The organism is Pseudomonas rosaeacicularis (genome assembly GCF_057128745.1).
Window position 1 is genome coordinate 1 of the sequence record NZ_JBSKHT010000001.1, and the last position, 113,308, is coordinate 113,308.

General features: G+C 58.5%; 107 protein-coding genes (1 of these 107 cut by a window edge). 57 read left to right on the forward strand and 50 right to left on the reverse strand.

Annotated elements, in window-relative coordinates; translation table 11 throughout:
• The first annotated feature begins 368 nt into the window (after window positions 1-368).
• The 5 genes from hflK (ACWKWM_RS00005) (at window position 369) to cfaB (ending at window position 7,839) form a co-directional block, all read left to right on the forward strand.
• On the forward strand, window positions 369-2,321 hold the full coding sequence (gene hflK, locus ACWKWM_RS00005; RefSeq protein WP_483844164.1) for a protease modulator HflK: 1,953 nt from the start codon (window positions 369-371) through the stop codon (window positions 2,319-2,321).
• 11 nt (window positions 2,322-2,332) lie between these two features.
• Entirely contained in the window at window positions 2,333-3,364 is a 1,032-nt protein-coding gene (gene hflC / locus ACWKWM_RS00010) for a protease modulator HflC (protein WP_483844165.1), read from the forward strand.
• Window positions 3,361-4,446: a protease modulator HflK gene (gene hflK, locus ACWKWM_RS00015; RefSeq protein ID WP_483844166.1), complete on the forward strand. Its 1,086-nt coding sequence runs from the start codon at window positions 3,361-3,363 to the stop codon at window positions 4,444-4,446. The genes hflC and hflK (ACWKWM_RS00015) overlap by 4 nt, the downstream gene beginning before the upstream one ends.
• Complete coding sequence (locus tag ACWKWM_RS00020) at window positions 4,443-6,380, forward strand: cation-translocating P-type ATPase (RefSeq protein ID WP_483844167.1); 1,938 nt, start codon at window positions 4,443-4,445, stop codon at window positions 6,378-6,380. Before hflK (ACWKWM_RS00015) ends, ACWKWM_RS00020 begins: the two co-directional genes overlap by 4 nt.
• A gap of 274 nt (window positions 6,381-6,654) precedes the next feature.
• A complete protein-coding gene (cfaB, locus tag ACWKWM_RS00025; RefSeq protein WP_483844168.1) occupies window positions 6,655-7,839 on the forward strand; it encodes a C17 cyclopropane fatty acid synthase CfaB in 1,185 nt (394 codons plus the stop codon).
• 156 nt (window positions 7,840-7,995) lie between these two features.
• Here cfaB and cls read toward each other — a convergent pair whose 3' ends face one another.
• Window positions 7,996-9,435 (reverse strand): cardiolipin synthase, encoded by a 1,440-nt coding sequence (gene cls, locus ACWKWM_RS00030; RefSeq protein ID WP_483844169.1) that lies wholly within the window; start codon window positions 9,433-9,435, stop codon window positions 7,996-7,998.
• 172 nt (window positions 9,436-9,607) lie between these two features.
• Between cls and ACWKWM_RS00035 the strand changes: the two genes are divergently transcribed.
• From ACWKWM_RS00035 to zigA, 3 genes are all read left to right on the forward strand, one after another.
• Window positions 9,608-10,129 (forward strand): DUF3617 domain-containing protein, encoded by a 522-nt coding sequence (locus ACWKWM_RS00035; RefSeq protein WP_483835229.1) that lies wholly within the window; start codon window positions 9,608-9,610, stop codon window positions 10,127-10,129.
• A gap of 257 nt (window positions 10,130-10,386) precedes the next feature.
• On the forward strand, window positions 10,387-11,619 hold the full coding sequence (locus tag ACWKWM_RS00040) for an N-acetylmuramoyl-L-alanine amidase (RefSeq protein WP_483844170.1): 1,233 nt from the start codon (window positions 10,387-10,389) through the stop codon (window positions 11,617-11,619).
• Window positions 11,620-11,796: 177 nt separating this feature from the next.
• Window positions 11,797-12,999 carry a zinc metallochaperone GTPase ZigA gene (gene zigA / locus ACWKWM_RS00045; RefSeq protein WP_483844171.1) on the forward strand — a complete coding sequence of 401 codons (1,203 nt, stop codon included), beginning with the start codon at window positions 11,797-11,799 and terminating at the stop codon, window positions 12,997-12,999.
• Between the two features lie 19 nt (window positions 13,000-13,018).
• On the opposite strand, the gene ACWKWM_RS00050 is transcribed toward zigA, so the two are convergent.
• On the reverse strand, window positions 13,019-13,387 hold the full coding sequence (locus tag ACWKWM_RS00050) for an NADH:ubiquinone oxidoreductase (RefSeq protein WP_483844172.1): 369 nt from the start codon (window positions 13,385-13,387) through the stop codon (window positions 13,019-13,021).
• Window positions 13,388-13,440: 53 nt separating this feature from the next.
• On the opposite strand from ACWKWM_RS00050, the gene ACWKWM_RS00055 reads away from it, so the two are divergent.
• Window positions 13,441-14,412 carry a CobW family GTP-binding protein gene (locus tag ACWKWM_RS00055; protein ID WP_483844173.1) on the forward strand — a complete coding sequence of 324 codons (972 nt, stop codon included), beginning with the start codon at window positions 13,441-13,443 and terminating at the stop codon, window positions 14,410-14,412.
• A 4-nt stretch (window positions 14,413-14,416) separates the two neighbouring features.
• On the opposite strand, the gene ACWKWM_RS00060 is transcribed toward ACWKWM_RS00055, so the two are convergent.
• Together ACWKWM_RS00060 and ACWKWM_RS00065 are read right to left on the reverse strand one after the other, a co-directional pair.
• Window positions 14,417-14,809 carry a DUF3301 domain-containing protein gene (locus ACWKWM_RS00060; protein ID WP_483844174.1) on the reverse strand — a complete coding sequence of 131 codons (393 nt, stop codon included), beginning with the start codon at window positions 14,807-14,809 and terminating at the stop codon, window positions 14,417-14,419.
• Window positions 14,810-15,025: 216 nt separating this feature from the next.
• On the reverse strand, window positions 15,026-15,511 hold the full coding sequence (locus ACWKWM_RS00065) for an acyl-CoA thioesterase (protein WP_483844175.1): 486 nt from the start codon (window positions 15,509-15,511) through the stop codon (window positions 15,026-15,028).
• Between the two features lie 302 nt (window positions 15,512-15,813).
• Here ACWKWM_RS00065 and ACWKWM_RS00070 point away from each other — a divergent pair, with 302 nt between their 5' ends.
• Complete coding sequence (locus tag ACWKWM_RS00070; protein ID WP_483844176.1) at window positions 15,814-17,577, forward strand: cation:proton antiporter; 1,764 nt, start codon at window positions 15,814-15,816, stop codon at window positions 17,575-17,577.
• A 33-nt stretch (window positions 17,578-17,610) separates the two neighbouring features.
• On the opposite strand, the gene ACWKWM_RS00075 is transcribed toward ACWKWM_RS00070, so the two are convergent.
• From ACWKWM_RS00075 to uvrD, 3 genes are all read right to left on the reverse strand, one after another.
• Window positions 17,611-18,018 carry an SMI1/KNR4 family protein gene (locus ACWKWM_RS00075; RefSeq protein WP_349800999.1) on the reverse strand — a complete coding sequence of 136 codons (408 nt, stop codon included), beginning with the start codon at window positions 18,016-18,018 and terminating at the stop codon, window positions 17,611-17,613.
• Window positions 18,019-18,150: 132 nt separating this feature from the next.
• Window positions 18,151-19,002, reverse strand: coding sequence for a Tim44 domain-containing protein (locus ACWKWM_RS00080; RefSeq protein WP_483844177.1), 852 nt, complete (start codon window positions 19,000-19,002; stop codon window positions 18,151-18,153).
• A 298-nt stretch (window positions 19,003-19,300) separates the two neighbouring features.
• Window positions 19,301-21,484, reverse strand: coding sequence for a DNA helicase II (gene uvrD / locus ACWKWM_RS00085; protein WP_483844178.1), 2,184 nt, complete (start codon window positions 21,482-21,484; stop codon window positions 19,301-19,303).
• Between the two features lie 196 nt (window positions 21,485-21,680).
• Here uvrD and hexR point away from each other — a divergent pair, with 196 nt between their 5' ends.
• Window positions 21,681-22,547: a transcriptional regulator HexR gene (gene hexR / locus ACWKWM_RS00090; RefSeq protein WP_483844179.1), complete on the forward strand. Its 867-nt coding sequence runs from the start codon at window positions 21,681-21,683 to the stop codon at window positions 22,545-22,547.
• Between the two features lie 109 nt (window positions 22,548-22,656).
• On the opposite strand, the gene ACWKWM_RS00095 is transcribed toward hexR, so the two are convergent.
• The gene (locus ACWKWM_RS00095; protein ID WP_483844180.1) at window positions 22,657-22,977 is read right to left on the reverse strand and encodes a hypothetical protein; all 321 of its coding nucleotides are present in this window, start codon (window positions 22,975-22,977) and stop codon (window positions 22,657-22,659) included.
• A 207-nt stretch (window positions 22,978-23,184) separates the two neighbouring features.
• On the opposite strand from ACWKWM_RS00095, the gene ACWKWM_RS00100 reads away from it, so the two are divergent.
• Window positions 23,185-23,415 carry a PA3496 family putative envelope integrity protein gene (locus ACWKWM_RS00100; RefSeq protein WP_483844181.1) on the forward strand — a complete coding sequence of 77 codons (231 nt, stop codon included), beginning with the start codon at window positions 23,185-23,187 and terminating at the stop codon, window positions 23,413-23,415.
• On the opposite strand, the gene ACWKWM_RS00105 is transcribed toward ACWKWM_RS00100, so the two are convergent.
• Window positions 23,369-24,319 (reverse strand): LysR family transcriptional regulator, encoded by a 951-nt coding sequence (locus ACWKWM_RS00105; protein WP_483844182.1) that lies wholly within the window; start codon window positions 24,317-24,319, stop codon window positions 23,369-23,371. The genes ACWKWM_RS00100 and ACWKWM_RS00105 overlap by 47 nt on opposite strands.
• A 184-nt stretch (window positions 24,320-24,503) precedes the next feature.
• On the opposite strand from ACWKWM_RS00105, the gene ACWKWM_RS00110 reads away from it, so the two are divergent.
• Window positions 24,504-25,919 carry an acetyl-CoA carboxylase biotin carboxylase subunit gene (locus ACWKWM_RS00110; protein WP_074885974.1) on the forward strand — a complete coding sequence of 472 codons (1,416 nt, stop codon included), beginning with the start codon at window positions 24,504-24,506 and terminating at the stop codon, window positions 25,917-25,919.
• An 11-nt stretch (window positions 25,920-25,930) separates the two neighbouring features.
• Complete coding sequence (gene oadA, locus ACWKWM_RS00115) at window positions 25,931-27,739, forward strand: sodium-extruding oxaloacetate decarboxylase subunit alpha (RefSeq protein ID WP_483844183.1); 1,809 nt, start codon at window positions 25,931-25,933, stop codon at window positions 27,737-27,739.
• Between the two features lie 54 nt (window positions 27,740-27,793).
• On the opposite strand, the gene ACWKWM_RS00120 is transcribed toward oadA, so the two are convergent.
• A complete protein-coding gene (locus ACWKWM_RS00120; protein ID WP_483844184.1) occupies window positions 27,794-28,417 on the reverse strand; it encodes a hypothetical protein in 624 nt (207 codons plus the stop codon).
• A gap of 493 nt (window positions 28,418-28,910) precedes the next feature.
• Between ACWKWM_RS00120 and ACWKWM_RS00125 the strand changes: the two genes are divergently transcribed.
• Window positions 28,911-30,278 (forward strand): hypothetical protein, encoded by a 1,368-nt coding sequence (locus ACWKWM_RS00125; RefSeq protein WP_483844185.1) that lies wholly within the window; start codon window positions 28,911-28,913, stop codon window positions 30,276-30,278.
• 121 nt (window positions 30,279-30,399) lie between these two features.
• Here ACWKWM_RS00125 and ACWKWM_RS00130 read toward each other — a convergent pair whose 3' ends face one another.
• The 3 genes from ACWKWM_RS00130 to ACWKWM_RS00140 are packed head-to-tail and all read right to left on the reverse strand — an operon-like array spanning window position 30,400 to window position 32,179.
• Window positions 30,400-31,068 carry a GNAT family N-acetyltransferase gene (locus ACWKWM_RS00130; RefSeq protein WP_483844186.1) on the reverse strand — a complete coding sequence of 223 codons (669 nt, stop codon included), beginning with the start codon at window positions 31,066-31,068 and terminating at the stop codon, window positions 30,400-30,402.
• A 30-nt stretch (window positions 31,069-31,098) separates the two neighbouring features.
• Window positions 31,099-31,545, reverse strand: coding sequence for an N-acetyltransferase family protein (locus ACWKWM_RS00135; RefSeq protein ID WP_483844187.1), 447 nt, complete (start codon window positions 31,543-31,545; stop codon window positions 31,099-31,101).
• Window positions 31,538-32,179, reverse strand: a complete 642-nt coding sequence (locus tag ACWKWM_RS00140; RefSeq protein WP_483844188.1) for an FMN-binding negative transcriptional regulator — start codon at window positions 32,177-32,179, stop codon at window positions 31,538-31,540. Before ACWKWM_RS00140 ends, ACWKWM_RS00135 begins: the two co-directional genes overlap by 8 nt.
• Before the next feature lie 89 nt (window positions 32,180-32,268).
• On the opposite strand from ACWKWM_RS00140, the gene pdxR reads away from it, so the two are divergent.
• Both pdxR and ACWKWM_RS00150 read left to right on the forward strand, forming a co-directional pair.
• The gene (gene pdxR / locus ACWKWM_RS00145) at window positions 32,269-33,813 is read left to right on the forward strand and encodes a MocR-like pyridoxine biosynthesis transcription factor PdxR (protein ID WP_483844189.1); all 1,545 of its coding nucleotides are present in this window, start codon (window positions 32,269-32,271) and stop codon (window positions 33,811-33,813) included.
• Between the two features lie 180 nt (window positions 33,814-33,993).
• Window positions 33,994-35,205, forward strand: coding sequence for a YeeE/YedE family protein (locus ACWKWM_RS00150; protein ID WP_483844190.1), 1,212 nt, complete (start codon window positions 33,994-33,996; stop codon window positions 35,203-35,205).
• Window positions 35,206-35,349: 144 nt separating this feature from the next.
• Here the strand turns inward: ACWKWM_RS00150 and tkt are convergent, their stop codons facing one another.
• Entirely contained in the window at window positions 35,350-37,431 is a 2,082-nt protein-coding gene (gene tkt / locus ACWKWM_RS00155; protein WP_483844191.1) for a transketolase, read from the reverse strand.
• Window positions 37,432-37,679: 248 nt separating this feature from the next.
• On the opposite strand from tkt, the gene ACWKWM_RS00160 reads away from it, so the two are divergent.
• Window positions 37,680-38,585 (forward strand): bestrophin family protein, encoded by a 906-nt coding sequence (locus ACWKWM_RS00160; protein WP_483844587.1) that lies wholly within the window; start codon window positions 37,680-37,682, stop codon window positions 38,583-38,585.
• Between the two features lie 194 nt (window positions 38,586-38,779).
• Here ACWKWM_RS00160 and ACWKWM_RS00165 read toward each other — a convergent pair whose 3' ends face one another.
• The 3 genes from ACWKWM_RS00165 to ACWKWM_RS00175 all read right to left on the reverse strand — a co-directional run bounded on the left by ACWKWM_RS00165 (window position 38,780) and on the right by ACWKWM_RS00175 (window position 42,105).
• Complete coding sequence (locus ACWKWM_RS00165) at window positions 38,780-39,880, reverse strand: polyamine ABC transporter substrate-binding protein (protein ID WP_483844192.1); 1,101 nt, start codon at window positions 39,878-39,880, stop codon at window positions 38,780-38,782.
• Between the two features lie 29 nt (window positions 39,881-39,909).
• Complete coding sequence (locus ACWKWM_RS00170; RefSeq protein WP_483844193.1) at window positions 39,910-40,938, reverse strand: histone deacetylase family protein; 1,029 nt, start codon at window positions 40,936-40,938, stop codon at window positions 39,910-39,912.
• Between the two features lie 171 nt (window positions 40,939-41,109).
• Window positions 41,110-42,105 (reverse strand): AraC family transcriptional regulator, encoded by a 996-nt coding sequence (locus ACWKWM_RS00175; protein WP_483844194.1) that lies wholly within the window; start codon window positions 42,103-42,105, stop codon window positions 41,110-41,112.
• A 199-nt stretch (window positions 42,106-42,304) separates the two neighbouring features.
• Between ACWKWM_RS00175 and ACWKWM_RS00180 the strand changes: the two genes are divergently transcribed.
• Both ACWKWM_RS00180 and ACWKWM_RS00185 read left to right on the forward strand, forming a co-directional pair.
• Window positions 42,305-42,676 carry a type II toxin-antitoxin system RelE/ParE family toxin gene (locus tag ACWKWM_RS00180; RefSeq protein WP_483844195.1) on the forward strand — a complete coding sequence of 124 codons (372 nt, stop codon included), beginning with the start codon at window positions 42,305-42,307 and terminating at the stop codon, window positions 42,674-42,676.
• A complete protein-coding gene (locus ACWKWM_RS00185) occupies window positions 42,669-42,974 on the forward strand; it encodes a helix-turn-helix domain-containing protein (protein ID WP_483844196.1) in 306 nt (101 codons plus the stop codon). Before ACWKWM_RS00180 ends, ACWKWM_RS00185 begins: the two co-directional genes overlap by 8 nt.
• Before the next feature lie 15 nt (window positions 42,975-42,989).
• On the opposite strand, the gene ACWKWM_RS00190 is transcribed toward ACWKWM_RS00185, so the two are convergent.
• The 3 genes from ACWKWM_RS00190 to ACWKWM_RS00200 form a co-directional block, all read right to left on the reverse strand.
• The gene (locus ACWKWM_RS00190; protein ID WP_483844197.1) at window positions 42,990-43,994 is read right to left on the reverse strand and encodes an asparaginase; all 1,005 of its coding nucleotides are present in this window, start codon (window positions 43,992-43,994) and stop codon (window positions 42,990-42,992) included.
• 17 nt (window positions 43,995-44,011) lie between these two features.
• Complete coding sequence (locus ACWKWM_RS00195) at window positions 44,012-45,466, reverse strand: alanine/glycine:cation symporter family protein (RefSeq protein ID WP_483844198.1); 1,455 nt, start codon at window positions 45,464-45,466, stop codon at window positions 44,012-44,014.
• Window positions 45,467-45,776: 310 nt separating this feature from the next.
• Window positions 45,777-47,201: an aspartate ammonia-lyase gene (locus tag ACWKWM_RS00200; RefSeq protein ID WP_483844199.1), complete on the reverse strand. Its 1,425-nt coding sequence runs from the start codon at window positions 47,199-47,201 to the stop codon at window positions 45,777-45,779.
• Between the two features lie 283 nt (window positions 47,202-47,484).
• On the opposite strand from ACWKWM_RS00200, the gene ACWKWM_RS00205 reads away from it, so the two are divergent.
• The 5 genes from ACWKWM_RS00205 to ACWKWM_RS00225 all read left to right on the forward strand — a co-directional run bounded on the left by ACWKWM_RS00205 (window position 47,485) and on the right by ACWKWM_RS00225 (window position 51,155).
• A complete protein-coding gene (locus ACWKWM_RS00205) occupies window positions 47,485-48,408 on the forward strand; it encodes a LysR substrate-binding domain-containing protein (RefSeq protein WP_483844200.1) in 924 nt (307 codons plus the stop codon).
• A gap of 163 nt (window positions 48,409-48,571) precedes the next feature.
• Entirely contained in the window at window positions 48,572-49,063 is a 492-nt protein-coding gene (purE, locus tag ACWKWM_RS00210) for a 5-(carboxyamino)imidazole ribonucleotide mutase (protein ID WP_483835197.1), read from the forward strand.
• 7 nt (window positions 49,064-49,070) lie between these two features.
• Window positions 49,071-50,153 carry a 5-(carboxyamino)imidazole ribonucleotide synthase gene (locus tag ACWKWM_RS00215; protein WP_483844201.1) on the forward strand — a complete coding sequence of 361 codons (1,083 nt, stop codon included), beginning with the start codon at window positions 49,071-49,073 and terminating at the stop codon, window positions 50,151-50,153.
• A 140-nt stretch (window positions 50,154-50,293) separates the two neighbouring features.
• Window positions 50,294-50,539: a GlsB/YeaQ/YmgE family stress response membrane protein gene (locus ACWKWM_RS00220; protein WP_483844202.1), complete on the forward strand. Its 246-nt coding sequence runs from the start codon at window positions 50,294-50,296 to the stop codon at window positions 50,537-50,539.
• 79 nt (window positions 50,540-50,618) lie between these two features.
• Window positions 50,619-51,155, forward strand: coding sequence for a DUF3299 domain-containing protein (locus ACWKWM_RS00225; RefSeq protein ID WP_483844203.1), 537 nt, complete (start codon window positions 50,619-50,621; stop codon window positions 51,153-51,155).
• A gap of 114 nt (window positions 51,156-51,269) precedes the next feature.
• Here ACWKWM_RS00225 and ACWKWM_RS00230 read toward each other — a convergent pair whose 3' ends face one another.
• Window positions 51,270-52,196, reverse strand: coding sequence for a D-hexose-6-phosphate mutarotase (locus tag ACWKWM_RS00230; protein WP_483844204.1), 927 nt, complete (start codon window positions 52,194-52,196; stop codon window positions 51,270-51,272).
• A gap of 99 nt (window positions 52,197-52,295) precedes the next feature.
• A complete protein-coding gene (locus ACWKWM_RS00235) occupies window positions 52,296-52,697 on the reverse strand; it encodes an acyl-CoA thioesterase (protein WP_331187845.1) in 402 nt (133 codons plus the stop codon).
• Window positions 52,698-53,079: 382 nt separating this feature from the next.
• On the opposite strand from ACWKWM_RS00235, the gene ACWKWM_RS00240 reads away from it, so the two are divergent.
• The 8 genes from ACWKWM_RS00240 to ACWKWM_RS00275 all read left to right on the forward strand — a co-directional run bounded on the left by ACWKWM_RS00240 (window position 53,080) and on the right by ACWKWM_RS00275 (window position 63,682).
• Window positions 53,080-54,372, forward strand: coding sequence for an MFS transporter (locus ACWKWM_RS00240; RefSeq protein ID WP_483844205.1), 1,293 nt, complete (start codon window positions 53,080-53,082; stop codon window positions 54,370-54,372).
• 152 nt (window positions 54,373-54,524) lie between these two features.
• Window positions 54,525-55,526, forward strand: coding sequence for a phosphate ABC transporter substrate-binding protein PstS family protein (locus ACWKWM_RS00245; RefSeq protein WP_483844206.1), 1,002 nt, complete (start codon window positions 54,525-54,527; stop codon window positions 55,524-55,526).
• Between the two features lie 167 nt (window positions 55,527-55,693).
• On the forward strand, window positions 55,694-57,979 hold the full coding sequence (locus tag ACWKWM_RS00250) for an ABC transporter permease subunit (protein ID WP_483844207.1): 2,286 nt from the start codon (window positions 55,694-55,696) through the stop codon (window positions 57,977-57,979).
• Window positions 57,980-57,994: 15 nt separating this feature from the next.
• Window positions 57,995-59,665, forward strand: a complete 1,671-nt coding sequence (gene pstA / locus ACWKWM_RS00255) for a phosphate ABC transporter permease PstA (RefSeq protein ID WP_483844208.1) — start codon at window positions 57,995-57,997, stop codon at window positions 59,663-59,665.
• Between the two features lie 118 nt (window positions 59,666-59,783).
• Window positions 59,784-60,617 carry a phosphate ABC transporter ATP-binding protein PstB gene (gene pstB, locus ACWKWM_RS00260; protein WP_483844209.1) on the forward strand — a complete coding sequence of 278 codons (834 nt, stop codon included), beginning with the start codon at window positions 59,784-59,786 and terminating at the stop codon, window positions 60,615-60,617.
• A 63-nt stretch (window positions 60,618-60,680) separates the two neighbouring features.
• Complete coding sequence (gene phoU / locus ACWKWM_RS00265; protein ID WP_483844210.1) at window positions 60,681-61,439, forward strand: phosphate signaling complex protein PhoU; 759 nt, start codon at window positions 60,681-60,683, stop codon at window positions 61,437-61,439.
• A gap of 168 nt (window positions 61,440-61,607) precedes the next feature.
• On the forward strand, window positions 61,608-62,498 hold the full coding sequence (locus tag ACWKWM_RS00270) for a response regulator (protein WP_483844211.1): 891 nt from the start codon (window positions 61,608-61,610) through the stop codon (window positions 62,496-62,498).
• A 281-nt stretch (window positions 62,499-62,779) separates the two neighbouring features.
• Entirely contained in the window at window positions 62,780-63,682 is a 903-nt protein-coding gene (locus tag ACWKWM_RS00275; RefSeq protein WP_483844588.1) for a peptidoglycan DD-metalloendopeptidase family protein, read from the forward strand.
• A 114-nt stretch (window positions 63,683-63,796) separates the two neighbouring features.
• On the opposite strand, the gene ACWKWM_RS00280 is transcribed toward ACWKWM_RS00275, so the two are convergent.
• The 3 genes from ACWKWM_RS00280 to phoB all read right to left on the reverse strand — a co-directional run bounded on the left by ACWKWM_RS00280 (window position 63,797) and on the right by phoB (window position 67,281).
• The gene (locus tag ACWKWM_RS00280) at window positions 63,797-65,137 is read right to left on the reverse strand and encodes a hemolysin family protein (RefSeq protein WP_483844212.1); all 1,341 of its coding nucleotides are present in this window, start codon (window positions 65,135-65,137) and stop codon (window positions 63,797-63,799) included.
• A 98-nt stretch (window positions 65,138-65,235) separates the two neighbouring features.
• Entirely contained in the window at window positions 65,236-66,537 is a 1,302-nt protein-coding gene (gene phoR / locus ACWKWM_RS00285; RefSeq protein WP_483844213.1) for a phosphate regulon sensor histidine kinase PhoR, read from the reverse strand.
• 54 nt (window positions 66,538-66,591) lie between these two features.
• Window positions 66,592-67,281 carry a phosphate regulon transcriptional regulator PhoB gene (gene phoB / locus ACWKWM_RS00290; protein ID WP_111758630.1) on the reverse strand — a complete coding sequence of 230 codons (690 nt, stop codon included), beginning with the start codon at window positions 67,279-67,281 and terminating at the stop codon, window positions 66,592-66,594.
• A gap of 173 nt (window positions 67,282-67,454) precedes the next feature.
• Between phoB and ACWKWM_RS00295 the strand changes: the two genes are divergently transcribed.
• Complete coding sequence (locus tag ACWKWM_RS00295) at window positions 67,455-67,835, forward strand: COG4315 family predicted lipoprotein (RefSeq protein ID WP_483844214.1); 381 nt, start codon at window positions 67,455-67,457, stop codon at window positions 67,833-67,835.
• Between the two features lie 36 nt (window positions 67,836-67,871).
• Here ACWKWM_RS00295 and ubiA read toward each other — a convergent pair whose 3' ends face one another.
• Entirely contained in the window at window positions 67,872-68,762 is an 891-nt protein-coding gene (ubiA, locus tag ACWKWM_RS00300; RefSeq protein ID WP_483844215.1) for a 4-hydroxybenzoate octaprenyltransferase, read from the reverse strand.
• Window positions 68,762-69,337, reverse strand: a complete 576-nt coding sequence (locus ACWKWM_RS00305; protein WP_483844216.1) for a chorismate--pyruvate lyase family protein — start codon at window positions 69,335-69,337, stop codon at window positions 68,762-68,764. The genes ubiA and ACWKWM_RS00305 overlap by 1 nt, the downstream gene beginning before the upstream one ends.
• A 215-nt stretch (window positions 69,338-69,552) precedes the next feature.
• Here ACWKWM_RS00305 and ACWKWM_RS00310 point away from each other — a divergent pair, with 215 nt between their 5' ends.
• From ACWKWM_RS00310 to ACWKWM_RS00325, 4 genes are all read left to right on the forward strand, one after another.
• Window positions 69,553-69,720: a rubredoxin gene (locus tag ACWKWM_RS00310; protein ID WP_002555879.1), complete on the forward strand. Its 168-nt coding sequence runs from the start codon at window positions 69,553-69,555 to the stop codon at window positions 69,718-69,720.
• A gap of 47 nt (window positions 69,721-69,767) precedes the next feature.
• Window positions 69,768-70,916, forward strand: a complete 1,149-nt coding sequence (locus ACWKWM_RS00315; protein WP_483844217.1) for an NAD(P)/FAD-dependent oxidoreductase — start codon at window positions 69,768-69,770, stop codon at window positions 70,914-70,916.
• A gap of 190 nt (window positions 70,917-71,106) precedes the next feature.
• A complete protein-coding gene (locus tag ACWKWM_RS00320) occupies window positions 71,107-71,382 on the forward strand; it encodes an HU family DNA-binding protein (protein WP_008366879.1) in 276 nt (91 codons plus the stop codon).
• 216 nt (window positions 71,383-71,598) lie between these two features.
• A complete protein-coding gene (locus ACWKWM_RS00325) occupies window positions 71,599-71,973 on the forward strand; it encodes an SCP2 sterol-binding domain-containing protein (protein ID WP_483844218.1) in 375 nt (124 codons plus the stop codon).
• A gap of 146 nt (window positions 71,974-72,119) precedes the next feature.
• On the opposite strand, the gene ACWKWM_RS00330 is transcribed toward ACWKWM_RS00325, so the two are convergent.
• The 6 genes from ACWKWM_RS00330 to exbB form a co-directional block, all read right to left on the reverse strand.
• Window positions 72,120-73,514 carry an HDOD domain-containing protein gene (locus tag ACWKWM_RS00330; protein ID WP_483844219.1) on the reverse strand — a complete coding sequence of 465 codons (1,395 nt, stop codon included), beginning with the start codon at window positions 73,512-73,514 and terminating at the stop codon, window positions 72,120-72,122.
• A gap of 87 nt (window positions 73,515-73,601) precedes the next feature.
• Window positions 73,602-75,677, reverse strand: a complete 2,076-nt coding sequence (gene recG, locus ACWKWM_RS00335; protein ID WP_483844220.1) for an ATP-dependent DNA helicase RecG — start codon at window positions 75,675-75,677, stop codon at window positions 73,602-73,604.
• Window positions 75,678-75,686: 9 nt separating this feature from the next.
• A complete protein-coding gene (locus tag ACWKWM_RS00340) occupies window positions 75,687-76,610 on the reverse strand; it encodes a hydrogen peroxide-inducible genes activator (RefSeq protein WP_483835176.1) in 924 nt (307 codons plus the stop codon).
• Between the two features lie 91 nt (window positions 76,611-76,701).
• Window positions 76,702-77,445, reverse strand: coding sequence for an energy transducer TonB (locus tag ACWKWM_RS00345; RefSeq protein ID WP_483844221.1), 744 nt, complete (start codon window positions 77,443-77,445; stop codon window positions 76,702-76,704).
• Window positions 77,442-77,867: a TonB system transport protein ExbD gene (exbD, locus tag ACWKWM_RS00350; protein WP_483835174.1), complete on the reverse strand. Its 426-nt coding sequence runs from the start codon at window positions 77,865-77,867 to the stop codon at window positions 77,442-77,444. Before exbD ends, ACWKWM_RS00345 begins: the two co-directional genes overlap by 4 nt.
• Window positions 77,868-77,870: 3 nt before the next feature.
• Window positions 77,871-78,839, reverse strand: a complete 969-nt coding sequence (gene exbB / locus ACWKWM_RS00355; RefSeq protein WP_483844222.1) for a tonB-system energizer ExbB — start codon at window positions 78,837-78,839, stop codon at window positions 77,871-77,873.
• A 211-nt stretch (window positions 78,840-79,050) separates the two neighbouring features.
• On the opposite strand from exbB, the gene ACWKWM_RS00360 reads away from it, so the two are divergent.
• Window positions 79,051-79,908, forward strand: coding sequence for an NAD-dependent epimerase/dehydratase family protein (locus ACWKWM_RS00360; RefSeq protein ID WP_483844223.1), 858 nt, complete (start codon window positions 79,051-79,053; stop codon window positions 79,906-79,908).
• Between the two features lie 112 nt (window positions 79,909-80,020).
• On the opposite strand, the gene ACWKWM_RS00365 is transcribed toward ACWKWM_RS00360, so the two are convergent.
• The 6 genes from ACWKWM_RS00365 to ACWKWM_RS00390 form a co-directional block, all read right to left on the reverse strand.
• The gene (locus ACWKWM_RS00365; protein WP_483844224.1) at window positions 80,021-80,758 is read right to left on the reverse strand and encodes a hypothetical protein; all 738 of its coding nucleotides are present in this window, start codon (window positions 80,756-80,758) and stop codon (window positions 80,021-80,023) included.
• A gap of 59 nt (window positions 80,759-80,817) precedes the next feature.
• On the reverse strand, window positions 80,818-81,198 hold the full coding sequence (locus ACWKWM_RS00370; protein WP_268798840.1) for a RidA family protein: 381 nt from the start codon (window positions 81,196-81,198) through the stop codon (window positions 80,818-80,820).
• 24 nt (window positions 81,199-81,222) lie between these two features.
• The gene (spoT, locus tag ACWKWM_RS00375; RefSeq protein WP_483844225.1) at window positions 81,223-83,331 is read right to left on the reverse strand and encodes a bifunctional GTP diphosphokinase/guanosine-3',5'-bis pyrophosphate 3'-pyrophosphohydrolase; all 2,109 of its coding nucleotides are present in this window, start codon (window positions 83,329-83,331) and stop codon (window positions 81,223-81,225) included.
• A 60-nt stretch (window positions 83,332-83,391) separates the two neighbouring features.
• Window positions 83,392-83,655 (reverse strand): DNA-directed RNA polymerase subunit omega, encoded by a 264-nt coding sequence (gene rpoZ, locus ACWKWM_RS00380; RefSeq protein WP_002551500.1) that lies wholly within the window; start codon window positions 83,653-83,655, stop codon window positions 83,392-83,394.
• A 198-nt stretch (window positions 83,656-83,853) separates the two neighbouring features.
• Window positions 83,854-84,474: a guanylate kinase gene (gene gmk / locus ACWKWM_RS00385; RefSeq protein ID WP_483844589.1), complete on the reverse strand. Its 621-nt coding sequence runs from the start codon at window positions 84,472-84,474 to the stop codon at window positions 83,854-83,856.
• A gap of 13 nt (window positions 84,475-84,487) precedes the next feature.
• Window positions 84,488-85,351 carry a YicC/YloC family endoribonuclease gene (locus ACWKWM_RS00390; RefSeq protein ID WP_483844590.1) on the reverse strand — a complete coding sequence of 288 codons (864 nt, stop codon included), beginning with the start codon at window positions 85,349-85,351 and terminating at the stop codon, window positions 84,488-84,490.
• Between the two features lie 302 nt (window positions 85,352-85,653).
• On the opposite strand from ACWKWM_RS00390, the gene rph reads away from it, so the two are divergent.
• Complete coding sequence (gene rph / locus ACWKWM_RS00395; RefSeq protein ID WP_483844226.1) at window positions 85,654-86,376, forward strand: ribonuclease PH; 723 nt, start codon at window positions 85,654-85,656, stop codon at window positions 86,374-86,376.
• Window positions 86,377-86,403: 27 nt separating this feature from the next.
• Window positions 86,404-86,772, forward strand: coding sequence for a DUF4870 domain-containing protein (locus ACWKWM_RS00400; protein ID WP_483844227.1), 369 nt, complete (start codon window positions 86,404-86,406; stop codon window positions 86,770-86,772).
• A gap of 192 nt (window positions 86,773-86,964) precedes the next feature.
• Here ACWKWM_RS00400 and ACWKWM_RS00405 read toward each other — a convergent pair whose 3' ends face one another.
• Complete coding sequence (locus ACWKWM_RS00405) at window positions 86,965-87,744, reverse strand: catabolite repression control protein Crc (RefSeq protein ID WP_065988229.1); 780 nt, start codon at window positions 87,742-87,744, stop codon at window positions 86,965-86,967.
• A gap of 82 nt (window positions 87,745-87,826) precedes the next feature.
• On the opposite strand from ACWKWM_RS00405, the gene pyrE reads away from it, so the two are divergent.
• Together pyrE and ACWKWM_RS00415 are read left to right on the forward strand one after the other, a co-directional pair.
• Window positions 87,827-88,468: an orotate phosphoribosyltransferase gene (gene pyrE / locus ACWKWM_RS00410; protein WP_483844228.1), complete on the forward strand. Its 642-nt coding sequence runs from the start codon at window positions 87,827-87,829 to the stop codon at window positions 88,466-88,468.
• A gap of 22 nt (window positions 88,469-88,490) precedes the next feature.
• Window positions 88,491-89,087, forward strand: a complete 597-nt coding sequence (locus tag ACWKWM_RS00415; RefSeq protein WP_483844229.1) for a DUF4124 domain-containing protein — start codon at window positions 88,491-88,493, stop codon at window positions 89,085-89,087.
• Window positions 89,088-89,166: 79 nt separating this feature from the next.
• Here ACWKWM_RS00415 and argB read toward each other — a convergent pair whose 3' ends face one another.
• The 4 genes from argB to coaBC all read right to left on the reverse strand — a co-directional run bounded on the left by argB (window position 89,167) and on the right by coaBC (window position 94,476).
• Complete coding sequence (gene argB / locus ACWKWM_RS00420) at window positions 89,167-90,072, reverse strand: acetylglutamate kinase (RefSeq protein ID WP_483844230.1); 906 nt, start codon at window positions 90,070-90,072, stop codon at window positions 89,167-89,169.
• A 24-nt stretch (window positions 90,073-90,096) separates the two neighbouring features.
• On the reverse strand, window positions 90,097-92,697 hold the full coding sequence (locus ACWKWM_RS00425; RefSeq protein ID WP_483844231.1) for a phosphomannomutase/phosphoglucomutase: 2,601 nt from the start codon (window positions 92,695-92,697) through the stop codon (window positions 90,097-90,099).
• Window positions 92,698-92,805: 108 nt separating this feature from the next.
• Window positions 92,806-93,261: a dUTP diphosphatase gene (dut, locus tag ACWKWM_RS00430; protein WP_483844232.1), complete on the reverse strand. Its 456-nt coding sequence runs from the start codon at window positions 93,259-93,261 to the stop codon at window positions 92,806-92,808.
• A 6-nt stretch (window positions 93,262-93,267) separates the two neighbouring features.
• A complete protein-coding gene (gene coaBC / locus ACWKWM_RS00435; RefSeq protein ID WP_483844233.1) occupies window positions 93,268-94,476 on the reverse strand; it encodes a bifunctional phosphopantothenoylcysteine decarboxylase/phosphopantothenate--cysteine ligase CoaBC in 1,209 nt (402 codons plus the stop codon).
• Between the two features lie 134 nt (window positions 94,477-94,610).
• On the opposite strand from coaBC, the gene radC reads away from it, so the two are divergent.
• Window positions 94,611-95,285, forward strand: a complete 675-nt coding sequence (radC, locus tag ACWKWM_RS00440) for a RadC family protein (protein WP_483844234.1) — start codon at window positions 94,611-94,613, stop codon at window positions 95,283-95,285.
• A gap of 11 nt (window positions 95,286-95,296) precedes the next feature.
• Here radC and ACWKWM_RS00445 read toward each other — a convergent pair whose 3' ends face one another.
• Window positions 95,297-96,886, reverse strand: coding sequence for an ABC transporter substrate-binding protein (locus ACWKWM_RS00445; RefSeq protein WP_483844235.1), 1,590 nt, complete (start codon window positions 96,884-96,886; stop codon window positions 95,297-95,299).
• Window positions 96,887-97,250: 364 nt separating this feature from the next.
• Between ACWKWM_RS00445 and rpmB the strand changes: the two genes are divergently transcribed.
• Both rpmB and rpmG read left to right on the forward strand, forming a co-directional pair.
• Window positions 97,251-97,487 carry a 50S ribosomal protein L28 gene (gene rpmB / locus ACWKWM_RS00450; RefSeq protein ID WP_037016669.1) on the forward strand — a complete coding sequence of 79 codons (237 nt, stop codon included), beginning with the start codon at window positions 97,251-97,253 and terminating at the stop codon, window positions 97,485-97,487.
• A gap of 11 nt (window positions 97,488-97,498) precedes the next feature.
• A complete protein-coding gene (gene rpmG, locus ACWKWM_RS00455) occupies window positions 97,499-97,654 on the forward strand; it encodes a 50S ribosomal protein L33 (protein ID WP_010225867.1) in 156 nt (51 codons plus the stop codon).
• A gap of 66 nt (window positions 97,655-97,720) precedes the next feature.
• Here the strand turns inward: rpmG and ACWKWM_RS00460 are convergent, their stop codons facing one another.
• Window positions 97,721-98,083, reverse strand: a complete 363-nt coding sequence (locus tag ACWKWM_RS00460; protein ID WP_483844236.1) for a cupin domain-containing protein — start codon at window positions 98,081-98,083, stop codon at window positions 97,721-97,723.
• 259 nt (window positions 98,084-98,342) lie between these two features.
• Between ACWKWM_RS00460 and ACWKWM_RS00465 the strand changes: the two genes are divergently transcribed.
• Both ACWKWM_RS00465 and ACWKWM_RS00470 read left to right on the forward strand, forming a co-directional pair.
• On the forward strand, window positions 98,343-99,836 hold the full coding sequence (locus ACWKWM_RS00465; protein WP_483844237.1) for an aldehyde dehydrogenase: 1,494 nt from the start codon (window positions 98,343-98,345) through the stop codon (window positions 99,834-99,836).
• A gap of 208 nt (window positions 99,837-100,044) precedes the next feature.
• Window positions 100,045-101,190 carry an MFS transporter gene (locus ACWKWM_RS00470; RefSeq protein ID WP_483844238.1) on the forward strand — a complete coding sequence of 382 codons (1,146 nt, stop codon included), beginning with the start codon at window positions 100,045-100,047 and terminating at the stop codon, window positions 101,188-101,190.
• Here the strand turns inward: ACWKWM_RS00470 and ACWKWM_RS00475 are convergent.
• A complete protein-coding gene (locus tag ACWKWM_RS00475; RefSeq protein WP_483844239.1) occupies window positions 101,187-102,767 on the reverse strand; it encodes a phospholipase D family protein in 1,581 nt (526 codons plus the stop codon). The genes ACWKWM_RS00470 and ACWKWM_RS00475 overlap by 4 nt on opposite strands.
• Window positions 102,768-102,833: 66 nt before the next feature.
• Entirely contained in the window at window positions 102,834-104,255 is a 1,422-nt protein-coding gene (locus tag ACWKWM_RS00480) for an aminotransferase-like domain-containing protein (protein ID WP_483844240.1), read from the reverse strand.
• A 175-nt stretch (window positions 104,256-104,430) separates the two neighbouring features.
• Between ACWKWM_RS00480 and ACWKWM_RS00485 the strand changes: the two genes are divergently transcribed.
• The gene (locus ACWKWM_RS00485; protein ID WP_483844241.1) at window positions 104,431-104,664 is read left to right on the forward strand and encodes a DUF1127 domain-containing protein; all 234 of its coding nucleotides are present in this window, start codon (window positions 104,431-104,433) and stop codon (window positions 104,662-104,664) included.
• Between the two features lie 214 nt (window positions 104,665-104,878).
• Here ACWKWM_RS00485 and ACWKWM_RS00490 read toward each other — a convergent pair whose 3' ends face one another.
• On the reverse strand, window positions 104,879-106,189 hold the full coding sequence (locus tag ACWKWM_RS00490) for an NAD(P)/FAD-dependent oxidoreductase (RefSeq protein WP_483844242.1): 1,311 nt from the start codon (window positions 106,187-106,189) through the stop codon (window positions 104,879-104,881).
• A 142-nt stretch (window positions 106,190-106,331) separates the two neighbouring features.
• Between ACWKWM_RS00490 and ACWKWM_RS00495 the strand changes: the two genes are divergently transcribed.
• Window positions 106,332-106,685, forward strand: coding sequence for a YkgJ family cysteine cluster protein (locus ACWKWM_RS00495; RefSeq protein ID WP_483844243.1), 354 nt, complete (start codon window positions 106,332-106,334; stop codon window positions 106,683-106,685).
• Between the two features lie 9 nt (window positions 106,686-106,694).
• On the opposite strand, the gene ACWKWM_RS00500 is transcribed toward ACWKWM_RS00495, so the two are convergent.
• On the reverse strand, window positions 106,695-107,183 hold the full coding sequence (locus tag ACWKWM_RS00500) for an Lrp/AsnC ligand binding domain-containing protein (RefSeq protein WP_483844244.1): 489 nt from the start codon (window positions 107,181-107,183) through the stop codon (window positions 106,695-106,697).
• A 154-nt stretch (window positions 107,184-107,337) separates the two neighbouring features.
• Here ACWKWM_RS00500 and dadA point away from each other — a divergent pair, with 154 nt between their 5' ends.
• From dadA to ACWKWM_RS00535, 7 genes are all read left to right on the forward strand, one after another.
• Window positions 107,338-108,639 carry a D-amino acid dehydrogenase gene (gene dadA, locus ACWKWM_RS00505; RefSeq protein WP_483844245.1) on the forward strand — a complete coding sequence of 434 codons (1,302 nt, stop codon included), beginning with the start codon at window positions 107,338-107,340 and terminating at the stop codon, window positions 108,637-108,639.
• Window positions 108,611-108,964 (forward strand): RidA family protein, encoded by a 354-nt coding sequence (locus ACWKWM_RS00510; RefSeq protein WP_483844246.1) that lies wholly within the window; start codon window positions 108,611-108,613, stop codon window positions 108,962-108,964. Before dadA ends, ACWKWM_RS00510 begins: the two co-directional genes overlap by 29 nt.
• 148 nt (window positions 108,965-109,112) lie before the next feature.
• A complete protein-coding gene (gene alr, locus ACWKWM_RS00515; protein WP_483844247.1) occupies window positions 109,113-110,186 on the forward strand; it encodes an alanine racemase in 1,074 nt (357 codons plus the stop codon).
• A 166-nt stretch (window positions 110,187-110,352) separates the two neighbouring features.
• Complete coding sequence (locus ACWKWM_RS00520; protein WP_483844248.1) at window positions 110,353-110,901, forward strand: cupin domain-containing protein; 549 nt, start codon at window positions 110,353-110,355, stop codon at window positions 110,899-110,901.
• Window positions 110,902-111,083: 182 nt separating this feature from the next.
• Entirely contained in the window at window positions 111,084-111,503 is a 420-nt protein-coding gene (locus ACWKWM_RS00525; protein WP_483844249.1) for a c-type cytochrome, read from the forward strand.
• 9 nt (window positions 111,504-111,512) lie between these two features.
• A complete protein-coding gene (locus tag ACWKWM_RS00530) occupies window positions 111,513-111,818 on the forward strand; it encodes a DUF2845 domain-containing protein (protein WP_483844250.1) in 306 nt (101 codons plus the stop codon).
• Window positions 111,819-111,860: 42 nt separating this feature from the next.
• Window positions 111,861-113,308: the 5' portion of an acetyl-CoA hydrolase/transferase C-terminal domain-containing protein gene (locus ACWKWM_RS00535; protein ID WP_483844251.1), read on the forward strand. Its footprint extends 478 nt past the window's final position; 1,448 of the gene's 1,926 nt are visible here — the first part of the coding sequence; the start codon lies at window positions 111,861-111,863; its stop codon lies beyond the right edge, outside the window.

A 113,308-nucleotide genomic window follows, 5' to 3' on the forward strand; every position in this document is an offset into this window, starting at 1 on the left:
CTAACAACCCGAAATCCCATGATGCTTCCTTAAGTTGAAACTCCTACATCATGGTCCATAAATATTGAGCCACAACAACTTGTTCGCGAGGCGGTGTATCGGACATACCGCGTCAAAGAGCTCGCCAACAAGTTGGCTCCTACAGGCACGGCTCCGACGTATCGATACAGGCAATCGCCTAAACCTGTCGGCTGCCTGTCTGACTCAACAATTCAATGGTTGTGATATCACCAGCCCGACGAAAATTTCACCATTTTTGTTATATCGTAACGCCCCTTATGTAACTGTGTTTCTGCATATTGCTCGAGCAGCGCCGCAGCGTAGAACAAGGCCGATGGCTAGAGCATTCAGTAGAGTTTGGGGTGTCGATGCGGGTTGATTTAGATGGTGAAGGTTTTGCGCTGGAGGGACTGCCACGGTTTCAGCGCGCCTCGATTCAGGCGCGACGTCTGGCAAGGCTGACGTACCTGATTGGTGGGCTGGGCGTGTTCGCGCTCATCGTGTCGTTGTTCGTCGATCTGTTCTCTCCCAACTCCCTGTGGACCGCGGTACTGACCAACTCGGCGGCAAGCTTTCTAGTGCTCGCGGCAGGATTGCAGTCGGCGCAGGTCGTCGCGCTATGGCGTGCAGAAGCCATTGCGCTGCCTGCGCCAGCCGAGGTGGACGTTGCAGACGCGCTGCCCGAAGACGAAAGCGGATGGTACGACCGCCTGCTGGCACGCATCGGCGGGCGAGGATCTTCAATGGTGGCGCTGATCGGCTTGCCGACGTTCTGGCTGGCCGGTTGGGCCCTGCTGTCGCTGATCAGTATCAAGCTGATCTGGAACACGTCGTTGCCAGGCACTGACCTGACTCAGGCGGGCAACATCGTCGGGGGTCTGTTGCTCCTGATGGCGTTCGGCTTGCTGGTGCTGGAGCGACAGTTGAGCAACGAGCCTGCGACCAACTGGCCTGAGGCGGATCAACTGGCGCAACTGACGCGGGTAGCCATCGGCAGCCTGTTGATTGGCGCATTGTGCTTGTTCTTCTCATCCTCCGAGCGGATATGGCCTGCACGTCTTGCCGTTTTGATCGGCCTGTTGACGGGTCTGGTAGCGCTGGAGCTGTTGATCCGCGCGATCTTGTCGGTGTTCAGCCCACGCAACGAGCGCGTCGAACCGCGCCTGATGGCCAGCAGTTTCATTGCCGGTCTGCTGCGCTGGCCGCCGCAGCCACTCATGGCGCTGCAACACGAACTCCATAACCGTTTCGGCATTGATCTGCGGCAGGTCTGGGCATTTACCTACATGCGCCGGGCCTTTCTGCCGGTGCTGGCGGTCATCGCCGCCTTGGGTTGGGTGCTGAGTGGCGTCCATGAAATCCCGATGCAGGGGCGCGGCATTTACGAGCGCTTCGGCAAGCCGGTTGAGGTACTCGGCCCAGGTTTGCACGCCGGTCTGCCGTGGCCCTTTGGCCGGATGCTGGCGGTGGAAAACGGCGTGGTTCACGAACTCGCCACCAGCGTGTCGGACGCCAGCGCCACCGAACAAGCGCTGGACCCGGCCGAAGGGCCGCCGCCGGCCGTCGCCAATCGCTTGTGGGACGCCAGCCACGTCAATGACAAGTCGCAAGTGATCGCCAGCAGCACCGGCGACAAGCAGAGCTTTCAGATCGTCAATATGGATGTGCGCTTTGTATATCGCATCGGCCTGACCGATGAAGCAGCGATGGCCGCGACCTACAACAGCGCTAACGTCGTCAGCCTGATTCGCAGCACTGCCAGCCGCATTCTGGTTCACGATTTCGCCTCGCGCACGCTGGATGAGCTGCTCGGTGAACAGCGCACCGATCTGGCGGCCGACATTGGCAATGCGGTGCAGCGCGACCTGAAAAAACTCGACAGCGGCGTGGAAATTCTAGCCACCGTGGTGGAATCGATTCACCCGCCCGCAGGCGCAGCCAACGCCTATCACGCAGTGCAGGCGGCGCAGATCAGCGCTCAAGCGTTGATATCCCGGGAGCGCGGCGCGGCTGCGGATCAGTCCAACGTGGCGCAGTTGCACGCCAGCATGGCCCACGACCAGGCGGCGGCCGATTCGCGGGAAGTGATGGCGACCGCGCAAGCGGCAGATTTGCGTTTCAGCGCCGAGCGTCAGGCATACGCCAAGGCCGGTCAGGCGTTTTTGCTGGAGCAATACCTGTCGCAACTCACCCAGGGCTTACAGCACGCCAAGTTGTTGGTTATCGATCATCGTTTGGGCGGCACCACACCGCCGACTATTGATCTGCGCACATTCACACTGCCGGCCGACCCAACGGCGCCCAGCAAAGCGGCTGAATAAGGAGTCGTCCCTTGAGTCTGTTTCATTCACACGATCACCATGACCATTCAGGTCACGACCACGGTCACGGCGGGCACCACCACGGCCATCATCACGGCGAAGCTTCCGCGCCAGTCGGTTTTCCGTGGCGGCGTACGGCGCTGGCGGTGGTGTTGATCGCTTTCGCCGTCGCTGCCGCGAGTCTGGTGCAGGTACGATCCGGTGAGGCCACGGTGGTGACGCGGTTCGGTAATCCGTCCCGGGTGTTGCTCGATCCGGGCTTGAGCTGGCGTTGGCCGGCGCCGTTCGAGGCGACCATTCCGGTCGACTTGCGCCTGCGCACCACCTCCAGCGGCCTGCAGGATGTCGGCACTCGCGATGGCCTGCGCATCATCGTCCAGGCGTATGTCGCCTGGCAGGTGCAGGGCGATCCGGACAACGTGAAGCGTTTCATGCGCGCCGTGCAAAACCAGCCGGACGAAGCCGCGCGGCAGATTCGAACCTTCGTCGGCTCAGCACTGGAGACCACCGCCGCCAGTTTCGATCTGTCGAGCCTGGTCAATACCGATGCCAGCCAGGTGCGGATCACCGATTTTGAAAACCAGCTGCGTCAGCAGATCGATCAGCAACTGCTCACGACCTACGGCGTACGCGTCCTGCAAGTGGGTGTTGAGCGTCTGACACTGCCTTCGGTAACGCTCAACGCCACAGTGGATCGCATGCGCGCCGAGCGTGAAACCATCGCCACCGAACGCACCGCCATCGGCAAGCGCGAAGCGGCGCAGATTCGCTCCGCTGCCGAGCGTGATGCGCGCATCGTCGAAGCCGATGCCACCGTCAAAGCGGCCGATATCGAAGCGCAGTCGCGGGTCGAGGCCGCGCAGATTTATGGCCGTGCCTACGCTGGTTCGCCGCAGCTCTACAACTTGCTGCGCTCGCTGGACACTCTCGGGACGGTCGTTGGCCCCACCACCAAGCTGATTCTGCGCACTGATGCGGCGCCGTTCCGCGTGCTGGTCGATGGCCCGCCGACCCTGGACGGCAAGCTTGGGACGCAACCATGAGCGAGCAAGATGCGCCAATCGCTGGCGGCTCACTGGCGGGCGAGCGACCGGTCAGCAACAGCCCGTGGTTGCAGGCCAGCCGTTTGGCCTTTATCGGGCTTTACGCGGTCACGGTGCTAGCGGCGTTGGGCTGGGCGTTCTCGAACGTGCGGCAGATCGATCCGCAAAACCGCGCCGTGGTGTTTCACATGGGCGCACTGGACCGGGTGCAGAACGCCGGGTTGCTGATGGCTTGGCCGCAACCGTTTGAACAAGTGGTGTTGCTACCCTCAGCGGATCGGGTGATTGAGCGCCACGTCGAAACGTTGTTGCGTTCTCCGACGGCGCTGGCTGCCGACAAAGTCGCAAGCTTCGCCACACCGATGAGTGATGCGCTGGCGGGTTCGGGTTTTCTCCTGACCGGAGATGCCGGTGTCGTACAGCTGGATGTGACGGTGTACTACAAAGTCACCGACCCACGCGCCTACGTGCTGCAAGGCGAGCATGTGCTGCCGGCGCTGGATCGTTTGGTCACTCGCAGCGCCGTCGCCCTCACGGCAGCCCGGGATCTGGACACTATTCTGGTGGCGCGCCCCGAGCTGGTGGGCGCGGACAGTCAGTCTGCAGAGCGACGTGAGCGCCTTCGCGGCGATCTGGTGCAGGGTATCAATCAGCGTCTGAAGGAGCTGACGGCGACCGGTGCAGGCGTCGGCATTGAGGTGGCGCGGGTGGACGTGCAATCGAGTCTGCCTACCGCCGCAGTCAACGCGTTCAACGCTGTATTGACGGCGAGTCAGCAGGCCGATCAAGCGGTAGCCAATGCGCGAACCGACGCAGAAAAACTCAATCAGACCGCCAATCAACAGGCCGACCGCACGGTGCAGGTCGCCCATGCCCAGGCATCCGAAAGGCTGGCCAAGGCGCAAACCGATACAGCGACAGTCACCGGCCTTGCGCAGTCGACACAAGACCAGAGTGACCCCGGTTTGCTGCAGCGGATCTACCGCGAGCGTGTGCCGAAAATACTCGGTCAGGCGGGCTCGGTGACCACTGTCAATCCTAAAGACGACTCACGCCTGATTATTCAGGGAGCAGATAAATGAGTGGCGAATCCGTTCACACCCATGCCGAACCCGCGACGCCGGGGAGCATGCTCACCCGCTCCGAACAGCGCAGCGCGGCGCAGCAACTGACCCTGGCGATGCTCGCCCTCGGCTTGCTGGCGTTGGGGCTGGTCTGGCGCTTTTTTGCTCCTGAGCAGGTGGGCGTCAGCCAGTTGCTGTTGGGGGCCGCGTCGTTGCTGGTGGCGATTCCGGTGGTCAGCGCCGGTTGGCACAGCCTGCGTTACCCGAGCCTGCACGGCATCACTGATCAATTGATCGCGCTGGCCATGTTGGGCGCTTGGGCGACTGGCGATCTGATGACCGCTGCGCTGCTGCCGATCATCATGATCTTCGGCCATGTGCTGGAAGAGCGCAGCGTGATCGGTTCCCAAGAGGCGATTCAGGCGTTGGGCAAGCTCACGCGCAGCCACGCCCGCTTGCTCAGCGCTGACGGCACCATCCGCGAAGTGGATAACGGCACGTTGAAGGCGGGCGATCAGGTTGAGGTTCGCGCGGGTGATCGCGTGCCCGCTGATGGCAAGGTCATCTCCGGTCAAGCCAGCCTCGACACAGCGCCGATTACGGGTGAGTCGGTGCCGCTGGAAGCGAGGGCGGGTATGGAGGTGTTCGGCGGTGCGATCAATCTCGATGGCCTGCTAAGGATCAAAGTCACGCGCATTGGCAATGAGTCGACGCTGGGCAAAGTCATCGCGCTGATGCAAAACGCTGAACGTTCAAAGCCGCCGATCACTCGGTTGCTCGAGCGTTATGCCGGCAGCTACATGGTGCTGGTGTTGCTGATCGCGGCAGTGACGTGGTTCATCACCAATAACGCCCAGGCCATGCTGGCGGTGTTGGTGGCGGCCTGTCCTTGTGCGTTGGTGCTGTCGGCGCCTGCGACGGCCATTGCCGGGATTGCGGTCGCTGCGCGGCATGGGATTCTGATCCGCAGCTCGGCGTTTCTCGAGGAGCTGGCCGATCTGACATCGCTGGTTGTGGATAAAACCGGCACGCTGACCTTCGGCAGCTTGCGGCTGCAATCGATGCAGGCCGTGAACGGCGAATCGAAAAGCGTGCTGTCTTTGGCCGCCAGCCTTGGCGCGGCGAGCAGTCATCCGGTCAGTCGTGCATTGGCGCTGCTGGTGGAAAAAGACCAACTGTTGCCACTCCAGGACATCCGCGAGCGGCAGGGTCTGGGCGTCGTCGCGCAGACGTCCCACGGCGAAGCGGCACTGGGTCGACCGGAGTTGTTCGAACAATTAGGGATCGTGACTTCACCGGTTCCCATTCACGATGGACCGATTGCAGGGCTCGCGGTGGACGGGGTGTTTCTCGCCTGGCTGCTGCTGGCCGACAGTCTCAAGCCGGAAGCGCGCCAGGCGCTGGCCGAGTTGCGTGAACTGGGCATGGGTCGCCAGTTGTTGCTCACCGGTGACCGGCAAAGCGTGGCCGACAGCGTCGGCCATGAGGTCGGCATCAGCGATATCGAAGCGCAGGCCCTGCCCGAAGACAAACTCAACCGAGTCATGGGTGAAATCAAAAATGGTTTCCGGCCCATGGTGGTAGGCGATGGCATCAACGACTCGCTGGCGTTGAAGGCTGGCGTGGTAGGAGTTGCGATGGGCGCAGGCGGCGCGGACATTGCCTTGGCGTCAGCGGATATCGTGCTGATCGGCAGTGATCTGCGTCGACTGGGCACCTGCGTGCGCCTGAGCCGTCAGTGCCGACAAACGTTAAAGGTGAACGTGATCATCGGCTTGGGCTGGACGCTGGCGATTGTTGCACTCGCTGCATTTGGCGTGTTGGGCGCTGCCGGCGCGATGATCGCGGCCGTGCTGCACAATCTCAGCACTTTGCTGGTCCTGGGAAATGCAGGCCGTTTGCTGCGGTTTCATGAGCCAATTGCAAAATTTAATAATTCCCTTAAGCCTTGATTTTCCGGCGATTTGCCTGAAAGTGCCGGACTAGAGGCTGCGCCTAAGTATAAAAATTCGCTTGAGCTTTGAAGAACTCTGTTACAAATTATCCAAAGTCATGAAGAGGGTGCTCCATCGCAGGCATCAAATTGGCTCGAATCCTTGGGGCACAGGGCAGTACCCGGACGTTGATTCATGCAGTTTGCTCTTAAAGCCGATCGCCTGACGGCTCCGATACGGAACCGGTTTTGGACTACCCTTTTCTATGTTTCTGGATCAGGGGGTTTTCTCAATGCTCGCGAAATTACCACCGGCGTTACAGAATCTTCACCTACCGCTTCGGCTAAAACTTTGGGACGGCCATGAGCTGGATCTTGGGCCCACGCCCAAGGTCACTATTGTCGTCAAAGATCCCCTCTTGGTTTCCGGATTGACCCACCCAAGCCTGGGCTTGCTAGGCAGCGCGTTTGTCGAAGGACGTCTGGAGCTCGTGGGCTCGATCAGCGAAGTTGTGCGAGTCTGCGATCAATTGAGCAAGGCCTTGGGCGACGAGGAAGAAGAGGAACTCGTCGTGCGCACCGGGCACGACAAAGAGACCGACGCTGCGTCCATCTCCTACCATTACGACCTGTCCAACGCGTTTTATCAGCTCTGGCTCGACAAGGATATGGTCTACTCCTGCGCCTATTTCAAGACTGGCAACGAGACGCTTGAGCAGGCCCAGCAAGATAAATTCCATCACTTGTGTCGCAAGTTGCGGCTCCAGCCAGGCGAGTACTTGCTGGACGTCGGTTGCGGTTGGGGCGGGTTGGCTCGATTCGCGGCACGTGAATACGGCGTGAAAGTCTTCGGCATTACCTTGAGTCGCGAGCAGTTGGCGCTGGCTCAGGAGCGGGTGAAGGCTGAGGGGCTGGAAGATCAAATAGAGCTACAGCTGCTGGATTATCGTGACCTGCCGCAGGACGGTCGTTTCGACAAAGTTGTCAGCGTCGGTATGTTTGAGCACGTCGGCCATGCCAATCTGGATCTGTACGCCAAGTGCCTGTTTGGCGCGGTGAAGGAGGGCGGTCTGGTGATGAACCACGGCATCACCGCCAAACACACGGACGGTCGTCCAGTGGGCCGAGGCGCAGGGGATTTTATTGACCGTTACGTATTCCCCAACGGCGAGTTGCCGCATTTGTCGATGATCACTGCGCACATCAGCGAGGCCGGTCTTGAGGTGGTGGACGTGGAAAGCCTGCGGCTGCATTACGCCAAGACGCTGGATCACTGGAGCGCACGGCTGGAGGAAAAATTGGAGGTCGCGGCAGCGATAGTGCCTGAACAGGCATTGCGGATTTGGCGCTTATATCTGGCCGGGTGTGCTTACGCGTTCTCCCAAGGCTGGATCAATCTGCACCAGGTGTTGGCGGTTAAGCCGTTGGCGGATGGAGGCCATGATCTGCCGCTGACGCGGGAAGACATCTACCGCTGAAGGATGCAGCGCTGCCGCTCCCAAGGGTTGAACGCTCACCCCGTGGGAGCGGACCCACCGCGAAGACTTTCTGCCAGGCTACAAATCTTTATCGGATTCGCCGACCTCTTCGCGGACGGGTCCGCTCCCACATATACCTCGCCAGCTGCGGGATACTTACAAAATCGGCGAGATCAACCGCGCCACTCGCATCCCCAACTGCTGAAAATGGTGAGTCTCGCGGCTCTCTTCAATCGACAGCTCATGGGCCACGGCAAAGTCTGCGTTCAGCATTTCCTCAACCTGCCGCGCGAAGTCTTCGTCCACCGTCAGTAGCATCAATTCGAAGTTAAGCCGGAACGAGCGGTTGTCCATGTTGGCGCTGCCGATGGCGCTGATTTCGTTGTCCACCAGCACCACCTTCTGGTGCAGGAAACCCGGCTTGTAGCGAAAGATCCTCACCCCGGCGCGGACTGCTTCAAATGCAAACAGGCTGGATGCCGCATACACCACGTAGTGGTCAGGTCGCGACGGCAGCAGAATCCGCACGTCCACCCCGCGCAGGACGGCCAGATAAAGAGCGGCTGATACGGCTTCATCGGGGATGAAGTAAGGCGTGGTGATCCAGACTCGCTCGGTCGCCGCATGGATCGCTTCAACGAAGAACAGCGAGCAGGTTTCCTGCGGATCGGCTGGACCGCTCGCGAGCAGTTGACACAGCACGCCATCTTCCGGATACGACTCCGGCAATATCAGCGGCGGTAGTTCCCGTGTCGCCCAGAACCAGTCCTCTGCGAACGACTCTTGCAGGCACGCCACCACTGGCCCGACAACGGCTACGTGCGTATCGCGCCATGGCGCCAGAGGAGGCTTGAGCCCCAGGTATTCGTCGCCCACGTTGTGCCCGCCAACGAAGCCAATCTCTCCATCCACCACGACAATTTTTCGGTGATTCCTGAAGTTGATCTGAAACCGATTCAGCCAGCCACTGCGTGTCGCGAAGGCTTTGATTTGTACGCCGCCGGCACGCAGTTTCTCGATGTAGGCAGCGGGGAGGGCGTGGCTGCCGATTCGGTCATACAACACATGAATCGCAACTCCCGTGGCGGCCTTCTCCAGCAGCAACGTTTGCAGGCGTCGGCCGAGATCGTCGTCGTGGATGATGAAAAACTGCACGAGCACGGCCTGCTTGGCTTTGCTGATGGCATCGAAGATGGCGCCAAAGGTCGCATCGCCGTTGATCAGCAGTTTGACTTCGTTGTTCGCAAGGCATGGCATCCGCCCCAGTTTCGGCATCGCTCGCAACGACACGTAGGCAGGGGATTGCCGTGCAGCGACAGCCTCTTCAATCCAGGGCCGCCAGTTCAGACTGCCGATGGCGTCACGCATCTCGCGGTTGGCCTGACGCCGCGCCTTGATGTAGGCGTCGAATGAACTGCGGCCGAACACCAGGTAAGGAATCAGCGTGATGTAGGGGATAAAAATCAGCGGCATCGCCCAGGCGATAGAACCTTGAGCGGTGCGAACCGTCATCAAGGCGTGGATCGCGGCTATGATGCCGAGCAGGTGAGTGAAGCCGATAACGTAGCCAAAAAAATATGGGCTGTGGTAATCCATGCGAGAGCTTGCTCCAAGCCTTTTTGATGTCTAAACAGACCACAGTGGGCGGGGATTGTCGCTATTTTATTCGCGGTGCAACTGGTGTTGGTATTCGTCGTCTAAGCGTCATCTACGGGCCGCTGTCGTCGGCCCGTTTCAAAATGCTTTGGGCACAAAAGGAAAGAGATAAATGAAAAAGCGCTTCGTAGCGTTAATGGTCTGTTTGGCGGCGCCTTTCGCCCAGGCACAGGTGCTGCAACCTGGACTGTGGGAGCTGACCTCAAGCAACATGCTGGTGGACGGCCAACAGCTTCCTGATATGCAGGTCATGCTCAATCAGTTGCAGATGATGGCCCCGCAACAACGCGCAGCCATGGAGCAAATGCTGGAGAAACAAGGGGTTACGGTGGGTGGAAAGGGCGTGCGTATTTGTCTGACGCCAGAGCAGGTGAAAAGCGAACAGATTCCGTTGCAGGACCCCAAGTCTGGATGTACGCAGCAAGTCACCGATCGCAACGGTCCTAACTGGAAATTCAAATTCAGCTGCCCTCGTGCTCAAGGCACCGGCACCGCTCAATTCCTCAGTGATCGACAGTTCAACACCCACGTTGTCGGCTCGTTCAACGCTACGGGGCAGCAACAGAACGGAAGCATGGACACCAAGGCTGTCTGGCTTGGCCAGCAGTGCGGGACCGTCAAACCCCGTACCTGATTAATTGCTGTAACTCTCACGCCCCATTCATTGGGGCGTTTTGCTGTGTGGTGGAACGTTGAGCCGCGATTCGTGTTCCACGTGGAACATCCTGTTGTTTCATCTCGATTTTTTGCCCGCCAAGTCGCGCTTCACGTGCGTCGAATTTTTAACCAAACCCGCCGAAAGCTTCATGTTTGGCGCTGGATCGGCATGTTATACAGTAACTATCACTGCCCCCGTCCACGCGCCTAGCGCTCGCTTTTTCGGTACATGCCATGCATCGACGTCAAATGCTGCTCAATATGTTATTGGCCAGTGCCGCTTTCGCGCTGCCCTTCACTGCAAGCGCCACACAGATCCGCAACGCAAGGCTCTGGCGCTCGGATAACAAGCTGCGATTGGTGTTCGATTTGAGTGGCCCGGTGCAATACAGAACATTCACGCTGAGTGCCCCGGAGCGCATCATCGTCGACTTCAGCGGAGCGCGGCTTGAGGGTAATTTCAACCAGTTGGTGCTTGAGAACACCCCGATCAAATCGATTCGATCCGGCCACTTCGGGCAAGGCGACACCCGCATCGTGCTTGACCTGGCTTCTGCAGTTGAGCTCAACAGCTTTGTGCTCGGCCCGGAAGGCTCGCAAGGCAATCGCCTGGTGCTGGACTTGGGCGCAGACGTCCACCCTGCGCCGTTGCAACGGGCTGCCGCGCCGCTAGTAAAACCTGTGGCAGAGCTGGCCTCTGGCCGACGTGGCCCCAAGCGCGACATCATGGTGGTGGTTGATGCGGGTCATGGCGGCAAAGACCCTGGCGCCATCGGCTCCAAGGGTGAACGCGAGAAAGATGTCGTGCTCTCGATCGCACAGCTTTTGGCCAAGCGCTTGAAACGTGAGAAGGGCTTTGATGTGCGGCTGGTGCGCAACGATGACTTCTTCGTCCCGCTGCGTAAGCGAGTGGACATCGCCCACAAGTACAACGCCGACATGTTTATCTCGGTGCACGCCGATGCTGCGCCGCGTCTCACAGCGTCGGGCGCTTCGGTATTTGCCTTGTCCGAAGGCGGCGCCACCTCAGCCACCGCGCGTTACATGGCCCAGCGGGAGAACGGCGCGGACCTGATCGGCGCCACCAGCCTGCTCAATCTGAAGGATAAGGACCCCATGCTTGCGGGCGTGATCCTCGACATGTCGATGAGCGCCACCATCACCGCGAGCCTGCAACTGGGCAACACCATTCTCGGTAGCTTGCAGGGCATTACTGATTTGCACCAGAAGCGCGTCGAGCAGGCCGGATTTGCCGTGCTCAAGTCCCCGGATGTGCCGTCCATCCTGGTGGAAACCGGGTTTATCTCCAATGCCCGGGACAGCCAGCGTCTGGTGACTGCGCGCCATCAGCAGGCGGTAGCGGACGGGTTGTTTGAAGGTATGAAGCAGTACTTCGAGCGCAACCCGCCGGTGGGTTCGTATGTAGCCTGGCAGCAGGAAGAGGCGCGTGGGCAGGCGCAGGTCTGAACATGCCGGATGACCTGTAGGAGCCAAATTGCTGGCGGGACGATAAACCGTGCCGCATCAGATCGGACGCTTCGCGAACAAGTTCGCTCCTACAGACCCGACAGAAAGAGGTGGATGGTAAGTGTTGTTATACTATAACGTATGCAGAACTTGAACCTGCCACCTGATGAGACCTTCATGAACCGCCTTCCTGTCACCGTTCTCTCCGGATTTCTCGGGGCCGGCAAAAGCACGTTGCTCAATTACATACTGCGCAATCGGGAAAATCTGCGCGTTGCCGTCATTGTTAACGACATGAGCGAAATCAACATTGACGGCGGCGCTATACAACGCGACGTCAGTCTCAATCGCGCTGAAGAAAAACTCGTGGAAATGAGCAACGGCTGCATTTGCTGCACGCTGCGCGAAGACCTGCTCGAAGAAGTCGGCCAGCTGGCTAAGGACGGCCGATTTGATTACTTGCTGATCGAATCCACTGGCATCTCCGAGCCGCTGCCTGTGGCCGAGACCTTCACGTTTCGCGACGAAGACGGGCAGAGCCTGGCCGACGTCGCAAGGCTGGACACCATGGTCACAGTGGTCGACGGCATGAACTTCCTGCAGGACTATCAGGCGGCTGAAAGTTTGGCCAGCCGTGGTGAAACCCTGGGGGAAGACGATGAACGCTCGATCACCGACTTGCTGATCGAACAAGTCGAATTTGCCGACGTCATCCTCATCAGCAAAATTGATTTGATCAGCTCAAGCGAACGCATGGAGTTGATGGCCATCCTGCAGCGACTCAATGCTCAGGCCGAGATTATCCCGATGGTCATGGGTCAGGTCCCGCTTGCCAAAATCCTCGACACCGGACGCTTTGATTTCGAGCGCGCCTCTCAAGCGCCCGGCTGGCTCAAAGAACTGCGCGGCGAGCACACCTCGGAAACACACGCATACGGCATTGCGTCCACCGCCTACAGGGCGCGTAGGCCGTTTCACCCGCAGCGGTTCTTCGACTTCGTGAACCGAGACTGGGACAACGGCAAGCTGCTGCGCTCCAAAGGCTTTTTCTGGCTGGCGAGCAAGCATCAAGATGCCGGCAGTTGGTCTCAGGCAGGCGGTTTGATGCGCCACGGTTTCGCCGGTCGCTGGTGGCGTTTCGTGCCCAAGGCGCAATGGCCGCAGGATCAGGAGGACGCTCGGGCGATCATGCAGAACTGGACATCGCAGACCGGTGACTGCCGTCAGGAGTTGGTGTTTATCGGCCAGAACATGGACTTCGAAAGGCTGACTGCAGAACTGGATGATTGCCTGCTAACCGATACCGAGATGGTCCTTGGCAGCGAAGGCTGGCGCCTGCTGCCTGATCCTTTCGGCGACTGGCACGAAGCAGCGGCGTAATCGGCTGCCCGCGCAATCATCAGGGTTTCCAGACGCCCTTGCTCTGCTGTTCACAAAACGGCTTGAGAAACGCTGCGTCGCTGGCCACGCCGTAATAGTGAATGTTCTGGCGATAAGGCATATTGGCCACCAGCGCGTTACTGCACTGGCCAAAGGAGCCGGCCGGGCATTGTTCGGAAAAGGTGACATCGACGGTCTGATCCTTCAGTTGCGGCTGGCAGAAGCCGTCGTGGAACAGTTTAGGCGGGATGGTCAAGTTCTCCTGGCAGACCTTCACGTCGACCCGGTCTGACTGGCTGTGCACCAGACACGCCTCGGCGCGAACCTCGCTCGTCATCAGCGCCAATAGCATTAACGCCAGCCGCGTGGGCAGCCAGATTGCTCGCATCGATTACCTCCGTCTGCGCTCAGTGATGAGCGCGACTTTCAAGAATGGCCGCCATGCTGCAGAACATTCCCACTCATGTGATTGCCGGCCCGCTGGGTGCCGGCAAGACCAGTTTGATCAAGCATCTGCTGACACAGAAGCCGCCTAACGAACGCTGGGCGATTCTGATCAATGAGTTTGGTCAGATCGGCCTGGACGCAGCGCTGCTGACCACGGCTGCGGATGGTATCGCACTTGGCGAAGTCGCTGGAGGGTGCTTGTGTTGTGTAAACGGCGCGCCGTTTCAGATTGGATTGGGGCGTCTGCTGCGCAAAGCTCGCCCGGACCGGTTGTTCATCGAGCCATCGGGGTTGGGACATCCCGTGCAATTGATGGCGCGACTGAGAGACGCACCATGGTCGGGAGTCTTGGCGCTCCAGCCGAGTGTGATCGTGCTCGACGCCGTGGCGCTTGCAGCCGGGCGCCCGCTGCCGCCGAGTCAGCTGGATGCACTGCCCGACGCCGGTTTGTTGGTGATCAATAAGTCTGCGCAGTTAACGGCGCCGTTGCGCAAAGCTGTGGTCGATCTGCTGCTTGATAGGCCCAATTATTGGACCGAGCACGGTGAGCTGCCCCTCAACCGGCTACCCGGTATCGAAGTGCAGGCCAGCACGGCTGTGGATAACTTCGTACCTCCCAAGACATTGGCGCAGATGCCAGCAGTCTGGAGCGACCCACGAGTGCCGATTTGTTTGAGCCAGGGCCAGCCGGACGGCTGGAGCATTGGTTGGCGATGGCATCCCGGGCAGCGCCTTGATACAGCGAAGGTTGTTGATTGGCTGAGTGAACTGAACTGGCGCCGCGCCAAACTGGTCATCCACAGCGACAGGGGCTGGGTATCAGGCAATGCGCTGGAGGGTGCAACGATTGAATGGGCCGCTAGCGAATGGCGTGGCGATTCGCGTCTGGAACTCATCTTCGCAGGGCAGCAGGATCAGGTGATGCTGCAAGCAGGGCTAATGGCCTGCTTGCTGAACGATCACTAGCAGGTCACTGCTTCCACTTATTGTGCTCTTGGCGCCACTGATTCATTTCGATGATTTCAGCGGTTTTGGGCGGGGACTTGATCTCGAACGGGTACGGCGCCAGTTCGATCTGCGCGGTATGGGCACCGAACATGGTGATAGTCCCTGGGTGACGCTGCTCACCCGTTACCGTGAACTCGAAGTTGTACACGCGGGCCAGTCGCTTGCGGCCCTCGTTGTCACGCTTGAAGGTGATGCGGCGCAACGCCACGTTCCCATCCAGCAATTCGATGTCGAGCTTGGCGCAGTGCTGTTTCACACGCTCCAGCGCCCGCTCGCGCAGACCGTGGGAATGCCACAACCACGCAACGCCGGTCAGCAGAAGCATCAGGACGAATATGTTGCCCAAGGTCAGCATGAAAGGAAAACTCCAACAGAAGGCTTCCAGCTTAACTGCGTCAGGTGACTGTGAGCCATAGCACCTACGTTTAATTCTTATTGTTTTGATGCGGTGCTCTGTAGGAGCCAACGTGTTGGCGATCGCCTAATGCAGTGCCACTTGAATCGCCTCGCGAACAAGTTCGCTCCTACACAATAACCGACCCCAAAAAGTTGGACGATTCAGAAGTCGTCATTAGACCGGATCGGCCTTGATTTCCTGATAACGCTTTTCCAGTTCCTGACGAATCTGCCGGCGCTGCTGCGCTTGAACGAAACGGCGTTTATCGTCGGCTGTTATGGGGGTCAGGGGAGGAACGCCAGCAGGTTTGCGCTGGTCGTCCACTGCAACCATCGTGAAGAAGCAGCTGTTGGTGTGACGCACCGATCGCTCGCGGATGTTCTCGGTCACGACTTTGATGCCAATTTCCATCGAGGTATTGCCGGTGTAGTTGACCGATGCCAGGAAGGTCACCAGCTCACCGACATGAATCGGCTCACGGAAAATCACTTGGTCCACCGAAAGCGTGACGACATAGCGACCGGCGTAACGGCTCGCGCATGCGTAGGCGACTTCGTCGAGGTATTTAAGAAGGGTGCCACCGTGGACGTTGCCAGAGAAGTTGGCCATGTCCGGGGTCATCAATACAGTCATCGATAGCTGGGCGTTTCCGGGTTCCATAGCGTGCTCACGGTCAAGTCGGATCAAATAAGTGCACCTCAAAGGGGTGCTCGATTCAGAACGGGCAGAAAAACCAACTGTATCGGGACGCTGACGGACGGTTTGCCGTCACGCCTGCGTCTATCTGTTTCCATATATTGCACCGGCTTTATCGAGGAATGCGCGGTGTTAACCTGCGAAAACCCGTGGATCGGGTATTTCCTACGCCTCAATCAGACAATGCCTCGCCAATTTAGCGACCGTTCGCTCAACGAGTGTCGTCTGGTAGGACATCGTTTCCGACCACCCAAGGAGCCGCGCCCATGCATGCCATCAGCTTTATTCAGGATCTGGCGGTCATCATGCTGGTGGCGGGTGTAGTTACCGTTTTGTTCCATCGCCTGAAGCAACCCGTCGTATTGGGGTACATCGTGGCGGGCTTCATCATCGGCCCGCACACGCCGCCGGTAGGCCTGATTCACGATGAGGAGACCATCAAAACCCTGGCTGAACTGGGCGTGATTTTCCTGATGTTTTGTCTGGGGCTGGAGTTTAGCCTGCGCAAACTGTTCAAAGTCGGCGCGACGGCGTTCATTGCCGCCTTTCTGGAAATCACATTGATGATCTGGATTGGCTACGAAATCGGTCAATTTTTCGGCTGGAAAACCATGGACTCGTTGTTCCTCGGCGCGATCCTGGCGATTTCCTCCACCACCATCATCGTAAAAGCCCTCAATGACCTGAAGATGAAGAATCAGCGATTTGCCCAGCTGATCTTTGGTGTGCTCATCGTCGAGGACATATTGGGTATCGGCATCATCGCACTGCTTTCCGGCATCGCCGTCAGCGGCACGGTCAGCTCTGGCGAAGTGTTCTCCACCGTTGGCAAGCTTTCGCTGTTCATGATCGTCGCGCTGGTGATCGGGATATTGCTGGTGCCGCGCCTGCTGGCCTACGTCGCTACGTTTGAAAGCAACGAGATGCTGCTGATCACGGTGTTGGGCCTGTGCTTCGGTTTCTGTCTGTTGGTGGTCAAGCTTGAATACAGCATGGTGCTGGGCGCGTTTCTCATTGGCGCAATCATGGCCGAATCCAGACAACTGGTGAAAATCGAGCGGTTGATCGAGCCTATTCGCGACATGTTCAGCGCCATCTTCTTTGTTGCCATTGGCTTGATGATCGACCCGGCGATCCTGCTCGATTACGCCTGGCCAATTGCGGTCATCACGGTCGCGGTGGTGCTGGGCAAGATACTGTCCTGCGGGATTGGCGCCTTTATCGCAGGCAACGATGGCAAGACATCGCTGCGCGTCGGGATGGGTCTTTCGCAGATTGGCGAATTTTCTTTCATCATCGCGGCGCTCGGGATGACGTTGCAGGTGACCAGCGACTTCCTTTATCCAGTCGCCGTGGCTGTGTCGGCCATCACGACGTTGCTCACGCCGTATCTGATCCGTTCGGCCGATCCTCTGTCCCACAAGCTGGGCAGTATCATGCCGATGAGAGTCGCGCGCGTGTTCGGGATGTATGGGGAATGGCTGCGCAGCATTCAGCCGCAAGGGCAGGGCGCACTGCTGGCCGCGATGATCAGAAAGATTCTGCTGCAGGTCGGAATCAACCTGGCATTGGTGGTGGCGATCTTCTTCTGTGGCGCCTATTTCGCCGAGCGCATCGGCGAGTATCTGACTGATTGGATCAGTGAGGCAGGGCAGCAAAAGGCCTGGATCTGTGGCGCGGCGTTGTTACTGTCCTTGCCGTTCTTGATCGCGGCCTATCGCAAGCTCAAAGCGCTGTCGATGCTGCTGGCGGAGATGGGCGTCAAGCCGGAAATGGCCGGGCGCCATACCGAACGCGTACGCCGAGTGATCGCCGAAGTAATTCCGCTGCTGTCGCTGTTGGTGATTTTCCTGCTATTGGCCGCGCTGTCAGCGAGCATCCTGCCGACCAGTGAGCTGCTGATACTGATCGTGTTGGTCGCTGCAGTCGTGGCGGCCGTACTGTGGCGCTGGTTCATCCGCGTACACACGCGCATGCAAATTGCCCTGCTGGAAACGCTGGGCAATCATCAGGAGCCTTCGGAGCACTAAGTCTTCAGGCTGCCGTGATGGATTGCGGCGGTCTCAGCTTTCCAGCCAGACGTCACGCGCCCAGTGCCAGACAGATTCCCAGCTTTCTTCGGTGACGAGTTCTTCTTCGCCGGACCAAAGCACCACCGTGCCGTCTTCCTCAACGCAGTAGTAGTCTTCGCCGTCCTGACAGATCGGAATCAGCTCACGCGGTACGCCGATATCCCAAGCGCTGGCGGCAACTTCCGGCATATACGTGTGGGAGCCGGGGTCGGTGACGGTCACAGGTTCGAGACTGCCGTAAACGACATCGCTGACAGTCAGCAAGAATTCCTTGAACACGAAAGGAATGTTGATGAACAGCTGTTCTTCGATCTCGACCAGTTGATCCTCATCTGGCAGTTCCAGAGGGACAGGGACCGGCTCGTTTGCTTCACGGAGTTGCTCGATGACTTCTTCCACGACGTGGATCCTCTAACGGTTTGCGCGGTTTATACAGTAGCTGAAAGGCGTTGGCAGATTAAATGTTGCGCGTATAAAAAACAAAAACCCCGGACAAGTCCGGGGTTTCGTTTGCAGCTAAGGTGACGCGGTTCAGCCGTTCTGGCGGATACCGGCGACCAGCCAAGGCTGGTTGTCGCCAGGTGCGCGTTCCATGTTCCAGCTTTCACTGAACACTTCGCCCTGGTCGAAGCGCGAGGTCTTCGAGGTACCGGAGAAGGTCAGGGTCGCGATGGTCTTTTCAGCACGGTCATCAACGCCGTCCAACTGCACGGTCAGGTTGTCGATGTACGTGGACTGGAAGCCATCACCCAGGTCAGCGCGTTCTTTTTTCAGGAACTGCAGCATTTGCGGGGTCACGAACTCGGCGATCTTGTCCATTTCGTTCGCGTCCCAGTGCTGTTGCAGCGACTGGAAGTGCGAGCGAGCGGCTTCGAGGAAGCGTTCTTCGTTGAACCAGGCAGGTGCCTGAATCACCGGACGGGCGGAGGCTGCGGCCGAACCACCGAACATCGAGTTGTTCTGAACAGGTTTCTGTTCAAAGACTTCGCGCTGATACGGTGCGCCAGCAGGAGCAACCTGCGGCTGCTGTTTACGGCGACGTGCGGCGATGAATCGGAAGATCAGGAAAGCGATGACAGCCATGATGAGGATGTCAAAGAACTGCATGCCCTGGAAGCCGCCGCCCATGAACATCGAGGCTAGCAGGCCGCCTGCTGCGATACCGGCCAATGGGCCGAGCCAGCGAGAAGCGCCGCCTGCGGCAGCGGCTGGAGCGCCGGCAGCATTAGGTGCAGCAGAAGGAGTGGAAGGGGCAGTTTGACGCGCCTGGTGGCTTGGCGCGGAGCCCATGCTCTTGCCACCACCGAAACGCGCGGCGTTGGCTTCGATGCTCATGGTGAGCCCGATGACCAGCGCCAAAGCGATGCTTAGAAAACGTTGCATATGGGGATTCCCGTTTGTGGATTGCACGCGCGCCATGTTGCACAGCACTCAGGCATCTGGCTAGCAGCCAAGTGTTTCCGGCTTTTGCGTGATCTTTCAGAATGCCTGTCCTACTTGGGCTGTAAGCAGGCGGAGAAAGTTCTGTAGGAAAGATGGGGGTGGCAGGGTGGGAATACAACCCACGAGACGCGCTTGACTCTGTAGGAGCGAACTTGTTCGCGAGACGTCTTGCCTGATTCAGCGCATAAATCGTCTCGCCAACAAGTTCGCTCCTACAGAACAGTAGAGAATTCCGGTCTTAAAGCGGCTCCAGCTTCGCATACCCGAGCATCAGCCACTTGCTGCCCTCTTCGAAATTCACCTGCACCCGTGCCTGTGCGCCGGAGCCTTCGAAATTGAGGATCACACCTTCGCCGAATATTGAGTGACCAACGCGCTGACCCAGAGAGAACTGGCTTTCCGGAATCCCTTCGCCATCGAACAGTCGGCTTGGCGCCATAGTCTTCGAGCCACCGAAAGGGCGCGTGACGCTGTTGGAGAGACGCACTTCCTGAATCAGATTGGCCGGCACTTCACGTACGAAGCGCGACACCTTGTTATACGTCTCGCTGCCATATAAACGACGCGTCTCAGCGTAAGTCAGGACCAAGTGCTGCATCGCACGGGTGATGCCGACATAAGCCAGACGGCGTTCCTCCTCAAGACGGCCCGGCTCTTCCAGACTCATTTTGTGAGGGAACAGGCCTTCTTCCATGCCAACCAGAAACACGTACGGGAATTCCAGACCCTTGGCGCTGTGCAGAGTCATCAGTTGAATGCTGTCTTCATGCTCATCCGCTTGGGCGTCGCCTGCTTCCAGCGATGCATGACCCAGGAATGCCGCCAACGGCGTCAGATCTGCCTCTTCATCGCTGACTTCGAAAGCGCGCGCTGCGCTCACCAGTTCCTCAAGGTTTTCTACCCGGGCCTGGCCCTTCTCGCCCTTCTCTTCCTGGTGATACGTGATCAGTCCCGACTGCTCGATAACGGTTTGCGTCATCAGGTGCAGCGGCATTTCCATGACCTTGGCAGCCAGACTCTCGATTAGCTCGACGAAGCCATTCAGCGCGCCAGCAGCCCGACCTGTCAGGCCTTTGTTAGCGATGAGCAGGCGCATGGCTTCCCACATCGACACGTCAGCATGACGGGCGTGGGCACGAATCGCTTCAATGGTCTTCTCGCCGATGCCGCGTGGCGGCACGTTGATGACGCGTTCCAGCGCGGAGTCATTGCCGCGACCTTCCAGGACGCGCATGTAGGCCATGGCGTTTTTGATTTCCGCACGCTCGAAGAATCGCTGACCGCCGTAAATGCGATAGGGAATACGCTCGCGCAGCAAGGCCTCTTCAAGCACTCGCGACTGGGCGTTGGAACGATACAAGATGGCAATGTCGCTGCGTGCAAGGCCGGTCTTGATCGCGCTTTCGATGGTTTCGACCACGTAGCGCGCTTCGTCGTGTTCGTTGAAGGCGGCGTAGAGGCTGATCAGCTCGCCATCGCCGACATCTGTCCACAGCTCTTTGCCCAAACGGCCGCTGTTGTTGACGATCAGGCCGTTGGCGGCTTTGAGGATGCTCGCGGTAGAGCGGTAGTTCTGCTCGAGGCGAATGGTTTCGGTGTCTGGGAAGTCATCGGAATACTGATGAATGTTCTCGATCTTCGCGCCGCGCCAGCCGTAAATCGACTGATCGTCATCGCCGACGACCATCAAGCTGTCGCCGCCTTGGGCCAGTAGACGCAGCCATGCGTATTGCACGGCGTTGGTGTCCTGGAATTCGTCCACCAAGACATGCCTGAAGCGCCGCTGGTAATGGGCGAGCAGGCCTGGATTGTCCCGCCACAGGTCCAGCGCGCGCAGCAGCAGTTCGGAGAAGTCGATGACGCCAGCGCGCAGGCATGCTGCCTCATAGGCTTCGTAAATCGACTTCATGGTGGTCAGGAACAGATCACCGCTGGCCTGGATGTGCTTGGGCCGCAGGCCTTCGTCTTTCTGACCGTTGATGAACCATTGCGCCTGACGCGCCGGCCAGGCTTTCTCGTCCAGACCCAGCTCGCGGATAACGCGCTTGACCACACGCTGCTGGTCGTCGCTGTCGAGAATCTGAAAGCTCTGGCTCAGCCCCGCTTCCTGCCAATGCGCCCGAAGCAGGCGGTGAGCCAGGCCGTGGAAGGTGCCGACCCACATGCCGGCCGGGCTGATCCCCATCAGCTGCTCGATGCGATGGCGCATCTCGGCTGCTGCCTTGTTGGTGAACGTCACCGACAGGATGGAGTGCGGTGAGGCATTTTCGACCTGGATCAACCAGGCGATACGATGCACAAGTACACGGGTTTTGCCGGAGCCAGCGCCAGCGAGAACCAACTGACGACCCACGGAGGCAGCTACGGCCTGACGTTGGGCATCGTTGAGGGAATTAAGCAGAAGGGAGAGATCATCGCGCATCGGCGCATTCTAGGGTGTGGGGTGTTGGCGGGCAAACTCTAACGCTGGATGGTGTCGCGGGCGAGCGCGTTCCTGCACTGCGCTATGATCAATCCTGCAAGCTCAACTGGCCGTTTCGCTGGGCGCTTTGCAGGTCATGTAGTATAACTACAAAAAAGCTACATCCCGTCCCGCTCTTCTTAATGAGTCCTGCCCCTTGAATCTGTTGCAGCACATCGCCCAGTCTCGCCATCTCTTACGCAAGTCGGAGCTCAAGGTTGCCGACCATGTGCTGCTCGACCCTGCCGCCGTGATGCACAGCTCCATGGCCGACCTTGCCCACAGCGTAGGGATTAGCGAGCCAACTATCGTGCGGTTTTGTCGCGCGATCGGTTGCACGGGTTTTCAGGATTTGAAGCTCAAACTGGCGCAGAGCCTGGCCGCAGGCGCAAGTTTTGGTCAGTTCGCGATCCACGAAGACGACTCTGTCGCTGATTACAGCCTGAAAATTTTCGACACTACGCTGCACACGCTGATAGAAGTTCGGGAAAAACTCGACCCTCACGCCTTGCAAGCCGCGGTAACCGTCATGGCAGCGGCGCACCGGGTTGAGTTCTACGGGTTCGGCGCATCGGGCGCAGTCGCGGCAGACGCGCAACACAAGTTTTTCCGGTTGCTGCTGACTGCGGCGTCCTATTCCGATCCGCACATGCAGGCCATGTCGGCGGTCACGCTCAAACCCACAGACGTCGCGGTGTGTATTTCACAGTCCGGACGCTCCAAGGATTTGCTGATCACGGCCAATCTGGTCCGTGAGAGCGGCGCCAATCTCATAACGTTGTGCCCAAGCCAGACACCGCTTGCCGAGCTGTCGACGGTCAATCTGGCGATCGATGTGCACGAAGACACCGAAATTTACACGCCGCTGACTTCGCGTATCGCGCACTTGGTGGTCATTGATGTATTGGCAATGGGCGTTGCCATGGCGCGCGGCCCGAGCCTCGTCAACCACCTTAAAAGCGTCAAGCGCAGTCTTCGCAGCCTCAGGTTGTCCCCCAAGTCGATCAAGTCTCACGAGGACTGAGCCTTAAACTTCCACGACGGTTTTAAATGTCAGTGGTGGAGCCGTAAATAAAAACGCCAGCCAGATAACAATCTGGCTGGCGTTTTTTTATCGGTGATTAGCCGATGTATCAGTCTACAACTTCTACATCGCTAATTGTGACGAGCTCTTTGCCATCATGTGAAATAACAACGTGAGTGGTGTCGACGTGGCCCTGAAGCGCCAGCGTAACCGGCTTCTCAGTCAGTACAGTAAGGCCTGCGGCCCCTTCTTTCAGAGTCAGTTCCAGCCTAATACCCATCGAACGGTCCTGAACAGGCGCCATTGCCAGGCAGGCTTCGGTTGCGCTGTTGCCCACAATAACTGTTCCGGAAACTGTGAAAGTCGGACCTTGCAACGATGGCATTTTGTTGATGCGAGCAGTCCAGTTTTTGGTGTCAATAACATTCATTTTGTAGCTCCTTGATTAATATAGTTGTTTTGCTTCCTGCCCAGTGACTATATGCGAAGACTCAAAATTGAACACCGTGGATATGTTTCGTTTTGCTAACACCGTTATCGCGGGCATCTCAATTCACCAACTTGTCACGCTTTTGCCGTTTGATCGTCACGCCATCCGAGCACTCTGTACTCCCGCACACGCAATGGGAGACAGGATATGCCTCGGCACTACGATGACTCGCAGCAACACAACAACTCCAGCGTCAAAACCCGTCGCCAGCACGAAGACCAGCGTCGCATGGCGTTCAGGCGTGCAATCGAAACCTACTCCGAGGAACGCCGATTGAATCAGGAGCTTTCTGATTACCTCGATGCCGCGTCCGGCCATCTCTGGCAGACAACTACGGCGTCAGACGACGGCCGTCGAACCGCGCAACTATCTCACTGATCTGCGCACGTTCGGTGCGGATGAACGCGAGAAACGCATGAGCCACGGGCGACAGTCGCTTGTCCCTTCCCTGCACCACGCACCAGCTTCGATACAGCGGCAACTCGGCCACCGGCAGTTCCACCAATGCGCCGGTGGCAAGTTCCAGGCTCAGCGCATGACGCGTCAACAACGCAACGCCCAATCCCGCCACCACACATTCGCGCTGCGCTTCAGCTGAAGACACTTCCAGCGTGTGCTCGAAGTGGATGCGCTTCTCTTTGTAATACTCCTCGCACGCCTTGCGCGTCCCCGACCCTGGCTCCCGGATCACCAAGGTGTAGGGCTCCAAGTCTTTGAGCGCCGGTTTTACCAGCTGACACAGCGGATGATCGGGCCTCGCGACCGCCACGATCGGGTTATTAAGGAACGGCAAAAATTCTAGCCCCATGTCTTGCGGCACCATCGACATCACCACCAGATCATCTCTGTTATCCGAAAGCCGCCGGATCACTTGTGCACGATTCACGACCGTCAGGTTCAGCATGACTTCGGGGTATTGCCGCTTGAACGCCGCAAACAGGTGAGGCACGAAATACTTGGCGCTGGACTCGATGGCTAGCTTCAACTGTCCCTGCAATGAACCCTGCATGTCTGACAGCTGCATATCCAGGCTTTCCAATCGCCCGAAAATGTCTCGGCTCGCCAGCTGCAGCGCCTCAGCGGCCTCAGTCATGTAAAGCTTTTTGCCGACGTATTCAAAAAGGGGCTGCCCGACGAGCTCTTCCAACTGGCGCATTTGCAGACTGATGGCTGGTTGAGTGAGTGACATTTCTTCAGCTGCGCGGCTGTAGGAACGTAAGTCGCACACCTCGTTGAAAATCCGCAGCTGTCGCAATGTCATGCGCATCAATGATTTACGCATATTTTTCATCTCCTGGAAGCGTTATGCATACGACTATAAGGTTTTACTTATGCATAACCCAATATTTACTCATTTTTGTTAATTCATGATCCGGCATAGGGTGGCGATGCGGGCTGCGATGAAACATGCAGTCACGCGTTAACCGGCCTGCCGGTTCGTCTGTTTAACGGTCGAGGAAATGCCAGTGATAAAAAAAATCCTGATCGCAAACCGAGGTGAGATTGCTGTTCGTATCGTGCGCGCTTGCGCCGAAATGGGCATTCGCTCGGTGGCGATCTATTCCGACGCCGACCGTCATGCGCTGCATGTGAAGCGCGCGGACGAGGCATACGGCATTGGCTCCGAACCGCTCGAGGGCTATCTCAACCCACGCAAGCTGGTTAATCTGGCGGTTGAGACCGGCTGCGATGCATTGCATCCAGGCTATGGCTTTCTGTCTGAAAACGCTGAGTTGGCTGATATTTGCGCCGAACGCGGGATCAAATTCATTGGCCCTTCGGCTGAAGTCATTCGTCGCATGGGTGACAAGACCGAAGCCCGCCGCAGCATGATCAAGGCCGGCGTTCCCGTAACGCCTGGAACAGAAGGCAATGTCGCTGATATTGCCGAAGCGCTGGTCGAAGGCGACCGTATTGGTTATCCAGTGATGCTCAAAGCCACGTCCGGTGGCGGTGGTCGCGGCATTCGACGCTGCAACAGCCGTGAAGAACTGGAACAGGCGTTTCCTCGGGTCATCTCCGAAGCGACCAAGGCGTTTGGCAAAGCCGAGGTCTTCCTCGAAAAATGCATCGTCAATCCCAAGCACATTGAAGCGCAGATCCTCGGGGACAGCTTCGGCAACGTCGTGCATCTGTTCGAGCGCGATTGCTCGATTCAACGTCGTAACCAGAAGCTCATCGAGATCGCGCCCAGCCCGCAACTGACCCCGGAACAGCGCGCCTACATCGGCGATCTGTCGGTGCGTGCCGCCAAAGCGGTGGGCTACGAAAACGCCGGGACCGTGGAGTTTCTGCTCGCCGAGGGCGAGGTGTACTTCATGGAAATGAACACCCGGGTGCAGGTGGAACACACCATCACCGAAGAAATCACCGGCATCGACATCGTTCGCGAGCAGATCCGTATTGCGTCGGGGCTGCCGCTTTCGGTGAAGCAGGAAGACATCATTCATCGCGGTTTCGCGTTGCAGTTCCGCATCAACGCCGAAGACCCTAAAAACAACTTTCTGCCCAGCTTCGGCAAGATCACCCGGTATTACGCCCCGGGCGGGCCTGGCGTGCGCACCGACACCGCGATTTACACCGGCTACACCATCCCGCCGTATTACGACTCCATGTGCCTGAAGCTGATTGTCTGGGCGCTGACCTGGGAAGAGGCCATGGACCGAGGCCTGCGCGCGCTGGACGACATGCGTTTGCAGGGCGTGAAGACCACCGCCGCCTACTACCAGGAAATCCTGCGCAACCCGGAATTCCGCAGCGGTCAGTTCAATACCAGCTTCGTTGAAAGCCATCCCGAGCTGACCAACTACTCGATCAAGCGCAAACCCGAAGAGCTGGCCCTGGCCATCGCCGCCGCCATTGCCGCGCATGCAGGCCTGTGAGGAACACACAAATGACTAAAAAGATCTTCGTCACCGACACCATCCTGCGCGACGCTCACCAATCGTTACTGGCCACCCGCATGCGCACCGAGGACATGCTGCCGATCTGCGACAAGCTCGATAAGGTCGGCTATTGGTCGCTGGAATGCTGGGGCGGTGCGACATTCGATGCGTGCGTACGCTTTCTGAAAGAAGACCCGTGGGAGCGTTTGCGCCAGCTGCGTGCGGCGCTGCCCAACACCCGGCTGCAAATGCTGCTGCGTGGGCAAAATTTGCTGGGTTATCGCCATTACAGCGATGACGTGGTCAAGGCGTTTGTCGCCAAAGCTGCGGTCAACGGCATCGACGTGTTCCGCATCTTCGACGCCATGAACGATGTGCGTAACCTGCGCGTCGCCATTGAAGCGGTGAAGGCTTCGGGTAAGCATGCTCAGGGCACCATCGCCTACACCACCAGCCCCGTGCATACCATCGGGGCCTTCGTGGCCCAGGCCAAGCAGATGGAAGCGATGGGGTGCGACTCGGTAGCCATCAAAGACATGGCAGGTCTACTGACCCCTTACGCAACCGGCGAGCTGGTCAAGGCGCTGAAATCCGAGCAATCGTTGCCGGTGTTTATCCACTCCCATGACACCGCTGGCCTGGCTGCGATGTGCCAACTCAAGGCTATTGAGAATGGCGCCGATCACATCGATACCGCGATCTCCAGCTTCGCTTGGGGCACCAGCCATCCCGGTACCGAATCCATGGTCGCGGCGCTCAAGGGAAGCGAATTCGATACCGGCCTGAACCTCGAGCTGCTGCAGGAAATCGGCCTGTACTTCTACGCTGTACGTAAGAAATATCACCAGTTTGAGAGCGAATTTACCGCTGTCGATACGCGCGTGCAGGTCAACCAAGTGCCGGGCGGGATGATTTCTAACCTCGCCAACCAGCTAAAAGAGCAGGGCGCGCTGAACCGCATGGGAGAAGTGCTGGCCGAAATCCCGCGAGTGCGCAAAGACTTGGGCTATCCGCCGCTTGTTACGCCTACGTCGCAAATCGTCGGCACCCAGGCGTTCTTCAACGTTCTGGCAGGCGAGCGCTACAAAACCATCACCAATGAAGTGAAGCTTTACCTCACTGGCGGTTATGGCAAAGCGCCGGGCGCGGTTGACGAGAAACTGCGCCGTCAGGCGATCGGCAACGAAGAGATCATCGACGTGCGTCCGGCTGACCTGCTCAAGCCGGAAATGACCAAGCTGCGTGGCGAAATCGGCGCGTTGGCCAAGTCCGAGGAAGACGTGCTGACCTACGCCATGTTTCCGGATATAGGGCGCAAGTTTCTTGAAGAGCGCGCGGCGGGCACGCTGAAACCTGAAGAGCTGCTGCCGATTCCCGAGCCAGGCGCGGTGGGCAAGGTGGGCGGCGAGGGCGTCCCGACCGAGTTCGTGATCGATGTGCACGGCGAAAGCTACCGCGTCGACATCACCGGTGTTGGCGTAAAGGCCGAGGGCAAGCGTCACTTTTATTTGTCGATTGATGGCATGCCGGAAGAAGTAGTGTTCGAGCCCCTCAATGAATTCGTCAGCGGCGGGATTGGCAAGCGTCCGCAGGCCAGCAAGCCGGGCCATGTCAGCACCACCATGCCGGGCAACATTGTCGATGTGTTGGTCAAGGAAGGCGACACGGTCAAGGCCGGTCAGGCGGTGTTGATCACCGAGGCTATGAAGATGGAGACCGAAGTTCAGGCGGCGGTGGCTGGCAAGGTCACGGCGATTCACGTGGCCAAGGGCGACCGCGTGAATCCCGGCGAAATATTGGTTGAGATCGAAGGTTAAGAGCACTTCGACTCACACTGTTTAAACCTCGGGGGAGCAGGTGCTCCCCTTTTTTTATTTGGGCTGTTTGTAATTTTTCTGAATGATGTACAGGATTTCTTTAAAGCTCAGTTTGCGCGTGCCTATCTTCTGCATTTTATCTTCCGGTAAGTAGCTGAACTTCACATACAGCACTTGCCCTTTGGCTTTCTCTGTTTCACTGAGCTTTGTTATCGATGCTTTCATGCCAGACAACGTGGACGGAATGTTCGCAAGAGCGACCCAGTCTGGTGTTGGTACGAGCCCTGCGAAATAGCTCACGACGCTAACCAACGTATCGCCAATCCCGAACACGCCGGCAAACCGATCTTTTGGTTTGAAGGGCGAAATACCCATATAAATATCGGGCAGCGACGCAATTCGGTTTTCGATGCCCTGTGTCTCATGGCGGAGGAGGAAATCGAACACCTGAAGCGCTGTCCCGACGATGACCACTGATTGGGCGCCGGTGCCGGTTTCGGAAAAAAGATGGTAGTTGCTGCTGGCGACGACTGATTTTTTGAGTTGGCCGCGATCAATGATCACGCTGCCGTATTTGCCTGCCGATAACACAGGCTGAGGAACACGCCATGGATTTTCTTGCACGGCGGAGACGTCTACCGATGTGGAATGGCTAATAGTTTCGATGGTGTTACTCATGTCTAACATCCTTGTTAGTTGTGAAGACGCTTCGATATGAAGCGCTTTAGTTATCTGCTTAACACTAGCGTGGCTTGTCCAGAGCGCCAGCAAATGATTGCCGGGGTGTGTTGCTGATTGTAAGAGGTTCCCTAGCCCATGTCCCGATACCGCCCGAGCTACGTGGTGAATCGCTGGTAACGAACGGTAATGCCGGCACGGTCGTGGCCATCAAACCCAATACCTTTGGCGAAACTCTGTAGGGTCCAAGGACAGTTACTTTCTGGACTCACCATCCTCAAGATCCCGCCGGGGAGGGCTTACAATTTTTTTGCGCGGAATAATCTCCTCTGTCAGCGCAGCGCCGTCAACTGTCAAAGTTGACAGTATACGGACCTGATATTCGCGCATACATTTGAACCTGGAATTGCAACTGGCCACGGGATGGCTGCCTTTGATGATGTCGGACCAGGTTATTTGCAATAAGGAGTTAACAGTCAGGAGCTTTAGTAACATGGCCAATCAATTAAATGCTAATCCGCTGTCCGGGGAAGTAGATTCAAGTTTTGGCGTCGCTGGAACGGTGCGTTTAACAAAAAGCGGCGGTGTCGTCAGTAACGCAAAAAAAGCTATCGTAGATAGCGATGGTCGAATATTGCTGGCGGGAACCTTTAAGACACATTTGGCCGAACAGTATGCGATTATTCGTCTAAACGCTGACGGTGAGCAAGATCCGACCTTTGGAGATAAAGGTGTAACGATCGGAAGTTTTATAAAAAAAGAAGATGCCCGCGCCAACTCGGTAACCATTACTCAGGATAATAGAATATTACTATCCGGAACATCAGGCGCCAAGTTATCGAACGGCGCGGCGGCGACTGTTTTTATGGGCGGCATCGCGTGCTTTGATCAAGCCGGTGTGCTTGATCCATCATTCGGGAGTCAGGGGCATACATCGCTATATATTCGACATCCCGTAGATCAGAAGCCCATTGGCCTTAGAGCAGTTTCTGACGATATCTCAGACCCCGTGGCTTGCGTCTTATCTTCGGTGGAAAAAAACAGGATTATCTATACCTGGATGGGACCAGCCCGATCTATGGATTCGGGTCATTACCTTCCCTATGCCGTGCTTGGGCGGCTAAACGCCAGCGGAGCAAGCGACGATTCATTCCAAAAAGAAGGCCATATTTATATCCGTTATCTGGCTGGGACATCTGTATTGCTAACGCGGGTTGCAGGTCACCTTATAATTGATGGGCAGATTATTGTTGCGGGCCATATCCAGTACACCGGTGCACCCGCCAGAGGTTACTTGAGTCGCTACGATTTGAACGGAAAGTTGGATACAACCTTTGGTGACAGCACCGAGACGGACGGCTTTGTTTTGACGCCGGCGCTTGGCGAAATCAGTGGTCTGGGTCAGATCAAAGCCTTTGTGCGCCACGGGTCTACCTTGTTGTTGACGGGTAATGCTGGGGAGAATGTTAGGGAGCAGGGCGTCATGGCCGCCTTTACGCTGGACGGGGCCGTTGATCAAAGTTTTAACCAAGGCGAATTGCTGTATGCGGATCTGCCGGGTCTGCCGCCCTCAAAAAAAGTATTGTGGCTAGACGCCGCCTCAAGTGATGGAGGCATCCTGGCGCTTGGTCACATTGACGAGCCTGAAGCAGGCAACTTCGTGATTGCACGCTACTTGCCCTCCGGTGTGCTCGATGCGCGTTTCGGTGCGGGGAAAGGCTGGATACTTTCCGCCCCGGAAGTGGAGTTGAAAGCCCTTGTTGTCCAACGTCGTGCAGGAGGGTTACCTAATCGTATTTTGGTGACTGGTGTAGTCGGTAAGGGTGAGTACGCCGTGGTCATGGCCTTTTTGGATGTCTAGAGATAGTGGCGCATGGAGCACATTCTTGCAGTAATGCTCCGGTGATCTTACCGGACGTCCCTTTTATAAAAGGGACATCCGGTATTCCAGCTGATGCCTATTGTTTTTAGCCACGCCGAAGTTATTTATAAAACTGCTCCAGGCTTTTGATTTGCACACCCGCCGGCTGGTTTTCAGGATCGAGCCATGCCTCAAAAGCGCTTTGCAGCGCAGGCCATTCGCTGTCGATGATCGAGTACCACGCCGTATTACGGTTCTGTCCTTTGACCACCATATGCTGGCGGAACATGCCTTCGTAGGTGAAGCCGAAACGTTCGGCAGCGCGCTTGGAGCGGGCGTTGTCGCCGTTGCATTTCCACTCCAGACGACGGTTGCCCAGCGCGAAGGATTCCTTGGCCAGCAGATAGACCGCCTCAGTGCTTTTCGGTGTGCGCTGCATGGACGCGCCGAATGTCACATGGCCGATTTCTATGCGCCCATGGGCCGGGACGATCGACATCAGGCTCAAGTAGCCGTCGATGGCGCCCGTCTCTTGATCGATCACGGTGTAAAACCACGGATCGCTGCCCGCTTGCATGCCCGAGAGGAAATCATTGAAAGCACTGCGCTCGGTAAACGGGCCATAGGGCAAATAATCCCACAGCTTGGGGTCTGAACCTGGGCCTTGGAGCGCTGCCCATAAACCGTCGCCATGGCGTGCGAGGTCGAGTTTTTCCAGGCGAATGAAACGTCCTTCCAGCGTGCGGGCTTCCGGCAGTTTTGCGGCTTGCCAGTGTTCAAGGTTCGACATGTCGGGGCATTCCAAAGATTGAAGTTGGGCTTAAATCAGTTTGCGGAACTGGATATAACCGGGTCGCTCAGCGATGCGTTCGTACAACTGAATCGCCGTGGCATTGGTTTCGTGAGTCAGCCAGTGGACCTTGTCGCAGCCGTCCTGTTTGGCCGTGGCGTAGACGTGTTCGATCAGCAAGCGTCCGACCCCGGTGCCGCGCTGCTCGGGCGCGACAATCAAGTCCTGCAGGTAGCACGCATTGCGGATGCTCCAGTTGGAGCGGTGATAAATGAAATGCACCAGGCCCACCGCTTTACCGTCTTTCCAAGCAAGCGCCGCGTTAGTCGGCTCGTTGGCATCCAGCAAACGTTGCCAGGTGCTCTGGCTGACGCTGTCCGCTAGCTCGGTTTTGTAGAACTTTAAGTACGCCTGCCACAGCGGCAACCATTGCGCCTGGTCAGGCGGGGTAACGGGTTTGATTTGCGCATCAGACACGAGGTTCTCCTTGGCTCATCTGCTGAGCGATTTCCTGATCTTTTACATCAGCGCTGGCCGCAAGCCCGGCGGTAACACCGGCAATATCTTCGGCGCTCCGGTTCTGGTTGAGTTTGCGTTTGCCTTCCAGTCGCTCGATAGGCAGGGCAAAACCGACGATGGCGCCGAGCATCTTTTCAATGTAGTCCGCGGGTGCATCCGCCACCGCCCAAGGGCTCGCGCGGCCTGACTCGTGTCTGTCGGTCAGAGCGCTGACTAACTCAAGCAAGCGCTGCGGTTCGGTGAAAACCTCGGCGTGGCCGTAGGCGTGGATCGCCAGATAGTTCCAGGTTGGCACCACTTTGCCGTGCTCAGCTTTGGCCGGATAAAACGAGGGGCTCACGTAGGCATCGCCGCCGGAGAAAATCACCAACACCTCGGCGCCGCTCTGCAGGTCTTTCCACTGCGCATTCGCTTTAGCGAAATGGCCGTACAGCGTTCCGTGCTCGCCCTCGTTTGGATTAAAGAGCAGCGGTAGATGACTGGCCTGCAAGCCGGACTCGCTGGACGTGACCAACACGGCCAGCCGTGCTCCATTGATCTGCGCATGCAAGCTGTTCAAATCGGCGTCTTTGAAATAGGACGGTGTGTACATAAGATTTTCCTTGGCGACTGAGCTAATCCTAGGCAGCCTAATGGCCTGTTGTAAGAGCCATTAATGATCAATTCAGTAGGGCCATTCGAATGTCGCCACCCACGCCGTCGCTCACCTTTGATTTCGCGGGGATTCAACTTGACCGCCGTCACGGCCTGAGCCGTCAGTTGTATCAAGGGCTTCGTCAGCGAATTCTGGACGGCGGCTTGAGTAGCGGAACCCGTCTCCCTGCGACTCGAGATCTGGCATCTGCACTAGCGATTTCGCGCAACAGCGTCATGCGCGCTTACGACCAACTCTATGCCGAAGGATTTATCGAGGGCCGTATCGGTGACGGGACTTATGTCGCTCAACTTCCCGATAAAACTCACCGGCCCAAAAAACTATCCACAAAACCATCCACAGGGTTACCAACAGGCTTACCCACAGCTTTATCCACAAAACAGTCAAAATGCACTGATGATTCGTCCAGTAAAGTTATCCACACCACTGCGCTTGAATTGCTCGTACGGCATCATTTGAGCCCCGGAAAAATCGGTCTGCCACGGGCGTTTCGAGTGGGTGTTCCGGCCTTCGATCTGTTTCCATTCGCGGTTTGGGGCAAGCTGCACGCGGCTTTCTGGCGAAAGCCTGACATGCGGCAACTCGGCTATGGCGATGCTGCGGGCGATTGGCGTTTGCGCGAGCTGATTGCTGCGTACCTTAGGACGTCGCGGGACTTGCACTGTGATGCTGCGCAAATTGTGATCACCAGCGGGGCACAGCAGGCGATAACCCTTTGTGCACAGCTGCTGTTGGACGTCGGCGACGGCGTGGCTGTGGAAAATCCAGGCTACCGGGCAGCAGGTCATGCGTTCGCGATTGCCGGGGCGATGCTGCACGGCATTGCGGTGGATGGCGAGGGGATGTGCAGCGACGAACTGGACAGAAGTTCCAGCAAGCTGGCTTACGTCACGCCGTCCCACCAATACCCAACTGGCGTCACCATGAGCCTGGCGCGCCGCCTGCAATTATTGGCATGGGCCGAGCGAACCGGCGGCTGGATCGTCGAGGACGACTACGACGGCGAATATCGATACAGCGGCGCACCGCTGGCACCCTTGGCCGCGCTTGATCAGCACGGACGCGTGTTGTACGTCGGCACCTTCGGCAAGGTGGCGTTTCCGGCATTGCGTCTGGGATATCTCGTGCTGCCGCTCAATTTGGTGGAACCCTTCAGTCAGCGTCGGGCAGTAGATATGCGCCATTCGGAAATCGGCACCCAAGCGGTGATGGCTGAGTTCATAGCCGCTGGGCATTTCCAGCGGCATATCCGGCGTATGCGCCGAGCGGCTTTGAATCGGCGCAATGCGTTGTTGGCGGGATGGCCGCATGACATTCCTGGCTGCGGTCCGATGCCCAAACCCATGGCAGGGCTGCACGTAGCCTTAAACGTCGACAGCATCGCCCGCGAGCAATCGCTGGTTGCCTTGGCCGAGAGCGTCGGGGTTGAGATCAATCCATTGAGCGAGTATTGGCTGCCTGAATCGTCGACGCCAATGGATGAGCGGGCGGGGTTGGTGCTGGGATTTGCGGCCGTTCCCGAGGCGGATATCGCATCAGCGCTGGAACGGTTGCGAAAAGTCTGGACCTGAAGCTAGCTCCTGTAGGAGCGAATTTATTCGCGAGGCGGCGTTATGGGAGCCAGATATTGATCATGCCGGCTCCCTCTCGCGAATAAATTCGCTCCTACAGGTCGGTGCAGATGAGGCGTCAAACCGCCCGCTCTACCCGCGTATACTCGCGTCCATCGCAAACTTTTTCGAGAGACTCCCATGAGCCTTCCCCTTTCCGTCGCGCCGGAGCGCAAGTTTGGCGCGCCATTGCTCGCCTTTATTCTGCTGCTGATTGGCGCTGTGTTTCTGCAGGCCAGCGTGGGCGGCAAGCAGGTTCTGCTGTTAATAGTGGGCGCGGCGCTGGGCCTGACGCTGTATCACGCCGCGTTTGGTTTTACCTCGGCCTGGCGCGTGTTCATCAGGGAGCGTCGCGGCGCAGGTCTGCGAGCGCAGATGGTGATGCTGGCGGTGGCAGTTGTGTTGTTCTTCCCGGCATTGGGCGCAGGAACCTTATTTGGCTCTCCAGTCACCGGTCTGGTTGCTCCGGCCGGGGTTTCGGTGGTGTTTGGCGCGTTCATCTTCGGCATTGGCATGCAATTGGGCGGTGGTTGCGCTTCGGGAACTTTGTTCACCGTGGGCGGCGGTAATGCGCGAATGCTGATTACTTTATTGTTTTTCATCATCGGCTCACTGATTGCCACGCACCACGTCGATTGGTGGTTCTCGCTGCCGTCCTTTCCTGCCACCTCCATCGTCAAAAGCTTCGGTGTACTGCCGGCGCTGATCGCCAGTCTGGCGGTGTTTGCCCTAATCGTGTTCGTCACCGTCAAGCTAGAAAAGCATCGCCACGGCGAACTTGAGGCCCCGGTGTCCAGTGATCACATTGGCCTTCGCCGTTTCCTGCGGGGCCCGTGGCCGTTGGTGTGGGGCGCGATTGCGTTGGCATTGCTGAACTACGCGACCCTGGCATTGGCTGGTCGCCCATGGGGGATCACATCGGCATTTGCCCTGTGGGGCGCCAAGGTGGCGAGCAGCTTGGGAGTGGACGTAGGCAGTTGGGTGTTCTGGCAGATGCCGGCGAATGCGAAAGCACTGGCTGCACCGGTGTGGGAAGACATCACCACGGTCATGGACATCGGGATAATGCTGGGTGCGTTGCTGGCGGCGGGACTGGCAGGACGTTTCGCTCCGAGCCTGAAGATTCCGGCGCGCTCTATCGTGGCAGCGGTGATCGGCGGGCTGTTGCTGGGTTACGGCTCTCGCCTGGCCTATGGCTGCAACATCGGCGCGTATTTCAGCGGTATCGCGTCTGGCAGCTTGCATGGCTGGCTTTGGCTGGTCTCCGCGTACATCGGCAATGTCGCCGGTGTGCGGATGCGTCCATTCTTTTTCGCCGGTGAGCGGCAGCCGGTAGCATTGACCGGCTGCTGATCACGCTGCCCTTGATATCGCCCTCGCGGGCAAGCGCGCTCCTACAGGGAAGCAGATCCCTGTAGGAGCGAACTTGTTCGCGAGACGTTACGGCTGACACACCGCTTGTCCGCTTCGCCAACAAGTTGGCTCCTACAGATGGCCTCAGGCGATCTGCTCTTTCGCCAATTTGACGATGTTCTCCACCGTAAACCCAAACTTGGCCTGCAGCTTTTCAATCGGCGCCGAAGCCCCGAAGGTGTTCATCACGATCTTCGCGCCGGTCTGGCCCACGTAGCGATCCCAGCCCATTGGTCCGGCTTGCTCGACGACGACACGGCCTTTGACGCTGGGCGGGAAGACGCTGTCGCGATAGGCCTTGTCCTGGTCTTCGAACAGTTCCCAACTGGGCATCGAAACTACACGCGCCGATACACCTTCGGCGGCGAGCTGCTCGTAGGCGGCAACCGTCATGCCGACTTCGCTACCCGTCGCGATCAGAATCACGTCCGGCTCACCTTTGCCCGAATCGGCCAGCACGTAGGCGCCTTTGGCGACACCTTCGGCACTGGCATATTTGCTGCGATCCAGCGTGGGCAGAGGCTGACGTGACAGCACGATGCAGGACGGACGATTCGTCTGCGCGAGGGCAATTTTCCACGCTTGGGTCGTTTCGTTGGCATCACCCGGCCGCAACGTGATCAAGCCCGGTGTAGAGCGCAATTGCGTCAATTGCTCGATAGGCTGATGCGTCGGACCGTCTTCCCCAACGCCGATGGAGTCATGGGTAAAGACGAATACCACCGGCAATTCCATGATCGACGCCAGACGAATCGGCGGCTTCATGTAATCGCTGAACACCAGGAACGTCGAGGTGTAGGGGCGGATGTAGGACAGCGCCAAACCATTGGCAATCGAACCCATCGCATGTTCGCGAACCCCGAAGTGCAGGTTACGGCCGCTGTAGTTGCCCGCTTCAAAACTGCCAGCGCCATCGAACGTCAGGTTGGTTTTAGTGGAGGGCGAAAGGTCTGCCGAGCCGCCGATCACCCAAGGGATCGTCGCTGCAAACGCGTTGAGCACTTTGCCGCCGGAGGCCCGCGATGCAATGCCTTTGGCGTCGGTTTCGAAGACTTCCAGCTTGTCCTGCCAGCCGTCCGGCATCTCCCCTGCGCGCATGCGTTTGAGTTGATCGGCGAGGTCCGGCTCATTCTTCTCGAAACTGGCGAGGGTTTGCTGCCAGGCGTCAAAGTCAGCGCCGTTGTGGCTGAGCAGTGCGTCGCGCAAGACGTGTTTGGCTTCTTCAGGCACCAGAAAGCTTGAGTTCTCGTCCCAGCCGTAAGCTTTTTTAGTCAGCTTGATTTCATCAGCCCCCAGCGGTTCGCCGTGGGCGGCAGAGGTGTTGTGCTTGTTGGGCGAGCCGAAGCCGATCACGCTGTCGACCACGATCAATGTCGGCGCGCTGTCGGTTTGCTTGAATACGTTCAACGCCTTTGCCAGCGCCTGAGCGTCATTGGCGTCAGCGACATGGACAGTGTTCCAGCCATAGCCTTCGAAGCGCGTTTGCACGTCGTCACTGTAAGCGAGTTCGGTGTGGCCTTCGATGCTGATGGTGTTGTTGTCGTAGATCCAGCACAAGTTCGACAGCTTGAGGTGGCCTGCCAGCGAGGCGGCCTCGGCAGTCACGCCTTCCATCATGTCGCCATCCCCGCACAGCACGTAAACGCTGTAGTCGAACAGTGTCGCGCCAGGACGGTTGAAGTGCTCGCCCAGCCAGCGCTCGGCCATCGCCATGCCCACACTGTTGGCGCAACCCTGACCCAGTGGGCCAGTGGTGGTTTCGACGCCGGTGGTCATGCGGTATTCAGGGTGACCGGGGGTTTTGGAGTCCATCTGGCGGAACTGCTTGATGTCCTCAAGGCTCACGGCGGGTTTGCCGGACGGCTTGCCGTGTTCGTCGATTTCGACGACGCCTGCCAGGTGCAGCAGCGAGTACAGCAGCATTGAGGCGTGGCCAACCGACAAGACGAAACGGTCGCGGTTCGGCCAGTCCGGGTGCTCAGGGTGATAGCGCAGGAAATCTTTCCATACCGTGTAGCCGACGGGCGCCAGCGCCATGGGTGTGCCGGGATGGCCGGAGTTGGCCTTCTGCACGGCATCCATAGCCAGGGTGCGGATGGTATTGATGGTCAGTTGGTCGCGGTCGGTATGTGGTTCGATGGAGCGAGACGTTGAAGACGTGCCCATTAACTTTCTCCTCGTGACGTGTTGCTGAAACATCCAGACAAGAGTTGAGCATGAGGAGGGCGGGTTTGTTCCATGAATAATGCCCCGGCGGTCCGGGCCGATAGCGCGGCGGCTCTGGGGCGGCTAAACGATTCAGCAGCTCGTCGATGAAAGCCTTGGACCGCGAACCATCTGCCCGCAATGTATTCAAATTCAGGCGTATCGGGCATCTGTCCGTTATTGATTAGGTTTTAACAATGGGGTGGCCTTTGCAGCAATTCATCGTCAAGAAATACCGCGCCATGATCAGGACGTTTACCTACATCGGTTGGTCGCTGTTCTGGCTGCTGATATGGGACGTGGTTGTCACCGTAGACTTCATGCTTTACCTGGAACGCAAGATCACCTTGCCCTCCATGCCGCTAACTTTGCTTGGCTCAGCGCTGGTCGTACTCACGAGCTTTCGTAACTCCAGCGCTTACAATCGCTGGTGGGAAGCGCGCACGCTATGGGGCGCGCTAGTAAACAACTCCCGCAGCTATGCACGCCAAGTGTTGACGCTGATTGACGACGAAGACGAGCTCAATCCCGTCAAGGCTGTATTACTGCGTCGGCATGTGGCCTACGTTGAGTGCCTGTCGGCTCACTTGAAGGGTGGCCATTGCAACGAGGATGTGACGGCGATGATCCCGCGTGCTGAATACGACCGGCGCACGCGCACCAACAACTTCCCCAACGATTTGCTCAACACCTCGGCTGCGATCATCGCCAAGGAATACAAAGCTGGGCGTCTGGACAGCATTCGTCTGGAGCGACTTGAAGCCACGCTGGTCGAGATATCCAACTGCCAGGGCGGCATGGAGCGGATTGCCAATACGCCGCTGCCTTATCCCTACGTGACCTTTCCTCGTCTGTTCATCACCTTGTTCTGCATCATCGTGCCTATAGGTCTGGTTGAAACCTTGGGCTGGTTCACGCCGTTGGCCTCCACTGTTGTCGGCTTCATGTTGCTGGCGATCGAGAAGATCGGCACCGATTTGCAGAGCCCGTTCAAAGCGTCCGAGCATGAGATTCAGATGAAGGCGCTGTGCGAGAACATCGCTGGGAACCTGAATTCGATGTTGCGCGATGCGACGCAGGAGCGGGACGAGCGCGATCTGGTTGGGGCGGCATAAGCAGGGTCTGAGGTGGGCCGATTGAAGCCCATTGCGAGCAAGCTCCCTCCCACAGGTTTTTGCTTATGGCTCAAGACCTGTGGGCACAGAGATCAATCGTGGGAGCGAGCTTGCTCGCGATTGCGTCACAACAGACACATCCATGTTGTCTGGCACCCTAATATAGCGGGCAAGCGCGCTCCTACAGATTGCGCCTAAGTCCCCGATTTGATTTTTGTCCACACCCGAGTCCGCGCCCGTTCTGCATCCCGCGGCAGCGGCGTCAGGGTGTAGAGGGTCTTCATGGCTTCTTCGGTCGGGTACAGGTTGGGGTTATTGCGGATTGCTGGATCAACCAACTCCGTGGCGTCCTTGTTCGGGTTCGGATAACCCACAAAATCACTGATCGGGGCGATGACTTTGGGCTGCAGCAGGTAATTGATGAACGTGTGAGCGTCCTCGGAATCCTTGGCACCCTTCGGAATCGCCAGCATATCGAACCAGATCGGCGCGCCTTCCTTGGGCAAACGCATATCCACTACCACGCCGTTCTTGGCTTCCTTGGCGCGGTTCGCGGCCTGCGAGAAGCTGCCCGAATACCCAACCGCCACACAAATATCGCCATTGGCGATGTCAGCCATGTACTTGGATGAGTGGAAATAGGTGATGTACGGACGAATCTTCATCAGCAGCGCTTCGGCCTTCGTATAGTCCGCTGGGTTTTTACTGTTCGGATCCAGCCCTAAGTGCTGTAAGGCCAACGGCAGAATCTCCGAAGGCGAATCCAGCAGCGTTACGCCACACTGCTTGAGCTTGCTGATGTTCTCTTCCTTGAAAATCAGATCCCAACTGTCTACAGGAGCGTTGTCACCCAGCGCTGCCTTGACCTTGGCCGGGTTGTAACCGATCAAAATAGTGCCGTACATATAAGGCACGGCGTACTTGTTGCCGGGATCGTTGGCCTCCAGCAACTTCATCAGCTTGGGATCAAGGTGCGAGTAGTTCGGCAGCTTGCTCTTGTCCAGCGGTTGAAACACGCCGGCTTCGATCTGTTTGGCGAGGAAAACGTTGGAGGGCACCACCACGTCGTAGCCGGAATTGCCGGTCAGCAGCTTGGCCTCAAGCGCTTCGTTGGTGTCGAAGATGTCGTAGATCAGATTGACCTTGGTCTCCTTTTTGAAGTCTTCAAGCGTCTTGGGCGTGATGTAGTCGAACCAGTTGTAGACGCGCAGGGTTCGGGCCTCGTCGGCCTGAGCGGCGCCAGCGGACAACGCCGCGCAGAGTGCTGGAGCAATGAGACGCTTGAGTCGGTTCATCGTGTTCTCTCTTCTCGGATTCGGAGGGGTCAGGCGTTTTCAAAACCTTCCAGCACGTTCACGGCATTGACGCCGATTTCCTCGACGGCATAGCCGCCTTCCATCACAAACAGCGTCGGTTTACCCAACCGGGCAATGCGCTGGCCCATGCGCAGGTAATCAGGACTGTCGAGCTTGAACTGCGAAATCGGGTCGTCCTTGAACGTATCGACGCCCAGCGACACCACGATCACATCCGCGTCATAACGCTCGACCTCTGCGCACGCCTGCTCCAGCGCAGCGCACCACTGATCCCAGCCAATGCCGGCCGCGAGCGGATAGTTGAAATTAAAACCTTCCCCCGCGTCTTCGCCCAGCTCATCGGCGTACCCGAGGAAAAACGGAAACTCGGCCTCAGGATCGCCATGAATCGAAGCGAACAACACGTCACTGCGCTCATAGAAAATCGACTGCGTGCCATTGCCGTGGTGGTAATCGACGTCGAGGATCGCGACCTTTTTCTGGCCCTGATCGATGAATGCCTGAGCGGCAATGGCGGCGTTGTTGAGGTAGCAATAACCCCCCATCAAATCGCTAGCGGCGTGATGGCCGGGTGGACGGCAAAGGGCAAAGGCGCTGCGGGCGCCGTTTTGAATCGCTGCCTGCGCGGTCAGCGCCACTTGTGCTGCGCTGTAGGCCGCTTGCCAAGTACCCGCTGTAATCGGTGCGCCGCCGTCGAAGCTGTAGTAACCGAGCTGGCCGTGCAGACTTTTCGGCAGGACATGACGCAACGTGCGCGCAGGCCAGGTGAAGGGCAGCAGATCACCCTCGGTTTCTGTCTCGGCCCATCGGTCCCAGGCGCCTTTGAAAAAGTCGAGATAAGCGGCTGTATGGATTTTCTGGATGGGCGCGAGCCCAAAGTCCTGAGGGGCTTCGATCACGCCCAGTTGCCGGTCCTTCACCCGTTGCAGGACATGGTCGGCACGCGACGGCATCTCAAAGCACGGCATGAGTTGGCCGTCGATCAACTCGCAGCGGCCGTGGTGCAAGTGATGGTCGTCTGAATAAATCGTCAGCATTTTCTTGTTCTCCGCTTGCCTGGCTGGTGCTCCATTCTTGGCGTGAAAGGCGGTACACGGGAACGGCGCAAGCGGCCAAATGGGGACTTATTCGGCCAACAATATTGGCCGTATATCGCCCCTTAATAGCGCGCAATGCCCCGTTTAGAGGCAATTGGTAAGTGCAGTGAGTTAGCCGCGAAACTGACTGGGCGCTATACCGCTCCAGCGAATGAATGCGTGACGAAAGCTCGCGGTTTCGCTGAAGCCCAGTGCCTCAGCAATGCGATGAATTGGCAGGCGATCCTCATGCAGCAATTGCTTGGCGCGTTCGAAGCGTAGCTCGTCCAGCAGTTGTTGATAGCTGCTGCCAGTCGCCTGCAGGTGTCGGCGGAGACTGCGCTCCGAGCAGTTCATTTTTTGAGCAATCGCCCCCAGGCTTGGGGTTTGATCCAGCTGTGCGGCCAGCAAATGGCGGATGCGTCCCAGCCATGCCTGACGACCAGTGAACTCGATGTTCTGACGTCGGCAGCGTTCGCGCATGTCACGGTGGGTGATTGGATCGGCCAGCGGCAGCGGCTGGTCAAGCCAACTGCGGTCGAAGGCGAACGCGTTGTCGGCAGCGTGATTGAAGACCAGCGGGCACGCAAAACTGGCCTGATAACTGGACTGGTAATCGGGGGCTCCATGGGCAAACCGCACGGCCAGCAATGGCAGCGGCTTACCGAGCAAATCATCGCAAATGACCTTTAGCGAGCCGATGCACAACTCAGCGTTGAACACCTGCAAACCCTCATCGTCACGGTAGTCGCTGGCGCTGAACCAGAGGCGCTCGCCGTCCTCAATCAATGTCAGTTCGAACAGCGTACCGAGCAGCGCCGGGTATTCCAGCGCCAGCCTCAACGCGTCACCGAAAGTGGCAGCGGTGAGCAACGCGTAACCAAGAATCCCGTACGACGACACATGCATGCGCCGTCCCAGCTGCAAGCCGATTTCCTTGCGCAGCGCCACGGCATTGGCGCAGACCTGCATTTCTTGATAGGTGGTGATGCGGATATCAGGTCGGCTCAGGTCCGCCTCAGTGATCCCGCTCCCAGCCAGCAACGGCTCGCTGCTCAAACCCTCTGCCGCAAACGTACTGAGGACCAACGAAACAGCGTTGAGAGTGGTGAGGTGGGAGTGGAGCATGGTCTGCGTCCGATCGTTTTCGTTGATCGGTGTGGCAGCAAGTGTTGTGCCGGGCTCTGCATCAGACTTGGCCGTAGCAATTGTTAACGCTTGAAACTGCAACGGATGCGGTTTGTTGGCTAACTTTCAAGCCGGAGGCTGCCTCTTGAAATATCGACAAAACATACCCGTAACGGGTATATATCACTGGAGTTAAAGGATGGGAGTTTTGAAGCGAAGGGATTTTGCGAGGTGGCAGGCTGGTGAGGCGTTTTCAGACAGCGTTTTGTGTGAGGCTATCAAGGAAATGGAGCGTGGTCTGATCGATGCCGATCTTGGCGGCTGCCTGTACAAGAAAAGAGTGGCTCGTGCGGGCGGAGGCAAAAGCGGCGGCTATCGCACGTTACTCTCCGCAAAGTTAGGAAGCCGCTATGTGTTCCTGTTTGGATTTGCAAAAAGCGCTTGGGCTAATGTCACGGCGCAAGAGAAAAAAGCACTGCGCTATGCGGGCAAAGTTTTCCTGAGCTTGTCGAGTGATGACCTAAACCTGGCCCTGCAAGCCGGTACGTTGGAGGAAGTAGTTTGTGACTAGCAAAATTATCGAGTCCTTACGGGCGGACATCGCCGAGCTTCACCAGATCGGTGCAGTTGGCAAAGTCACCATGCGCGAATTCGAGGCTGTTTGCCCTACACCGGTCAAGGAATTGAGCGCCATGGACATAAAGGATTTGAGACTGGCCCTGAATTTTAGTCAGCCTGTGTTCGCGCTGCATCTGAACACGACCGTTTCCACGATCCGTAAATGGGAGCAGGGGGACAGCAGACCGGCAGGCCCCGCGCTGAAGCTTTTAAATGTGATCGCAACGAAGGGTCTGCAAGCGATCATCTGATTCTGCAGTCACGCCTCAGCGCAACTCCCCACACATATCCAGCTCCACGAGCCGACGCACTTCGTCCTGTGAAAGCCCTGCGCCAATTAGGGCGTGGAGCTTGCCGAACGCTGCTTCGCGGGTCATGCCGCCGCCGGACAAAACGCCTGCTTCGCGCAAACGGCTGCCGGCTTCGTAGACGTCAAGTTCAACGCCACCTTCATGGCACTGGGTGATGGCGACCACGCAAATCCCTTGCTGATGGGCGCGTTTCAGGCTCGAAAGGAAGCCCGGGTTGTCGCTGGGACCTGTGCCGCTGCCGAAGCATTCCAGCACCAAACCCTGGACGCCGCTGTCGATCAACGCATCGATCTGTGCAGCGCCGATGCCGGGGAACAGTGGCAGGACAGCAATGTTGGACAGGCTTTTCGGCCGGCGGTAATCCAGCGCCGCTGGCAGATGCGACGCAGCTTCACCACCCCGCGAGCGATTCAATGCGGCAAAGGGACTTCGCCCAAAACTGCGAATCTTCGCGCAACGCGTGGGCGCCAACAGCTCGCCATGGAAAAACAGATGCACGCCTGACGCCAGACCTTCTCCCAGCGCTGTCAGTGCGCCATTGACGTTTTCCCACGCATCGCTGTCCGGCACGCCGGCTGGTAGCATCGAGCCGGTAAACACCACAGGCGCATTCAATCCCAACAGTTGAAAACTCATGGCGGCGGCGCTGTAGGCCAACGTGTCGGTGCCGTGCAGGATCAGCACGGCATCGCAGCCATCGGTGTCCACGGCATCGACCACGGCTTCGCGCAATCGCTGCCAATACTCGGGCGTCATGTTGGCGCTGTCGATCAGTGGCGACATCTCGCGAAACGACCACTGCGGCACGGTCAGGTCGGGCAGGGCAGCGAGTTGCTCAGCCATCCGTGCCTCAAAGCCTGAAGCCGGAGCAAGCCCGTTTTCACTGGCCTGCATGCCGATGGTGCCGCCTGTGTACAGCACCTTCACCTGCTTTGCCGCAGCGAGCTGTTCGCGACTCATGTTTTTCCCCTGATTAGTTAACGTGCTTCCACGACCGGTTTGCCTGTCGCTGTCGCTTCGTTGGCAGAAACCTGCGCGGCGCCGGGCTTGGGCCATGCCTGCAAGTCCAGGTCCAGATCCGGGAATTTGCTCGAATCGAACACTGGGGTCTTAATCCCTGCCTTACGCTGGTCGTCGTAGTCACCGAGGATACGCAAGCCGATTTTGAACAGCATGGCCAGCGCGATCAGATTGACGAACGCCAGCAGCGTCATAGTGATATCGGCAAACGCGAACACGGTTCCCAGGTCCTCAACCGCACCCCACAGGATGAGCGCCAACACGAATGCGCGGTAGCTGATCAACGCCTTACGGTTCTCGCCAATCAGGAAGCGCAAGCTGTTTTCGCCCAGGTAATAGTTGTAGAGAATCGAGGTGAAAACGAACAACGACAAGGCCACGCTGATGAACAGTTTGCCCCAGTCACCCACTACCGCCGCCAGTGAGTTTTGGGTGAGGGCGATACCATCCCCTTCAAAACCCGGCGTATAAAAACCGGAGAGCAAAATCAGGAGCGCCGTGCAGGTGCAGATGACGAAGGTGTCGAGGAAGACGCTGAACGCTTGCACCACCCCTTGAGCGATAGGGTGTTCGACTTGCGCCACTGCCGCGACGTTGGGCGCACTGCCCAGGCCTGCTTCGTTGGCGAACACGCCGCGCTTTACGCCCATGACAATGGCGCTGCCGATCAGCCCGCCGAATACCGGGTCCAGGCCAAAGGCGCTTCGGACGATAGTCAGCAGCATTTCCGGGACATGCTCGAACTGCACGGCAATCACATAGATCGTCACAGCGATATAGACCAGCGTCTTCACTGGTACCAACAGGTCGGCGACAGCAGCGATGCGCTTGATCCCGCCGATGAACACCAGCCCGAGCAACGCGGCCAGCGCAATACCGGCGTAGGTTGGGGACACGCCGAAGGCATCGTTGAGCGAGTGGGTGACGGCGTGGGATTGCAGGCCGTTGAAGGCAAAACCAAAGGTCACCAGCAGCAATACCGCCATCACCATGCCCAGCCAGCGCTTACCGAGACCGTGCTGAATGTAGTACGAAGGGCCGCCGCGGTATTGGCCATCGGAATCGCAGCGCTTATACAGCTGGCCGAGGGAGCATTCGAAAAAGCTACTGGCCATGCCGACCAGGGCAGTGACCCACATCCAGAACACCGCGCCTGGGCCGCCCAGCGTCACGGCAATGCCGACACCGGCGATATTGCCTGCGCCCACACGACCGGCCAGGCTCAACATCAGCGCCTGAAACGAGCTCAATTGGCCCGAGCTGCTGCGAAGGCTGTCGCGGAACACGGCGAACATGTGAAAGAAGTGGCGCAATTGAACGAAACGCGAGCGGATCGTGAAATACCCACCGAGCCCGACGATGAGCACGATCAGTACCTTTCCCGAGAGGAAGTCGTTGATGACTTCAAGCATTGAATATTCCTCGCTGTTTTTGAGGGCCCGCACTATACCGGTGCGTGGCGTTGGCGTCTGTAAGCGGATTTCTTGACCTGCGGATAGCTGCGGACTTTTCTGTAGGAGAACTTGTTCGCGAGCCGGCCCAATTGAGAAGCGAAAACAGCTGCTCGCTAACAAGTTGGCTCCTACAGAACGCACGCGGGCTATGGGTCTTTCCCAGATATCCGGGCAAAAAAAAGGGCCTCAAGCACGAGGCTTGCGGCCCTCAAAAGGACGAGGGGTGTCTAGACCCTCAACCTGGTGATCGTTTGCAGCGGTATCGCGATCAAGCCTTGAGTGGCACCAGTCGCGGAGCAATCATGTTTTCCGGACGCAGGATGTCGGCGAGCATAACGTCGTCGAGCAAGCCTTCTTCGCGCACCAGTTCCAGCACCCCGCGCCCGGTTTCCAAGGCAATTCGGGCGATGCGGGTGGCGTTTTCGTAACCGATGTAAGGATTCAGTGCAGTGACTAGGCCGATCGAGTGCTCGACTAGTTCACGGCAGCGCGCTTCGTTGGCCGTGATGCCGACGATGCAGTGCTCGCGCAGCATGTCCATGGCGCGCTGCAGCAGGCGGATCGAGTCGAAGATCTTGTAGGCGATCAGCGGCTCCATCACGTTGAGCTGCAACTGACCGCCTTCGGCTGCGATAGTCAGCGCCAGATCATTGCCCATGATTTCGAAAGCGCACATGTTCACGGCTTCCGGGATCACCGGATTGACTTTGCCCGGCATGATCGAACTGCCCGGCTGACGCGCTGGCAGGTTGATTTCATTGATACCGGTGCGCGGGCCGCTGGACAGCAGGCGCAGGTCGTTGCAGATCTTCGACAGTTTGACGGCGGTGCGCTTGAGCATGCCGGAGAACAGCACGAACGCGCCCATGTCGGAAGTGGCTTCGATCAGATCGGCAGCGGGCACCAACGGTTGACCGCTGATGGCGGCCAGACGCTGAACGGCCAGATGCTGATAGCCCGGATCGGCGTTGATGCCGGTGCCAATGGCGGTACCGCCCAAGTTGACTTCGGTCAGCAGCTCCGGCGCCATGGTGCGCAAGCGATTAAGGTCTTCGGTCAGTGTGGTGGCGAAGGCGCGAAATTCCTGGCCCAAGGTCATCGGCACCGCGTCTTGCAGCTGGGTGCGGCCCATCTTCAGGACGTGGCTGAATTCCTGACCTTTGGCGGCAAACGCCTGGATCAGGCTGTCGAGGCTGGCGAGCAGAGCGTCATGACCCAGCAGCAGACCCAGACGAATCGCGGTCGGGTAGGCGTCGTTGGTGGACTGCGCCATGTTCACGTCGTTGTTGGGGTGCAGGTATTTGTATTCGCCCTTCTCATGGCCCATGGCTTCAAGCGCAATGTTGGCGATCACTTCGTTGGCGTTCATGTTGGTCGAAGTGCCTGCGCCGCCTTGAATCATGTCCACCACGAATTGATCGTGGAAGTCGCCGCGAACCAGCCGTGAGCACGCTTCACTGATGGCCGCGTGTTTGGCGGCGTTCAGGTGCCCGAGCTCATGGTTGGCGTCGGCGGCTGCCTGCTTGACCATGGCCAGTGCCACAACCAGCTTGGGGTAGTGAGAGATCGGGACGCCGGAGAGGTGAAAATTGTTCACCGCCCGTAGCGTCTGGATGCCGTAATAGGCCTCAGCGGGTACGTCGAGAATGCCAAGCAAGTCTTTTTCGGTGCGAAATGATGCAGCGCAGGACATGATAGAGAAAGTCTCAAGAAGGGCACGGACTAAGCCGGAACGCCTTGAATACTAGGCCTGAGGGCAAAATGGGACCAATGCTGTTAAGCGCTGGCCTATGCCTAAACGGCATAATGTTGATGTGACGTTCCGAATGTGACGAGCGTATGAATGATGTTGCGTGAGCCGTCGGCTTCTGTAGGAGCGAATTTATTCGCGAGACGGTGCGCCCGACCCGCTGCGTTCATTTGAATCGCCAACAAGTTGGCTCCTACAGGTATTGCGACGTCCGCAGGAGGACACGATGAATTTAGAGAGCAAATGGCTGGAGGACTTCAGTGCGCTGGCCGCCACGCGCAGTTTCTCCCAGGCGGCTGAGCGCCGATTCGTCACCCAGCCTGCATTCAGCCGGCGCATTCGCAGCCTCGAAGCCGCCTTGGGGCTGACGCTGGTCAATCGATCGCGCACGCCTATCGAGCTGACGGCGGCAGGCCAGCTGTTTTTAGTGACTGCGCGAACCGTGGTTGAGCAACTCGGTGAAGTCTTGCGCCATCTGCATCACCTGGAGGGCGGGCAGGGCGAGGTCATGCAGATCGCCGCAGCGCACTCCCTGGCGCTGAGCTTCTTTCCACGCTGGATCGCCCAACTGCGCAACGACGAGGGGCTGAACATCGCTACGCGTCTCGTCGCCACCAACGTGGGTGACGCGGTCCATGCGCTACGCGAAGGCGGGTGTGATCTGATGCTCGCTTTTTACGACCCGGACGCGGCCCTGCAAATGGACGCCGAGATATTCCCCTCGCTGCACCTTGGCATGACCGAAATGCTGCCGGTGTGCTCCGCGGACGCGGACGGCAACCCGCTATTCGATCTGGAAGGCGAAAACAGCGTGCCGTTGCTGGCCTATAGCGCGGGGGCATTTTTGGGGCGCTCGGTGAATCTGTTGTTGCGTCAACGCAGCGTTCGTTTCACCACCGTTTATGAAACCGCGATGGCTGACAGCCTTAAGGGCATGGCGCTCCAGGGCCTCGGCATAGCTTGGGTTCCCAGGTTGAGCATCACTTCGGAGCTTGCTCGTGGCGAGTTGGTGATCTGCGGCGGTACGCAGTGGCATGTGCCACTGGAGATTCGTCTTTACCGCTGCGCACTGGTGCGTAAAGCGAACGTGCGATTGCTGTGGCGCAAGCTTGAAAGCGCGGCGCAAATCGAGGCCGAAAAAGCCTCCTGACAGAAGGTCGTCGGGGGTGCTTTAAACGCATCGCTTTGCGCTATACTGCGCGGCCTTTGGCCGGTTGCACCGGTCATTATTCGTACGACAAGCCACGCCGGTTCTCCCGCGTGGCTTGTTGTTTTTAGACGCGCCTGCGGGCGCTCGATGAAGAGGCACGACGATGAGCGCACTGGTTGGCGTGATCATGGGCTCCAAGTCCGATTGGTCCACCCTTAGCCACACCGCCGACATGCTGGAAAAGCTCGGCATTCCGTACGAAGTCAAAGTGGTGTCGGCTCACCGCACCCCGGACTTGCTGTTCCAGTACGCCGAAGAGGCCGAAGGCCGTGGCATCGAGGTGATCATCGCTGGCGCAGGTGGCGCCGCCCACTTGCCAGGCATGTGCGCCGCGAAGACTCACCTTCCGGTGCTGGGCGTTCCGGTCCAGTCATCGATGCTGTCCGGCGTCGATTCCCTGCTGTCGATCGTGCAAATGCCCGCGGGTATTCCCGTGGCGACCCTAGCCATCGGCAAAGCAGGCGCGATCAACGCAGCCCTGCTGTCGGCCAGTATTCTGGGCGCCAAGCACCCGCAATATCATACGGTGCTGAAGAAATTCCGCGCTGAACAGACAGACAGCGTTCTGGACAATCCAGACCCGCGCCAGGCCTGAGGTTTTCATGAAGATCGGTGTAATCGGTGGCGGCCAATTGGGTCGCATGTTGGCTCTGGCGGGTACGCCGCTGGGGATGAACTTCGCCTTTCTCGACCCTGCGCCGGATGCCTGCGCAGCAGCATTGGGTGAGCATTTGCGTGCCGATTACGGCGACCAGGACCACTTGCGCCAGCTGGCTGATGAAGTAGATCTGGTGACCTTCGAATTTGAAAGCGTGCCAGCCGAGACCGTGGCCTTCCTGTCGCAGTTCGTGCCGGTCTATCCGAGCGCCGAAGCCCTGCGCATCGCCCGGGATCGCTGGTTCGAAAAGAGCATGTTCAAGGATCTGGGCATTCCGACGCCTGAGTTCGCCGACATCCAGTCCCAGGCAGACCTCGACGCCGCCGTTGCCCGCATCGGCCTGCCAGCGGTACTGAAAACCCGCACCCTGGGTTACGACGGCAAGGGCCAGAAAGTGTTGCGCACTGCTCAGGATGTGGTCGGCACCTTCGCCGAACTGGGCAGCGTGCCGTGTCTGCTCGAAGGTTTCGTGCCGTTCACCGGTGAAGTCTCGTTGATTGCCGTGCGTGCCCGTGATGGCGAAACCCGTTTCTACCCATTGGTGCACAACACCCACGACAACGGCATCCTGCGCATTTCCATTGCCAGCACCCATCACCCGCTGCAGGCCTTGGCCGAGGATTACTCAGGTCGCGTACTTAAGCAGCTGGATTACGTTGGCGTGATGGCGTTCGAGTTCTTCGAAGTGGACGGCGGTCTGAAAGCCAACGAGATCGCCCCGCGCGTCCACAATTCCGGGCACTGGACCACTGAAGGTGCAGAGTGCAGCCAGTTCGAAAACCACCTGCGGGCGGTGGCCGGATTGCCTTTGGGCTCGACGGCCAAGGTCGGCGAGAGCGCGATGCTCAACTTCATCGGTGAAGTGCCGGCGGTGGAAAAGGTTGTCGCCATCGACGACTGCCATCTGCATCACTACGGCAAAGCGTTCAAAGTCGGTCGCAAAGTCGGTCACGCCACAGTGCGCAGCCACGACCGCGCTAAGCTGGATCGTCAGGTGAAGCTGGTTGAGGCGTTGATCAAGGGTTGACTGACTGGGTCACCGTCTGGCCTGGGACGTTGTGGGAGGGAGTTTTGTAATTGAACCATTCCACACCCTCACATCTCTCATAGCGTGATGCCAATGCCGGTCTAGGCTTTGGCGTATCTATTCATACAGAGGGGCATCGCATGGGAATCATTGGAACCATCTTCATCGGCTTGATCGTTGGCTTGCTGGCGCGTTTCCTGAAGCCGGGCGACGACAGCATGGGCTGGATCATGACCATTGTGCTCGGCATCGCCGGTTCTCTGGCAGCCACCTACGGTGGTCAGGCGCTGGGTATCTATCAAGCAGGCGAGGGTGCTGGTTTCCTCGGTGCGTTAGTTGGTGCGATCGTCTTGCTGGTGCTCTACGGCTTGATCAGCAAAAAGTAATTGTGTGACCGGCCCTCTGCGCTAATGCGGCGCGGAGGGCTAGAATGCCGGCCAATCACTTACTTGCGCCGAGCCTTCAATGCGTCATCTTCTCCTCGCTTCACTGTTGCTGGTCTCCGGGCTTGCACACGCAGCTGATATCCCCGAAACCGACTGGCTGGCGCTGATGCCCAAGTCGGATCAGAACGCTCTCGAAGCCATGCCCGACATCGACCATAACTCTCCGGAAGCTCAGGGGGCGTTCGACAGCAAGGGCGGCTTGAAACAAAGCAAGGGCTTGCCCGCTGTCATGTATTCCACCAAAACCGTGCCCGCCATGAACGGCAAAAATATCCGTCTGGGCGGCTACCCGGTGCCATTGGAAACTGACGCCAAGGGCCGAAGCACGCTGTTCTTCCTCGTTCCATATCCAGGCGCCTGCATTCATGTGCCGCCACCGCCACCCAATCAACTGGTGCTGGTGCGGTATCCGAAGGGTTTGAAAATCGAAGACATCTATACGCCGCTGTGGGTGATCGGCGCGCTGAAAATCGAGACGGTCAACAACCACCTGGCCGATGCGGCCTACGCGCTGGATGCGTCGAAGGTGCGGGTGGTGACAGAAGCGGATTTGTAGGCGACGTGTAACCTGTTGGAGCGAGGCTTACCCGCGAAGCGTTTAATGAGGAATTCCGCAAGAGTCGCTGTACAAAGCTTCGCGGCCAAGCCTCGCTCCAACAAGGGTGTGAAATTAGGCCTCAGATAGCGGCGCTGCCCAAACACTCACACTCATCACATGCATCTCATCAGGCGCAATCGTCACGACATCGCTCATGACGTTGGCCGTCTCGACACAGACCATGCCCTGCCAGCCATCGGGCTGCATGTCCGAAAAAGTCTTGGTCTTCTCGATCCACGGGTTCCATAGCACGGCAGAGTTGGAGCCGAGGGTCTGGATGTGGATCTTGCGGTTCCAGGCGGGGTCGACAATGGACAGCAGTTCAGGCGTGTCCTGATAGATGCGGTCGGTCTCGGCGCTGAAGGTCAGATCGCCTGACTGCACATTCTCTTCGTCCCAGCTCACCAGCGTGTTCAGGTATTTCACGCCATCGAGCCCTTCGACGCTGACCTGATGCACGTCGCTGACCGCAAAGTAGCTGTGCAACGCTTGACTCAGGGTGACGGGCTCAGTCCCGGCGTTGAAGCTCACTAGGCTGACGTTCAGGGCATCATCCAGGCGAATGTGCAGCTTCAAGCCGACCTTGTGTGGCCAGTCCGGCAATTGCCCCTCTGCCTGCGGCTGGATGAACTCGATGATCAGCGCGTCGCCGTCTTCGCCCATGCCCATCAATTCCCAGTCGATAGCGCGTACTTCGCCGTGGGCGTTGGCCGGCTCGGCGCTTTGGCGCATTGTCTGGACAGATTGTGGATTGCGCTGGAAATTACCGAACCACGGCCAGCAGATCGGCATGCCGCCACGAATTGCTTTGCCCTTCTTGAAAACGGCGCCGGGATTGGACCAGATCAGTGGCTGCTGCCCGTCGAGCTGATAGCTGACGATATGGGCCCCCTGCTGAGCGATCACCAATTCGGCATGGCCGTGGCGAATGCGCCAGCAGTTGAGCTCGTCGAGCACGATGGATTCGACTTGCGTCGTGGGCGTTTGCGGCGTTGGCATAAGGTACTCACTCAAAGGACAGTGACTGAATCAGACTCAGCCAAGCTTGATCAGTTTACTGCGCAATGCCAAGCGCGACGAAGCCAGACGTCGCCAGCGTCAGCGGCGAGCGGGTACCGAGCGGGTGCGGCCACTGCCATCGATGGCGACGAAGACGAATACCGCCTCGGTCACTTTGCGCCATTCACTGGACAGTGGATCATCGCTCCACACCTCGACCATCATCTGAATCGAGCTGCGGCCGATTTCCAGCGTCTGCGTATAAAAGGACAGCTGCGCGCCCACCGCGACCGGCACCAGGAATGCCATGCGGTCAATCGCGACCGTTGCTACACGTCCGGCGGCGACTTTGCTGGCCATTGCTGTGCCAGCCAAATCCATCTGCGCCACCAGCCAGCCGCCGAAAATATCGCCGAAACCGTTGGTCTCGCGCGGGAGTGCGGTGATTTGCAAAGCGAGATCGCCCTGCGGAATTGGATCTTCTTGTTCGAGCTCGATCATGCCTGTGCCTCTAACCACGACTCTCAAAGCCGTGGATACCATTTAAAAAGGGAAACTCTGCGAAATCGACTTGGTTAAATGCTTTCGCACAAATTCCCTGCGCTGACCGGGGCTGAGTCGCGGCCGGCAGTATATCGGGCGACGGCTGAAGCTTCGACCGCCCGGTTCGCATTTTGACCGTCAGATGTTTCTATCAATGTGCATTTAGAAACAATTTGCTATCGTGCCGGACCGATTTGGCCTACCACGCCATCTCTGGCACGCAATTTTGATGCCCGATTGCACAAGTCGAGTCGATAAATCGCGTGGGTCGCCGACACCCTCGGCCTTCGTTGCTATTGATCGTTCGCCCCAATTGAGCCTCAAAAGAGAAGCGATTTTCATGTCCTCTGTGTCTTCAAGTGCTGCGCAACCGTCGCGCCCACTGACCCGTAACGATTACAAAACTCTGTCGCTGTCTGCCTTGGGTGGCGCGCTGGAGTTCTACGATTTCATCATTTTCGTGTTCTTCGCCGCCGTGGTGGGCAAGCTGTTCTTCCCGGCGGACATGCCGGAATGGCTGCGATTAATGCAGACGTTTGGCATTTTTGCCGCCGGTTATCTGGCTCGTCCGCTGGGCGGCATTGTCATGGCGCACTTTGGCGATCTGCTGGGCCGCAAGAAGATGTTCACCCTGAGCATTTTCCTGATGGCGGTCCCGACCTTGATCATGGGCCTGCTGCCAACCTATGCGCAGATTGGCATCTGGGCGCCGTTGTTGCTGCTGCTGATGCGCGTAATCCAGGGTGCGGCCATCGGCGGAGAAGTGCCAGGGGCGTGGGTATTCGTTTCCGAACACGTTCCCGCACGTAACGTCGGTTACGCTTGCGGCACGCTGACCTCCGGTTTGACCGCCGGTATTTTGCTCGGCTCACTGGTCGCCACTGCTATCAACAGCGTCTATAGCCCGGTCGAGGTTTCGGACTACGCCTGGCGGATTCCATTCCTGCTCGGTGGCGTGTTTGGTCTGATGTCGGTCTACCTGCGTCGCTGGCTGCACGAAACCCCGGTTTTTGCTGAATTGCAGTTGCGCAAGGCACTGGCCGAGGAAGTCCCGCTCAAGGCCGTGTTGCGTGATCATCGTGGCGCCGTGGTGTTGTCGATGGCCTTGACCTGGCTGCTGTCGGCAGGAGTTGTAGTGGTCATCCTGATGACCCCGACCATTCTGCAAACGGTTTACGGATTCAGCCCCGCCGTGGCGCTCAAGGCCAACAGTCTGGCGATCGTCTTTCTGAGTCTGGGTTGCATCGCGGCCGGTGCGCTGGCAGATCGCTTTGGCGCCGGGATCGTATTTCTGATCGGCTCGCTGTGCCTGCTGATCACCTCTTGGGCGTTTTACCATTTGGTCGGCGCCCATCCGGATCTGCTGTATCCGCTGTACGCCATCACCGGATTGTTCGTGGGCACCATCGGCGCAGTCCCCTTTGTGATGGTCAAAGCCTTCCCGCCAGCAGTGCGCTTTTCGGGATTGTCGTTCTCGTACAACCTGGCCTACGCCATCTTCGGCGGCCTGACCCCGATGGTTGTGACCTTCATGCTCAAGGCCAACCCAATGGGCCCGTCTTGGTATGTGGCGATTCTGTGTGCGCTGGGCATGGGGATTGGCGTGTACTTGCTGGTGAGAAAGCCGGTCTGAGACACAACGCGCCGCCATAACGATGCGAAGAGAAGGCCGTTATCCGACGTTAGGAAACGGCCTTTCATCTTTTTGTCATATTCCCTTCATAGAGTAGTCATAAGGCCATCATCATTCCGGCCATCTTTTGTTAACCTCGCCAGGAGCAAGGCATGACACTCAAGCGTTTGATGACGGCACTGACTTTTGTGGCCGCCGGTGCAGCAGCGGGCAGCGCGTTCGCCGCCGTTGATCCAGCGATCAAGCCGTACGTCAAAACCAGCGGTGTGTCGGGCAATCTTTCCAGCGTCGGCTCTGACACCTTGGCTAACTTGATGACCATGTGGGCTGAGGCCTACAAGAAAGAATACCCAACCGTGAACATCCAGATTCAGGCCGCAGGCTCCTCGACAGCGCCCCCGGCCCTGACCGAAGGCACTGCAACGCTCGGGCCCATGAGCCGCAAGATGAAAGACGGTGAACTGTCCGCCTTCGAACAAAAACATGGCTACAAACCTACGGCGATCCCGGTCGCTGTTGATGCGTTGGCTGTATTCGTTCACAAAGACAACCCGATCAAAGGCCTGACCCTGCAGCAAGTGGACGCGATCTTTTCCGCGACCCGGCTGTGCGGCGCCAAGACCGATGCAAAAACCTGGGGTGATGTCGGCTTGACCGGCGACCTGGCGGGCAAGTCGATTCAGCTGTTTGGTCGCAACTCGGTGTCCGGCACCTATGGCTACTTCAAAGAAGAGGCGTTGTGCAAAGGCGACTTCAAGGCCAACGTCAACGAGCAACCTGGCTCGGCCTCGGTGGTGAGCTCGATCAGCAGTTCGTTGAACGGCGTCGGTTACTCGGGCATTGGTTATAAAACGTCCAGCGTGCGCACTGTCCCGCTGGCCAAGAAGGAAGGCGGCGAGTATGTCGAAGACAACGAAGCCAACGCCTTGAACGGGACCTACCCGCTGGCCCGCTTTCTGTATGTGTACGTGAACAAAGCGCCGAACAAACCGCTAGCGCCGCTGGAAGCCGAGTTCATTCGCCTTGTCTTGTCCCGACAAGGTCAGGAAGTTGTCATGAAAGACGGTTACATTCCTCTTCCAGCCAAGGTGGTTTCCAAGGCCTTGGCTGATCTGGGATTACAAGAAGGTGCTGCGGGCGTCGTAGCTAAATAACCCTGATGCGGGACGAACAGTTCGCTCCGCTCAAAAGAACAAGCAGGCCTTATGGATCGAGGCTCGCCATACAAGCGTCAGTCCGCTGCCACGATCCCAGGGCGGCGGGCTTTTTTGCGTCACCGCGCTGTAATGTATTTGTCATACAGGGCCGCTAGGGTGTGCGCATGAATGATTTGGCCAATTCATCGATGACCGAAAAATCTCCACCCGCGCGCATTGATTTCAATACGCCGGCGATGCAACGCAAGCGCCGAATGCGCGCGCTCAAAGACCGACTGACCCGCTGGTATGTACTGGTTGGCGGTCTTGCTGTGTTGGCCGCGATCACCCTCATCTTCTTTTATCTGGCCTACGTCGTCGCGCCGTTGTTCAAAGGCGCCGACTTGACCGCGCAAACACCGCTAACCCCCGCCTGGATGCAAGACGCTGGCAAGCCGATGGTCCTCACCATCGAAGAGCAGAATCAGGTCGGCATGCGCGTGTCGGACAAAGGCGAAGCGCTATTTTTCAGGCTCAGCGATGGCGCCGAGCTCAACCGCGTGGCGTTGCCGATCCCGGCGGGTGCCCGCGTGACCTCGGTGGGGCAGGATCAGCCCGGCAAGCCACTGCTGGCCGTCGGTTTGTCCACAGGGCAGGTGCTGCTTTTCAAGCACGCGTATGCCGTGACCTATCCTGACAACAAAAAAACCATCTCGCCCGTGATTTCCTATCCCTATGGCGAAGCGCCGCTGACGCTTGACGAAGCAGGGCGCGCCATCGAGCACGTCAACCTCAATGCTACCGATTCCACGCTGATTCTCGCGGGCTCGACCGGCACCCAATTGCACGTCCTGTCCCTGACTCAGGCAGAGAACCTGATGACCGGCGAGACCACCCACGAGCAGAATCGCATCGATCTGCCGCAGCTGTCGGCAGCGGTGAAAGCCATTTACGTCGATCCCCGTCAGCAATGGCTGTACGTGATCAATGGCCGTGCCCAAGCCGATGTCTTCGACCTGCGTGATCGCACACTCAACGGTCGCTACAAACTTCTCGAAGATGCCAACGCAGAAATCACCGCCAGCACGCAGTTGGTGGGCGGGATTTCGTTGGTGATCGGTAACTCCCGTGGCGGCATCGCTCAGTGGTTCATGGCCCGCGATACCGACGGCGAGCAGCGCTTGCAGCACATTCGCGACTTCCAGATGGCTGGCGCCCCGATTACCCAGATCACTGCCGAGCAGCGCCGCAAAGGTTTTATCGCGATGGACGCCTCGGGCAAGCTCGGGGTGTTTCACAGCACGGCCCATCGCACGCTGCTGGTTCAGCAAGTGTCCGAAGGGCCCGGCGTGATCGGTATGTCCCCGCGCGCGGATCGGGTGGTGGTCGAGCAGGGCGGCAGGCTATTGCCGCTGGACCTGGAAAACCCGCATCCGGAAGTCTCCTGGAGCGCGTTGTGGGGCAAGGTCTGGTACGAGAACTACGACTCACCTCAATACATCTGGCAGTCCACCGCCTCTAACACCGATTTCGAGCCCAAGCTCAGCCTTGCCCCGTTGACCTACGGCACGCTGAAAGCGGCGTTCTACGCCATGGTGCTCGCCGCGCCGCTGGCGATTGCCGCCGCAATCTATACCGCTTACTTCATGGCACCGGGGATGCGCCGCAAGGTCAAGCCGGTGATAGAGCTGATGGAAGCGATGCCGACGGTGATCCTCGGCTTCTTCGCCGGGTTGTTTTTGGCGCCTTATCTGGAAGCTCATTTGCCGGGCATTTTCAGCCTGCTGATTTTCACCCCGATTGGCATCTTGCTGGCGGGCTTCTTGTGGACCCGGCTACCCGATTCCATTCGCCTGCGCGTGCCCGATGGCTGGGAAAGTGCGATTTTGGTCCCGGTGGTTCTGTTGGTGGGCTGGGTTTCGTTGGGCATGAGTTCGCACCTGGAAAACTGGTTCTTCGGCGGCGACATGCGCTCCTGGATCACCAACGACCTGAAAATCACCTACGACCAGCGTAACGCCCTGGTGGTCGGCATCGCTATGGGCTTTGCGGTGATTCCCAATATCTATTCCATCGCCGAAGACGCCGTGTTCAGCGTGCCGCGCGGCCTGACACTGGGCTCGCTGGCGTTGGGCGCGACGCCGTGGCAGACCTTGACCCGCGTGGTCATTCTGACTGCCAGCCCGGGGATATTCTCGGCGCTGATGATCGGCATGGGCCGTGCAGTGGGCGAAACCATGATCGTGCTCATGGCTACCGGCAATACGCCGATCATGAACATGAATATGTTCGAAGGCATGCGCACGCTGGCGGCAAACGTCGCGGTGGAGATGCCGGAGTCCGAAGTGGGAGGCAGTCATTATCGAGTGTTGTTCCTCGCCGCGTTGGTGCTGCTGATGTTCACCTTCGCCATGAACACCTTGGCAGAGCTGATCCGTCAGCGCCTGCGCAAGAAATACTCGTCTCTCTAAGGAAGGTAGAAGTTCGTGAAACAGAACTCCCTCAAGAGCTGGCTTAGAAGCGGCGCCCCCGGCGTCTGGCTCAGCGCGGGCGCCGTTTCCATCGCGGTGATCATGACCGTGGGCCTGTTGCTGGTCATTGCCGTGCGCGGGCTGGGGCATTTCTGGCCGGCCGACCTGATTCAGGCCCAATACGATGTGCCCAGCCAGGAAAAACACGTGCTGGTGGGCGAACTGGTGCAGTCCGAGCTGGTGCCGCGCGCGCGCTTGAAAGCCGCAGGCCTGCCGGTTCCGGATCAAGGCCCGGAATTCATGACCCGCGACCTGATCAAGGTCGGTAACCGCGACATCGGGCCCAGCGATTTCAGTTGGGTGGTGGGCGAGTGGCTGACCGAGCAACGCAGGCCTGCCGAACTGATGACCCTGGAGCGCCGCGAGTGGGGCAATTTTTACGGGTATCTGGTCAACGTCAAAGAGAGCGGCAAGGTCGTTGCTGAAGGGGAGGCCGCGTGGCCGACCTTGCAGGAGCGTATCCAGCGCGTCGAAAAGCTCGCGGACGAACTGGCCAGTCTGGAAAAGGGCGACATTGGTGCCATTAACCATGGCATCGAGCGCTTGCGCCTGAAGGCGCGCAAGCTTGAACTCAATGGCGAACTGACTCCTGCAGCCCAGGCCGACATGGCCAGTGAGCGCGCAGAATACGACGCCCGTTACAAAGACATCGAGTCGCGTCTGGGCGCCCTGCACGAAGCCTTCAATCGCGACAGCCTCACCGCTCGCGATGCTAACGGCACAGAAGTCGAAATCAGTCTCGGCAAAGTGGTTCACGCCTATCAGCCGAACGCGATGGGCACGTTCACCAAGCTCGGCTTCTATTTCCAGAAGCTGTGGGAATTCCTCAGCCAGGACCCGCGCGAAGCCAACACCGAAGGCGGGATCTTTCCGGCGATTTTCGGCACCGTGATGATGACCCTGATCATGGCGGTGATCGTTACGCCGTTTGGCGTGCTCGCAGCGGTCTACCTGCGTGAATACGCACGGCAGGGGCCGATCACCCGTTTGATTCGCATCGCTGTGAACAACCTGGCAGGCGTGCCGGCGATTGTCTACGGCGTTTTTGGGTTGGGCTTTTTCGTTTATGTGCTCGGCGGTTCGCTGGATCGGCTGTTCTTCGCAGAAGCGCTGCCAGCTCCTACCTTTGGTACGCCCGGCTTGCTCTGGGCTTCGCTGACTCTCGCGCTGTTGGCCGTGCCGGTGGTGATCGTTGCCACCGAAGAAGGTCTGGCGCGTATTCCACTGAGCCTGCGTGAAGGCTCGCTGGCGCTGGGTGCGACCAAGGCCGAGACGCTATGGAAGATCGTTTTACCCATGGCCAGCCCGGCGATGATGACCGGTTTGATCCTCGCCGTGGCGCGGGCCGCTGGCGAAGTGGCGCCGCTGATGCTGGTGGGCGTAGTGAAGATGGCGCCCTCGCTGCCGCTGGATGGCAATTACCCGTATTTGCACCTGGATCAGAAGATCATGCACTTGGGCTTTCACATCTACGACGTCGGCTTTCAAAGCCCGAACGTCGAGGCGGCGCGCCCGCTGGTGTACGCCACGGCGCTGCTGCTGGTGCTGGTGATCGCCTTGCTCAACCTGTCGTCGGTGACGCTGCGCAACCATTTGCGCGAGAAGTACAGGGCGTTGGATATTTGATGAGCTTCAAGCTTCAAGCTTCAAGCTTCAAGCTACAAGCGGAAGGCCAGAGCCAGCCGCAGTTTTTTTACTTGCGGCTTGCAGCTTCAAGCTTGCAGCTAAGAACGGAGTGAGCCTAATGCAACAAGATCCTCCTGCACGCGCCATCAACATGTCGGCGCTGGGTCGTAAACGCCAAAGCCTTGATCTGGCGAGCGAGTCAGTGGCCCTGGAAGTGCCGGGCTTGAGCTTGTTCTATAACGACAAGCAGGCGCTGTTCGACATCAGCATGAACATCCCCAAGCAACGCGTGACGGCGTTCATCGGGCCGTCGGGCTGTGGCAAGTCGACACTGCTGCGCACGTTCAATCGCATGAACGACCTGGTCGACGGCTGCCGCGTTCAAGGCGCGATCAATCTGGACGGCCACGATATCTACACCAAGGGTGAGGACGTCGCCGAATTGCGCCGTCGTGTCGGCATGGTGTTCCAGAAGCCCAACCCGTTCCCCAAGACCATTTACGAGAACGTGGTCTATGGCCTGCGGATTCAGGGGATCAATAAAAAACGCGTGCTCGACGAAGCGGTCGAGTGGGCGTTACGCGGCGCGGCGTTGTGGGATGAGGTCAAAGACCGTCTTCACGAATCCGCGCTGGGCCTTTCCGGCGGTCAACAGCAACGTCTGGTGATCGCCCGCACTATCGCCGTTGAGCCTGAAGTATTGCTGCTGGATGAGCCGTGTTCGGCGCTTGACCCGATTTCGACCCTCAAAGTCGAAGAACTGATCTACGAACTGAAATCCAAATACACCATTGTGATCGTTACCCACAACATGCAGCAGGCGGCGCGTGTGTCGGATTACACCGCCTTCATGTACATGGGCAAGCTGGTCGAGTTCGGTGACACCGATACGTTGTTCACCAATCCGACCAGGAAACAGACTGAAGACTACATAACCGGTCGTTACGGCTAGCACGTGCTTCGTCAGCCCTGAACCACCGCAGCGGTCTCGCAACTCATCGGACGGACATTGAGCATGATCAAAGACAGCCACACACATCACATCTCCCAGCAGTTCAATGCCGAGCTTGAAGAAGTTCGCAGCCACTTGCTGGAAATGGGCGGCCTGGTTGAAAAGCAGGTCAACGACGCAGTCACCGCATTGATCGACGCCGACTCGGGTCTGGCGCAACGCGTGCGTGAAGTCGACGATCGCATCAACCAGATGGAGCGCAATATTGACGAGGAATGCCTACGCATCCTGGCCCGTCGTCAGCCTGCCGCCTCCGACCTGCGTTTGATCATCAGCATCTCCAAGTCGGTGATCGATCTGGAGCGCATCGGTGATGAATCGACCAAAATCGCCCGCCGTGCGATTCAGTTGTGCGAAGAAGGCGAGTCGCCGCGCGGTTACGTCGAAGTCCGCCATATCGGCGATCAGGTCCGCAGTATGGTGCGTGATGCACTTGACTCGTTCGCACGCTTTGACGCCGATCTGGCGTTGTCTGTCGCTCAATACGACAAGACTATCGACCGCGAATACAAAACCGCTCTGCGCGAACTGGTCACCTACATGATGGAAGATCCGCGTTCGATCTCTCGCGTGTTGAACGTGATCTGGGTACTGCGCTCGCTGGAACGTATAGGCGATCACGCCCGCAATATCTCCGAATTGGTGATCTATCTGGTACGCGGCACTGACGTTCGCCACTTGGGCCTCAAGCGCATGCAGGAAGAAGTTAAGGGTCGTGTCATCGAAACTCCTCATGTTCCGGACGCACCTGACGATAAATAAGATTGCCTGCAAAAAAACGCCCGGCACCAGCCGGGCGTTTTCGTTTTCCGGTTTTCTATCGTCAAGTCGCCCGCGTACAACATGTCCCGGTGTCGTCAAACAGTTTGGCAGTTGGCGAGCAGTCAGCGATGTGCTCGCCAATTGCGGTACACGCCATCAGGAGCGTCGATGAGTAAAGTCAGTGTATTGGTGGTGGATGACGCACCGTTCATTCGTGACCTGGTAAAAAAAGGGCTGCGCAACGCCTTTCCCGGCGTCGCCCTGGAAGATGCAGTCAACGGCCGCAAGGCTCAGATATTGCTGAGCCGCGAGGCGTTCGACCTGGTGCTATGCGATTGGGAAATGCCGGAGATGTCCGGCCTTGAGCTGCTGACCTGGTGCCGTCAGCAAGACAGCCTGAAAAACATGCCGTTTATCATGGTCACTAGCCGGGGCGACAAGGAAAACGTGATACAGGCGATCCAGGCCGGTGTCTCGGATTTCATCGGCAAACCGTTCACCAACGAGCAGCTGCTGACCAAAGTCAAAAAAGCACTGCACAAGGTCGGGAAGCTCGAAGCTTTGATGACGGGCGCACCTGCTCGCATGACCTCCGCGTTCGCTAACGATTCGCTGGGTGCGCTGACGGGCAATCGTCCGGAGGTCGTGTCGGCGTCTGCGTCTGCACCGGTTCAGCCGCTGATTCAGCCGGCAGCTCCTGCACCCGTCACGGCCCAACCAACAGGTCGCGGACAGGGTCAGTTGCGTCTGTCCAGTGGCACCCAGTCGTGCGTGATCAAAGCGCTGAGCCTCAAGGAGGCGCTGCTGGTGGTGCGTCGCAGCGAGATCCTGCCACAGATCCTTGAAACCGCTGTCCTGGACCTGGAGCAGGGCGACAACGCCGAGGTCGCGCGTTTGAACGGTTACCTGCACGCCATCGTCGCGTTCGAGCAAAAACCCGACAGCGACTGGCTGCAGCTGACTTTCCGCTTCGTCGATCAGGACGCACAGAAGATGGATTACCTGTCCCGCCTGATTGCTCGCGGCACGGCGCAGAAGCACTTTATCCCTGGGGCTTGATTTTCTACCGCGTGACCACCGCTCTTCTGTAGGAGCGAACTTGTTCGCGATACGGCTTATGAGACACGCCTTATTAAAGCCTCGCCAACACGTTGGCTCCTGCAGTTCTACGTCCGACGAAACAACGTGTGGGATGCATAGAAATTGCAAATCCCCGCACATCAGGCCCTGACGCGATTTCCTTGACGCTTGGTGTATTGCCGATTGATACACATGAGTCCTCATCCATGGACATCGCTGTTAGGCTGGCCTCTATTCGCCACCACTCAGATGTATTCCCGATGCTCGAGCGCTTGCTGATCGTATGTGCCTTGCTGCTGACCGCTCAATCGGCCGGGGCGGTCACCATCTACAAATACACCGATGCCAATGGCGTCGTGTCGTTTACCGATCATGCGGTGCCCGGCGCAGCGGTGCTGAAATTGCGCGAGCGGATGGTTGAGCACATCGACCAGCAAGTGCGCTTGAATGTGAAAAAAGAAAAAGGCACCGACAGCCTCTATGTGCGTAACGACTTGTACGCACCGGTGGAGGTCGAGCTGAAGCTGTCCGGCGTGAAAAACGTGCTGGGCGTTGCCGATCAGGTGATCCGGCGCACCGTCCCGGCCCGCAGCAGCGAGCGTCTCATTGCCTTGAGCCCCAAGCAGGTCGGCAAGGGCATGAGCTACAAACCTAGCTTGCGCTCCATCGTTGGCGATCCGCAGCGCAGTGCCAATTCATTGGCTTACCGCTATCCGTTGCCGTGGGTGGGTGGACCGTTTCGTCTGAGCCAAGGGCCGAACGGGGCCTACAGCCACTTCGGCGCCAAGAGCCGCTACGCGCTGGATATCGCCATGCCCGAAGGCACGCCGATCATTGCCGCGCGCAGCGGTACGGTGATCAAGACCGAAAACGGCCAGAGCGGTAGAGGTGCAAACCCCTCAGGCAACTTTGTGCGCGTTCTGCACGATGACGGCACCATGGGCGTTTACCTGCACTTGATGCAGGGCTCGGTGGTGGTCAAGGAAGGTCAGCGTGTGATGGTGGGCAGCGCGTTGGGCCGCTCAGGCAACACCGGCAACAGCACCGGCCCGCATCTGCATTTTGTGGTGCAGCGCAACGTCGGGCTGGCGCTGGAGTCGATCCCCTACGAATTCGCCCAGCCTGTTCAGAGCTTGCCGAACTTTGCGGTGGGCGGGAATTGAGTTGTTGCGAGACCAGTTTAGGAGCTGACGAGCAACGCGAGGCTGCGATGCAATCTACCTGACACACCGCAATCGCAGCCTTCGGCAGCTCCTACAAGGGCTATCGAAGAGTAGTTAATCCAGCTTCAACACCTTGGCCAGCACGATCTTCGGGCCTTTCATCTTTTTGATGATGATGCGCAGGCCTTCGACTTCCATGACCTCTTCTTCTTCCGGCACTCGCTTTAGGCTGTCGTAGATCAGGCCCGCCAGCGTCTCGGCCTCCACGTGGTCCAAGTCGATGCCCAGCAGGCGCTCAACCTTGAACAGCGGGGTATCGCCACGCACCAGCAGCTTGCCCGGTTGATACGCGAGGATGCCGCGCTCAGCCTTGCGGTGTTCGTCCTGAATGTCGCCCACCAGCACTTCGAGCACGTCTTCCATGGTCAGGTAGCCGATGACCTTGCCATCCGCTTCCTCTACCAGCGCAAAGTGCGCGCCGCCCTGACGGAACTGCTCCAGCAGACGCGACAACGGCATGTGCTTGGACACCCGCTCCAGCGGACGGGTCAGCTCGGCCAGGTTGAACGATTCAGGCATGTGATCCAGCGCAGCCAGTTCCAGCAGCAGATCCTTGATGTGCAGCAGACCGACGAACTCTTCGCGGTCAGCGTCATACACCGGGTAGCGGCTGAACTTGTGGCGACGAAACAGCGCCATGATTTCCTTGAGCGGCGCGTTGCAGTCCAGCGTCACCAGGTCTTCGCGGGAGTTGGCCCAGTCGACGACTTCAAGCTCTCCCATCTCCACGGCCGAGGCCAGTACGCGCATGCCTTGGTCGCTCGGGTCTTGGCCACGGCTTGAGTGCAGAATCAGCTTCAGTTCTTCACGGCTGTAATGGTGCTCGTGGTGTGGACCGGGTTCGCCTTGCCCTGCAATGCGCAGAATGCCGTTGGCACTGGCGTTGAGCAGGTAGATCGCCGGATACATCGCCCAATAGAACAGATACAGCGGCACAGCCGTCCACAGGGATAACAATTCGGGTTTGCGAATGGCCCATGACTTGGGCGCCAGCTCACCGACCACGATGTGCAGGTACGAAATCATGAAGAACGCGGAGAAGAACGAAACGCCTTTCACCACTTCCGGCGATTGCACGCCTAATGTTTCCAGCAACGGCGCCAGCAGATGCGCAAACGCAGGCTCACCGACCCAGCCCAAGCCCAGCGAGGCCAGAGTAATACCCAGCTGGCAGGCGGACAGGTAGGCGTCGAGCTGACTGTGAACGGTGCGCAGGATGCGGCCGCGCCAGCCGTTCTTCTCGGCAATGGACTCGACCCGGGTCGAGCGCAGTTTGACCATGGCGAACTCTGCGGCAACGAAGAAGCCGTTGAGCAGAACCAGAATTATTGCGAAAAGAATCATGCCGAAGTCGGCAAAAATGGAGGCGAGGCTTAAAGCAGGGGAAGGGTCCATGATGGAGTTTTGCGGGTTCCGTGTGATCAAAAAAGGGGTGTGCCGCCCAGGAATGGCGGGCACAAGAGGCGCAATTTAGCGGCTATCCGCCAGCTTGGCTAGGCTTTGGTCATTTGGATCGGCGGGAAGTTGCAGATAAATACGCTGCCCTTGCCGATCACGCTGTTGATCTCCAGCGTCGCGCGATGCCGCAGCAGGACATGTTTGACGATGGCCAGCCCCAATCCGGTCCCCCCGGTGTTGGATGCACGGCTGGAATCGACCCGGTAAAAACGTTCGGTCAGGCGCGGCAGATGCTTGCTGTCGATGCCGATTCCGGAGTCCTGCACGCTCAAATGCGCGCCGCGTCCGTCGGTCCACCAGCGCACGCGGATCTTGCCTTCGGCGGGAGTGTATTTGACCGCGTTGAAAATCAGATTGGAAAACGCACTGCGCAATTCTGGCTCGCTGCCTTTGAGCTTGGTCTCGTCTTCGATTTCCAGGGTGATCTGCTGATTCTTGCTGCCGGACAACGCCTGTGCGTCATTGGTGATGCTGCGCAGTAACGCCGGGACTTCCACTGGTTGGTTGTCAGACGGGTAATCGGTGGCTTCCAGCTTGGCCAGCAACAGCAAGTCATTGAGCAGCGTCTGCATGCGTCCGCCTTGCTGGTGCATCTGCTGCAAAGCGCGAACCCAGCGCGGGTTCACTTCCTCAACGTTGTCCAGCAGCGTTTCCAGATAGCCGCAGATCACCGTCAGCGGCGTGCGCAGCTCGTGGGAAACGTTAGCCACGAAATCCTTGCGCATCTGTTCCAACTGATGAATCCGCGTGACGTCGCGCACCAGCATCAGGTGTTCGTTATTGCCGTAACGGGTAATCAGCAGCTGGATGCGCAGGCGCTCACTCACTGGAGACGGGATTTCCAGCGGTTCGGCGTAATTGTTTTGCTCGAAATATTCTTTGAAGCGCGGGTGACGCACCAGGTTGGTGACTGGCTGGCCGCTGTCTTGAGGGGTCTTGAGGCCTAGCAATGTTTCGGCGGCGCGGTTCCACCATTCCAGGTTGCCCTCGCTGTCGAGCATAATCACCGCATCGCGCAAAGCCGCGGTGGATTCCTGAACCCGATCAATGACCGCTTGCAGGCGACCGCGCACGCGCATGTCTCGGCGTTGCAGGTGATAAATGCTGTCGAACACCTCACCCCACAAGCCATAGCCGTCAGGCGGAGGCTCGTCGGTTTTGTGATGGCGCAGCCAATCGTGCAGCCGCAACAGTTGCTTCAACGTCCAGGCCAGATAGAGCGCCAGCCCGATTGCCAGGCACCAGCCATAATGCCCGCTGATCAGGCCAGCCAGCAGCGCAGCCGTGACCAATAGCAGCAGATGGCGAATCAGCGTGCCGTGCCAATTGTGATTCAATTAAAACGCGTCCTTGTCGTGAGCGAACCGCAGGCAACCGCCCCAAAAGTTTTTTCAGCTTTTGGTAGAAAAGCGATAGCCGGTGCCGCGCACGGTTTGTACCAGATTCTCGTAGGCATCGCCGAGGGCTTTGCGCAGGCGACGAATATGAACATCGACAGTGCGCTCCTCGACATAGACGTTGCCGCCCCAAACCTGATCGAGCAATTGACCGCGAGTGTAGGCGCGTTCCTGGTGCGTCATGAAAAATTGCAGCAAGCGGTATTCGGTCGGGCCCATTTCAGCGGGTTTGCCGTCAATGGTAACGCGGTGACTGATGGGGTCCAGCAGCAGGCCGCCGACTTCGATGGGGGATTCGCCATCGGTTGGGCCGGCGCGGCGCAGCACGGCTTTGAGGCGAGCGACCAATTCACGGGGGGAGAAGGGCTTGGTGATGTAGTCATCGGCGCCGACTTCAAGACCCTGGATCTTGTTGTCCTCTTCGCCTTTGGCGGTGAGCATGATGATCGGTATGTCCCCGGTCAGCTCGTCGCGCTTGAGGCGGCGCGCCAGTTCGATGCCTGAAGTGCCGGGCAGCATCCAGTCCAGCAGGATCAGGTCCGGTTTGCGATCGACGATGATGGCGTGAGCCTGTTGCGAGTTCTCAGCCTCCATACAGTCGTAGCCGGCCATTTCCAATGCAACGGCGATCATTTCGCGAATCGGCGCTTCGTCGTCAACGATCAGAATGCTCCTGCCAACCATGCCTCGAACCTCTTGTCATTTAACTGTCTTGGGGCGCATTAGATAACGGAATTATTGCAGTCGTGTGACAGGTTGTTGAGTCGCTAGCAGCAAAGCGCGGTCTAGGGCTAAGCTTGAGGTCTTGTCCTACAACAATGTTGTCCAACAACGACTAAAAAAAGAGGATTTATCTGATGGCCAAATTTTCATCTTCCCTGATGGGGCTGCTCGCTGCCGCCGCCCTGGCGTCGTCCGGATTGGCATTCGCCGAAGCACCTGCGAAGACTCAGGACGGTATTCTGGTCGACCAAAAAAGCATGACGCTGTATACGTTCGACAAAGACACGTCGGCTGGTAAGTCTGTTTGCAATGATCAGTGCGCGACGAACTGGCCACCGTTCACTGCATCCAGCTCCGACAAGTCTGTAGGCGACTGGACCGTAATCAAGCGTGACGACGGCGCATCGCAGTGGGTTTACAAAGGCAAAGCGCTTTACACATTCAAAAACGATAAAGCGGCTGGCGACAAAACCGGCGATGGCAAAGGTGATGTCTGGCACGTTGCCAAACCATAACCTTGAAGCACCGAACGCGTTGCGCTGGCCATGCGGTCAGCGCAGGGCGTAATCCACAACGATCCCCACAAAAATCGCCAGCCCTGCCCAATGGTTATGCAGGAACGCCCTGAAGCAGGCCTGAGGTTCGCGGTCACGCGTCGACCAGAACTGCCAGGCGAAACATCCCGCCGCCACCATCAATCCTGTAAAGAAGTACAAACCCAGCTCAAAGCGCGCGCCGGCCAGCATCAGACAGCCAAGGGCCATCAGCTGCAGCGTGAGGATGATCACCCGATCGGCATCGCCGAATAGGACCGCGGTGGATTTCACGCCGATCTTCAAATCGTCTTCGCGATCAGTCATCGCGTAATACGTGTCGTAACCCACCGTCCACAGCAGATTGGCGATGTACAGCAACCACGCGGCGGCAGGCAGATCGCCGGTCTCGGCCGTGAACGCCATCGGCATCCCCCACGAGAACGCCGCGCCCAGCACAACCTGCGGGTAATAGGTGTAGCGCTTCATGAACGGATAACAGGCCGCCAGTGCCAGACCGCCGAACGACAGCCAGATCGTGGTGGAATTGGTCAGCAGCACCAGCAAAAAGCTCAACCCGACCAGAATCGCAAACAGCACCAGCGCTTCTTTACTGCTGACTTTGCCGCTCACCAGCGGGCGTTGTTCGGTCCGTTTGACATGGCCGTCGACTTTGCGGTCGGCGAAATCATTGATCACGCAGCCCGCTGCGCGCATCAGAAATACGCCGACGACGAAAATCAGTACGTTCGCCACCGACGGCGAACCCTTACCGGCAATCCATAGCGCCCACAGCGTTGGCCACAACAGCAGATAAATGCCGATGGGTTTGTCGATGCGGGTCAGCTGCACGAAATCCCACGCGCGAGGGTTCAGACGATTGAGCGATTTGAGCAAAGAGACGTACATCAGCGTTGCTCCGCAGTGACGGGTTCGGCAGCTTCGATGGCGTCCCACAGCGTGGGCAAAAAGACTTCCGCGACCAGAATGCTCAAGCTCCCCCGACTGAAACACGAGCGTCTGGCCCACAGGTCATCTTGCGCGTCGTCGGCGGGCAACCAGTCAGCAGGGTAGCGGCAGACTTGCATCGGACCGCGCTCAAAGGCCTTGTCGCTGAACAGCAATTCTCCCAGCGAGCGGGTGCCGAGTTCATCCATGTGCAAGCCATCCTGTTCCAGAGCCGCGCGAGCAGCGACACTGCGGGCAAACACCCATTTTTGGCCATGACCGCGCAAATACACTTCCCGGACCCAACCTTCGCTGCCTTCAGCGAGGTCGAGCGCGGCACATTCGTCGGGGCGCAATGGCTGCCAGCCCTCAAGCAGTGGCGTGACGCTGAAACCGTTTGCGCTGAGACGGGTGAGGCGGCGGGTGAGCGAGTCTTCGTTGAAGAGCCACTTGAGAATGACGGGCTGGGGTGTGTCGATCATTTGATCGCGCGGGCGCCAGTCCTGGATCGGGGATGCGGGATTTTGCTGGTTCACGGCGGGCATTTATTGGCAGCAATGGAGGCGGCGAGCTTAGCATGATTGAAGGTTTGGGCCGACGACCGGACCCAGGCCTTTACGTCGATGGCGCTTGCGTCAAAGCGTTGCGATCAGTAAAACGCCCTGACCCAGTCAAAAAATAGGCGGTTACGCGAAGAGACTGGGTGCGCGAAGCGCCGCCTGAGCACACTACGCCGTGAGAGAACCGATCGATGAAAAAGTGGCAATGCATTGTCTGTGGCCTGATTTATAACGAAGCCGATGGTTGGCCGGACGACGGCATCGCACCTGGCACCCTCTGGCAGGACGTCCCCGAAGACTGGCTGTGCCCGGATTGCGGCGTTGGCAAAATGGATTTCGAAATGATCGAGATCGGCTGATCCCTTCACGCCGCACCTACCCGGCTATACACAGGAGATACGAACGAATGAATGCCCCCGTTGTGATCATTGGCACCGGCCTTGCGGGTTACAACCTCGCTCGGGAGTTTCGCAAGCTCGATGGCGAAACGCCGCTGTTGCTAATCACCGCTGACGACGGCCGTTCGTACTCCAAGCCCATGCTTTCAACGGGCTTTGGCAAGAACAAAGAAGCCGACGGCCTGAGCATGGCAGAACCCGGCGCAATGGCCGATCAGCTCAAGGCCGAAGTGCGCACGCATACGCGCATCAGCGGTATCGACCCTGGCCATAAGCGTCTGTGGATAGGCGAGGAGGCGGTGGAGTATCGAGATCTGATTCTGGCCTGGGGTGCTGAAACTGTCCGGGTGCCGGTGCAGGGTAATGCCAGTGATGCGATCTTCCCGATCAATGACCTGGAAGACTACGCGCGCTTTCGTCTGGCGGCGGCCGGTAAACGCCGGGTGCTGATTCTTGGCGTTGGCCTGATTGGCTGCGAGTTCGCCAATGATTTGATATCGGGCGGCTACGAAGTCGATCTGGTGGCGCCGTGCGAGCAAGTCATGCCGACGCTGCTGCATCCGGCGGCTGCAAGTGCCGTGCAGATGGGATTGGAAGGTCTTGGCGCGCGTTTTCGCCTAGGGCCGGTGCTCACGCGTCTGTTGCGCGCCGACGATGGTCTGGAAGCGCATCTGTCCGATGGCGAAGTGGTGCGCTGTGATGTGGTCGTGTCGGCTATCGGGTTGCGGCCGCGAGTCGATCTCGCTGCGGCGGCAGGTCTGGAAATCGGCCGCGGTGTCGTGGTTGACCGTCATCTGCAGACGTCCCACGCCAATATCTATGCGCTAGGCGATTGCGCCGAAGTGGATGGCCTGAATTTGCTCTACGTTATGCCGTTGATGAGCTGCGCACGTGCGCTGGCGCAAACCCTGGCTGGAACGCCGACGGCAGTCAAATATGGGCCGATGCCAGTGACTGTTAAAACACCGGTTTGCCCATTGGTGGTCTCGCCGCCGCCCAAGGGCACCGAAGGTGTCTGGAGCGTTGAAGGGCAGGGCGCGGACATCAAAGCGCTGTGCCACGATGCTGATGGAAACCTGCTGGGATATGCGCTGACTGGCACTGCGGTCATGGACAAACTGGCGCTGAACAAGGCATTGCCGGCGTTGTTGGCGTAAATACCGGTCGTTCTGTCGGATAACCCGCGGTTTTGTTCTCACAAACGTCGGGCACGTACTGGCGCAGGTCTCGGCAGCATGCCATTCTCATTTCCGTCAGCCGCAACGTAGAGCCGTTGCGGCAGCCTGCTCGCTGCTCAGGACGAGTAGCTCGGCACATAACAACAAAAAACTGTAAATGAGGCTTCATATGCGTAAACCAGAACTCGCAGCCGCCATCGCTGAAAAAGCAGATCTCACCAAAGAACAAGCCAATCGCGTACTCAACGCCGTCCTTGAAGAAATCACGAACGCTTTGCACAAAAAGGACAGCGTCACCCTTGTTGGTTTTGGTACGTTCCTGCAGCGTCATCGCGGCGCACGCACAGGCAAAAACCCCCAAACCGGTGAGCCGGTGAAGATCAAGGCAAGCAACACTGTGGCATTCAAGCCGGGCAAGTTTCTGAAAGACAGCGTCAACCCGTAAACCGCTCGACGCCTTTAGCGGGAGGCGCAGAGCAAGGAAAGTGGGCATATCAATGAACTTTGAATGCCCATTTTTTATGCCTGCGATTTGAGACCAGTGAGCGGTCTGAATCGCCACTTTGCGACCGACGGGTTCTGCCTGCGACTGCGCGATTCAAGCCCGCTACACTGCGACGCGGTCGCGACATCCAGACCGGTCACGTTGAGAGCCACGCGCATGAAATTTCGTTTTCTATTGTGGATGCTGGGTTTGCTGATGGCCCGCGCGAGTCGCAACAATCCGGCGTTCCAGCAACAATTGGCAGGCAAAGACCTGACGTTTCAGTTGCAAACGTTCGACGGCAAGGTCGCCCGGCATTTCATCGTCAAAGACCAGCGCATCAGCAGTCGCAGCGGCGTTGTGCTGGAGCCTGCGTTTTCCATCGCGTTCAAAGATGCCGCGTTCGGCTTCGCTACGCTGCAAGCGCAGAACAAGCAGCTGGCGTTCATGCAGGGGATCCAGGACAAAGACATTCTGGTGAAGGGCAATACCGGTCTGGTGATGTGGTTTCAGGGTTTGATGAAGTACCTGAAGCCGAGAAAGAAGAAGTAAGCGCCACACATAAATTCTGTGGGAGCGGACCTGTCCGCGAAGAGGCCCGCAAGCCCCACGCATATCTGGCGTCCGTCAGATTGCCTTCGCGGACAGGTCCGCTCCCACAAGTGGTGCTTTAACCCGCGTATGGTCGCGGGTTCAAATCAGTGAAACTGCGCAGCCAGTTCCCGCAGCAGCGTTTCTGCTTCCAGCACCTTGTGCACGACATCGTCGGCCTTTTCGCGGGACAGCTCCAGACGTTCAAACAGTTCATCCGGAATGCTTTCAACCGGGCCTGAGCCGATGCCTTGTTTTTTCAGCAGGCTGACCGCCAGGAACACCAGATTGGCGTACGCCGCGTGTTCACCGTCGTAATGCGGGTCGTGCTGGAAGCGTAGCGCAGTGGACAGCTCCTCGGGCATGTCCCAACTGCGCATCAGCCAAGCGCCGATCTGCTCACGGGTGATGCCCAACAGGTGCTGCTCGACAAAGCTGTGATGCAGATGAGGGTTGACCTCGATCTGGCGGCAGATCAGCGAGAAATGCGGCGGAAACACGTGTGCCAGCAGCAGATATCCGAAGTTATGCAGCAGACCTGCCAGGTAAGTCAGGCCGTTCTCCGGACGCTTGGCGCGCGGCATTGCGCGGGTCAAACCCTCAATGACCGCTGCGGTGTAGATCGACTGTTGCCAATACGGCGTCGTGTGTTGCGGCTGATCTTTGGGCAGGCTCAGGGTTTTGCCCAGCGCCAGGCCCAGCGCCAGGTTGATGACCAGATCGAAACCCAGCACCCGAACGATTGCGTCCTCTACCGAGCGGATCTTGCCGGCAGAACCGTAATAGGGAGAAGACGCCCAACTGACGACCTGCGCGGCCAGCGACGGATCGGTTTCAACCACGCCGGTGATGTCATCGATGGTCGCATCCGGATCGACTCGCAATTTGATGATCTTCTGCGCCGTATCGGCCAAGGGTGGAATCTCCACCGTAGCCTCCAGACGCTGCTGAATGCGTCGGGCGGTGAAGTCCTGCATCGCTTTGGTGATTTCCTTGCGGTCATCATCGGGTCGGTCGAGATTGGGTTGAACAGAGGTCACTGGCTCGCCGAAGCGCGCAGCACTGGCTTTGCTCAACAGGCCACGATAGTCATCGCAGGCAATTTCCAGCAACAAGCCAGGTTCGCCCGAGTCGATCAGCAGCAGCGGTTCCTGAAGAATGCGCTCTTCGTACAGGCAAGGAGCCCCCGTCAGCGCAGGCAAACCCGGCAGCATGCGCAGACTGTGCTTACCCAGCATCTGCTCAATGCGCTCCTGCGGAACAGCCGTCAACTTGCGCCCGGTCAGCTCGGTGATCCGATTGAGGTCCAGCAGATGATTCTTGGGGAACAGAATCAGCAGCGCACCCACCGCATCGTCCACCAGAACCGCCTGGATCTTCTGCGCTGCAGGGATTTTTTCGTCGTCCATGACTTCGCGATAGTTGATGGCCAATTTGCCAAGCAACTGCCGGATGACAGACGGGGCGTGAGGGGTTGCGTCGACGTGGGCAACTTCTGTCATGGTATGGATCCAAGTTCCTACAATCGTTGGAGTATAACCAGCTTAATTGTTGTGAGGGTGAGGCGGTAACGGATTGCGGTTACTGCTTCACACTTGGCCGTATTGTTGGCCATGTCGCAGCCATCGTTCGAGCAACGGGCTGACGTGCTGGGGCCATCGTTCGATCAGCGCCTGCGCTGCGTCTCGAACGGCTGGCAATAGATCGGCATCACGCATCAGATCTGCGACCTTGAATTGAAGCAGACCCGTTTGTCGCGTGCCGAGCATTTCGCCGGGGCCACGAAGTTCGAGGTCTTTCTCGGCGATCACGAAGCCATCGTTGGTTTCACGCATGATGCCCAGCCGCTGCCGACCGATTTGCGAAAGCGGCGGGTGATACAGCAGCACACAATGGCTCGCCGCGCTGCCTCGTCCAACCCGACCGCGCAGTTGGTGCAGTTGCGCCAGGCCCAGGCGCTCCGGGTTTTCGATAATCATCAGGCTGGCATTGGGCACATCAACACCGACTTCGATCACGGTTGTCGCGATCAGGAGCTGTAGCGCGCCTTGCTTGAACTCGGCCATCACCGCGGCTTTCTCGGCGGGCTTCATGCGGCCGTGGATCAGGCCGACGCGCAATTCACCCAGCGCGCTGGTCAACTCTTCGAACGTGGTTTCGGCCGCCTGACAGGTTAGCTCTTCGGATTCCTCAATCAGCGTGCAGACCCAATAAGCCTGACGGCCCTCGGCGCAGGCATTTCGCACCCGCTCGACCACTTCGATGCGGCGGCTGTCGACCACCAGCACCGTGTTGACGGGTGTGCGGCCGGGAGGCAGTTCGTCGAGAATCGAGGTGTCGAGGTCTGCATATGCGCTCATCGCCAGCGTGCGAGGTATAGGCGTTGCGGTCATGATCAGTTGATGCGGACACATCCGGCCGCCGACGCCTTTTTTGCGCAGCGCCAGACGCTGCTGCACGCCAAAACGGTGCTGCTCATCAATGATCACCAGCGCGAGGTTTTTGAACTGCACTTCGTCTTGAAACAGCGCATGGGTGCCCACCACCATTTGCGTGCCGGTAGCAATCTGCTCAAGGGAAGTCGCCCGCGCCTTGCCTTTGAGCTTGCCCGCCAGCCAGGCGGTTTCGATGCCCAGCGGTTCAAGCCAGCGCTTGAAGTTGATGTAGTGCTGCTCGGCGAGGATTTCAGTCGGCGCCATCAGCGCCACTTGATAGCCCGCTTCCAGCGCCTGCAATGCAGCCAGTGCAGCGACCACGGTTTTACCGGCGCCAACGTCGCCCTGAATCAGCCGCAACATCGGCTCGTGCTGACTGAGGTCGTAGGCGATCTCATTGCCCACCCGTGTTTGCGCGCCGGTTGGCGGAAAGCCGAGGTTGGCCAGAAATTGCTTAGGCAGCTTCTTGGCTTTGGGCAACGCAGGAGCTTGTTGCGAGCGCAGGCTTTCGCGCAGGCGCTGTTGCGACAATTGATGGGTCAATAGCTCTTCAAACGCCAGGCGATGCTGAGCCCAATGATGACCCAAGGCCAACTCTTCTACGTCGGCATCGGCAGGCGGGTGGTGCAGATAACGAATGGCTTCGTCGAGCGGCGCCAGCTGATAGTCGCGAGCCAGCTCTTCGGGAAGCCAGTCAGGCAGGCTTTGCGGCCCAAGCATTGAAAGGCTTTGCTGGCACAGCTGGCGCAGGCGTTGCTGGGTCAGGCCTTCGGTGGTCGGGTAAATCGGTGTCAGCGTCACGTCCACTGGAGGCGGTTCGTCGCCTGTCAGCGCACGGTATTCCGGGTGATAGATTTCCAGTCCCGACGCACCGGGACGGGCTTCACCGTAGCAGCGAACGTGGGTGCCGCGTTTCAAGCCGTCTTTCTGCGCGTTGCTGAAGTGATAAAAACGCAGGCTCAGCACGCCAGTGCCATCACCCAGACGGACCAACAGGCTACGGCGCTTGCCCATCACCACGTCGGTGCCGCTGACCACGCCTTCGATCACCGCGTCTTGGCCCGGCCGCAATTGGCCAATAGGAACGACGCGGGTTCGATCCTGATAACGCAGGGGCAGGTGGAACAGGACATCCTGAATGTTCTCCAGTCCGACCTTCGCCAGCTTCTCAGCCATGGCCTCGCCGACGCCCTTGAGCGCCGTCACCGAGACGTGGGACAGCTCCGTCATACTGCCTGCTTAACTCGCTTGTGCTTTGGGTTTGGCAACCGAACACAGACGAATCGAGTCAGCGAGGATCTCGATGGCTTTCGGCCGAGGGAAGCTGGCGCGCCAGGCGATCGCAACCGTGCGGAATGGCACAGGCGGCGACAGTGGACGTACTTCGATCACGCCGGGGGCGTAGTGGTGGCTGTCGACTGCGGACATTGGCAGGATCGAAACGCCAAGTCCGGAAGCAACCATGTGCCGGATGGTTTCGAGCGAGCTGGATTCCACGGTGGTGTGCTTGGCACTGTCGCCACCTTTGACCAGGGTCGGACAGGCTTCGAGGACCTGATCGCGGAAGCAGTGGCCTTCGCCTAGCAGCAACAGGCTTTTGTCGTTGAGCGCGGACGCATCAATGGTGGCTTTCTGTGTCCATGGGTGATCAGCAGGCATCAGGACATAGAAAGGTTCATCGTAGAGCGGCAGGGTCAGCACGTCGGACTCGTTGAACGGCAGCGCGATGATGATCGCGTCCAGTTCACCGTTGCGCAGTTTGTCGCGCAGGACGTGGGTGAAGTTCTCTTCGATGTACAACGGCATCTGCGGGGCGACCCGATGCAGCTGCGGGATCAAGTGCGGAAACAGGTAAGGGCCCACGGTGTAGATCGCGCCGACCTTGAGCGGTGCGGTCAGCTGGTTTTTGCCGGTTTGCGCCAGTTCACGAATGCCTTGCGCCTGTTCGAGCACTTTCTGTGCTTGAGCCACGATGCCCTCGCCAACCGGCGTCAGACGTACCGCACTCTTGCTGCGCTCGAAAATCAGCACACCGAGTTCATCTTCCAGCTTCTTCACGCCAACCGACAGCGTGGGCTGGCTGACGTGGCAACGCTCGGCCGCATGGCCGAAATGTTGCTCTTGGGCGAGGGTAACGATATAGCGCAATTCTGTAAGGGTCATAGCGTGCGTCCATGAAGTTGCGGCCCCAGCATAGCGGGTGCAATCGATAGACGCACGTTATCAACCCGTCAGGTGTAACAAAATCAAGATTTCATCGTTTATCCAGGGAGTAAACGAAGGGCGCTACGATTTCAACCGAGCCATTATTGAGCAGTTCTGCTGGTGGTTTGGGCAGCGGCTGCGCCCGACGGATCATTTCCAGGGTCGCTCGATCAAGTGATGCGCTGCCCGATCCTCCGGAAATTTCGTAGGAAAGTACGTTGCCGTCCTTGTCGACCACGAAGCGTAACCGGCTAATGCCCTGAGTGCCGCGACGACGCGCGTCTTCCGGATAACGCTTGAATTTGCTCAGGTGACGCAGCAAATCTCCCTGCCAGCTAGGCAGTGCAGTACTCGGCGGACTGGGTGGAGCCACTTGTGGTGCAGCTGATTTTTCCGGTTTAGCGTTGGAAGGCGGTGTGTCTACCGGCTTTTCGTCGGCAGGTTTTTCTTCCTTGGGCGGCTCAACCTTCTTCACCGGCTTAGGCGGCTGCGGTTTTGGCTTGGGCTTGACCGGCTTGGGTACTGCGATTTCCGGTTTCGGCGCTTCAACGATCGGAGGAAGTGGCAGCTCCTCTTCCGGCGCGGGTGGCTGTGGCGGTTGAACAACTTTGGGCGGAGGCGGTGGCGCGGGCTCAGGGGTTGGCGCCAGCTCGACCATCATCGCTGCCGGGGGCAACTCGATGGCCTGAGAAGTGGGCCAGCGCAAAGCGACGATAATCGCAATGGCATGCACCGCCAGCACCAACAACAGACTACCGCTATAGCGCGTCAGTTTTTGGCGCGTACTGATCATTTCTTACCAACCGTCTCAAGACCGACCAGGCCAACTTTCAAGTAACCGGCGCCGCGCAGAGCGTTCATGACTTCCATCAGGTCGCCGTAATCCACGCCTTTGTCAGCCTGGAAGAAGATCGTCGTGTCTTTCTTACCTTTAGTCTTGGCGTCCAGCGTTGGACCGATCAGCTCACGCGCGACCTTCTCGTCGCCCAGGTACAGGCTCTGATCGGCTTTGACGCTGAGGAAGATCGGTTTTTCGGGTCGGGGCGCAGGTTTGGCCGTGGAGGCGGGCAGGTCGACTTTGATGTCCACCGTGGCCAAAGGCGCCGCCACCATGAAGATGATCAGCAGAACCAACATGACGTCGATAAACGGCGTGACGTTGATTTCGTGGTTCTCGGCGAGATCGTCGCCGCTGTCATTCAGATGCAGGCCCATGGCTTACCCCATTTTTACCATGTGCGGCGGCTGGCTGCGTTCGACGGCAGGCTGGTGGTCCAGGTCGCGGCTGACCAGCAGCAGAACCTGCGCGGATGCGTCGGAAACCTGTGCCTTGTAGCCGGCGATGGAGCGAGCGAAGACGTTGTAGATGACAACTGCAGGAATCGCAGCCACCAGCCCTAGCGCCGTTGCCAGCAAGGCTTCGGCAATGCCGGGAGCAACGACGGCGAGGTTGGTGGTCTGGGTTTTGGCGATACCGATGAAGCTGTTCATGATGCCCCACACGGTGCCGAACAGGCCCACGAATGGGGCAGTCGAACCGATAGTGGCGAGTACGCCGGTGCCCATGCTCATGTTGCGGCCGCACGCTGCAACCAGGCGCTCAAGACGAAAGCTCACACGTTCTTTGATGCCCTCGCGCTCGCGGGCGTTGGCGGACAAGCGCATCTCTTCAAGAGCATCATGTACCAGCAGATTGGCCAGCGTGCCTTGTTTGCTGGCACTGACACTGGCTTCGTCCAGGGTGCGGGCTTTTTTCAGGTTGGCGATTTCGCCGCGCAGACGACGTTTGGCGCCCAGCAGTTCGAAGCCTTTGGAAATCCAGATAGTCCAAGTGATGATCGAGGCGATCGCCAGGCCAATCATGACGGCTTTGACGACCACGTCTGCGTTTTTGTACATGCCCCATGGCGACAAGTCGTGGGACATGCCTAGGCTGTTGTCTTCCGGCGCGGCGTCCAGGGCATCAGCCGGAGCGACTGGCGCTTGAACGGCTGGGGCTGCGGTGGTGTCAACTGGAGCAGTGGCTGGGGCTGCCGATTGTGTGGCGGGAGGCTGGTTCGGCGCAGTCGCGTCGGCAAGTGCGACGGGCATCAGCGTCAGGCTGAACAGGACTGCTGCGATACCGCGTAGAGCACGTGGCAGGCGTGGAAGCTTGATAGGCGAAGCGGGGGACTGAATAGGTATCATGCTGACCGGACCTGAGATGAAAAATAGGTGTTCGTTCTGGATACGTCGCGCTGGCGCAAGGCGAGCGGAGCAGAACAAAGGGCCAGTATTATTGCAAGTAATTCTCGTTAACGAAAGTAACAGAGTTTCTTTTTTTCCTTCAGTCGCGTTTCGCCGGTCGAGTTTTCGGCCGATTTAGTGACCAAAATGACCTTTCTAGTGGAGATGTGATATGGCGGCCCCCCGCGTTTTGATTGCTGGTTGCGGCGATATCGGCAGTCGTCTGGCGTTGCAACTCTTGACCCATGACTGGACTGTTTATGGTTTACGCCGCGCGACGGGGAAACTGCCACACGGCGTAGTTGGAGTCAGCGCGGATCTGTTCGACGCGCGGATGCCGGAGCAATGGCCCGATGGCCAAATCGATTACCTGGTGTATTGCGCGACGCCTGCTGAGCGTGACGAGGCGGGCTATCGGGCGGCCTATGTCGAAGGCCTGCGCCATGTGCTGGACTGGGCTCGGCGCAGCGGGCAACGACCAAAACGGTTGATTTTCGTTTCCAGCAGCAGCGTTTATGGGCAGCAACAGGGTGAGTGGGTCGACGAAATATCGCCCACACAGGCAAGCGGATTTTCTGGCGAGGTCATGCTCGAAGCCGAGCAGGTTGCGTTGCACAGTGGCTTTCCCGCCAGTGTTGTCCGGCTCACCGGCATTTATGGGCCGGGTCGAAGCGATCTGATGAACCGGGTGCGCCAGGGCTATAGCGTGGCGGTAAACCCGCCTTTATATGGCAATCGCATCCACGCTGATGACGCGGCCGGGCTGTTGGCATTTCTGCTGCTGGCAGACGCACGAAGTGTGGCCCTGGAGGAGTGTTACATCGGTGTTGATGACGCGCCTGACCCCTTGGCCGATGTAGTGAACTGGATGCGTCAGCGACTGGGCGTTACGCAATGGTCTGAAGAAAGCAGCATTCGCCGGGCGGGGAGCAAGCGTTGTAGCAATGCACGGGCCAAAGCACTGGGCTGGACGCCGCGTTATCCGAGTTATCGGGAAGGGTATGAGGCGATGCTTGAAGGGCAATCGTAGTCCTATAGGAGCGCGCTTGCCCGCGATTAATCTGTTCGGCAGATGAAGATCTGCCGCACAGGCCACTATTTTCGCGGGCAAGCACGCTCCTACAGAGCAAAGGCGTGATTGCTTAGTTTTTCTGCAGCAACCACTGGCTCGCACCAGGCCGCAGATCGGGCATTTCATCTGCTTTAGCGTTATTCACCGCCTGGAATATCTCCAGCTGGTTACCTTGGCGAACGAAGATGTAAGGGTTGCCCTTTTCGTTTCGCTCCAGCCACATGCTGTCGTACTCGCCGCTCATGGCCGCGCAATCGCCAGCCAGGCAGAGTGCGTAACGATCATTGTTTGGCAGGCCGGATACGCTTCCGTCTGGCTGAAAATCAACCACACCGCCCTGGCCTTCGCCCTGCACGATGGACCATTTGCCGCCTAAGTAAGCGCTGTAGAGCGCGCGCTCGAAGCTGGTGCCTGGTTGAGCGCCTGCTGGAGCGGCTTCTTTAGGCGCCTTGAAGTGCTGCTCCGGACCGGAATCACTGGCGGTTTGCACCAGTTGATCGCCCTTGAGCGTCAGGTCCTCGAACGAATTGCCGTAGAAGTCGATGTGCAGCTTGCCGTCTGCAGCGCTGACAATTTTGCCTTCGCTAAGCTCAAAGCCATTGGAGGCAGTTGCTTTGCCGCCTTTGGTGTCGACGTTCCATTCAAGATTGGGGCCGTAGGCCAGCAACGCCTGACGCAGATTTCCGCCTGTAGCGGCTGAATCGATGGCGGTCTGGTTGATCCAGGTGCCGTCAGGACTGCGGTTGGAGTGGCTGGCGCAGCCGCTTAAAAGTGCGGCCAGCAGCGAGAGGGCGAACGCAACGCGCATAAACGGAGTCCTTCCTTTGCTCATAGGAGTGGCGGAGCAGGAAATGCTCCGCGAGGGATTTACTCGATAACGAGGATGGCGTCCATTTCGACCATGGCGCCTTTGGGCAATGCAGCAACGCCAATCGCGGCACGGGCCGGATACGGTTGCTCGAAGTATTTGCCCATGATTTCGTTGACCTTTGCAAAGTGGCTCAGGTCAGTCAGGAAGATGTTGAGCTTGACGATGTCCTTGAACGAACCGCCGGCTGCTTCTGCAACCGACTTCAGATTCTCGAACACCTGAACGGTCTGGGCTTCAAAGCCTTCGACCAGCTCCATGGTTTTCGGATCGAGCGGGATCTGCCCGGACATGTAGACGGTATTGCCAGCCTTGATCGCCTGAGAATAGGTGCCGATGGCAGCAGGCGCTTTGTCGCTGGTGATAACGGTCTTGCTCATGAAGAACTCCTGTTGTCGGGTTGGCTACGCGCGCATGCGGGTGATTCGGATCACCCCGGTCAGGGCGCGCAGTTTCTTGATCACGCGGGCCAGATGCACGCGGTCGTGCACGCTGACCACCAGTTGGACCACGCTGATGCGACCATCGCGTTCGTCCATGCTGATTTTTTCGATGTTGCCGTCGGCCGCGTTGACACTGCTGGCCAGCAACGCGATCAGGCCGCGTTGATGTTCCAGTTCGACGCGTAGCTCGACATTGAATTCGCCGGTAACGTCCTTGGCCCAGGACAGCTGAATGCATTTTTCCGGGTTGTGGCGCAGCTCGCTGATGTTCCGACAATTGTCCAGATGCACCACCATGCCTTTGCCCGCGGACAGATGACCCACGATCGGATCTCCCGGTATCGGCGTGCAGCACTTGGCGTAGCTAAGGACCAGTCCCTCGGTACCGCGAATGGCCAATGGGCTTTCGGCGTTGGGCAATTCCTCGCCTTCACTGGCGAGCAGGCGGCGCGCGACGACGTACGCCATGCGATTGCCCAGGCCGATGTCTTCGAGGAGGTCTTCGATGACCTCGACCCGGTATTCGGCGAGAATCAGTTGCACGCGGTCGGCGGGGATTTTTTCCAGCGAGGTCTCGAAACCGTTCAGCACTTTGTTCAGCAGCCGCTCGCCCAGGCTGATGGATTCGGAACGACGCTGCAGTTTCAGAGCGTGACGAATATGGGTGCGCGCCTTGCCGGTAACGACGAAGTTCAGCCATGCCGGGTTAGGTCGCGCGCCAGGTGCGCTGACGATTTCCACGGTAGAGCCGCTTTGAAGCGGTTCGGACAGCGGCGCCAGACGACGATTGATCCGGCAGGCAATGCAGCTGTTGCCCACATCGGTGTGCACGGCATATGCAAAATCGACGGCCGTTGAGCCTTTGGGCAGCTCCATGATCCGGCCTTTCGGGGTGAAGACGTAGACCTCGTCCGGGAACAGGTCGATCTTCACGCTTTCGATGAATTCCAGCGAGTTGCCGGCACGCTGCTGCATCTCCAGCACGCCTTTTACCCACTGGCGGGCGCGAGCGTGGGTGCTCTTGGGTTGTTCGTCGCCGGAGGACTTGTACAGCCAGTGCGCCGCGATTCCGTTGTTCGCCATCTCTTCCATTTCGCGTGTGCGAATCTGGATTTCGATGGGTACACCGTGCATGCCGAACAGCGTCGTATGCAGCGATTGATAGCCGTTGGCTTTGGGAATTGCGATGTAGTCCTTGAAGCGGCCCGGCAGCGGCTTGTACAAATTATGCACAGCGCCTAGTACGCGATAGCAGGTGTCAACCTTGTCGACGATGATCCGGAACGCATAGACGTCCATGATCTCGTTGAAGGCCCGACGCTTGCCGCGCATTTTTTTGTAGATGCCGTAAAGGTGCTTCTGACGACCGCTGACTTCGCCTTCGATTTCATCAACCGCAAGGCAGTGGCTCAGCGATTCTTCGATCTTGTTGACCAGCTCTTTGCGATTGCCACGAGCGCGTTTGACCGCCTGACCGATTCGCGAGGAGCGCATCGGGTACATCGCTTTGAAACCGAGGTCTTCGAATTCGATGCGCACACTGTGCATGCCCAAGCGGTTGGCGATGGGCGCATAGATTTCGAGGGTTTCTTTGGCAATACGGCGGCGCTTTTCACCGGACAATACTTCCAGTGTGCGCATGTTGTGCAGGCGGTCAGCGAGCTTGACCAGAATGACGCGAATGTCGCGCGCCATGGCCATGGCCATTTTCTGGAAGTTTTCGGCTTGCGCCTCGGCTTTGGTCTCGAAGTTCATCTGGGTCAGTTTGCTGACCCCGTCGACCAGTTCAGCCACGGTTTCGCCGAACTGAGCGCAAAGCGCTTCTTTGGCAATCCCGGTGTCTTCGATCACGTCATGCAGCATCGCGGCCATCAGGCTTTGATGGTCCATGTGCATGTCGGCAAGAATATTGGCCACTGCCAGCGGGTGCGTGACATAGGCTTCGCCGCTGCGACGGCGTTGGCCGTCGTGGGCTTGTTCGGCGTAGAAATACGCCCGGCGAACCAGATTGACCTGGTCTTTGCCGAGGTAGGTCGAGAGGCGATCGGCGAGGGCGTCTATGCTCGGCATGATAGGAAACCCTGCCGGTGGCTGTGACCCTGCGCCGTACTACGTCGACCTGGCATAGGCTTAAACGGCCTCGTTGGACTCGTCCTCGAACGCCGCGAACAATGGTTCATCTTCAACGATTTCGGCTTCTGCGATTACTGCATAATCCATCAGGCCGGCTGCGATTTCGCGCAATGCCATGACGGTAGGCTTGTCATTTTCCCACGCCAGCTTTGGTTCTTTGCCGCCGGTTGCCAGTTGACGAGCACGCTTGGTAGAGAGCATGACCAGCTCAAAGCGGTTATCCACGTGTTCTAGGCAGTCTTCAACGGTTACGCGGGCCATGGGTATTCCTCGTAGCAAATGCGGTATGCGCGGAGCCCGGATGGGCGAGCGGACTCGACAGTTTAAAAAAACACCAGCGTTTAGGGAAGCGCTGATTTCGTAAAGGTCAATATGTAGGAGCGAACTTGTTCGCGAAGCGGTCTTTCAGAGTGCGCGCGTGGCGCCTTCTCGCCAACAAGTCGGCTCCTACAGGAAGCTTTAAGCCAACAGCTGCGCCAGCAACTCGCCGAACCGCTGCTGCTGATGTTCCTGGCTGAGCAGATTGGTGCGGAAGATCGCTTTGAGATCTTCCAGCGCGCTGGCGAAATCATCGTTGATCACGATGTAATCGTATTCCACATAGTGGCTCATCTCGCTGACAGCCTCACGCATGCGGCCCTCGATAATCTCGTCGCTGTCCTGACCGCGGTTAGTCAAACGCTGGCGCAGCGCCTGCTGGGTGGGCGGCAAAATGAAGATCGAGCGCGCATGGGGCATCCATTTGCGCACCTGGGCCGCGCCCTGCCAGTCGATTTCCAGAATCAAGTCATGACCTTCATCAAGTGTCTGCTGCAGTCGGCTTTGGGACGTGCCGTACAGGTTGCCGAAGACTTCGGCCTGCTCGAGGAAGTCGCCGTGTTCGATCATGCGCACGAACTCAGCCCGGTCAACAAAGTGATAATTCACGCCGTCCACTTCGCCTGGGCGCATGGCGCGCGTGGTGTGGGAAACGGACACGCGAATCTGTGGCTGAGCGTTGATCAGGGCGTTGACCAGGCTGGTCTTGCCCGCGCCGGAAGGGGCGGAAATGATGTACAGGGTGCCGGTGCTGTGGGTCATGTCGAGGGTGGCCTTACTCAATGTTCTGCACTTGTTCGCGCATCTGCTCGATCAAAACCTTGAGGTTGACCGCAGCCTGAGTGCTACGAGGATCGAAGGCTTTGGAGCCCAGTGTGTTGGCTTCGCGGTTGAGTTCCTGCATCAGGAAATCCAGCCGGCGCCCGGCCTGCCCACCGGTTTTCAATACCCTACGCACTTCAGTAACGTGGGTGCTGAGGCGGTCGAGCTCTTCAGCCACATCGCTTTTCTGTGCCAGCAAAACCATTTCCTGTTCCAGGCGCTGCGGGTCGAGTTCGGCTTTCATGTCGGTGAAGCGGTCGAGCACTTTTTGCCGCTGCGTTGCCAGCATCTGGGGGACCAGCGTGCGCAGCGTGGCGACTTCGGTTTTGATCGCGCTGAGCCGCTCGTCGAGAAGTTTTGCCAAGTCCGCGCCTTCACGGCCGCGGCCAGCTTTCAGCTGCTCGAGCGCTTCATTGAACAGCGCCATAGCGTCGTTATTCAGCGCTTGTGGATCGCTTGCGTCGGCAACCAGCACGCCGGGCCATGCCAGTACTTCAAGTGGATTCAGCGCTGCGGGTTGCTTGATCAGGCTGGCGACGATTTCAGCAGCGGCGACCAGTTGCCCGGCGCGCTCGCGATCAACCTGCAGCGGCTTGCCTGCTGTTTCCTCGGTAAAACGCAGCGTGCATTCAACCTTGCCGCGAGACAATCCCTGACGCAAAGCCTCACGCACTGCGCCCTCGAGGTCACGGAAGGACTCGGGCAAGCGCAGATGCGGTTCGAGGTAGCGATGATTGACGGAGCGCAATTCCCAGCTCAACGTGCCTTGGGTGCCAGCGCGCTCGGCTCGGGCGAAGGCAGTCATGCTATGCACCATGGGAGTTACCTCAATAAAGTCAGGCATTGAAAAAAGCCTGCATCGGGCGGTGTTTTGCCCAAGTGGGTGTCATCAAGAATCGACAGGCTATAAAGGCGCAGGATTGTAGCGCAGTGCAGCGTATGCGCCCAAACATGGCTGCGCTTCAGGCGATGCATGGCGTCAGGTTGCTCAGCGTTTCGGCGTGCTGTCACCTCTGGCACCGACTGCCGATGGTCATCGACTGGTGATTAGATGTGCCCAGCATCGGTTGTCACCTCTATAATGCTCGGCAGTTTTCCGTCTCAGTACAGGTATCCCAGATGAAACGTCCAAGTGGTCGCGCTACCGATCAGCTGCGCTCGATCCGCATCACCCGCAACTACACCAAGCACGCCGAAGGTTCTGTGCTGGTTGAGTTCGGTGACACGAAAGTGATCTGCACCGTTAGCGTTGAAAATGGTGTGCCGCGCTTTCTAAAAGGTCAGGGTCAGGGCTGGTTGACGGCCGAGTACGGCATGCTGCCGCGCGCGACCGGCGAACGTAATCAGCGCGAGGCCAGCCGTGGCAAGCAAGGCGGCCGCACTCTGGAAATCCAGCGTCTGATCGGTCGCTCACTGCGTGCCGCACTGGACATGTCCAAACTGGGCGACGTCACGCTGTATGTCGATTGCGACGTGATTCAAGCCGACGGCGGTACTCGCACTGCGTCCATCACCGGCGCGATGGTTGCGTTGGTCGATGCGCTCAAAACCATCAAAAAACGTGGCGGCCTCAAGGCTGGCGATCCGCTCAAGCAGATGATCGCGGCCGTCTCGGTCGGCATGTATCAAGGTGAGCCGGTGCTGGATCTGGATTACCTGGAAGACTCGGCTGCCGAAACCGACTTGAACGTTGTCATGACCAGCGCTGGCGGTTTCATCGAAGTGCAGGGCACCGCTGAAGGCGCGCCGTTCCAGCCTGAAGAGCTGAATGCGATGCTGGCTCTTGCACAGAAAGGCATGACCGAACTCTTTGAATTGCAGAAAGCCGCATTGGCCGACTGATTCATCCATCAGCACAGGGAACGCACGATGATCGACAGCCAGCCCCCGCTTCCACTGCCGAGCAAAGAAGCCCGCCAATGGGCGATGCTTTGTCACTTCGCAGCGTTCTTCGGGTTGATATTCCCGTTTGGTAACTTGCTTGGGCCGCTGATTGTCTGGCAGCTCAAAAAAGAGGCTGACCCGTTCATTGATGCGCAGGGCAAGGAAGCCTTGAATTTCCAGATATCTGTTTCCATCGCCGCGATGATCTGCTTTCTGCTGATGATCGTGGTGATCGGCTTCCCGTTGTTGATGTTGGTTGGCGTCGGTGCGCTGGTGCTGACTATTATCGCGGGCATCAAGGCTAATGACGGGATTGCGTATCGCTATCCGTTTACGTGGCGGTTGGTTAAATAACAGTTCAATTTTGAGGGCTGTTTTTGGGTGGGAGGGAGCTTGCTCGCGATCGTGGGCTTCAGCACTGCATCACTGCAGCACCGTCTGACCTGACGCCTCGCGAGCAAGCTCCCTCCCGCTTTAAATGGCCAAGGGTCTGGCCGGACAAAACAAAGCCGACACGAAGTCGGCTTTTTTGTGGGCGATTGAACGTTAGATGGTCAACGTCCAGTCGTAATCCACGATCAGCGGTGCATGCTGCGAGAAGCGTGGCTGACGTGGCAGACGTGCGCTACGCACGAAGCGACGCAGACCTGGGGTCAGCAACTGATAGTCGAACCGCCAGCCCAGATTAAGCATCTCGGCCTGTTCGTTATCTGGCCACCAGCTGTATTGATCGCCTTCGCGACTGACTTCGCGCAGTGCATCGACATAACCCATGTTGCCAACGATCTCATCCATCCAGGCGCGTTCTGGCGCCAGGAAGCCAGGAGATTGCTGGCTGTCACGCCAGTTCTTGATATCCAGCTTCTGCTGCGCAACGTAGAGCGAGCCACAGTAAATGTACTCGCGACGTTTGCGCCGCTGTTTGTCCAGATACTTGCCGAAATCGTCCATGAGCTTGAATTTCTGATTCAAGTCTTCATCGCCGTTCATTCCGGAAGGAAGAAGCAAAGTCGCAATGCTGACTTTGTCGAAGTCTGCCTGCAGGTAGCGCCCGTAGCGGTCGGCTGTCTCAAACCCTAGCCCGTTGATAACCGCCTTCGGCTGCAACCGCGAGTACAAAGCCACGCCGCCTTGTGCGGGAACTTCAGCTTCGCAGGCATAAAGGAAGTAACCATCCAGTTGGAAGGCTGGGTCGTCCAGTTCGAAGGCGGAGGCGCGGGTGTCCTGAAGGCAGATGACGTCGGCATTCTGAGCTTGCAGCCAACTGAGCAAACCACGCTCGACTGCGGCCTGAATGCCATTTACGTTCACACTGATGATCCGCATAAATGGCCCCAAAAATCACGTGCGTGTATGATACCCGAGCTCTACCTAATTAGCTAAATCCGTGGTATTCGGGGCTTTTTTCATGCAGGCGTATCAGCGCGATTTCATTCGTTTTGCCATCGAACGTGGGGTTTTGCGTTTCGGTGCGTTCACTTTGAAGTCTGGACGCACCAGTCCTTACTTCTTCAATGCCGGTCTTTTCAACAGTGGTTCGGCCTTGGCCCAACTGGGCCGTTTCTACGCCTCAGCTGTAGTTGAAAGCGGAATTTCCTTCGACGTCCTCTTCGGGCCCGCTTACAAGGGTATTCCTCTGGCGGCCACGACGGCTGTGGCTTTGGCCGAACATCATGGCCGCGATTTGCCGTGGTGCTTCAACCGCAAGGAAGCCAAGGACCATGGCGAAGGCGGCAGCCTGGTCGGTGCTGCGCTGGAAGGCAACGTGTTGATCATCGATGACGTGATTACCGCTGGCACCGCGATTCGTGAGGTGATGCAGATCATCAGCAGTCAGGGAGCCAAAGCCGCTGGCGTACTCATCGCGCTGAACCGGCAAGAGCGCGGCAATGGCGAGCTTTCGGCGATTCAAGAGGTCGAGCGCGACTTTGGGATGCCGGTGGTGAGCATCGTTTCGCTGAATCAGGTACTCGAATACCTGGCCGACGATCCTCAGCTCAAGCAACATTTGCCCGCTGTTGAAGCCTATCGGGCTCAGTACGGAATCTGAGTATCCAGAGGGATGTCGCTTTATGCTCAAGCTGGGCGCAGTCGTTGTTTGTCTATCGCTGGGCAGTGTTGAAATCCTACAGGCCGCCGACAATCCGACCATCATGTTGTACCGCTATGTCGACAGCCGGGGCGTGACCGTCCTCGATACTCAAGGCGTGCCGCCGGAGTACGCGGGTAAAGGGTATGAGGTGTTGAATCAGCGCGGGCGGGTGATTCAGGTTATTCCACCCGCGCCGACGGCCGATGAGATTCGTCAGGCCCAAGCGGCCAAGGTGCAAGCCGACGCCGATGCGCAACTGACGCATCTCTACAGCAGCATTCCGGACATTGATCGCGCCAGGACGCGGCGTCTTGCCGAGCTGGATGCATTGATTGCGGTGGCTCAGGGCAACGTTCAGGGGTTGGCGGCTCAGCAGTCGACGCTGCAAAGTCAGGCCGCTGACCAAGAGCGTGCTGGACGACAGGTGCCGAAAACGCTGCTGGACCAGATGGATGACCTGCGCGAGCAGCAACAAAACCTCAAGGAAGAAATTGTGCGCTACCAAACAGCGCGCCAGCAGGCCGATGCGGCATTTGCCGTGGATCGCGCCCGATTGCTGAAGCTTCTACAGCCCTAGAACCGGGTCGTACCCGCCTACCAAAAAGGCCTCGCCAATGTTCGTTGGCGGGGCCTCTTTTTGCACGCGCTTCAAGCAATCAGTGACGCTTGCGATTGCTGATCAAGGTGCCCACACCGGTATCGGTGAATATCTCGAGCAGCACGGCGTTCGGCACCCGGCCGTCAATGATATGCGATGTAGTGACGCCACCCTGGACGGCCTCCAGTGCGCATTTGATCTTCGGCAGCATGCCGCCGTAGATAGTGCCATCGGCAATCAGGCCGTTGACCTGTTCAGTGGTGAGCCCGGTCAAGACTTCGCCGTTTTTGTCCATCAAGCCTGCGATGTTGGTCAACAGCATCAGCTTCTCGGCCTTCAAGGCTTCGGCGACTTTACCTGCAACCAAGTCCGCGTTGATATTATAGGACTCGCCATCTACGCCTACGCCGATCGGTGCGATGACCGGGATGAAATCACCTTTCACCAGCATGTTCAGCAAGTCGGTATTGATGCCAACCACCTCACCCACCTGGCCGATGTCGATGATTTCCGGCTTGGTCATCTCTGGCGTCTGGCGCGTCACGGTCAAGCGCTTGGCGCGGATCAAATTGGCGTCCTTACCAGTCAGGCCGATGGCGCTGCCACCATGACGGTTGATCAGGTTGACGATCTCTTTGTTGACCTGACCACCGAGCACCATCTCCACGACGTCCATGGTCTGGGCGTCAGTGACCCGCATCCCATCGATGAAGTGGCTCTCGATCGACAAACGCTTAAGCAGATCACCGATTTGCGGCCCACCACCGTGGACGACCACCGGGTTGATGCCTACGGCTTTCATCAACACGATGTCGCGCGCAAAGCCAGTCTTCAGCTCCTCGCTCTCCATGGCGTTGCCGCCGTATTTGATGACCAATGTCTTGCCGACGAAGCGTCGGATGTAAGGCAGCGCTTCGGAGAGAACCTTGGCGGCGTTGGTCGCGGCATCACGTTCGAGGGTCATTTGGGCTCCACTCAAAAAGGTTGATCAAAAAGGAAGGTCGAGGTCCGGTGCGACTTTTTTCAGCTCAGCGTGGAACACGTCCTTGATGCGCTGCAATTCTTCTTCGGTTTCAGCTTCGAAGCGTAATACCAGCACTGGCGTGGTATTGGAAGCGCGAACCAGCCCCCATCCCTTTGGATAGTCCACGCGAACGCCATCGATGGTGGTCAGCTTGGCATCGCCCCAGCGCGCGTCTTTCTCAAGCGCCTGGATGATGGTGAATTTGGTGACGTCGGTCACCTTGATATTGATTTCAGGCGTCGAAATGTCGTTCGGGAAGGCCTCGAACAGGTCCTCGGCGCTCTGCGATGCTTGACTGAGGATTTCCAGCAGGCGCGCTGCGCTGTAGATGCCATCGTCGAAACCGAACCAGCGCTCCTTGAAGAAAATATGGCCGCTCATTTCGCCCGCCAGCAGCGCGCCGCTTTTCTTCATCTCTTTTTTGATCAAGGAATGACCGGTCTTCCACATGACCGGACGACCGCCGTGCTCGCTAATCAGAGGCGTCAGGCGGCGGGTGCATTTGACGTCGAAAATGATGTCGGCGCCTGGATTGCGCTTTAACACGTCCAGGGCGAACAGCATCAGCAAGCGGTCGGGATAGACCACATTGCCTTTGTTGGTCACGACACCCACGCGGTCGCCGTCACCGTCGAATGCCAGACCCAGATCCGCGCCGGTTTCGTTGACCTTGGCGATCAAGTCTTGAAGGTTTTCAAGCTTGCCCGGATCGGGGTGATGGTTCGGGAAGTTGCCGTCGACTTCAGCAAACAGCGAAATTACCTCGCAGCCCAGCGCTTCGATCAACTGAGGCGCGATGACGCCGGCAGCGCCGTTGCCGCAATCTACGACGACCTTGAGTCTGCGCGCCAGGACGATGTCGTCCTTGATCTGCGTGAAGTAGCGATCGAGGATGTTGACCTGGGTGATGCTGCCTTTTGCGGCGGGCAGATTGTTGCTCTTGATTCGGTCGTGAATGGCCTGGATTTGCTCATTGGCGAGGGTGTCGCCAGCGATGACGATCTTGAAACCGTTGTAGTCTTTGGGGTTGTGGCTGCCGGTCAGCATGACGCCGGTTTTGCCTGCCAGCACGTTGGCCGCGTAATAAAGCGCCGGCGTCGGTACCAGGCCTACATCGCTGACGTGACAGCCTGCGTCATGCAGCCCCTGGATCAATTGTTGAACCAGCTCTGGCCCTGACAAGCGTCCGTCGCGGCCTACGCAAACGTTGGGTTCACCCTGTTCGATGCTTTGAGCGCCAACGGCGCGGCCAATCCAGTAGGCGGTCTCAGCAGTCAGCGTATCCCCGACCACGCCGCGAATATCGTACGCGCGGAAAATGCTGTCAGGAAATGGCGGGGCTGCGGATGCTGTGCTGTTCATGGCTTGAGGGTGCTCCGATCTCAGGAAGTCCAGGTTTTCGTCGAGAATGTCGATGTCCAGAATGTCGGTGTCTTGAAACAGCGGCCCTGTAGGTTCGGCGTGTTTTGCTACGAATGCCGATGGGGATTCACTGCTCGTGAGAGCGCTGTTCGATGCCGTCAAATCGCTGGGGTGCGCTGCGGCAGTTGAGGCCGCGGGCTGGTTGCGCAGCGAGAATCTGGCGAGGGTTTGGGCGAGCCCGTTGAGGGCGGGCAAGCTTAAACCGAAGGATTTGACGGCTTTTCCCCCAGAGAGTTCTTGGATGAGCTGATCCAGCTGTCGGGCGTCCGCAGCGACCCGCCGTCTAAAGGCGCTTTCATTCAGATAAAGACCCAGCGATACGCCGCCCAGCGCCACGAGCGCAGCTAGAATCAGCATCCAGTACGCTGGTGATGTATGCAGCGCTGGGCCTGAGGTGAACTTCAGCTTCCAGTTAGCGAACCCGGTATCGAAACCTTGCGGCTGGCTACCATCGCCTTGCCCTCTGGTCAGAAAGGGCTGTGCGGCGGCCGTGCCGAATTGTTGGCTTAGCTCGATTTGCCCGACATCATCGGGGGTTTGCGGCAAAGCGTTCAGCAGGCGCTGCGGGGAATAGACCAGCAACAACGTGCCCATAACCGGCGCTTCCGGAGAAGCACGCAATGGCGCGGCACTGTAGATCAGCCAGGCCTCACCCACTTTTCGGGCTTCGGGCGCAGGCGCTTCACCTTTGGAGGCCTTATTGAGCATGTCCAGGGTGGCGAAGTTGACAGGCAGGGCGCCCTGATTATCTACATCATTGAAGCCCGTCGGGACCAGGCGCGAGCCCACCACGCCATCGCGAAACCTCAACGAGGTCTGAGCATTGGCGATGCGGGCTGGATCATTACTTTGCACGGCCCCGGACAGCGCACCATCTTGAGCTGCCGCCACGGTATCGGCGCGGATTTGCAGCAGTGCTTTGTTGACCGCGCCCGCCTGCGCGCTGCCCCACGCCTGTGTCAATTGGTCATGCTGTTGCGGTTGGCTCAACAGGCCGAGCCATACCAGAATTGCAGCGGCGACCAAACCGATAACCGAAGGCATCAGGCCAGGCGTGGACAAGCTCAGGTTGGAATCCTTGCCCGGAACCTCGCTGCCGTCCGTACGAGCTGACGCCTTGGCGCTGCGCTTGATGCCTTTCACCTGAACTCTCCCTGCTCAACTGACCCTGAATCGATTTGATGGACGCCGTGTTATCAGAGGCGGCGAACACGGCTCAAATGCTGCAATTGGCTGTCAGGCCCGAGAGGCTCAGTGGCTTCCGGAATGACCGAAGCCACCGGCGCCGCGCTGGCTCTCATCGAACGCTTCAACCAGTTCGAAATGAGCCTGAACCACCGGCACCAGAACCAGTTGAGCAAGGCGCTCGCCGATCGCGATCTTGAATGCGGTCTGGCCGCGGTTCCAGCAGGACACCATGAGTTCGCCCTGGTAGTCGGAGTCGATAAGGCCGACCAGGTTACCCAGCACGATGCCGTGTTTATGGCCAAGCCCCGAGCGCGGGAGAATCAGCGCGGCAAGGCCAGGATCACCGATGTAGATGGATAAACCGGTTGGAATCAGCAGCGTCTCGCCTGGCTCCAGGACAGTGTTCTCTTTGAGCATGGCGCGCAGATCGAGGCCGGCGGAACCGGTGGTGGCGTAAGCGGGGAGCGGGAATTCGTTACCAATGCGGGGGTCGAGGATCTTGGCTTGTAGAGCATGCATACGTGATTAAACCTGGGTCATTCGGTCGGCGATAAAGGTCACCAGCTGGCGTGCAATCTTGGCCTTGCTGGTTTGGGAAAACAGTGTTTCGTGCAGCGCCCGGTCGAACACGATGCAAGCATTCTCTTCACTGTTGAAGCCGATGCTGGGGTTGGCGACATCGTTGGCGACAATCAGATCAAGGTTCTTGTCCTTGAGCTTGCGCGCAGCGTAATCGTGCAGGTGTTCGGTCTCGGCGGCAAAACCCACGCTGAAAGGGCGGTCGCTGCGTTGGGCTATCGTCGCGAGGATGTCCGGATTGCGGACCATCTGCAGCAACAAACCGTCGCCGTTCGTAGGATCTTTCTTGAGTTTTTGTGGCGCGACGACTTCCGGGCGGTAGTCGGCGACCGCTGCGGAGGCAATGAACAAATCGCACGGCATTGCAGCCTCGCAAGCGGTGAGCATATCCCGGGCGCTGACAACGTCGATTCGCGACACCCGATCGGGCGTCTGCAAATGAACGGGACCCGTTATCAGTGTCACTCGCGCACCGGCTTCGGCCGCTGCCTGGGCCAGTGCAAAACCCATCTTTCCGGAGCTGTGGTTGGTGATGTATCGCACCGGATCAATGTTTTCCTGGGTCGGCCCGGCTGTGATCAGCACGTGCTTGCCAGTCAGCGAGAGGCGCTCGAAGCAGTCGGCGGCAGATTGCGCCAGATCGTTTGGTTCGAGCATGCGGCCGTATCCGATATCGCCACAGGCCTGACTGCCGCTGGCCGGGCCAAACATGCGCAGGCCGCGGGCTTCGAGCAGCTGGATGTTGGCCTGCACCGAAGGATCGCGCCACATCGCCTGATTCATGGCGGGGGCGACGGCGACGATTGCATCGGTTGCCAGCACCACGGTGGTCAGCAAATCGTTGGCAATGCCCTGGGCCAGGCGGGCGAGCAGGTCGGCGGTACCTGGGGCGATCAGCACCATGTCGGCCCACTTCGCCAGCTCGATGTGCCCCATGGCAGCCTCGGCGGCCGGGTCGAGCAAATCCATATGAACCGGATGCCCTGACAAAGCCTGCATGGTCAGCGGGGTAATGAACTCAGCGCCGCCCTTGGTCATGACGACCCGCACTTCGGCACCGTGGTCGCGCAAGCGGCGGACCAGTTCGGCACTCTTGTAGGCCGCAATGCCGCCGCCCACGCCGAGAACAATGCGTTTCCGATACAGCCGCTGCATAGGCCTGCCTTTTGGTCGAGTTAACACGCGGCAATCAAAACGCCTCCCCAGGCCAGATCGTCGCGCAAAAAAGATGGGCTAAGATAGCACAGCGACCGCACGGGAACAGCGGCGCCCACACACATGGAGGTGCTATGAGTATTCGTGATTGGCCTGTGGCAGAACGCCCGCGAGAAAAGCTGCTTGAGCGAGGAGCAGCGAGCCTTTCGGACGCTGAATTACTGGCTATTTTCCTGCGTACTGGCGTTGCGGGGCGCAGCGCAGTCGATCTGTCCCGGCATCTGCTGAATCAGTTCGGCAGCCTGCGTGCATTGCTTGATGCCAGCCTGACTACCTTCAGCAGCGAATTGGGTCTTGGGCCTGCGAAATACGCCCAACTGCAAGCGGTGATGGAGATGTCGCGACGACACATGGCCGAATCACTCAAGCGCGACTCAGCGCTGGAAAACCCGCTTCAAGTGCGCAACTACCTCAAGGCATTGCTCAGGCATGAGCCGCATGAGGTATTCGGGTGCCTTTTCCTGGATAACAAGCACCGGGTTTTGACCTTCGAGGTGCTGTTTTATGGATCGATCAACACCGCCCAGGTGTACCCCCGGCAAGTGGTCAAGCGAGCGTTGGCCAACAATGCGGCCAGCCTGATCCTTTGCCATAACCATCCGTCAGGCGTCACCGACGCGAGTCAGGCAGATCTGAACCTGACTCAGCGGCTGAAGGAGGCGTTGGCGCTGGTTGACGTGTCAGTGCTGGATCATCTGATCATTGGGGATGGTGATCCACTGTCGATGGCGGAAAGTGGGTTGATGTAGCACAACAGGACTTACTTTACGGTCACCCTTGAGAAATCCTGCCGCCCAAACGGGCTGACTGAGTAACCCACGACGCTTTTACGCGTCAGCGCAGCGGCTGTCGGATGTGCTAGCGGCAGCCACAGTGCCTGCTGCTGAATCAGCGCTTGAGCCTGGTGATAGATTTTGCTGCGTTTGTCTTGATCGCTGGTGGTCTTGCCTTCGCTGATCAGCTTGTCCAGATCGGCATTGCAGAAGCGCGCAAAGTTCGTCCCCGACTGCACGGCGGCGCAAGAGAACTGCGGCGTCAGGAAGTTATCCGGATCACCGTTGTCGCCTGCCCAGCCCATGAACAGCAGGTCATGCTCACCCACCTTGGCGCGGCGAATCAGCTCACCCCATTCAATCACCTTGATCTCGGCTTTGATGCCGACTTTTGCCAGGTCTGCTTGCAGCAACTGTGCGCCAAGGTTGGGGTTCGGATTCAATGTGCTGCCCGTTGGACGGGTCCAGATCGTCGTGTTGAAGCCGTCCTTAAGGCCGGCTTTGGCCAGCAGCTCTTTGGCCTTGGCGATGTTGAGCTTGTAGCCCGGCAGGTCGCTGGCATAACCCCAGGTGTTGGGAGGAAACGGACCGTTCGCCGCTTTGGCAGAGTCTTCGAAGACTGCTTTGAGATAGGTCGCTTTATCAAACGCCAGGTTGATCGCCTGGCGCACTTCGGGTTTGTCCAGCGGCGGGTGCTGGCTGTTGATGGCCAGAAAGGCAGTCATGAACGCGTCAGTTTTTTCGACTTTCAATGCAGGGTCTTTGCTGGCCTCGGCGATGTCCAGCGGCTTGGGTGAAAGCGCTACCTGACATTCGTTTTGCTTGATCCGCTGCAGCCGAACGTTGGCATCCGGAGTGATCGCGTAGATCAGTGCATCGACGCCTGGTTTCCCAGCGAAGTAGTCCGCATTGGCCTCGTAGCGCACAACGGCGTCTTTCTGGAAGCGTTTGAAAATGAACGGCCCCGTACCGATTGGCTGGCTGTTCAGCTTCTCCGGCGTGCCCGCTTTCATCAACTGCGCCATGTACTCCGATGAGTAAATTGACGCAAAGCCCATGCTCAGCGTTGCGAGGAAAGTCGCGTCCGGGTGATCAAGCGTAAAGCGCACAGTACTGGCGTCCGGCGCCTCTATCTTCTTGATTAGCGCTGGCAACTGCATCGATTGCGCGTGAGGAAAGCCTTGTACGGCCACTTTATGCCAAGGGTTGGCCGGGTCGAGCATTCGCTGGAAGCTGTACACGACGTCTTCGGCGTTGAGCGTGCGAGTGGGTTTGAAATAGTCGGTGGAGTGAAACTTCACACCGCTGCGAAGTTTGAAGTCATACGTCAAGCCGTCTGGCCAGACTGTCCAGCTCTCGGCAAGGCTAGGCACTAGCTTGCGAGTCTCTGCATCGTAGTTCACCAGTCTGTTCATCAGCACATCGGCGGAGGCGTTGGTAGTGGTCAGCGAGTTGTACTGAACCACGTCGAACCCTTCGGGACTGGCTTCGGTGCAAACGCTCAACGTTGTAGCGGCCTGGGCCATCACCGGAGCGAACAAGGGCGCAAGCAAAAAAGGCAATATAGCGAGACGCATGGCGATGTTCCTGCTGATCAGTAGGGGCCATCTGCTGGCGCAGTCTGGTGAGGGAGTAACCCTAGACTATGCATTGGCGCAGAACAATCAGTCTGGCGCGACGAGTGGTATATTTGCGCTGCCCCATGGCGGCTGGCTCTGTCAGGCTGAGAACCCGGCGTTTTCTCTATTGAAAGCGTGATGGCTGTTGTTGCATCTGGAGGTTTCTGGTATAAAGCAGCGCTCTTTTCTAGGGGCCCGCTTCCTTCATCGTAGGTGTGGCCGGTAAGACCCCTGAAGAAACGCGGCGCCTGGCGCCAAATGACTGAGAGATTAAGCGGCCAACCCATGCCGGGTTGGGCATGTGGTTTTAGAGGGCTGAGGCATGTCGAGAGTCTGTCAAGTTACCGGTAAGGGTCCGGTGACTGGGAATAACATTTCCCACGCAAACAACAAAACCCGTCGTCGTTTCCTGCCAAACCTGCAGCATCACCGCTTCTGGGTTGAAGAAGAGAAACGTTTTGTACGTCTGCGCGTATCTGCTAAAGGCATGCGTATCATCGACAAGCGTGGCATTACAGTCGTTCTGGCTGAAATTCGCCGTGCTGGCGCTAAGGTTTAAGGGAGAGAATCATGCGTGAATTGATCCGTTTGGTGTCGACCGCTAACACCGGCCACTTCTACACCACCGACAAGAACAAGCGCACTACTCCGGACAAAATCGAAATTAAAAAATTCGATCCGGTTGTTCGTAAGCACGTGATCTACAAAGAAGCCAAAATCAAGTAATTGATCTTTGCCTCTTACGAAAAAGCCCGCAGCGATGCGGGCTTTTTTGTGGGTAAAGTTTGGCGGTCACGCCTTCTGCTCAAACACCACATAAATCTTTCTGCATGCCTCCAGCACCTCCCACGTCCCGCTGAACCCAGCCGGAATCACGAACCTATCGCCTGCGCGCAAGGTTTTCGAGTTGCCGTCTTCGTCCCGCAACACCGATACGCCTTGTACTATTTCGCAGTATTCGTGTTCGGTGTAATTCACTTTCCACTGCCCCGGTTCGCCCTCCCAAACGCCCGCGCTCATTTGCCCACAGGGACTATTGTAGTGGTTGTACAGCGTTTGCTCAGGATCTCCCTTGAGGATCTTTTCGGCTGCCGGGCGATAGCGTTCCGCTTCGGTGCTGACGGCACTGAAGTCGACGATGCTTTCGATACTCATGATTTCTCTGGCTCCTGAAGGATGCGATGGCGTTCAGCGTTGGAGGGGGCAGCCACCCGATAGTGCCGCAGTGGCGTGTTGAATAAAATGCACGAATTAGCGGCGTTTCGGGGTTTATGTCCAATATATTGGAAATTCCACTAATGCTGGTTTAGGGTGGCAAACGCCTTTGGCCGATTCGGCACAACGTTTGGGCGAGCCCTGGGCGCGGTTCATGAACGCCCGAACGAGCCCTGATTCACAAGAGGAGGAATGTTTCATGACGACCCTGACTCATGCTGACTGGGAGCAACGCGCCCAGAACCTGAAGATCGAAGGCCGAGCTTTCATCAACGGCGAATACACCGACGCATCGTCCGGTGCCACGTTTGACTGCATCAGCCCGGTCGATGGCCGCTTCCTGGCTCACGTCGCCAGTTGCGATACTGCAGACGCTCAGCGTGCCGTCGAAAACGCCCGCGCCACTTTCAATTCCGGTGTCTGGTCGCGTCTTGCGCCGGTCAAGCGCAAAGCGGCCATGCTGCGCTTCGCTGCCCTCATCAAAGAAAATGTCGAAGAGCTTGCGCTGCTCGAAACCCTCGACATGGGCAAGCCGATCAGCGATTCCTACGGCATCGACATTCCAGGCTCCGCGCAAGCGTTGAGCTGGAGCGGCGAAGCCATCGACAAGATTTACGACGAAGTGGCCGCCACCCCGCACGACCAGCTGGGTTTGGTTACCCGTGAGCCAATCGGCGTCGTGGCCGCCATCGTCCCGTGGAATTTCCCGCTGCTGATGGCGTCGTGGAAGCTGGGTCCTGCGTTGTCTAGCGGCAACTCGGTCATCCTGAAACCATCGGAAAAATCCCCACTGACCGCCATCCGCGTCGCGGAACTGGCGATTGAAGCGGGCATTCCGGCCGGCGTACTCAACGTACTGCCTGGTTACGGCCATACCGTCGGCAAAGCGCTGGCGCTGCATATGGACGTGGACACCGCAGTGTTCACCGGCTCGACCAAAATCGCCAAGCAGCTTTTGATTTACTCGGGCGAGTCGAACATGAAGCGCATCTGGCTCGAGGCTGGCGGCAAAAGTCCTAACATCGTGTTTGCCGACGCGCCTGACCTGCAAGCCGCCGCCGAGTCAGCCGCCAGCGCTATAGCCTTCAATCAGGGCGAAGTCTGCACCGCGGGCTCGCGATTGCTGGTCGAACGTTCGATCAAGGACAAGTTTCTACCGATGGTGATCGAGGCGTTGAAAGCCTGGAAGCCAGGTAATCCGCTCGACCCAGCCACAACTGTAGGGGCATTGGTCGACACCCAGCAGATGAATACCGTGCTTTCCTACATCGAATCCGGTCATACCGACGGCGCGAAACTGGTCGCGGGTGGCAAACGGATCATGCAGGAAACAGGCGGTACCTACGTTGAACCGACGATTTTCGACGGTGTGACCAACGCCATGAAAATCGCCCAGGAAGAAATCTTCGGACCGGTACTGTCGGTGTTGACGTTCGACACGGCCGAGGAGGCGATCCAGATTGCCAATGACACGCCGTACGGCCTCGCTGCTGCGGTGTGGACGGCTGACCTGTCCAAGGCGCACCTGACGGCCAAGGCGTTGCGCGCCGGCAGCGTGTGGGTCAACCAGTATGATGGCGGCGACATGACTGCGCCGTTTGGTGGTTTCAAGCAGTCCGGCAACGGCCGCGACAAATCGCTGCATGCGTTCGACAAGTACACCGAACTGAAGGCAACCTGGATCAAGTTGTAAAAAGTCAGTTAGGGCGGCATTTAGCCTGTGGGAGCGGACCTGTCCGCGAACGCGAACGTATAGCCGACGACGATCCAGCGTCAGTAACGGCCTCTTCGCGGACGGGTCCGCTCCCACGGATCTGACGACAGCAGTAACGCACAGCCGGGTTTTCCCACGAAGACCCGGCTGTTTTGTCTCTCTCTTTTAAAACCACGGGAGCGCAGTAATGCGTTGGGGTACGTATTTCGCCGTCCTGGCCTCAGTGTTGAGTGTCGGGCTGGCGCTCGGCGTGAGTATGCCGCTGGTGTCGTTGCGGCTAGAGGCTTGGGGGTACGGCGCATTCGCCATCGGTGTCATGGCCGCGATGCCCGCTATTGGCGTACTGATGGGCGCAAGCCTGGCCAGCAGATTGGCGGCATGGCTGGGAACGCCTGTGTTGATGCGCTTCTGTCTGTGGGGTGGTTCCTTTTCGGTTGGATTGCTGGCGCTACTGCCCAATTACTGGATCTGGCTGGTGCTGCGGCTGATGCTCGGCGTCATCCTGACCATCGTCTTTATCCTCGGTGAAAGCTGGATCAACCAACTGGTAATCGAGCGCCTTCGCGGCAAACTGGTTGCCCTGTATGGCAGCAGCTATGCCCTGAGTCAGCTGGCAGGTCCGATATTGCTCGGGTTCGTCGGCACTGACGCTGACTATGGTTTCTGGGTGGGAACGGCGCTGCTCGCGACCTCGCCGGTTTTGCTGCTAGGACGTACGGGAGCGCCAAGCGCGCATTCGGCCAACGTCACGCTCGGTGATTTATGGGGCTTTTGTGCGAGGCTGCCCGCCATCGCGTGGGCCATTGCCCTGTTCGCCGGGTTCGAAGCGATGATTCTGACTTTGTTGCCGGTGTACTGCCTGCAACAGGGCTTCACCCCGGAAATCGCTTTGGCGATGGTCAGTACTGTCGTGGTGGGCGATGCGCTGCTGCAATTGCCCATCGGTGCGCTGGCGGACCGCGTCTCCCGACGTAAGCTGTTTTCCGGCTGTGCATTGGCGCTGATGGTCGCGAGCCTGCTGATTCCATTGCTGGTGGATACGCAACTGATCTGGCCGCTGTGGGTCCTGTTCGGCGCCAGCGCGGGCGGGTTGTTCACCTTGTCACTGATCTTGATTGGCGAGCGATATCGCGACGACGCGCTGGTCCGGGCCAATGCTCACGTGGCGCAACTGTGGGGCATTGGTTGTCTGCTAGGTCCGCTGCTGGCGGGGGCAGGCAGCCAGTGGATCAGCGGCCAGGCGTTGCCATTGCTGATGGCGGCGGGAGCATTCGGACTGGTGATCCTGTCGCAGCGTCGTCGTGCCTTTGGCGTAGAGCAGGTGACGGCCTAAAGCATGCGCTCAAGGCCAACGGTTGTTGCGAACCAGGCGTTGAAGCGGCGCCACCAGTCACCGGGCTCTTGGTAGATCGTGTGAATCTTGCCGTTGTCTTCGGTGACCCACACCACTCGATCATTCTCCAGTTTGGCCTGATAGCTGGTGGCCGGGGCCATACCTTGCAGCGCCAGCTCGCGCAGGTATTCGGTGAGTTCCGGGCTGTCCACCAACACCCCGACTTCGGTGTTCCACAGCACAGAGCGCGGGTCGAAATTGAACGAACCGACGAAGACCTTCTGCCGGTCGAAGATCATTGCCTTGCTGTGCAGGCTTGAATCCGAACCGCCGGTGAACGAGCCCTTTTTGAAGAACTTCGGCCCACTGCCGCCGGAATTCCCCACATCACCGGGCTGGCGGCGCAGCTCGAAAAGCTTCACGCCATGGGCCAGCAATGCCTTGCGATAGGGCGCGTAGCCGCCATGCACGGCGGGCACGTCGGTAGCTTCCAGTGAATTCGTCAACAGGCTGACCGACACACCCTTATCCGACAGCCCTGTCAGGTAGACCAGCCCTTGCTGCCCCGGCACGAAGTAAGCCGAGATCAGCATCAACTCCTGATGCACGCCCACCAGGTCGGGGGCCAGTTGCGTGGTCAGGAGTAAGTGAGGATCGGGTTCGCCTTGGGACAGCACTTTGGTAGGCGCGTCCCACAAAGCCTGGTTGTGCGCCCAGATCAGCTCGTTGAGCCAGGTTTTCATGCGCGGATGGTCCTTGTAGGCCATCAACCGCTCATACAGCGCCTTGTTGTGTTCATGGGATTGCTCCAGTGACTCGGTCAGACGTTTGCGAGCTTCAGTCAGATCTTTCGCGTCGGGCCGCCACGACACGAAATTGTCGATGGGTGTGCTCAGCCGACTGTTCCAGTACTGATCGAAGCTGTGACCCAGTTGCTCGGCCACCGGCCCGACGCTGAGCATGTCGATATCGGTGAAATTCAGATTGGGCTCGGCGTCGAAATACTCGTCGCCCAGATTGCGCCCGCCGACGATGGCCACCGCGCCGTCGGCCAGCCACAGCTTGTTGTGCATGCGTCGATGTTGCAGCGATAGATCGAACAGCCGCCCCAGACTGCGCGTCACGCCTGTGCTACGGCCCAGATTGAGCGGATTGAACAGGCGAATCTGGATGTTGGGGTGGGCGGCGAGGGTGGCAATGACCTGATCCAGTCCGTCGCTGGTGGTGTCATCCAGCAGTATGCGCACGCGCACGCCGCGATCGGCTGCTTTGAGCAGTTCGTCCACCAGCGCACGGGTGCTGAGGCCGTCATGCACGATGTAGTACTGCAGATCCAGGCTGGTTTTGGCGTTGCGGATCAGCTCGGCGCGGGCCATGAAAGCTTCGGTGCTGTTGGGCAGCAATCGAAATCCCGACTTACCCTCATAGGGTTTGGCCTGCGCCATGATCGAGCGACCGAATGAGGAGTCTGCCGCAGGTAGCGCCTGAGTGGGCAGGCCGTCGGGTGGAGTGTGGGCGCATCCGCTGACGCAGAGGGCACAGAACAGCAAGAAGGGCGTGGCCCATTTATAGGTCAACGGATTCGTCCAGAAGTCACATCACGGCGATATGACAGCATCTGGCGGGAAAAAGTTAACCACTGGTCAATCCGTTTGCATCATCAGCTTTGAAACGGCTGCTCCGACCTTACGCACGGCGTCTTCGATCTGCGGCGTGGGTTTGGCGGCGAAGTTCATGCGCAGGCAGTTTCTGTATTTGCCGGACGCGGAAAATATGCTGCCGACGGCGATCTGTACGCCTTGACCTTGCAACGCCCGATTCAGACGCAGCGAGTCAAACGTGTCCGGCAACTCGACCCACAACATGAAGCCGCCCTGCGGACGACTGACCCGCGTGCTCTCAGGGAAATATCGGGTGACCCAATCGGTCATCTGATCGCGGCTGCGCTGGTATTGGGCGCGCATTCGTCGCATATGCGGCTCGTAATGACCGTCCTTGAGAAACTCGGCAATCGCCAGTTGTGGCTGGGTCGCGGTTGAGCCAGTGCTGATGTATTTCATGTGCAGCGCGCGGTCCAGATACCTGCCCGGCGCCACCCAACCCACGCGCAGCCCCGGCGCCAGGGTTTTCGAGAACGAGCTGCAGAGCAGGACGCGACCGTCCTCGTCGAACGACTTGATCGTGCGCGGCCGAGGATAGTTGTAGGCAATGTCGCCATACACATCGTCTTCGATGATCGCTACGTCGTAGCGCTGAGCAAGGGTCAGCAGCGCGCGTTTGCGCTCTTCCGGCATGATATAGCCAAGTGGGTTGTTGCAGTTGGGCGTCAACTGTATGGCCTTGATCGGCCACTGCTCCAGCGCAAGTTCAAGCGCTTCGATGCTGATGCCAGTGATGGGGTCGGTGGGGATTTCCAGCGCCTTCATGCCCAGGCCTTTGAGCGCCTGCATCGCGCCGTGAAAACTCGGCGAATCCACGGCCACGATATCGCCGGGCTGGCAGACAGAACGGATGCTCACGGACAGCGCTTCCTGCGCGCCGGTGGTAATCACCAGATCCTCCGGGCCAACGTTGGTCCCCGAATCCAGAAGCAGACGCGCGACCTGATCGCGCAAGACTTGGGTGCCGTAGATGTTGTCGTAATACAGCCCCGGCATGTCCATGCGCCGGCTGATCTTGCCCAGCGCCTGAGTCAGCGGGCGCAGCGTGGGGCTGGTGATATCCGGCATGCCGCGCGCCAACTGTATGACATTCGGATTGGGCGTGGCACTTGCCAGCTCCAGTACCTGATCCCATTGGGAAATATCCACCGGCCTTTGTGCCGGGCGTCCTACCACTGGAAGGGCTGGAGCCCTGCGCCCGGCGGGAACGAAATAGCCGGATTTGGGTTTGGGGGAGGCCAGTCCGTTGTCTTCCAGCAGTCGATACGCCTGCTGCACGGTGCTCAAACTGACGCCGTGTTCAACGCTGAGTGCTCGCACCGAAGGCAGTCGGTCGCCGGGGCGATAGAAGCCGTTTTCAATGCGCGAGCCGAGCAGATCGGCGAGATTGACGTACAGGGTCATGGCGACCTCCCAGTGAATTTTGTGGGCTACGCCCATACAGATAGCGCAAAAATACACCATTCAGCGCTCGGTGTACGTCATCTGTATGAAAAATATTTCTGTTTCTTGAGTCTGTAATGGTTTTGCGTGGGCGCTCATCATAAAGCCACACGAACACATGATGAGGTGCAAGAGCATGAACGGGTTGAGTGATGTGCGGTTAGCGCTTTACGGCCAGGAACTGGTGGACGGGCAGGCTCGCTCGGTGAAGACGAGCTACCCGCGCAACCTTAGCCGTTGGGCTCTGTTCCAGCATCGGCGAGCGACGCGCCGGGCTCTATTAAATTTGAACGCCGACCAACTGAAAGACGTCGGTCTGACGGCAGAGCAAGCGCGGCAAGAAGGGCTGAAGCCGTTTTGGAGGGAGTAAATCCGTAGGAGCGCGCTCATCAATCATCAGATATGTCGTTGATTTATGGGCGACAGATAACTTGTTGGAGCGAGGCTCGCCCGCGAAGTTGGCGCCTCGGTTTATCTGAAGCCCACTTCGTCAGCTTCGCGGGCAAGCCTCGCTCCAACAGGATCAGTGCCTGCGCGTAAGCGCGTCGTCTCGACGACGGGGAGTCACCTACTGCGGTTCTGCTTCAGCGCAATTCCTTCAACCGGTGCCACAACATCCCCAGCGCCAGCAGCGGCGAGCGAAGGTGCTTGCCGCCAGGGAAGGTCATGTGCGGGACCTTGTTGAACAGTTCAAAGCCACCGCTGTGCTGGCCGCTGATGGCCTCGGCCAGCAATTTGCCTGCCAGATGCGTTGCGTTCAAACCGTGGCCCGCATAGGCCTGAGCGTAAAAGACGTTGGGGTGATCCTTCAAACGCCCGATCTGCGGCAGACGGTTGGCGCCAATGCCAATCATGCCGCCCCACTGGTAATCAATCTTCACGCCGGTCAGTTGCGGAAAAACCTTGAGCATCTTCGGCGTCATGTAGCCGGCGATGTCCTGCGGGTCGCGCCCGGAGTAATGACAGGCCCCACCGAACAACAGCCGACGATCCGCTGACAGCCGGAAGTAATCCACAGCCACCTGCTGATCGCACACAGCCGTGTTGCGCGGCAAAAGCTCATGCGCCTGTTCTTCGCTCAAGGGTTCAGTGGCAATGATGTAACTGCCAGCGGGCAGCACCTTGCCGCTCAGTTCATGGTCCAGATCATTGAGATAGGCGTTGCAGCCCAGCACCAGGGATTTGGCGCGGACTGAGCCCTGCGCTGTATGAACGCTGACCTCGGCGCCATATTCCACACGAATCACTGGCGAGTGTTCGAAGATCTGCACGCCTAGAGATGTGGCAACAGCCGCTTCACCCAGTGCGAGATTCAGCGGGTGCAGGTGGCCTGAGCCCATGTCGATCATGCCGCCGGCGTAGTTGTCCGAGCCGATGACGCTGGGCATTTCGTCCTTGCTCAGCAGCTGCAACGAATGCCGATAGCCCAGGCTGCGCAGTTCTTCAGCGTCCTCGGCGAAATGGGCCAGCTCGCGGGGCTTGTTCGCCAGGTCGCAATAGCCCCACGTCAGATCACACTCGATGGCGTAGCGCTCAATGCGCTCACGCACGATCTCCACCGCTTCGAGCCCCATCAGTTTGAGCTGGCGAACACCTTCATCGCCGATGACGTTCTTGAAACGCTCCACCCCATGACCGACGCCGCGAATCAACTGCCCGCCGTTACGACCGCTGGCGCCCCAGCCAATCTTTCGGGCCTCCAGCAGCACGACGCTCAATCCGCGTTCCGCCAGCTCGATGGCGGTGTTCAACCCCGAAAAGCCTCCGCCCACTACGCAAACATCGACGATGACGTTACCTGCCAATGCCGGATGATCAGGCTGTGGATGGCTGCTGGCAGCGTAATACGAGGCGGCGTGCGAATTGTCGGCGGGGTGCTGAACGCGGGCGTTCATGTTGTTTATCCCAAGAGTTGTGTTTAAAAAATTTTACGGAGGGTAGCCGCGAGTCGGCAAGCGGGCAAGCAGGGTGCGGCGTCGCTGTCACATCGGCCGCAGATGAGGGAAAATCCCGGCATCTTCTTTCGGTACTGACGTCATGAGCTGCAACAGCCAGAAAATTCGCGACCTGCGCCGACAGATTCCTTCTTTCGCGTGCGTCCCCGGTTGCCACGATTGCTGTGGTCCCGTGACCACTTCGTCCGAAGAAATGGCCCGCTTGCCGCGCAAGACCGCGGCCGAGCAAGAGGCTGCGATGGATGAGCTCAACTGTGTGCATCTGGGGCCCAATGGCTGCACGGTGTATGACGAGCGGCCGTTGATTTGCCGGCTGTTTGGCACGACCCAAACGTTGCCGTGTCCCAACGGCAGGCGGCCCGAGGTCTTGATTCACCCACGGGTGGAAGCGCAGGTGCATGAGTACATCGCGACGACGCGGCAAGTGTTGGTGTAGCGCTGAAGCTCACTCCGCGATCGGGAGACTCAAACTCTCCTTCACCTCTTCCATCACGATATAGCTCTTGGACTCGCGCACATGGGGCAGCTTGAGCAGGATATCGCCGAGCAGCTTGCGATAAGACGCCATCTCGGAAATCCGCGCCTTCACCAGGTAGTCAAAATCTCCTGACACCAGATGGCATTCCAGCACATGAGGCAGTTTGAGCACCGCTCGGCGGAATTCCTCGAAAGTATCCCCTGATTTGTAATCCAGACTGATCTCGACGAACACCAACAGACTAGCCTTCAGGCTCTGCGGATTGAGGCGGGCGTTGTAGCCCATGATGATGCCTTCGCGCTCCAGTCTGCGTACCCGTTCTGTACAGGGCGTGGTCGACAACCCCACGCGTTCTCCAAGCTCCGTGAAGGAAATTCTGCCGTCGCTTTGCAGGATGCGCAGGATATTACGATCGATCTTGTCCAGTTCGCGCTTGGACTGATGCTGTGTACGCATGGAAAGCCCCTCTGCGAAAGACGTGGTTGCCGAGAATTAAAGCCGAATATAGGCGTTTATATAGTGAAAGGCACTGCTGATTGCTTTTTATACTGCCCACATCCTTGCTTAAAACTTCAAAACGTCAGCGGATATCCGCGATGAGGTAGTCAACATGCGCGTCTTGGTCCTTGGAAGTGGCGTAATCGGTACGACCAGTGCTTATTATCTGGCGCGTGAAGGCTTTGAAGTGACCGTCGTCGATCGCCAACCGGCCGCTGCGATGGAAACCAGCTTTGCTAACGCAGGCCAGGTTTCGCCGGGCTACGCGTCACCCTGGGCAGCCCCGGGTGTTCCGCTCAAGGCGCTCAAATGGTTGCTCGAACGTCATGCGCCGTTGGCGATCAAGGCGACAACCGATATCGATCAATACCTCTGGATGGCGCAAATGCTGCGCAACTGCACGGCCAATCGCTATGCCGTGAACAAAGAGCGCATGGTGCGGTTATCTGAATATAGCCGCGACTGCCTCGACGAGCTGCGAGCCGAGACCGGGATCGCCTACGAAGGCCGTAGCCTGGGGACAACGCAGTTGTTCCGTACCCAGGCGCAACTCGACAACGCCGCCAAAGACATCTCAGTACTTGAACAGGCTGGCGTGCCCTATGAGTTGCTCGACCGAGAAGGCATCGCCCGCGTCGAACCAGCACTGGCCAGTGTCAGCAATATCCTCGCTGGCGCTTTGCGCCTGCCCAACGACCAGACCGGCGACTGCCAACTGTTCACCACGCGGCTCGCGCAAATGGCGACCGATCTGGGCGTCGAGTTCCGTTTCGGGCAATCCATCGAATCCATCGACTTTGCAGGCGACCGCATCAATGGCGTGTGGATCGACGGCAAGCTTGAAACCGCCGACCGCTACGTTCTGGCGCTCGGCAGCTATTCGCCGCAATTGCTCAAGCCTCTGGGCATCAAGGCGCCGGTCTACCCGCTCAAGGGCTATTCGCTGACGGTGCCGATCACCAACGCTGCGATGTCCCCGACCTCGACCATCCTGGACGAGACCTACAAAGTTGCGATCACCCGTTTCGACAACCGCATTCGTGTCGGCGGCATGGCCGAGATTGCCGGTTTTGACCTGTCACTCAACCCGCGCCGCCGCGAAACGCTGGAGATGATCGTCAACGACCTCTATCCTCAGGGCGGCGATTTGGCGCAGGCTAGCTTCTGGACAGGTTTGCGTCCGACCACGCCGGACGGCACGCCGATTGTCGGTGCGACGCCGTATCGCAACTTGTTCCTCAACACCGGTCACGGCACGCTGGGCTGGACCATGGCCTGCGGTTCCGGCCGTTTGCTGGCTGATCTGATCGCCCGCAAAAAGCCTCAGATCAGCGCCGAAGGCCTCGATATTTCTCGTTACGGCAGTACCAAGGAGATCGCAAAAAATGTCAATCCAGCGCCAGCTCACCAATGAGCGACTGAGCCAGCTCGTCGTCCACAACGGCACCGTTTACCTTGCCGGCCAAGTGGGCGATGACATGGGCGCGGGCATCGAACAGCAGACCCGCGAGACGCTGAATAACATTGAGCGCCTGCTGGACCTCGCCGGGACTGACAAAAGCCGCATTCTGTCGGTGACGATTTACCTGAAAGACATCGACGCCGATTTTGCGGGCATGAACAGCGTGTGGGACAAGTGGCTGACCAAAGGCCTGGCCCCGGCGCGCGCAACCGTTGAGTCCAAACTGTGCGAACCAGAGATTCTTGTTGAAATGACCGTGGTTGCGGCGCTGCCGTAAGCCCGCAAACCATCACCCTGTGGGAGCGGACCTGTCCGCGAATGCGATATGACATCCGGCAATTTTGTTTCGGATGGACCTACGTCTTCGCGGACAGGTCCGCTCCCACAGGTTTCGATTAACCCTTCACGATCAGAATTTGCCCGCCATGCGTCCAGCCCGCGCCCTTATCGATCTCCAGGCCCTGCGCCACAACTACCAACTGGCCCGGGAAACCACAGGCGCCAAAGCGCTGGCCGTGATCAAAGCCGATGCCTATGGTCACGGTGCCGTGCGTGTGGCCCAGGCACTCGAAGCCCATGCGGATGGTTTCGCCGTGGCCTGCATCGAAGAAGCGCTGGAGCTACGACAGGCCGGCATCAAGGCGCCGATCCTGCTGCTAGAAGGCTTCTTTGAAGCCGACGAGCTGGCGTTGATCGCCGAGCATGATTTCTGGTGCGTGGTGCATGCGTTGTGGCAGCTCGAAGCCATTGAAAAATCTCCCGTCGGCAAACCGCTGCACATCTGGCTCAAGCTGGATTCGGGCATGCACCGCGTGGGTCTGCACCCCGCAGACTATCAGCCGGCTTATCAGCGTCTGCTCGCCAGCGGCAAAGTGGCGAAGATCGTGCTGATGAGCCACTTTGCCCGAGCGGATGAACTGGACAGCCAGCGCAGCGACGAACAAGTGGCGGTGTTTGAGGCCGCGCGTCAGGGTTTGAACGCCGAAATCAGCCTGCGCAACTCACCGGGCACGATGGGCTGGCCCAATATCCCCAGCGATTGGGTGCGTCCGGGCATCATGATGTACGGCGCCACGCCCTTCGACCAGCCACAGGCCGTTGCCGATCGACTGCAACCAGTGATGACGCTGGAATCCAAAATCATTTCCGTGCGTGAACTGCCAGCGGGCGAGCCGGTTGGCTATGGCGGGACGTTCCTGACAGATCGAGCGATGCGCATCGGCGTGGTCGCCATGGGTTATGCCGACGGTTATCCGCGTCAGGCGCCGACTGGCACGCCGGTGCTAATTGATGGCCATCGCAGCCGATTGCTCGGACGGGTTTCGATGGACATGCTCTGCGTCGATCTCACCGATGTGCCGCACGCAGGGCTTGGCAGTCGTGTCGAGCTGTGGGGCAAAAACGTGTTGGCCAGTGACGTGGCCGCCAGCGCCGGGACCATCCCGTATCAGATCTTCTGCAATCTGCGTCGCGTGCCAAGGCTCTATTCCGAGGCCTGACCGCAATGTCATCGTCGTCCCATTCCTCCCCCCGAGCGGCCACCTCCGGCCGCCAGTCCCTTTGCCGATCAGGTGTCGGGCTCAAGTGTTGTAAATACTGAACGCTGTTGCCATCATGGCGGCCACTGCCACTTGACCCAACTTGATCATCAGGAGGACTGCCGCATTGGACGTCGGTGAACGACTGCAATCCATTCGTAAACTCAAAGGCCTGTCCCAGCGTGAGCTCGCCAAGCGAGCGGGCGTGACCAACAGCACTATTTCCATGATCGAGAAAAACAGCGTCAGCCCCTCGATCAGCTCGCTGCGAAAAGTGCTCGGCGGCATACCGATGTCCATGGTGGAGTTCTTTTCTGAAGAGCTTGCGCCTGAAAACCCCGCCCAAGTCGTCTACAAAGCCAGCGAGCTGATCGATATCTCGGACGGCGCAGTCACGATGAAGGTCGTCGGCAAATCCCATCCCAGCCGTGCCATCGCTTTCTTGACCGAGGTCTATCCGCCCGGCGCTGATACCGGTGATGAAATGCTCGTCCATGAGGGCGAGGAGACCGGCATCCTGGTCGAAGGTCGTTTGGAGCTGGTGGTCGGGCTCGATACTTATGTGCTTGAGGCTGGCGACAGCTATTATTTTGAAAGCACCCGACCGCATCGATTTCGTAATCCGTTCGACGTCCCGGCGCGTCTCATCAGCGCAGCGACGCCCGCGAACTTTTGATGGGCAAACCCGGTTTGGCCTGACCCCCACGGCCACTCGAGGACTCGCCTGAGACGCAGGTCGAAACGCCAATAGCCCTGCATTTTTAAGGGAAGTTTCAGACCATCAGGCTACCCGCTATACTTTCGCGGCCTGCGTATACCGTGCCGTAGGCGGGATATAGCCACCATGAGGGTGAGAGCGTGAACCATACCAATAAGATTCTGGCTGTAGCGGGCTTTCTGGCTTTATGGGTGTTGAGTGCCCAGGCTGCCACCAACGACGACATAGCCAAACGGCTTGAGCCGGTTGGGCAAGTCTGTGTTCAGGGCAAGGAATGTCCGGGCATGGAAGTCACCGCATCAGCAGGCAGCGGCGCTGCGAGAACCCCCGACGACATCATCGCCAAGCACTGCAACGCCTGCCATGGCACTGGTCTTTTGGGTGCGCCGAAAATCGGCGACGCCGCTGCCTGGAAAGATCGCGCCGATCACCAGGGTGGTCTCGACGGCATACTCGCCAAAGCCATCACCGGCATCAATTCCATGCCACCCAAAGGCACATGCGCCGATTGCTCGGATGACGAGCTAAAAGGTGCTATCAAGAAAATGTCCGGCCTATAAGGCGTCCCGATGCTCATGCCCGTAAACGCCCGTTGGTGGCCGTTGTTATTGCTTGCGCTGACTATGGATGCAAGCGCGACCATGCGTTGCGGGACCGGGCTGATCAGCAACGGCGACTCGGCGCAAACCGTACTGCAAAAGTGCGGCACGCCGGACACCCAGACCAGCGAAGGGCCAGCGCTGCGGGCCAATGGTGTCCCGTATCGAGATTCCGCCAAAGTGAGCCACTGGGTGTATCGCCCTCGCAGCGGTGCATACCAGCACTTGCGATTCATCGACGATAAGCTCGTCTCCATCGAAACGCGCAGGGACTGAGTGGGTCCAACCTCAATCCAATAACAAGCCAGGAGAGGCCGGATGCCGCATTCCTGCTCGATCGAGCAAGCTGTCGACTATGTTCTGGCATCGCTGCCCAGCCACATTCGCATGGGCATGCCGCTGGGGTTGGGCAAACCCAATCGCTTCGCCAACGCGCTATACGCGCGAATCAAAACCTTGCCTGACCGCCAACTGACGATCTACACCGCGCTGTGCCTGGGCCGCCCGCCCGCTGGCGACGGCTTGCAGGGCCGCTTTCTCGAGCCGTTTCTGAAGCGCGTGTTCGGTGATTATCCTGAACTGGATTTCCTGAGCGACCTGCGCGCTGACAACCTCCCTGCAAATGTCCACGTTGAGCAGTTTTTCATGCAGCCCGGTAGCCTGCTCAACAGTGAATCTGCCCAACAGAGTTATGTCAGCAGTAACTACAGCCATGCCGCGCGGGACATCAATGCCAGCGGCTTGAATCTCATCGCGCAGTTGGTGGCAAGGGACCCGCAAAAAGCCGACCGCCTGAGTCTGAGCTGCAACCCCGATGTCACCCTCGACCTGCTGCCGATGATCGAGAAACGCAGAGCGGCGGGGGAGACGATTCTGACGCTGGCGCAGGTTCATGCCGACTTGCCCTACTTGCCGGGTGATGCCGAAGTCAGCGCTGATACCTTTGACCTGCTCATCGACTATGAAGAGCGCAGCACGTTGTTTTCCACGCCGAACATGCCGGTGGGAACTCAGGACCACTTCATTGGCCTTTACGCCAGCACGTTGGTGCGAGACGGCGGGACGCTGCAAATCGGCATTGGCTCCATGGGCGACGCGCTGACTGCAGCGTTGCTGGCGCGTCAGGCCGACAACGAAACCTATCGCGCCTGCTTGTCAGAGCTGGACGGCATATCCACCTGGAAGCCTCTGATCGAACGCGAAGGCGGGGTGATGCCCTTTGCCACTGGGCTTTATGGCTGCAGCGAAATGTTCGTCAATGGCCTGTTGGTGCTGCTGGACGCGGGGATTATTCGGCGCAAGGTTTACCCGACCGTCGAACAACAGACTCAGGCCAACAACGGTTTGCTGGATGAAGCCGCTTATACGGATGGTGTTCTGGTGCATGGCGGATTCTTCCTCGGGCCGCGCAGCTTCTACGAACGACTGCGGGAGTTTTCAGCCGAGCAGTTGGCGCAGATCAACATGACCGCGATCAGCTACATCAACGAGCTGTATGGCGATGAACAGCTCAAGCGTCTGCAACGACGCGACGCGCGTTTCATCAACAGCGCGTTCACCGTCACGCTGATGGGGGCTGCGGTGTCCGATCAATTGGCGGACGGGCGTGTTGTAAGCGGCGTGGGAGGGCAGTACAACTTTGTCGCTCAAGCCCACGCGCTACACGATGCGCGCTCGATTCTGATCCTGCGCAGCTGGCGTGAGTCGGGCGGGGACGTTAGCTCCAACATCGTCTGGGATTACGCTCACACCACCATTCCCCGTCA

Coding starts and splice junctions, on each gene's coding strand:
- hflK (WP_483844164.1), top strand. CDS start 369: ATGCGGGTTGATTTAGATGGTGAAGGTTTTGCGCTGGAGGGACTGCCA.
- hflK (WP_483844166.1), top strand. CDS start 3,361: ATGAGCGAGCAAGATGCGCCAATCGCTGGCGGCTCACTGGCGGGCGAG.
- ACWKWM_RS00020 (WP_483844167.1), top strand. CDS start 4,443: ATGAGTGGCGAATCCGTTCACACCCATGCCGAACCCGCGACGCCGGGG.
- cfaB (WP_483844168.1), top strand. CDS start 6,655: ATGCTCGCGAAATTACCACCGGCGTTACAGAATCTTCACCTACCGCTT.
- cls (WP_483844169.1), bottom strand. CDS start 9,435: ATGGATTACCACAGCCCATATTTTTTTGGCTACGTTATCGGCTTCACT.
- ACWKWM_RS00035 (WP_483835229.1), top strand. CDS start 9,608: ATGAAAAAGCGCTTCGTAGCGTTAATGGTCTGTTTGGCGGCGCCTTTC.
- ACWKWM_RS00040 (WP_483844170.1), top strand. CDS start 10,387: ATGCATCGACGTCAAATGCTGCTCAATATGTTATTGGCCAGTGCCGCT.
- zigA (WP_483844171.1), top strand. CDS start 11,797: ATGAACCGCCTTCCTGTCACCGTTCTCTCCGGATTTCTCGGGGCCGGC.
- ACWKWM_RS00050 (WP_483844172.1), bottom strand. CDS start 13,387: ATGCGAGCAATCTGGCTGCCCACGCGGCTGGCGTTAATGCTATTGGCG.
- ACWKWM_RS00055 (WP_483844173.1), top strand. CDS start 13,441: ATGCTGCAGAACATTCCCACTCATGTGATTGCCGGCCCGCTGGGTGCC.
- ACWKWM_RS00060 (WP_483844174.1), bottom strand. CDS start 14,809: ATGCTGACCTTGGGCAACATATTCGTCCTGATGCTTCTGCTGACCGGC.
- ACWKWM_RS00065 (WP_483844175.1), bottom strand. CDS start 15,511: ATGGAACCCGGAAACGCCCAGCTATCGATGACTGTATTGATGACCCCG.
- ACWKWM_RS00070 (WP_483844176.1), top strand. CDS start 15,814: ATGCATGCCATCAGCTTTATTCAGGATCTGGCGGTCATCATGCTGGTG.
- ACWKWM_RS00080 (WP_483844177.1), bottom strand. CDS start 19,002: ATGCAACGTTTTCTAAGCATCGCTTTGGCGCTGGTCATCGGGCTCACC.
- uvrD (WP_483844178.1), bottom strand. CDS start 21,484: ATGCGCGATGATCTCTCCCTTCTGCTTAATTCCCTCAACGATGCCCAA.
- ACWKWM_RS00095 (WP_483844180.1), bottom strand. CDS start 22,977: ATGAATGTTATTGACACCAAAAACTGGACTGCTCGCATCAACAAAATG.
- ACWKWM_RS00100 (WP_483844181.1), top strand. CDS start 23,185: ATGCCTCGGCACTACGATGACTCGCAGCAACACAACAACTCCAGCGTC.
- ACWKWM_RS00105 (WP_483844182.1), bottom strand. CDS start 24,319: ATGCGTAAATCATTGATGCGCATGACATTGCGACAGCTGCGGATTTTC.
- oadA (WP_483844183.1), top strand. CDS start 25,931: ATGACTAAAAAGATCTTCGTCACCGACACCATCCTGCGCGACGCTCAC.
- ACWKWM_RS00120 (WP_483844184.1), bottom strand. CDS start 28,417: ATGAGTAACACCATCGAAACTATTAGCCATTCCACATCGGTAGACGTC.
- ACWKWM_RS00125 (WP_483844185.1), top strand. CDS start 28,911: ATGGCCAATCAATTAAATGCTAATCCGCTGTCCGGGGAAGTAGATTCA.
- ACWKWM_RS00130 (WP_483844186.1), bottom strand. CDS start 31,068: ATGTCGAACCTTGAACACTGGCAAGCCGCAAAACTGCCGGAAGCCCGC.
- ACWKWM_RS00140 (WP_483844188.1), bottom strand. CDS start 32,179: ATGTACACACCGTCCTATTTCAAAGACGCCGATTTGAACAGCTTGCAT.
- pdxR (WP_483844189.1), top strand. CDS start 32,269: ATGTCGCCACCCACGCCGTCGCTCACCTTTGATTTCGCGGGGATTCAA.
- ACWKWM_RS00150 (WP_483844190.1), top strand. CDS start 33,994: ATGAGCCTTCCCCTTTCCGTCGCGCCGGAGCGCAAGTTTGGCGCGCCA.
- tkt (WP_483844191.1), bottom strand. CDS start 37,431: ATGGGCACGTCTTCAACGTCTCGCTCCATCGAACCACATACCGACCGC.
- ACWKWM_RS00165 (WP_483844192.1), bottom strand. CDS start 39,880: ATGAACCGACTCAAGCGTCTCATTGCTCCAGCACTCTGCGCGGCGTTG.
- ACWKWM_RS00170 (WP_483844193.1), bottom strand. CDS start 40,938: ATGCTGACGATTTATTCAGACGACCATCACTTGCACCACGGCCGCTGC.
- ACWKWM_RS00175 (WP_483844194.1), bottom strand. CDS start 42,105: ATGCTCCACTCCCACCTCACCACTCTCAACGCTGTTTCGTTGGTCCTC.
- ACWKWM_RS00180 (WP_483844195.1), top strand. CDS start 42,305: ATGGGAGTTTTGAAGCGAAGGGATTTTGCGAGGTGGCAGGCTGGTGAG.
- ACWKWM_RS00190 (WP_483844197.1), bottom strand. CDS start 43,994: ATGAGTCGCGAACAGCTCGCTGCGGCAAAGCAGGTGAAGGTGCTGTAC.
- ACWKWM_RS00195 (WP_483844198.1), bottom strand. CDS start 45,466: ATGCTTGAAGTCATCAACGACTTCCTCTCGGGAAAGGTACTGATCGTG.
- ACWKWM_RS00200 (WP_483844199.1), bottom strand. CDS start 47,201: ATGTCCTGCGCTGCATCATTTCGCACCGAAAAAGACTTGCTTGGCATT.
- ACWKWM_RS00205 (WP_483844200.1), top strand. CDS start 47,485: ATGAATTTAGAGAGCAAATGGCTGGAGGACTTCAGTGCGCTGGCCGCC.
- purE (WP_483835197.1), top strand. CDS start 48,572: ATGAGCGCACTGGTTGGCGTGATCATGGGCTCCAAGTCCGATTGGTCC.
- ACWKWM_RS00215 (WP_483844201.1), top strand. CDS start 49,071: ATGAAGATCGGTGTAATCGGTGGCGGCCAATTGGGTCGCATGTTGGCT.
- ACWKWM_RS00220 (WP_483844202.1), top strand. CDS start 50,294: ATGGGAATCATTGGAACCATCTTCATCGGCTTGATCGTTGGCTTGCTG.
- ACWKWM_RS00225 (WP_483844203.1), top strand. CDS start 50,619: ATGCGTCATCTTCTCCTCGCTTCACTGTTGCTGGTCTCCGGGCTTGCA.
- ACWKWM_RS00230 (WP_483844204.1), bottom strand. CDS start 52,196: ATGCCAACGCCGCAAACGCCCACGACGCAAGTCGAATCCATCGTGCTC.
- ACWKWM_RS00235 (WP_331187845.1), bottom strand. CDS start 52,697: ATGATCGAGCTCGAACAAGAAGATCCAATTCCGCAGGGCGATCTCGCT.
- ACWKWM_RS00240 (WP_483844205.1), top strand. CDS start 53,080: ATGTCCTCTGTGTCTTCAAGTGCTGCGCAACCGTCGCGCCCACTGACC.
- ACWKWM_RS00245 (WP_483844206.1), top strand. CDS start 54,525: ATGACACTCAAGCGTTTGATGACGGCACTGACTTTTGTGGCCGCCGGT.
- ACWKWM_RS00250 (WP_483844207.1), top strand. CDS start 55,694: ATGAATGATTTGGCCAATTCATCGATGACCGAAAAATCTCCACCCGCG.
- pstB (WP_483844209.1), top strand. CDS start 59,784: ATGCAACAAGATCCTCCTGCACGCGCCATCAACATGTCGGCGCTGGGT.
- phoU (WP_483844210.1), top strand. CDS start 60,681: ATGATCAAAGACAGCCACACACATCACATCTCCCAGCAGTTCAATGCC.
- ACWKWM_RS00270 (WP_483844211.1), top strand. CDS start 61,608: ATGAGTAAAGTCAGTGTATTGGTGGTGGATGACGCACCGTTCATTCGT.
- ACWKWM_RS00275 (WP_483844588.1), top strand. CDS start 62,780: ATGCTCGAGCGCTTGCTGATCGTATGTGCCTTGCTGCTGACCGCTCAA.
- ACWKWM_RS00280 (WP_483844212.1), bottom strand. CDS start 65,137: ATGGACCCTTCCCCTGCTTTAAGCCTCGCCTCCATTTTTGCCGACTTC.
- phoB (WP_111758630.1), bottom strand. CDS start 67,281: ATGGTTGGCAGGAGCATTCTGATCGTTGACGACGAAGCGCCGATTCGC.
- ACWKWM_RS00295 (WP_483844214.1), top strand. CDS start 67,455: ATGGCCAAATTTTCATCTTCCCTGATGGGGCTGCTCGCTGCCGCCGCC.
- ubiA (WP_483844215.1), bottom strand. CDS start 68,762: ATGTACGTCTCTTTGCTCAAATCGCTCAATCGTCTGAACCCTCGCGCG.
- ACWKWM_RS00310 (WP_002555879.1), top strand. CDS start 69,553: ATGAAAAAGTGGCAATGCATTGTCTGTGGCCTGATTTATAACGAAGCC.
- ACWKWM_RS00315 (WP_483844217.1), top strand. CDS start 69,768: ATGAATGCCCCCGTTGTGATCATTGGCACCGGCCTTGCGGGTTACAAC.
- ACWKWM_RS00320 (WP_008366879.1), top strand. CDS start 71,107: ATGCGTAAACCAGAACTCGCAGCCGCCATCGCTGAAAAAGCAGATCTC.
- ACWKWM_RS00325 (WP_483844218.1), top strand. CDS start 71,599: ATGAAATTTCGTTTTCTATTGTGGATGCTGGGTTTGCTGATGGCCCGC.
- ACWKWM_RS00330 (WP_483844219.1), bottom strand. CDS start 73,514: ATGACAGAAGTTGCCCACGTCGACGCAACCCCTCACGCCCCGTCTGTC.
- recG (WP_483844220.1), bottom strand. CDS start 75,677: ATGACGGAGCTGTCCCACGTCTCGGTGACGGCGCTCAAGGGCGTCGGC.
- ACWKWM_RS00340 (WP_483835176.1), bottom strand. CDS start 76,610: ATGACCCTTACAGAATTGCGCTATATCGTTACCCTCGCCCAAGAGCAA.
- ACWKWM_RS00345 (WP_483844221.1), bottom strand. CDS start 77,445: ATGATCAGTACGCGCCAAAAACTGACGCGCTATAGCGGTAGTCTGTTG.
- exbD (WP_483835174.1), bottom strand. CDS start 77,867: ATGGGCCTGCATCTGAATGACAGCGGCGACGATCTCGCCGAGAACCAC.
- exbB (WP_483844222.1), bottom strand. CDS start 78,839: ATGATACCTATTCAGTCCCCCGCTTCGCCTATCAAGCTTCCACGCCTG.
- ACWKWM_RS00360 (WP_483844223.1), top strand. CDS start 79,051: ATGGCGGCCCCCCGCGTTTTGATTGCTGGTTGCGGCGATATCGGCAGT.
- ACWKWM_RS00365 (WP_483844224.1), bottom strand. CDS start 80,758: ATGCGCGTTGCGTTCGCCCTCTCGCTGCTGGCCGCACTTTTAAGCGGC.
- ACWKWM_RS00370 (WP_268798840.1), bottom strand. CDS start 81,198: ATGAGCAAGACCGTTATCACCAGCGACAAAGCGCCTGCTGCCATCGGC.
- spoT (WP_483844225.1), bottom strand. CDS start 83,331: ATGCCGAGCATAGACGCCCTCGCCGATCGCCTCTCGACCTACCTCGGC.
- rpoZ (WP_002551500.1), bottom strand. CDS start 83,655: ATGGCCCGCGTAACCGTTGAAGACTGCCTAGAACACGTGGATAACCGC.
- gmk (WP_483844589.1), bottom strand. CDS start 84,474: ATGACCCACAGCACCGGCACCCTGTACATCATTTCCGCCCCTTCCGGC.
- ACWKWM_RS00390 (WP_483844590.1), bottom strand. CDS start 85,351: ATGGTGCATAGCATGACTGCCTTCGCCCGAGCCGAGCGCGCTGGCACC.
- rph (WP_483844226.1), top strand. CDS start 85,654: ATGAAACGTCCAAGTGGTCGCGCTACCGATCAGCTGCGCTCGATCCGC.
- ACWKWM_RS00400 (WP_483844227.1), top strand. CDS start 86,404: ATGATCGACAGCCAGCCCCCGCTTCCACTGCCGAGCAAAGAAGCCCGC.
- ACWKWM_RS00405 (WP_065988229.1), bottom strand. CDS start 87,744: ATGCGGATCATCAGTGTGAACGTAAATGGCATTCAGGCCGCAGTCGAG.
- pyrE (WP_483844228.1), top strand. CDS start 87,827: ATGCAGGCGTATCAGCGCGATTTCATTCGTTTTGCCATCGAACGTGGG.
- ACWKWM_RS00415 (WP_483844229.1), top strand. CDS start 88,491: ATGCTCAAGCTGGGCGCAGTCGTTGTTTGTCTATCGCTGGGCAGTGTT.
- argB (WP_483844230.1), bottom strand. CDS start 90,072: ATGACCCTCGAACGTGATGCCGCGACCAACGCCGCCAAGGTTCTCTCC.
- dut (WP_483844232.1), bottom strand. CDS start 93,261: ATGCATGCTCTACAAGCCAAGATCCTCGACCCCCGCATTGGTAACGAA.
- coaBC (WP_483844233.1), bottom strand. CDS start 94,476: ATGCAGCGGCTGTATCGGAAACGCATTGTTCTCGGCGTGGGCGGCGGC.
- radC (WP_483844234.1), top strand. CDS start 94,611: ATGAGTATTCGTGATTGGCCTGTGGCAGAACGCCCGCGAGAAAAGCTG.
- ACWKWM_RS00445 (WP_483844235.1), bottom strand. CDS start 96,886: ATGCGTCTCGCTATATTGCCTTTTTTGCTTGCGCCCTTGTTCGCTCCG.
- rpmB (WP_037016669.1), top strand. CDS start 97,251: ATGTCGAGAGTCTGTCAAGTTACCGGTAAGGGTCCGGTGACTGGGAAT.
- rpmG (WP_010225867.1), top strand. CDS start 97,499: ATGCGTGAATTGATCCGTTTGGTGTCGACCGCTAACACCGGCCACTTC.
- ACWKWM_RS00460 (WP_483844236.1), bottom strand. CDS start 98,083: ATGAGTATCGAAAGCATCGTCGACTTCAGTGCCGTCAGCACCGAAGCG.
- ACWKWM_RS00465 (WP_483844237.1), top strand. CDS start 98,343: ATGACGACCCTGACTCATGCTGACTGGGAGCAACGCGCCCAGAACCTG.
- ACWKWM_RS00470 (WP_483844238.1), top strand. CDS start 100,045: ATGCGTTGGGGTACGTATTTCGCCGTCCTGGCCTCAGTGTTGAGTGTC.
- ACWKWM_RS00480 (WP_483844240.1), bottom strand. CDS start 104,255: ATGACCCTGTACGTCAATCTCGCCGATCTGCTCGGCTCGCGCATTGAA.
- ACWKWM_RS00485 (WP_483844241.1), top strand. CDS start 104,431: ATGAACGGGTTGAGTGATGTGCGGTTAGCGCTTTACGGCCAGGAACTG.
- ACWKWM_RS00490 (WP_483844242.1), bottom strand. CDS start 106,189: ATGAACGCCCGCGTTCAGCACCCCGCCGACAATTCGCACGCCGCCTCG.
- ACWKWM_RS00495 (WP_483844243.1), top strand. CDS start 106,332: ATGAGCTGCAACAGCCAGAAAATTCGCGACCTGCGCCGACAGATTCCT.
- ACWKWM_RS00500 (WP_483844244.1), bottom strand. CDS start 107,183: ATGCGTACACAGCATCAGTCCAAGCGCGAACTGGACAAGATCGATCGT.
- dadA (WP_483844245.1), top strand. CDS start 107,338: ATGCGCGTCTTGGTCCTTGGAAGTGGCGTAATCGGTACGACCAGTGCT.
- ACWKWM_RS00510 (WP_483844246.1), top strand. CDS start 108,611: ATGTCAATCCAGCGCCAGCTCACCAATGAGCGACTGAGCCAGCTCGTC.
- alr (WP_483844247.1), top strand. CDS start 109,113: ATGCGTCCAGCCCGCGCCCTTATCGATCTCCAGGCCCTGCGCCACAAC.
- ACWKWM_RS00530 (WP_483844250.1), top strand. CDS start 111,513: ATGCTCATGCCCGTAAACGCCCGTTGGTGGCCGTTGTTATTGCTTGCG.